Genomic DNA, 114,777 nt, shown 5'->3' on the forward strand with positions numbered 1-114,777 from the left:
GCGCCCGACATCACCGCGCTCCAGCGGTCGACGCCGAACCTCACGCTTCAGGTTTCGCGCGGCACCAACTCGACCCTGACCGCCTTCATTCGCGGCATTGGCCAGCAGGATCCGCTGTGGGGCTTCGAGCCGGGCGTCGGCCTCTATGTCGACGATATCTATATCGCGCGGCCGCAAGGCGCGGTGCTCGACATTTTCGACATCGAGCGGATCGAGGTGCTGCGCGGGCCGCAGGGCACGCTCTACGGCCGCAACACGATCGGCGGCGCGGTCAAATATGTGACCAAGCGGCTCGGCCATGATTTCAGCGGCAAGGTGCGGGGTGAAGTCGGCAGCTACAACGAATATAATCTGACCGGGTCGGTCGCGCTGCCCGTTTCCGGTGCCATTTCGGTCGGCGCCGCCTTCGCCTGGTATAATCGCGACGGCTACGGCAAGAATTATTTCACCGGCGCCGAAACCAATAACAAGGATGTGATCGCCGGACGCGTGTCGGTCGAGATCGCGCCCTCCGACGATGTCTTCATCCGGCTTGCCGCGGATCGCACCGAAGATCGCTCGAACGCCAACCATGGCCACCGCGAACTGCGCGAACCCAACAGCAACACGGCGGTCCTTCCGGGCAAATATGACACGCTCGCCGGGGTTGGCGACACGAACAAGGTCGTGACGCAGGGCGTGTCGCTGACGGGCGAGTGGGCCGTGTCCGACGCGGTCACGCTCAAGTCGATTACCGCCTATCGCGACGGCTATTCGAGTGGCGCGGGGATCGATTTCGACGGAACGCCGCAGCCCTTCCTCGACATCGCGTCGAAGGGGAAGGTCTATGAGGATCGCCAGTTCAGCCAGGAGTTTCAGGCGCAGATCGAGACCGACGCGCTGCAGGGCGTCGTCGGCGTCTATTATCTCGATGCCAAGGCGTCGGGCGCGTTCGACACGATCCTTGGCCGCGGGCTCGTCCCCGAAGCGCTCCTCGTGCCGCGGCCGAGTGCCGGGACCGCGCTGACCCAGCTCACCAGTGGGTCGGTCGATACCGAGAGTTTCGCGATCTTCGGCGACATGAATTACGACCTGACCGAACGGCTCAAGCTGTCGCTCGGCGCGCGCTGGACGCGCGACAAGAAGGTCGGAACGGTCTTCAAGGCCAATTATTTCGGGACGATCGGCAGCCCGCTGCTGAAGCCCTATGTCCCGATCCTGCCGCCGCCGTTCAACACGCCGCAGATCCTGACCGATTATACGAACAGCCGCACGTTCGAGGAATTCACGCCGCGCGTCAGCCTGACCTATGCCGCCAGCGACGATGTGAACATCTATGCCGCTTATGGCCGCGGCTTCAAATCGGGTGGCTTCGACATGCGCGGCGATGCCACCGCGACGCCCGCGACGAAGGACGGCTATGATGCCGAAATCGTCGATTCCTACGAACTCGGCCTCAAGGGCGATTTCCTCGACGGCCAGTTCCGGATGAATGCCGCGCTCTTCTACACCGACTATGCGGGGCAGCAGGTGACGACGCAGGTGCCCAAGGTCACGCCGCCGCCCGGCGTGGTGAGCTTTGTCGACAATGTCGGCAGCTCGCGCATCTGGGGCGCGGAGATCGAGGCGCAAGCGGTGCTCAGCCGCAATTTCAGCGCGAACTTCAGCTTTGGTTATATCAATGCGAAGTTCAACGAATTCATCGTCTTCGACCTCGCCACCGGCCAGAATGTCGACGTCGCCGACCTCCGGCGTTTCCAGAATACGCCGAAGTTCACGGGCAGCGCCTCGCTCAACTGGCAGGCCGATTTCATGGGCGGGCGGATGGCCATCCTGCCTTCGATCTCGTTCCGCAGCGACACGCATCTCTTCGAGATACCGATCCCCTCGATCGACCAGGACGGCTATGCGCTCGTCGACCTCAGCGTCACATGGACCTCGCCCGACGAGCGCTGGCGGCTTGGCGTGCACGGACGAAACCTGTTTGACGTCCGGTACCGGACCGGCGGCTATAATTTCCCGTCGAACCAGTTCGGACAGTCGGTGATCGGCTTTTATGGGCCGCCGCGTACGGCGCGTTTCTCGGCCGAATACCGGTTCTGACCGTGGCGGATTTCGAAGAGCGGCGCTGGCATGCGCCCGACGGGGTGCCGCTCTTTGCCCGTGACTATGCCGCCGCCGACGGCGCGGCGCGGTTGCCGGTGATCTGTATCCACGGGCTCACCCGCAATTCGCGCGATTTCGAGGAACTGGCGCCGTTGCTCGCGGCGACGGGGCGGCGCGTGCTGGCGGTCGATGTCCGCGGGCGAGGACGTTCGGGCCGCAGCGACGACCCGATGCGCTATCAATTGCCGGTTTATGTGCGCGACATGCTGGCGTTGCTCGACGCGCTCGGCATTGCGCGCGCGCATTTCATCGGCACGTCGATGGGCGGTCTGATCACGATGCTGCTGGCGGCGCGCCGGGGGCGTGCTGTCGCTAGCGCGACCCTCAACGACGTCGGGCCGGAGATCGACCCGGCCGGGATCGCGCGCATCGCGGGCTATGCCGGCCAGCCGGTGACGCTCGACACGTGGGACGATGCGGTCGCCTATTTCAAGCGCACCAGCGCGGTCGCTTTTCCCGGACTCTCCGAAGACGGCTGGCGAACACTCGCCGGGCGCGGCTGCACCGCGGATGCGCAGGGGCGTCCGGTGTTCGATTATGACCCGTCGATCGCGGTCCCGATCCGGGCGAAGCCGCTGCCCCGCCGGTCCCTGCTCGTCTGGCTCCTGTTCCTCAAGCTTGCGCGGGGACACCCCACGCTGCTGATCCGCGGCGAGCTTTCGGACCTGCTGTCGCGGCCGATCGCCGACAAGATGCGCCGCGCCGCCCCGCAGATGGCCTACGCCGAAGTCGCGGGGGTGGGGCATGCGCCGCTCCTGTCCGAAGACGAGGCGCGACGTGCCATTCTGGACTTTCTCGACCCACTACCCTGAATTTTCAGCGCCGGACCACGCCGCGATCCGGCATCGGGCTAAATGCTTGTCCCGTCGCACCGGATTTCGACCAAGGGATTGTCCGCGCTGCCTGCCGTTTTCGCAGCCAGCCATGGTCCGATGCGCCGGATCGCTTCTTCGACCAGGTCGGTGGAGACGGCGAAGCTGAGGCGGATGAAGCTATTGCCATCGACCGGATCGAAATCGAGCCCCGGGGCGATGGCGACGCCCGTATCGCGCAACAAGGCTTCGCAAAAGGAGAGGCTGTCATTCGTGAGATGGCCGACATCCGCATAGATATAGAAAGCCCCGTCGGGCGGCGCGATCCGCCGTAGACCCATGTCCGGAAGGGCCTTGAGCAGGAGTTCGCGATTGCGCGCATAGGTGTGGATATGGCCTTCGAGCTCGTCGCGGCAGTCAAATGCGATCAGGCCGGCATGTTGCGCGAGCGAGGGCGGCGTCAGGAACAGATTGCCCATTCGGGCGCGAGCGGCGTCGATCAGGCTTTCGGGAACGATGAGCCATCCAAGGCGCCAGCCCGCCATGCTGAAATATTTGGAGAAGCTGTTGACGACCAGCGCGTCGGGAGCGTGTTGCAGCATGGATTCGGCGGGCAGCGTATAGCTCAGCCCGTGATAGATCTCGTCCGAGACAAGCGCGATGCCGCGGCGCCTGCAGACCTCGGCGAGGGCGCGGAGCTCCTCGGGCGGGATGATCGTGCCGGTGGGGTTGGCCGGGCTCGCGACGATCAGCCCGTCCGGCGCGGGTTCGAGGCGCTCGACCGCGTCGGCCGTAATCTGGAAGCGTTCGGCTTCGCCGCAGGCGAGTTCGACCGGTTCGAGATGGAGCGCCTTGAGCGTGTTTCTGTACGCAACATAACCGGGCCGCGCCAAAGCAACTCGCGCGCCGGGCGAAAACAGGCAGGAGAGCGCGAGGACGAAGGCGGGCGAAGCGCCGCACGTGAGGATGACCTGTTCCGGATGGACCGAAACTCCATAGGCTTCGCCATAATGTGCCGCGATGCGCGCCTTGAGCGCAGGGCTTTCCCAATAGCCCATGCCATCGGCATCGAGGATGTGATGCGCGGCCTCGATCGCTGCGGCCGGAGCGCCGGTCGAGGGCTGGCCGAACTCCATATGGATCACGGACCGTCCCTCGGCTCGCATCCGATGAGCGAGCCGGCTTATCGCGATGGCGTGAAAGGGATCGATCTCGACCGACATGAAAATCTGCTCCACTTGAATGGCGACACATGCGTCATGCCGGGCTGATAGGCGCACCGGCATGATTGTCCAACGCCCTTCCTGGTGAGGTCGGAAAGCCGGCTTTGCCTACAGACTGAGGCTGCGATGAAATCCGGCGTTTGGACCCAGCTTTGAGCCCCGTGCCGATACGCCGATTGTCCAGCGTCCGGAATTTCGTCGCGGGAGATGCGGCCTGCTGGCTCGACGATTCGCTATAATATATTGAAAATACTACATAATATGGAGATGGCGGTACGGTCGATTCAAAAGGCGATGTCGACTAGGATGGTATCGGTATAAAGCCCGGGTGGCGGGGTGGCCTGGCCGGCAAGGATCGCGGCGCGATAGCCGAATTCCTGCGTGGCCACCGAATCATAGACGCCCGGATTGGTGTCGGCCGTTCCACTCCCGCGCCGGGCGCTGCCCACCGATCCCCACCGGTCGGGCGAGGTGGTGGTCTTGTAGATTTCATAGCGCAGATAGTTGCTGCCGCTGCGCATGCGCCGCACGCCATTGTCGGGATTATTGCCGTCGTTGAGGCCAACGGTGTAGGCGGCCCCCGCGCTGCAGCGGATCAAGATAGTGCGCGTGATCGGGTTGAAACTGCCGGCGAGTGGCGCCGTGCCGAAGCCCGCATTGGGCGCGGTGATGATGCAGTCATTCTCTACCGTCAGTTGGACGTTGACCCGGGCCGCAACGCCGCTTCCCCATGTGGTCGGCGGGCCCAGAATCGGGCGAACGAAGCCGGGGCTGCTCGAATGGGCGAGACATACCGCGACACCCAGCGAGCAGACCGAATAATACCAGCGCAGGTCGAGAAAGCCCGAATAGCTTCCCGCGCGCAATCCCGGCGTCGCGGCGGTGCGGAAATAGACGGGAATGCTGTTGTTCGTGCCGGCGAAGAGGCTGACGAGGCTGATCGAGGACAGATTCTGGAAATTGCCGACCGTCAGCGGCGGGCCGTTCGCGGTCAACGAGGCGGTATAGGTGATCGTTTGCCCGGTCGGGCCGGTGAGCACGAAGGTCGACGCGTCGACGCGCAAGCCGACATAGTGGGTCGCGAGTGCGGCAAGGACGATATCGCACTGGAGGCCCGCCGAACCGCTGCCCTGCTGCGGCGTCGTGGCGACGGCATAGGAACTCGCGTTCCCCAGATCGGTGCTCGTGGTGGAGGTCGTGCAAGCCGACGCCTCGCCGGGTATCAGTGCCGCGGCCGTCACGGCGAGCAGCGCGCCGATGATGCGCATCAGGGTCGACATATGAGATCCCCCAGTTCGATAATGTCGTCGGTCTTGGTGTTGGCTGCGAAGACCAGGTGGCAGGTGCCGCCATCGGGCAGCTCGATCTCCACCCGATTGTCGGCCGCCACCCGTTCGACGAAGAGCATTCCGTCCCAGCCGAGGTAAGTGGATAATGTGCCGTTGATGGTCGCCGCTGCGCCGGCGGGCAGCGGCTCGCCGGAGACGGTCCTGATCGTCGCGCGTGCCGCGGTTACATGCTCGATCGGGAATTTGATGACATGGCCGCTACCCGCCGCGACAGCGACGCGCTGGCTGACCACCGGTGCCTTGACGTTGGCAGGGAGCGACAGCGTGTCGATGTCGTAGCGGCCGGGATAATAGGCGCTCGCCGAGGGCACGAGCAATTGCCCCCTCGCGTTGGTCGTCCCGATCAACTGGTTTTCATAACGCACCGGAATCCCGGGCTGGCCGTTGGTGCTGACGACGGCGAAGGCATCGGCGACGCGATTGGCGGCAAAGACGGCGTCGTCCATGAAGACGAGCGAGCCGCTTACGCCGAGCCAGGCGGTGACCCGGTTCTGGCCGTAGGCGCCGGCGCGCACCTCGAGCGGCTGCATTCGCCAAGTGATGTCACCGCGCCAATAGGGGCTGGCGCCGTCTTCGCTCACCGCGCTCGCGTTCCATCCGAAGCCGCCCTCGACCGGTGCTGCGCGCGAATAGTCGGCGCGCAATCCGGTGCGTCCATCCTGACCCTGCACGACGCCGGCGCCGAATATGCCGCCGCCGAGCGGGACGCTGAGCGTCAGCGCGCCCGACCAGCTCTGCTCGACGAATTCATGCGACAATGAGGCATGGAGACGGCTTTCGCCCCGGAGGGGCAGCGCCCAGGCGATGTTAGCGAGCCGGGCATCGCGTGTCAGTTTCTGCCGGAAATCGAAATAACCGATCCCGAGCGTGCCCGCCTGCCCGAGGGACAGGCTGGCCGTCATCGCCGTCAGTCGCTCCGCGCCGCCGCGCCCGGCGAGATCGAGCAGGCCGAGATCGGTATAGTCGCCATCGCGCCGGCGGTGGCGCAGCCCGATCGAAAAGCCCCGCGTCTGATAATCATAACCGATGGTTGCTTCGCCGCCATCGCGCCCGTCGCGAAAGCTGCGGCTGTACGATCCGCTGAGGGTGCCGAAATTGCCGAGCTTGACGACCGCGCCTCCGCCCGCGAGGCGCATATCATCGGCGATCTCCGCGCGCACTTCGAGCGTCAGTCCGTCGGTCACGCCATGGCGCGCCGAAGCGCTGGCGGCGAGACCACCATAGTCGAAATTCCTTATGCCATAGTTGCGGCGAAAGGCGCCGAAGGCGGCCGCATAGTCGGTAAGCCCCGGGCGCAGCAGCGCGCTGCTGATATAGAAGGGCATCGTCGTCGAGACGCTGCGTCCGTGCATGTCGGTGACGATCAGATTGGCCTCGCCATAACCGTTGATCGGCGGAAGCGTATCGAGCGCAAAGGGGCCGGGATTCACGTCGGCGCCGGCGACCCGCTGGCCATGGATGACAAGGTCCACAGTCGAGGGGAGCGCCGCGCTGCCGGCAAATTCGGGAAGCGGATAGGTGACGACGTCGGGGCGGACCGAAAAATCGCGCGACACCTGGATCCCGCCCAGACGGACCGCGGACGCCCACGGCAGGCTGCGTGTGATGATGTCGCCCGCCTCGATGGTCGTCATGCTCCGTTCGTCGGACCAGCGCCAATAAGTGTCGAAACGGACATAGTTTTTTGCGCTGCCCGACCGCAGCGCTCCGGTCGTCGAGACGATGCCGGCCGGTCCGAACACGCGAGCTTCGTGCCATAATGATGCCTGGACGGGCGCCATATCGCCGCCGCTGACATAGGCGTCATAGTTGAGCAGCGCCCCCAGATCATATTGCGCCGGCTCGAAACCGCGCTTGTCGCGGCCGACGCGCTGGGCGGGCAGATATTCGGGCGAGACAGTCAGGTGCAGTTGCTGGCGCGGCGCGTCATAATCGGCGCGAAGCCCTTCGACGCTGTCGAGAAACAGCGTCTCGCTCGTCGTTCGGAGCAAAATCCCGGCGCGGCGTATGTCTGCCGTGCGGAGCCGGAACCGCGAACCCTGCTTCACGGCCGATGCGACGATGCCGCTGCGCATGCCGTTGACGAACAGTTCGAGTTCGAGCAGCTGCTCCGCGGCGGCGTCGATGTGCTGCGGCGGGGGCGGCAGCTCGCCATAGCCGTCACGCCCCGTTTCCGCACCGGTTGCGTGCGCGAAGCCCGGCATCATCAGCGCGCCCGCACATATCATCGCCCATCGGGGCAAGGCCGGCAAATGGAGCGAGCCGGCCATGCAGCACTATTCGTGCCGACGTTCGATGCGAACGTCGGCCTTTCCGTTGACCGTCGCGACCAGATCACCGGTGCCATCGACATTCTCCGGCAGCGGCCAGCGCATCGAGGCGCCCGGAAGGACATATCCGAGCAGGCCCTGGGCGACGGGCGACCTTTGCGGACCGGTGGCAAAGCCGACGTCGGTCAGGCGCGCGTGGCCGGTCCCGTCGTTCCGGATTTCGAGGAAGCGGCCCCCGGCATCCGCACCGGCGCGCCAGGAGATCTGCGGCGCCGGTGCGGGCGGCTTGGCCTTGCCGTCGCCGCGCGGGGTATGAGAGAAAAGCGGCAGCGAATAGCGCATGCGAAAGCTCACCGAAGCGCCGGGAGCGGCCGAAGCCCGGCCGACCGGGATTTCGTCAACGACCACGCGATAGGGTTTTTCGGCGGCAGCGGCAGGCGATGCGGTGCGCGTCAGGCGGATCAGTTGGCGCTGCCCCGGTTCGATGCTGACGATCGGCGGCGTTCCGATGACCTCGGTCTGTTCGGCGTAGAGGTTGCGGCCATCTTGCTGATCCCAGGCGTAGACGCGGATTTGCAGCGTGATCGGCGTGTTGCCCGGATTTTCGAGCCAAAGCGCCGCGGCGCGTGCGTCGCCCTCGATGACCGGATTGACCGGCCAGATCAGCAGCGAGCCGGGCTGTTCTGCTCCCGCGGGAGAGGCGGCGAACAGCGCCGGTACGACCACGAAGAGAAAGCCATATTTCATCGGCGTGTCTCCAAAAGGCGGATGGTCACCATGTCAGCGTGACCGTGAGCGTGTCCGTATAGGTGCCCGGGATCAGCCCGCCGGGCAGGGTCAGCGACGCGAACAGCGGCAGGAGGACATCCTCGCTGTTCGCCCCGGTGACCGTGATCGCGGCCGCGCCGCCGATCGCGATCGGCTGATTGCACGCGGCGTCGCGGCACAGGGCATAGGCAATCCGTGCCATGGTATCGCTGCCGCGCTGCAAGTGGCGCGTGCCGGCCGCGGCGTGGCCACCGCCATCGACTCCCATCATCAGATTGACGCCGGGGGTGCAGCGCAGGCGAATCCCTTGCGCCGCCGTGGTGGTCGCCGTGTGCGTGGCGGTGGAAAAGGTCGAATCGGACCCGAAATCGAGCGTTCCGATCGTGCCGGCATGCCCGCTGCTGCCAAGCCCGTCGACGAGGCAGCCTGGGGCGATCTCGGCCGAAACCTCAAACTGCGCCGTCGTTTCGGCCCGCGATGCCGGAATGCCGCTCGCGCATGCGAGAAGGGCTGCCAGCGAGGTCAGGATGATCCGCGGCCTCGGTTGGAGCAAGCGGGTCATGGACCTGAAATCCCCTGGGCCGCCTGCCTAAAGCTCGAGCACCACCGTGATGACGTCCGAATAAACGCCAGGGGTCAGTCCCGCTTCGCCAAAGGCGCGGGCGTAGACATTCACGGTTTGCTGGGCACCGCCGGCGGCGAGGGTGATGTCGCCCCCGACCGGAATGACGGTGTTGCGACCGGGATCCGAATAGAGATTATACGTGACGAACCGCCCGGCGTCGGTCTGGTGCTCCATCGCGTGAAGGCCCGCACCGGCGCCTTCGCCATCGTTCAGTCCGGCATTGAACGACAGCACGGGGGTGATGCCGTTGCTGCACTGGACGGTGAAGGCGGCGCCGCCGCTCAATATCTGCGCGTCGGCCTGCGCGAACAGCGTATTCTCCGTGCCGAAGTCGAGGGAGCCAAAATCGGCTCCAGTCGTTCCGTCGTCGAAGTTTTGGCCATTAACTATGCAGCCTGCTTCGAGCGTTATCGTAGCATCGACTGTTCCAGTGACATCGGCGTGCGCTGACGATGCAGTAAAGGTTAGTAATGTAAGTACTGTCGTCGCGCAATATGTTTTCATGGACATACTGAAAACTCCTCAAAAGGACTCGATCCTTTCAATTCGTCTTCCCCACAAGACTCGTCTACATATAGAGAAAAGAGGTTAATAAACTTTCATTTCAAATGTTATGCAAGATTCTTGGGAGTATATAATTGATTTAAAAGAAATTTCTATATAATCTATTTATATCAAAGGTTTGAGAAAATTTCTTTGTGGTTCAGTATCTTGGATTTGGAGCATTGGGCGCATCGCGCGATGATGAACGCGACGAAATCGATATTATGTCCGCTTCGGCAGCGATCCGTTGAAAGTTTGCCAGTCCGCAACCGCCACACGTCCGCTGCGGACCCGGCTGATTCCGGAGTGGTGCAATCATGCATCACTCTGCCTTTGCCGGCATCGCGCTGCCAAACGAAGCAAGCGTTGGGCTGCATGAGGCGATGGGTTTCGAGATGGTCGGCATCTACCGCGAGGTCGGACGAAAATTCGATGCTTGGCATGATGTCGGTTGGTGGCAACGACTGCTGTAAGCGACATATGAGCGCTAGAGCGCGCGGCCTGTTGAATTTCTTGCCAACGCCTCCAAGAACAATTTCAATTGTCTACCGAATTTCTGCTCGTGGATCCCGGCGTGAGAGTCTGCTTCGTGCGTTCTACGCCCAGAAGCGGTCAGTCTCCAGCCGGCCAAGATCGGCTAGCTCGTGGCAAGAAATGTCAAAACTGGTTGCAAGCCGCGCTAAAGCCATGCCGCACCCTTCGCATTAGCTTTCCTCGCTGACAGGGCTCGCAGAAGCCCCGGCTTTGGGAGAAGGACTATGGCAGCTCTGCCTTTTGCGCGCGTTATGCTCGCTATGCTTGCGGTTTCGACATCGACCCTCGCCATGGCGCAGGATGCGCCGCCAGCGGCCGACACCATGGCGAGCGACGGTGACATCGTCGTCACCGCGCAACGCCGCGAGCAATCCTTGCTCGACGTGCCGCTTGCGGTGACCGCGCTCGGCGGCGACACGCTGGCCGACCGCGGCATCACCAATTCGGCGCAGCTCGGCGACGCGGTCCCGAACCTTCAGATCAACAGCCCCTATGGCGATACGCAGCCGAACTTCTCGCTGCGCGGCATCGGGGTCGCGAACGAATATAATAGCAACCAAGCCTCAACGGTCGGCGTCTATCTCGACGATGTCTATCTTGCGCCGCGCACCAGCCACGGCATGGGCCTGTTCGACCTCGACCGCATCGAAGTGCTGCGCGGGCCGCAGGGGACGCTCTTCGGGCGCAACACCACCGGCGGCGCAATCAACTTCATCACCAAAAAGCCCGATCTGTCGGGAACGAATGGGTATCTGCAAGTCGGCTACGCCAATTTCGACACTTTTACTGCGCAGGGCGCCGCCGAGGCGACGCTCGCCGAGGATGTCGCGGGGCTGCGCCTCGCGGTGAACTACGCAAAGGGCGACGGGCAGATAAAGAATGTCTTCCCCGGCGGCCGCGACGCCGCGTCGGTCGACACGTTGCAGGGCCGCGCCTCGTTGCGCGTAAAGCCGGTCGAGACGCTCGATATCGTGCTGCGCGCCTATGCCGGGCGTGATCGCGGGACGCAGGCGGCGGTGCATGGTCTCGAACCCTTCCGCACGGGACTCGGCTTTTTCGAGACGAACGAGAATCGCATCGGCGAGAACCGCACCGATGCGTGGGGCTTCTCGGCGAATATCGCGCTCGAACTCAGCGATACGCTCAGCCTGACCTCGATCACCAGCTATGACGGCGGCAAGCAGGATCTCCAGCAAGCCGCTGACGGGTCGCCGCTCGATATCCTCGATATCAACTGGCGCTCGAAATATCGCCAGTTCAGCCAGGAATTGCGCGCGAATTACGAGGGTGACGGCATCAATTTCGTCGGCGGGCTCTTCTACGGCTGGGACCGCAACATCACCGACAACACGTTCAACCTGCCGCTGCCCCCGGCGGGCGGTTTCTTCCAGCATTACCGGCAGGTGCGCAAAAGCTATGCGGTGTTTGGGCAGGCCGACATCGATCTCGCCGACCGGCTCGTCCTTACCGTCGGTGCGCGTTATACGAAGGACAAGTCGCGCTATGACGACGCCTTCGCCTATTTGTTCGTCGGCGGAGTGGACGATCCGCAGACACCGCTTGCGACCACGGTGCCCTGTCCGGGTGTCGCCGGGACGTGCCCCTATGATTCCGCCGCACGCTTCGCGCTTGCCGACACCAACAATGCGCTCACCGGCCGTGTGGCGCTCAGCTACACCTTCGACGACGGCCCGCTCGTCTATGCGAGCTACAACCGTGGATACCGCGCGGGTGCGGTCAACGGCGGCGGCTATACCTCGTCGAGCGGCATCGGTTATATCGAGCCCGAGCGCGTCAACGCGTATGAAATCGGGATCAAGGGCCGCGCGGGCGGCCGGTTACTGACCTACGCCGCCTCGGCCTTCTATTACGACTATTCGAACCAGCAGCTGCAGGACACGCGCGCTGGCCCCGTCTCCTTCCTCGTCAACGCGCCCTCGTCCGAAGTCTATGGTTTCGAGGTCGAAACGACGCTGCGCCCGACGGCCGGTTTCCGCATCGATGCCTCGCTCGGCTGGCTGCATTCCAAATATAAGGAGCTGGCGCTGCAGGGCGCCGACCTCTCGGGCAATTCGCTGCCTTTCGCGCCCAAACTCACCGCGCAGCTCGGTTTCGAATGGGACGTCGTCGATGTGGCGGGCGGCACGATCACCTTCGCGCCGAACGTCGCCTATTCGAGCCGCCAATATTTCTCGCCGTTCAACGAGATCGATGCGCCGGGAACGCCGCAGGTGAACAGCGAACTGCAACAGGGCGCCAATGCCAAGGTCAACGCTTCGCTCAGCTGGTCGAACGACGCGCTGATGGTGCGCGCCTTCGCGAACAATATCTTCGAGCGCAAAACCTATGGCTATGGCCTCGATCTGCGCGGCGCGGGTTTCCCGTACAACTTCCTCGTGCCGTCGGCGCCGCGTACTTATGGCGTGTCCTTGCGCTACAGCTTCTGACGATGACCGACCTCGGAACTGTCGATCTCAGGGACCCCGACCTTTACGTCGGCGGCATGCCCTATGCCGAGCTTGCGGCGCTGCGCGCTACGGGCTCGGTCCACTGGAACTCCGAGAGCGACGGCGCGGGTTTCTGGGCGGTTCTGGGGTTCGACGATATCGTCACCGTGTCGCGGCAGGCCGATCTCTTTTCGTCGGCGCATGAGAATGGCGGGCACCGGATCTTCAACGAGAATGAGGTCGGGCTGACCGGCGCGGGGGAATCCGCGATCGGCATCCCTTTCATCTCGCGCGATCCGCCGACGCACACACAGTATCGCAAGTTCGTGATGCCCGCGTTGTCGCCGGCACGGCTCGAGGGGATAGAGGCGCGGATCGCCGAACGCGTCGAGCGGCTGTTCGACGCGGTGCCGTTGAACGAGACGGTCGACATATTGCCGCTGCTCACCGTGCCGCTGCCGCTGCTGACGCTCGCCGAACTGCTCGGCGTGCCGGCGGAGATGTGGCACGACCTCCATCGCTGGACCGACGCGTTCGTCGGCGAGGACGATCCCGATTTCCGCCAGTCGCCCGAAGCAATGGCGGCGGTGATGGGCGAGTTCATCGCTTTTGCCTCAGCCTTGTTCGAGGAACGGCGCGCGAACCCGGGCCCGGACATCGCGTCGCTGCTTGCGAATGCCGAAATCCATGGGCAGCCCGTCCCGCTCGGCGATTTCATCGGCAATCTGATCCTCGCGCTCGTGGGCGGCAACGAGACGACGCGCAATTCGATCAACCACAGCCTGATCGCCTTTGCGGCAAACCCGGGTCAGTGGGACGCGATACGCGCCGATCCCGGCCTGCTGCCGAACGCGGTCAAGGAAATGGTGCGCCACGCGAGCCCCGTGATCCATATGCGCCGTACCGCGACGCGCGACACCGAGCTCGGCGGTCAGCCGGTCCGCAAGGGCGACAAGGTCGTCGTCTTCTATCCTGCCGGCAACCGCGACCCCGCAATGTTCCCCGATCCCGACGCCTTCGACGTAACGCGCCCGATCCGCCAGCATCTGGCCTTCGGCGCCGGCACGCATGTCTGTGTCGGCTCACGCCTCGCCGAAATGCAATTGCGACTCGCCTTTGCGCAAATGGCGCGTCATGTTCGCCGCATAGAGATCATGGGAGAGCCGAGCCGCGTGCGGTCGAACTTCATCAACGGCTTTAAGCGGCTCGACGTCAGGCTGGTGACGTGACGGACGAGAGCATCTGGGATAACAAGGAAATCATCTGCGACGTCCTCGGTCGCGCCCCCGACGTCGAGATGGGATCGTTCGGCGATGGCTGGTCATTGTGCCGCTGGCGCCAGTTCGTCGGCAGCTACACGCTCCCGGCGTTGCCGCAGCCGATCTTCACCGTGCATGTCGCAGGCAAGCCGCAGGTGAAGACGTGGGACCGCGACGGCTGGACCGAAACGAGCTCCATTCCCGGCTGCGCGACGATTGTCCCCGCCGGTATGCCGACCGGCTGGCTCGTCGATGGCGAACTCGACGTCGTGACGCTGTCGATGTCGTCGGATGTCCTTGCAGGCCAGCCGCACGCCGACCAATTCAACAAGATGCGCTTCGCCTTCGCCGACCCGCTCGGCGTCGCGCTGACCCGCCAGATCCTCTCCGAACTCTATGCCCCGCAAGCCGAAGAGCGCACCGCCTATGTCGCGGCCATGGTCAATGCGCTGAAGGCGCACATCCTTTCGGGTCCGCCCGCGCATGGCAATCCGACGGAAATCCCGGTGTCCGATTTCTCCGCTTATCGGCTGCACAAGATCATGAACGCGGTGCTCGCGAATCCCGCCGAGGAGCACAGCCTTGAAGCGATGGCATCGGTCGCCGGCGTCACTCCGTCGCATTTCTGCCGCCTGTTCAAGAAGGCGACGGGCATTTCGCCGCACCAATATGTGATGAAGGCGCGGCTCGACCGCGCGCAGCAGATGCTCGTCCAGACCGACCTCAGTCTTGCCGCTTTGTCGGAGGCGACGGGCTTTACCAGCCAGAGCCATTTCAGCCGCGCTTTCCGTGCCTGGTTCGGCATGGCGCCGAGCGATTATCGCCAACAGGAACGGCGCGGACTTCACTGAACGGAGAGGGATATGACCGAAGCGACGGCGGCCGTGGTGCGCCAGCCCGGCGGCGATTTCACGATCGAGGCGATCGAGGTCGAGGCACCTCGCGCAGGCGAGGTGCGTGTCCGCATCGCCGGCGTTGGCCTTTGTCACACCGACCTGATCTTCCGCGACCAGTTCGCTCCCTTCGCGCTTCCCGGCGTGCTGGGCCATGAAGGCGCGGGTGTGATCGAAGCGGTGGGCGAGGGCGTTGAGGGCCTCGCCGTCGGTGATGAGGTCGTCGTCGGCTTTTCAAGCTGTGGTGCCTGCCCGCGCTGCGACGAGCATCTGCCAAGCTATTGCCAGAATTTTGTCCCGCTGAACTATGCCGGGATGCGGCTCGATGACGGGTCGACCGCCTATGCTAAAGATGGCGAGCGGGTCACGTCGCACTTTTTCGGCCAATCTTCCTTCTCGGCGCTGAGCATCACCCGCGCGCGCAACGTGGTAAAGGTCGATACGTCGCGAGTTGCGCTGGAATTGCTCGGACCGCTGGGCTGCGGCTTCCAGACCGGCGCCGGCGGCGTGATGAACTCGCTCGCATGTCCCGCGGGGTCGAGCATCGCGATCTTCGGCGGAGGTCCTGTGGGTCTCGCCGCGGTGATGGGCGCGGTGATACAGGGATGCTCGACGATCATCCTCGTCGAGCCGATCGCCGCGCGTCGGGATCTCGCCAAAGACCTCGGCGCAACGCACGTCATCGACCCTGCCGAGGCGGGCAATCTCGCCGACTCCCTCCGCGCCATCGTTCCCGCGGGCCTCGATTTCGCCTTTGATACAAGCGGCGTGGTTCCGGTCATCGAAGCCGGCCTTGCCGCGCTCGGCAGTCACGGCGCGATCGGACTCGTCGGTGTACCGGCCAAGGCCGACGCCACGATCAGCGTCAATATCGCGGCGCTGATGACCCCCGGCCACCGCATCATCGGGATCATCGAGGGCGACAGCGATCCGCAACGCTTCATCCCCGAACTGATCGCGCATCATGCAGCCGGGCGCTTCCCGTTCGACAAACTCATCCAGACCTTCCCGCTCGCCGACATCAACGAGGCGCTTGCCGCACAGGCGCGGGGCGAATGCATCAAGGTCGTCCTGATACCCTGAGGAGAGAGGCGATGGATTTCGCACGCGACTACAAGATGCTCATCGGCGGCGCGCTCGACGGCGGCAGCGCCCGTTTCGACGTACTCAACCCCGCGACCGAGCAGGTGATTGGCACCGCGCCCGATGCCAGCCGTGACGATCTTGATCGCGCCGTTGCCGCGGCACGCGCCGCCTTTCCGGGATGGGCGGCGACACCGATCGAAGAGCGTAAAGCCGCGCTCAACGCTATGGGACAGGCGATCTTCGCCAATGCCGACGCCTTCAAGCGTCTGCTCACCGCCGAACAGGGCAAGCCGCACGCCGAGGCAGAGGGCGAGATCATGGGCGCGGGCTACTGGCTGATGGGCGCTGCGTCGCTCGACCTGCCGGTCACCGTCAATGAGGACAGCGACGAGCGGTACAGCGAGACGCGCCATGTGCCGCTGGGCGTCGTGGGCGCGATCGCGCCGTGGAATTTCCCGATGGTCCTCGCGATGTTCAAGGTCGGGCCGGCGCTGCTCGCGGGCAATACGATGGTGCTGAAGCCATCGCCCTTTACGCCGCTGGCGACGCTGAAATTCGGCGAGCTGGTCAAGGATATGCTCCCGCCCGGCGTGCTCAACATCGTCACCGGGGGCGACGCGCTCGGCCCATGGATGACGAGCCACAAGGGCTTCGACAAGATCAGCTTTACCGGGTCGACCGCGACCGGGCGCCGCGTGATGGAATCGGCGGCACCGACGCTGAAGCGCGTGACGCTGGAACTCGGCGGCAACGACGCCGCCATCGTCATGCCCGATGTCGACGTCGAAAGGATCGCCGAGGAGCTGTTCTGGGCCGCCTTCCGCAACAATGGCCAGATCTGCATCGCGACCAAGCGCATGTATGTGCACGAGGATATCTACGAGCCGCTGAAGGACGCGCTCGTCGCCTATGCGAAGACGGTGAAAGTCGGCGACGGCTCCGAGCAGGGCACGCAGATCGGCCCGATCAACAACGAGGCGCAGTACCGCCGCGTGCTCGAGCTGATCGAGGATGCGAAGGCCCAAGGCTACAAATTCCTCATCGGCGGAGAGGCGACCGATGTGCCGGGCTATTTCATCCCCGTCACCATCCTCGACAATCCGCCTGAAGACAGCCGGATCGTGCAGGAGGAGCAGTTCGGCCCCGTGCTGCCTCTCATCAGGTTCGACGACGTGGACGATGTCGTCGCGCGGGCCAACGCCACCGACTACGGCCTTGGCGGATCGGTGTGGGGGCGCGACGAAGACAAAGCCTTCGAGATCGCGCAGCGCATCGCAAGCGGTACCGTCTGGGTCAACGAGACGCAGCATCTGTCCCCGACTGCGGCGTTCGGCGGCATGAAACAGTCGGGTGTCGGGGTCGAAGGCGGGCTCGAAGGCCTGCTCGAATATACGAGCGCCCAGACAATCGTCCGACGGCGACCCGCTGGTCCAACACTCTAGCTTCGAGATATGATGCCTGCTTTCGATCCGCTGCTCAGAGAAGCAGACTGTCCGAAATCGGCCACGTCCTGTCGTCCGCTTATTCGTCGGTGATCTCGATCAGGTCGGGGTCGGCGATCAACTCTTTGAGCGCCGACGCGTCGCCTTGCCGGATAACACCAAAGACCGGCAGGTTCGCGAGCGACGGATCTTCCAGATGGACCGTGTCCTGCGAATAGAGATTGACCGTCTCGATCACGCGCGCAAGCGGCTCGCCCTTGAAAATGAGTACGCCCCGCGTCCACGCGGTCGCGTTGCTCACGTCGGCGCCGTTCGATTGCGCGATGAAGCTGACCTGGTTGCCGCCGCTACGGTTCGTGCCAAAGCGGACCATCTCGCCCTGCCGGGCTTCCTTTGTGCCGCCCGCAACCATTTTGTCTTTGCCCGCAAGGAGGATGCGGACGACGCCTTCCACGACGGTGACCGATGCTTCTTCCTTCCCCGCGATCACATCGAATGACGTGCCGACCGCGCGTACTTCGCCATGGGCGACCTCGACAATGAAGGGCCGCGCCGGATTGGAAGCAACGTCGAACAACCCTTGTCCGCGCAAGAGCCTGATCCGGCGTTCGGCAGGGCCATAGCGCACATCGATCTGGCTCTCCGGCGCCAGATTGATGACCGATCCGTCGGCCAGTTCGATGACGCGGCGTTCGGCGCGGACGGACTGGTAGGATTCGACGAAGTCACCGGGGTTGCGGCCCTGGAACTGCCAGTAGGACAGGGCCGATACGGCGAGCAGCAGCGCGGCCGCTATGGGCGCGAAGCGGAGCCACGAACGACGGGGCTTTTCGGGCGTTTCGACCGGGCGTTCGAGATCGCCTAGCCATTCCCAGAAGGCATCGGCTTCCTTCAGGTCGTCCGGATGGACAAGGTGACGGCGCCCGCCGAGCATGGCTTCGAACACGCTCGCGGCGCGCGAACCGAGCGGCTTGAAGGAAGGAAGCCGGCTCATTGACCGCTCCGCAACGGCCCCAGCCGCTCATAGAGATGGGCAAGCGCCCGACCGAGATGCTTCTGGACCATTCGCGGCGTGATCCGCAGTTTGATCGCGATCATCGTCGTCGACATTTCGTCGAAGCGTCGCATCAAGAATATCTGACGACATCGCGGTGGCAATTCGTCCAGCGCGGCCGCGAGGGCCTCCTGAAGGTCGAGGAGCCGCGGTCCGTCTTCCTGCTCGGCGCGGGTCGGAAGCTCGTCGGTGTCGAGGTCGATCTGCGCAAGCCTTGTCCGGCGATGACGATCGACGATGAGGTTGGACGCGATCCGGAAAAGATAGGCCTGCGGTTCGTCGACCTGGCGCTCGCGGCACGATTGCAACAGGCGCGCGCAGGCTTCCTGAACCAGATCCTGCACTTCTTCGGGATCGGCGATCCGCCGCGAGACAAAGGCGTGCAGCGCCGCGCGGTATGAAGCGAGCCGCTCCATCTCCGGCGGCAGGCCGGTCTGCCGGGCGTTCTCGCCATTTGCCAATATGCCCACGCCCCATCTCCCGTCCGGGAAGCCATTACCCCGTCATGACGTTCGATGAACGAAAAAACGAACTTGAAATCGCCACCGAAGAAAAAATTGAACAAAAATGTCATCTTCGGTTCGCATTTCGCAACGGGCGGCGTCTTAATCCCTGTGGCATCCCTTCCCGGTGAGGGGGGAGGGCGGCCTCGCTGACGGGCATGTCCAGGGGGATTTGCCTAACCGGAATATGGGGGCTCGAATTATGAGGGGACTATTGCTTGCCGGTCTGGCGACCTGCGCCATCGCGGCGCCGGCTTCGGCACAGGATGCGCGCTACCGGATGGACCTGCCGGCACAGCGGCTCGATAAATCCCTGTTCGCGGTGGCGCAGCAAACCGGCGTCCAGCTGATCTTCACCGATCCCGCGATCGCGAAAAGGAAGGCGCCCGCCGTCGCCGGCAACCTGACGGTTCCCCAGACATTGACGGCGCTGCTGGCCAATTCGGACTACACCTACCGTTTCTCCGCCGGCAACGTCGTTCGCATTATCGGCAAACGGTCGCTGCGCGAAAGGCCGGAACCGGCGTCTTTCGTCCAGACCGCGCCCGCGCAGGACGTGGCGGACCCCGGCGCCGCCGCAGAGCCGGTGGAAGCCGCGCCGCAGGATGAAATCGTCGTCACCGGCACGCAGATTCGCGGCAGCTCGATCACGGCGGCACTGCCGGTCACGGTCGTCGACGCACAGGCGATCGCCGCGACGGGTGCGGTTTCGGGCGACGAACTTTTCCGTTCGATCCCGCAGATGGGCGATGTGAGCTTCAACAGCGCCTATCTCCCGAACAGCTCGAATTCGGCACGTGGCGATGTCGGTTCGGTCAACCTGCGCGGCCTCGGTGTGGGCAACACGCTCGTCCTGCTCAACGGCCGCCGCGTCGTCGCACACCCGACGAGCCGCGCCGACGACAATCTCGTGCCGGTCCTGACCTATAACACCAACGCGATCCCGATCTTCGGACTCGAACGGCTCGAAGTGCTGCGCGACGGCGCGGCGGCCATTTACGGTTCCGACGCAGTCGCAGGCGTGGTCAACACGGTCCTGCGGAAAGATTATCAGGGCGTCACTGGCGAAGCACAGGTGGGCTGGGCCGAAGACACCAGCCTGCAAGAGGTCAATCTCAGCCTGCTCGCCGGGACCCGGCTCGGCAACCGGGGCAATATCGCGCTGTTCGTCAGCCACGACCGGCGCAGCGCGCTGCAGGCCAAGGATCAGGATTATACGGCTTCGGCCGATTTGCGGCCGCTGTTCGAGGGAACCGCCTATGCGGGCAACACGTCGGTCGACGGGCGCAGCACGATTACCCCGTGGGGATCGTTCCAGACGCGCGGCAATTTCGTGGTGCGTCAGGGGGCGACCGCGCTCACCAACGCATCGGGTCAGTTCCATATCCAGCCCGTCACGAATGCGGGGTGCCAGACCGCGATCGGCAACGGCATTTGCATCGACGACGGGACCAACGCGGCTGCTGGCGACCGGAACCTGCGTTTCGACGCCCCGCTCGCGTTCAACACGAGCGTGATGCCGAAGATCACCCGGACCAACATCTTCCTGAACGGCAATTACGAGCTGACCGAGGGGCTCGAATTCTTCGGCGAGGCCGGATATTATCGCGCGAATTCGGAGAGCTGGCAGAGCTCGACCGGGACGCTTGCGTCGGGCCCGCTCGTCATTCCCGCGAGCAACTATTATAATCCTTTCGGCGCCGTCACGCTCCCGAACGGGCAGCCCAATCCCAATCGCCTCCCGGGGATCAATGCGCCCGCGCAGGGGCTTGCGGTCACGCTGAGCAGCTATAATTTTGCGGATCTCGGCGCCAATCTCGTCAAGGTAAAGAACGAACAATTCCGGTTGCTTGGCGGCTTCCGCTTCGAACTGGGCGGTTTCGATGTCGAGACGGCGGCGCTCTATTCGGAAGCAACGGTCCTCGACCGGTCCGACGGGATCAGCCAGACGCTGCTCCAGCGCCAGCTCGCGCTGTCCACCACCGACGCGTACAACCCCTTCAACGGTGGCAGCCTCGGCAGCCCGTCGGGGTTCGATCTGACACCCAGCAATGCCGCGGCGCTCGATGCCATCCGGATCACGACCGACCGGCGCAGCAAATCGACGCTGACTCTTGCGGATATCAAGGTGAGCAAGCGCGACCTTCTCGCCTTGCCGGCCGGCGACGTCGGGATCGCTTTCGGCGCCGAAGTCCGCAAGGAAACGCAGCGCGACGATCGCGATGACCGCGTCGACGGCACGATCACCTTCACCGACGCCGTTTCCGGCTTCGTCAATCCCAGTGACCTTGTCGGTTCCAGCCCGTCGCCCGACACCCGCGGCCGGCGCACGGTCTTTGCAGCCTATGGCGAACTCGCGATCCCGCTGATTTCGCCCGAGATGAATGTCCCGCTCGTCCACCGCTTCGACCTTCAGGTCGCCGGGCGGTTCGAAAATTACAGCGACGCGGGTTCGGTCGCGAAGCCCAAGGTCGCGGCGGCGTGGGATATCGTCGACGGCCTGCGCCTGCGTGGCTCCTATGCGCAAGGTTTCAAGGCGCCTAATCTCGAACAGGTGAATGCGACGGTGGTAACCCGGTCGAACACGCGCACCGACTTCGTGCGCTGCGAGGCGCGGCTTCGGAAGGGCGAGATCGCCAATTTCACTCAATGCGCCGACGCCTTCGCGACGAGCGCCCAGCGCTCGGGGAATCCGGATCTGAAGCCCGAAACCTCGCGGGCATGGTCGGCGGGCATCGTCGTCGAGCCGCGATTCCTCGAACCGACGCTCGGCCGGATCGTCCTCACCGCCGACTATTGGAACATCCGCCAGAAGGGGATCGTCGGCCTGTTCGGTGAAGGCAATGCGCTTATCAACGACTATCTGCAGCGCGTTCAGGGCAGCACCGACGCGAACGTCATCCGCGCCGCTCCGACGGCCGACGACATCGCGCTCTTTACCGGATCGGGACTCGATCCCGCGGGCCGCGTGCTGTTCGTGACCGACCAGTATCGCAACCTCCTGCCGCAGGAGGTCGCGGGCCTTGATCTCGGGCTCAACTGGCGCCTGCCCGAAACGTCGATCGGGCGCTTCACGCTCAATCTCAACGCCGCCTATCTCGACAAATTCTTCCTGCAACCCTCGCCGCAGGTTCAGGCGCTGCTCGACGCGCGGGCAGCCGGAACGATCAACGCCGGTACCAATATCGCCGAACAGGGCGACCTTGTCCGTCGCAATGGTAAACCACGGTGGAAGGCGTCAGGATCGCTTACCTGGAACTATGACCGGTTCCAGATCGGCGCCTACACGCAATATACGGGCGACGTCGAGGACACGGGGCTCGTCGATGCGACCGGCGTGCGGTGGCTGATCGACGACCAGCTGACCTTCAACCTCTATGGCCAGATCGAGGTCGGCGACGAAGCGTCGGGCAAATATCGTATCCGGATCGGCGCGCGCAATCTGACGAACAAGGCGCCACCGCTGTCTTCGTCGGGTTATCTCGGCAGCCTCTACAATCCCTATGCCCGTTACTGGTACGCCAATGTGAAGGTGTCCTTCTGATGCGGTCAGCTCGGGTGGCGCGGGGCATCGCTGGGCTGGTCGGAAGCGCGCTTCTGATCTTGCCCCCCGTCGTTTCGTCGGCGCAGGAAGCGGCGCCCGAAACGGCGGCGGCTACCCAGCCCGGCGCCGCCCGCGGCCCCAGCGGCGGCGATATCGTCGGTTACGATCAGATCCACCACCCCGAGATCGGCCGCGGCGGGATGGTCGTGAGCCAGAATGAAATCGCGACGCGGGTCGGGACAGAGATATTGCGCAAGGGCGGCAATGCGGTCGACGCGGCGGTGGCGGTCGGGTTCGCGCTTGCGGTTACCCTGCCGCGCGCGGGCAACGTCGGCGGTGGCGGTTATATGGTCGTGCACATGGCAGCCCAGGGGGATCGCCCCGCACAAACCATCGCGATCGATTATTACGGGCAGGCGGCACGGGCGACGACGCCCGACCTGCTTCTCGACGATAAGGGCAAGTTCGACAGTCGCAAAGGCATGTCGATGAAGGGTGTCGCGATTCCGGGGACGGTTGCCGGCCTTTGGGAAGCGCATCGGCGGTTCGGGAAACTCAAATGGGCGTCGCTCGTCGAACCCGCGATCGCGCTTGCGGCGAAGGGCGTCGTCCTGAGCGACGACGAGGCGCAGGCAACCGCGGCGCGCAAGGAGGTGATGAGTCGGAATGCCGCCGCGATGGCTGCCTATTTCAAGCCGGACGGCGCGCCTTACGAAGCGGGCGTGCTCTTCCGGCAGCCCGACCTCGCATGGACGCTGCGCCAGATCGCGCGGCACGGGACCGACGGTTTTTACCGCGGGCCGGTTGCCGAGCGGATCGCCGCGAGCATGAAGGCGGGCGGGGGGATCATCGGCCTTCAGGATCTCGCGGACTATCGCGCGATCGTGTCCGAACCGGTGTGGTCGGATTATCGTGGCTACCGGATCGCCTTCATGCCGCCGACCTCGTCGGGGGTCAGCGTCGCCGAGGCCATGAACATCCTCGAGAATTTCCCGGTCGGCGATCTCAAATGGGGCAGCGCCGCTGGCTTGCACCTGCTGGCCGAAACGTTGAAAATCTCGGCATCGGACCGACGGCTCGTCGGGGGCGGCCCCGACTGGCGGACGCCGGTCGCGGGACTCGTCAGCAAGGCCTATGCCGCCGAGCGGGCGAAGTTGATCCGCCCCGATGCTGTCCTCACCGCGAAGACATTGCCTGACGGGAATCCCTACCCCTTCGAAAGCGCGGACACGACGCATTATTCGGTCGCCGATACGGAGGGTAACGCCGTTGCCAACACCTATACGCTCTCGGCTTCCTATGGCGCGCATGTCGTCGCCGACGGAACCGGCGTGCTGCTCAACAATTCGCTCGGTAACCTCGCTTGGGGCGAGCGCGCGAAAGAGGGGAGCGCGACCTTGCCGGTGCCCGGCAAACGCGTCGGGTCGACGATTACGCCGCTGATCGTGTTTCGCGACGGCCGGCCGTGGATCGTCACCGGGACGCCGGGCGGAGGCTATATCGTCGCAACGATGGTGCAGATGCTGTCGAACGTGATCGACCACAAGCTCAACATCGCCGAGGCGGCGCAGCGGCCCCGCGTCAATCAGGGCGGCGGCGACGCGCCGCTGGAGCTCGAGAGCGGCTTTTCGCCCGATCTGGCGGATCTGCTCGGCGCGAAGGGGCACAAGGTGAAACCCTCGAACACGATGGGGAGCACCCAGTCGATCATGGTCGAGGGAGACCGGTTTCTGGGCGCGGCGGACACGCGGCGCCCCGATGCGCTCGCCGCCGGCGTGCGTTGATCCAGGGAGAATGACATTGAAGCTTCGCCTGCTTGTGGCCACTGCGGCGGCCGCCTTTCCGGTCGCCGCGCTCGCGGCCCCCGCCGACAATGATCAAGCGGCTTTGTCGCAATCGGTGGACAAGCGCGAAGCATCGCTTTCCCGCCTCGCCCGCTCGATATGGGAGTATTCCGAAGTCGGATATCAGGAGACGAAGAGCTCGGCGCTGCTCGCCGACGAGCTGCAAAAGGCGGGCTTTTCGGTGCAGCGCGGCGTCGCCGGTATGCCGACGGCCTTTACGGCGTCGTTCAAGCGGGGCGAAGGGCCTGTGATCGCCATTCTGGCCGAATATGACGCGCTTCCGGGACTCGCGCAGGACGCGAAGCCCGAGCGCTCGCCTGTCGCTGGCAGGATCGCGGGCCATGCCTGCGGCCACAATCTGTTCGGCGCCGCGTCGGTGACGGCCGCGATCGCGGTCAAGGAATGGATGGCGGCCAATAATATCGCGGGCGAAGTGCGGGTTTTCGGGTCGCCGGCGGAGGAAGGCGGATCGGGCAAGGTCTATCTGGTGCGCGCCGGCCTGTTCGACGACGTCGCGGCGACCCTGCACTGGCACCCGGGGGACGAGAATGGCGTCAGCGTGGGCGCGAGCCAGGCGAATATCAGCGGCAAGTTCCGGTTTCGCGGGGTCGCCTCGCACGCCTCGGCGGCGCCCGACAAGGGGCGTTCGGCGCTCGACGGGGTCGAGGTCATGAATGTCGCGACCAACTATCTGCGCGAACATGTGCCGATCGGAACGCGCATCCATTATGTCGTGACGAACGGCGGACAGGCGCCCAACGTCGTCCCCGATTTCGCCGAATCCTATTATTATGTCCGCAGTTCGGATGTGGACGTGGTGCGGTCCGTCTGGGGGCGCGTGACGAAGGCGGCCGAAGGTGCCGCCATGGCAACCGATACGAAGGTCGATGTAGAAATCACCGGCGGCGTCTACGCGATGCTCGGAAACGAAGCGCTGGCCGCGGTCATGCATCGCAGCCTCGTGACGGTGGGCGGTCCGCGCTGGACCGCCGAGGATCGCGCCTGGGCGGAACGGATACAGCCGACATTGCCGACACAGCGCGCGCTCGACAGCATTTCCGAAACCGGCACCGTAACCGCCGAAACGGGCGGGGGGTCGACCGACGTCGCCGACGTCAGCTGGGCGAGTCCGACCGTCGGCTTGCGCGTCGCCACGTGGGTCCCCGGGACGCCCGCGCATAGCTGGCAGGCGGTTGCCGCGAGCGGGGCGTCGATAGGCGAACGGGGTGCCTTGGTCGCGGCCAAGACGCTCGCGCTCACGGCAGCCGACCTGTTTCGAAGTCCCGAGATGCTGGCGACCGCCCGCGCCGAGTTCGACCGGAAACGCGGTGACGGCTTCCGGTATCAGGCGCTGGTGGGCGATCGTGCCCCGCCACTCGACTATCGCAAGGCGTCGGAAGGCAGCCGCTAGGATTGGGCGGAATGGCGATTGCCGATGGGAAGCGGCCTTCCTGTTGGACGGGGTGAGTCGACGATGGCAAACGACCGCTTTCGCGGCGGCTTTGCCAAGCGCTGCCAATCCGCAAACGGCCAGTTCAGCGGTCGACCATGCGGGGGCACGTATTGCGGTGGCGGTAATCGGCGCCGATCATCTGGTCCTGGTGGAGCCAAAGTGCCCGGGCATTGCAATCGACATGGATCAGAAAAATCAGGCATGGAAATCTATGGACATTTGGGCTGCGCGCAGAATCTGTTCGCCTGCTGATGATGACAGACTGTCACCCCTCGAATATCTCACGAATGGCGCGGGGTATTTGCGAGGTCGGGCAGTGGGTATATCGGGTGGTGGAACTGCCCATGCTGTCGTTCGATGTCGCGGTAAAGCTGGTGCGACTGTTGACGATAATATCCGTCCTGGAGGGAACCTCGATTGGGTCGCCATTGCCATATGATGCCCGTCCGTGCAGGCGATAGCGGTGGCCGCCCAAAGTCTCGTAACGCTTGACCGCAAGTTCTCCGAGGTAATCGATTTTCTCGTCAAGATATGTGAACGGTATATCGTCGGGGAGGCCGTTGGGATCGGCTTCGCGGATCGCCTGCGCCCAGCTTATGTCGACCGCCCAATACCCCTTCTCGATGGGCAGAGAGGTGACTGTGCCCGGCGCCTGCACGCCTGCGCTGGGCCGCGGGATTGCCGCGGCTGCCATTCTCGGCTGTTCGGCGCGCACGGCCGCCTGCACCCGCGACGAAAGCTGGGTGAAGCTGCATTTCCTGTAATTGCTTTCCCCCAATGATTCGATGCCGAGATGAATAAACTGTCCCGGACCTGTCGCTTTCAGCGCCAGAGAGGGAGGCCCTTGCGCTCGCCTTCGGCATCCCAGACGAGCGTGAAGCCGCGCGACGCGCGGGCGAGTTCGGCATCAAGCGACTTGCGCGCGGGACCGACGCGGGAAATCCTGACGGCGTTGTTTGTCCAGTGGCCGGACTCGTCCATTCCGACCTCTCCGGCATTTGCCCCGTCATAGAAAAATACGTCCGTTGCGCCCGCACAGGCATTTGCAGGGACGGGACCATCGTCGTCGATGGACATGTAGAAGCCCTCCGGCGTTTTATAGCCAGCGATGTAGAGACCTTGCTCGATTGGCAAGGCCGCCTGCGACGCCACGGAGGGCGCGGCTTGCGCCGCCTGCGCCAGCGCAAAACCCTTCGTCGTGCCGCTTGTTACCGGAGCGGCATTGGCACGGTCACTCGCGGATGATTCAGAGCCGCAAGCCGTCACCATGCAGGCTGCGACGCCGATGAGAGCGGCGAGCGCTGTTTTGGAAGGAACAAAAGCCATGGTCAAAACTCCATTCTCTGCTCGGCCGCCTGTGCAGCGAGCCACGCCATGTCTGTTCAAAAATCCGGCCGGTTGCGATTTGAGCGCGCGCTGTCCCCCTCGCCGCGCTTCTCGCGCAGCAACTGGTTAGTCCGATACTGCGCGTCGTGACCCGCCTTGAAATCCACCGCGCGGATGGAGAGTGAATAGACTAATCCCCGTGTATGGCCGATGTCGGCGCGAACGGCGTAGGCGCAATTCCCCTGCCGCGCGCGCAGGAAGGGTTGCGGATCGACCGGAGCCGCATTGGAATTGACGTGAAGCGTGAGGCCGGTCTCGACCGAGGCCTTACCCATCGCCAGATAGCAGGTTTGATGGGTCTCGCGAGTCCAGCGGACAGGCCGGCCCTCTGCGTCCCACAGCCACCATAGCTGGCCGTGATTTCCGGCATTGGCCCTGCGGGCTTCAAGGCCTTGCGTACGCACGGGCTCACCAAAGCGTTTCCGCAGTTCGGCGAGCACATCGGGCAAGATCGGTGCCGAGGCACTGACATTGAACCAGTCGCCAAAGCTCTGGTCCGAACCCGCCGACCAGATTCGGTGTTCATTAGGCGGCGCGGTGAAAGCGAAGCTGAACGCCTCGGTGCGGTCGGCCAGCCTCCGGAATCCCCAGCTGGTCGAGAAGAACTCGGTGCCCTGCAGATTCTCGATATTGACGCGGTAGCGGCAGATCCGCGCCGCCTGGCAATGGTCGGTGAAGCCGCCAAAGCCGCGCTGCCCCACCATCCGTTCGACATCGGCGGCCGTCCCGCCGAGGGGAACGCCAAAGACCGCAAGAGACGGCCCCGCACTGTTTTGCGCCGATACCGGCAGGGCCAGTGCCGCAAAACCGAGAAGGGCGCCGCGCGCGGCGTGCGACATAAAAGACATGGCTGTTTGCCCCCTAACCTAGTGCGCCTGTGCCGAGGCGCGCACCTCGCTCGCCGGACACCACCGCATCGTCTCGACGCCGGTATTGGGATCGCCAACGCTGATCTTGTCCGCTGCCTGCACGTGCAGGGTTTCACCCGTCACGGCATCCACGACCCAGTCCGCGCCGCGGCGCCGCGCACTTGCGACGGGCTCCATGCGGTTTGCCGCGAAGGGCGACAGGTCGATCCAGCCCGCGCGGCGGCCGTCGTAGTAGAAGATCATATCGCTCGTTGTGCCGCAGGCGGCTCCAACGGGCACATAGTGGCCGGGGCGGATATTGAAGGGCGCAATCGGGGCCGGAATGGACGCCGACGCGCCAGCGCTGTCGGCAGCGGCTATTCCGCCCGCCAGTTGTGGACGTTCGGCGCGGATCGCCGCCTGCATCCGGGGTGAAAGCTGCGCGAAGGTGCATTTCTGAAATGTCTCTTCAGAAAACATATCCCCTTTGGGTCCGCTACTAGCCGCGATGCTCCTGATCCGGCCATTCCCTTCCGCTTTTATCCCCAGAATATCCTCTTCGGCCTCTGCATTCTCCGTAGTCCAGACAAGGGTGTATCCACGGTAGTAGTCGTAAAAAGCGCTTCCCCGTGCTGGCGGACCCACGCGAGCGATGCGATTGATCTCAAAATATGCGGTGTCGTTCCAGCCCGGCTCGACCGGGGAGACATAACCGTAATTTGTCCCGTCATAGAAGAAGGCTCTCCTAGCGCGAGCGCAGCTTCCCCGTTCGACATCGCCGTAAATAGCGTGTTCGACGGGTAATGTCATAACGGCTGGCGCGGCCTGCGGCGTGGCTGTGGGCTGCGCCGACACGGCGGCGCTCATCGCCGCGTTGCCCTGCGCCGCGTTGGACGCAGCGGTGGATTCCGATCCGCAGGCGGTCAAGGATGCGACGGCGAGGGTCAGGGCGATGGAGCGGCCAATGCCGTTGCTGCTCTGATTATGCTGCACGGGTCGGATCCTTCTCTTTTTGCAGTGTCGATTGGGCGGCGTTTTCGACTTCAAGGCGCACCTGTCGGTAGAGGGTCAGCCAGCGAAACGCTTCCCACGCCACCACGCCGCCGCCGATCAGAAACGCGACGGGCATGATCCCTCCGGTCACACTGCCCGAAACCGAGAGTGCAATGACCGCGAGGATAAGGAGAGCCGCGCCGGCGCTAATGGCGTAGAGCTTGATGCGGTTGCTAAGAATCCAGTTCACGCGTGCAGGGAACATCTGGTGATTGCGGGTTGTGTGATTGACCAAGGCCATGGGATGGCCCCGTCCCGTGCTTTTGGGGCCGGCGCAGACAACGGACACGCGGTGGCCCTCACGAATGCCGAATTGGACATCGGGAAACTCGACGTCGAATTCATCGCCGTCGTCCTTGCGCGCGAACAGGCGCTGATGGTGGGTCGAGGATGACGACACCGAGGTCCGGGTCGTCGGTGCTGCTATAAATCCAGACCCCTGATGCAGATACCCGCCGCCGCCATGCGTCGTGGTTTCCGATGACAGGTGGGTGGATGTGCGGCCTTGCTGGCCGACCACCGTTCCGGTCATCGTGAATATATCGAGTTCCGCAAAGCTGCGGATTTTTCCAACTGTCGCCATATGAGCCTCGCTTTCTCTCGTCACCCAGACATTGTTCATCCCTGCGGACAGAACACGCCTTCGCGATGATTGAAGAAGCACCCGGTGCCTTGGTTGAGCCGAAAATCCATCGAGCCGACGTTGGGATGGCGCATCTCAAAGGAGAGAATGCGGCCCTCGGAATCGCGTACGGCGGTATAGACCCATTCGAGGTCGCCCCGATTGCCAAGATATTTGACATGGTCGTCGGACACGAACTGGAGCTGCCATTCTGGCTTTTCGGTATGAACATAGGTCGCCTGCTTGCTGCCACACGCGCTCAGTGCGATCATCGTGCTCAGCGCGAGCGCGGAGATTGCCACCCGGTTTGCCGTCTTGGTCATCTGTTTTCCCCCTGACTGGTTCGGTCGAGGCGAGCCTAGAAAGGTCGGTGCATCAAAGTCTTGATGGCATTCTCAAGAATTTCTAAAACCGTCACGGGGGAACGACATGCAGGGCAGCACTTCATCGCGGCGGCGTAGACGCCTTTGGACCTTCGCGGGCGCTGAGTTCGACGAAGCGAGTTGGGCGCTGCGCGTCGATGGGCACGTTGTCGCGCTCGAAGGCAAGCCGCTCGAGGTGCTTCACGAGCTTTTGCTGCGCGCAGGCGAGGTCGTCACAAAGGACGAAATCCTCGATGCGGTCTGGCCGGACCTCAATGTGGTGGAAGGCTCGCTGCCGACCGCCATCTCCAAGCTGCGAAAGGTGCTCGGCGGACGGCAGGACAATATCATCGAGACCGTGCCGCGCGTCGGCTATCGGCTGACTTGCACCGTCAAGATCGCAAGCGTTGAATCCCCACTCGCTCCGCGCTTTACCTTCGCGGTTGGCGACGCCGTGCCGGGGCGCAAGCAATGGCGGTTGGCAGAGCCGCTCGGCGATACGGGCGCGGAGGATGTCTGGCTGGCCAGCCACGACAAGACGAGCGAGCGCCGCGTCTTCAAGTTCGCCGACGCACCCGATCGCCTGCGCGCGCTCAAGCGCGAGGCGGCACTGTCGCGCGTGGTGTTCGCGGGGCTCGGGGCCTCCGCGCCGCTGCCCGCGCTGCTGGAATGGAATTTCGACGCCTCGCCCTATTTCCTCGAATATGCCTATGGCGGGCGCGATCTGATCGGCTGGGCGGACGATGCGGGCGGACTGTTATCCATTCCGCTGGAACAACGATTGGCCGTTGCGGCAGACATCTGCCGCGCCGTTGCTGACGTTCACGGCCTTGGTGTGCTGCACAAAGATTTGAAGCCCGCCAATATCCTCATTGCCGATGGCAATGGTGGTGTGGTGATTCGGCTGGCCGATTTTGGCAGTGGACGCCTGCTCGATGATACGGTGCTGGGCAGTTTCCACATCACTGATCCCGGATCGCTCGATGCTGATCTTGGCAAGGACGAACCGCGCTCGGGCACGCTGGCGTATCGTGCGCCCGAGCTGACCGGCGATGCCATGCCGACCGTCAAAAGCGACATTTATGCGCTTGGCCTGATCCTCTATCAGCTTACCGTGGGCGACTTCATGGCGACGCTGGGGCCCGGCTGGGAGCATCGTATTGCCGATCCGCTGCTGCGCGACGACATCTGTCACGCCGCGGAGGTCGCGCCCGAGCGCAGACTCGACAGCGCCGCCGATCTGGCTCACCGCCTGCACCATCTCGATGAACGTCGGCAGGCTGCCGCCAGCGACGCTGAGCGCGCCGCCTTTTTTGCGGAACAGCAGCGGCTGGAAGAGCGTCGGCGCATGCGCCGTCCGTGGATGCGCTTCGCTGCCGCCAGTCTCGTGCTCGGCCTGATCGCCAGCTCGGCCTTTGCCGTTTATGCATGGACGCAGCGAAATCGGGCGGTGGCCGCGCAGCAATTGGCAGACACGGGCTACAGCTTCATCGCCGAAGACGTGCTGGCCAGTCCCGACCCTGCGCGCTCGGCCGCCGATGAAACCGTGATCGACGCCATCAAGCGTGCCAGTCGCAACATCGATCAACGGTTCGCTGGTTCGCCGCAAGTCGCGGCGCGATTGCATCTGGCGGTGGCACGGGCCTTTCACGGGCGGTCGGATTTCGACACCGCTCGCGCGGAATATGTCCGCGCCGGGCAATTGTTCGCGCAGGCTAATGAGACGGGCAGCGACGATGCCGTCATCGGGCGGCTGGGGCGTATCCATATGGAAGCGACCTCCGGCCAGCCCGAGCGTCTTGAAGAAGCGGGACGCCTGTTGGAACAGGAACGCCAGCGCTTGGGGAATCGCGGCAACAGCGGGCGGGTTGGTTTTGCACTGGCACAGGCCGAGGGGGCCTATGGTTATATGGCCGATATCGAGTTGGCCGAGCGCGCGTTTCGCCGCGCTTTCGCTATCGGCGAAACCGTCGGCTCGGGCGTGCCGCCCACCCAGCTTCTCAAGGCGAAGTCGTCGCTGGTTCTCGTCCTGATGCGTCTTGGCCGCGCACAGGACGCTGAACCCATCGCCCGCGCTATCGTGGCGGAATCCCGGCGCCTGCGCGGTGCCGATCATCCCGACACGCTGGTCACGCGCCAGCACTGGGTGACCAGTCTGTCAATGTCAGGCCGGGACGAGGAAGCGCTGCGCGCGAGTGATCCGCTGCTGGCGGCAATGCGCGCGCGATTTGGCGACAATCACCGCTTTACACTGGCGCTTCATTCAACGCGGTTTGAGAGTTTTGCTGCGCTTGGCCGCTACGATGACGCCGCCCGTGAAGCCGAGCGGGTCTGGCAAGGCGCGGCGGCGCTGGCAGGTCCGCAATCGCATCAAGCGCTCGGCGGGCAGAACGACTATGCCGTCGCACTGTGCCAGACGGCTCAGCGCGGGCGTGGCCTCACCGTTGCGCAAGATGCGCTCGCTTCGGTGCGGCAAGCCTTCGGCGCGGATTATCCGCTCACGCATGTTATTCGCTTCTACACGGCGGAATGCATGATCGCCAACCGCCGCCATGCCGAGGCAGGCGCGCTGCTCGATGGCCTCGACCGGCAGAAGGCCGCTGATCTCACCGGACGACCGGAGTTCGGCGCGGGGGTCGATCTCGCCTTGGCCGAAATCGCGTTGGCGCGTGGCGATCGTCCGACGTCGATGCGCGCATTTACAGCCGCCGATAAAGCGCTGCATGCCACAAAAGATGCGACCACTCGCAGCCGCCTGGCTGTGCTGCGCCGCGCGTTGGTAATTTGATGGCGGACTGAACCATCAGGGTGGCCTTTTGCCGCGAAGCATGAGCCGTTCGCTTGGCCGCCAATGGCGGCTTCTCTGACTTTCCGCCCAAAAGAAGACCGGCAGCTATCGGCCAGTAGCAGTCGATAGCTTTGTAATCCGCAATTCTTTCCGGACAGAAAAATCCAGAGATTTAAACGATCTAGACAAGGGGGCAGCGTTTGTACGTCCGCCTAATCCTGCAAAAGGTGGACTTAAAGGTGGACCGCGAACGCGTGGTTTTTCCCTAAGTGCCTGAATTTACGCCATAATATGGCTATGATGGTGCGGTCGAGAAGACTCGAACTTCCACGGCCTTTCGGCCACAACGACCTCAACGTTGCGCGTCTACCAGTTCCGCCACGACCGCACATCATGATGGTCCGGACGGTCCGGCACCAGGTAGGAGCGGGCGCCTAGCAAAGCTTTCCGGGCGATGCAAGCGAGCTTCGCCGGATTTATTTTCATTGGCGCAAACAAGCGGGCCAGCCGATGCCGCCGATGTCATCGAACCGACTCGAAAGAGTCACTCAATTGTCATGGCTCTGGCGTCAGACCGTCATCGAATCACCCTAGTGGCGGCGTCACCGGGGGCGAGCCAGCATATCTCATCTCGTTCGCGGCGTGTTTTTCATCAGGGGCGCTGCTCGACCGATCGGGGGCGCACACCGGGAACGGAGATTTTCATGGCGGCTTTCGCACGCATTCGTTTGGTCATGCTCAGCGGCGTGGCCTGTTCCATCCTTGCGGCGTGCGGTGCCGATGGCGTCGCGTCGCCGGGCGAAGGCGTGATCGTCATCCCGACGCCGACCCCCACCCCGACGCCGACTCCCACGCCCACCCCGACCCCGCCGGCAACCGTGACCCCCGCCGCCAACTGCCCGAGCATCGCCGGCCCCGACCAGCTTGCGAACCTCGGCACCATTACCGGCCCCGGCGGCGAATGGCGCAATTGCGGTTTTCCGACGCGTTTCACGGCGACGACCGCGATCCCGAAGGTCGCCGGCGTCATCTATTCGCTTCCCGGCCGCGTCGACGTCGGCACCGACCAGGGAGCGGCGAGCACGAACAATGTCGTCACGCTGACGATCGATCCGGGCGTCACCATCTTTGGCGCGACGGGCGTGTCCTTCCTGACCGTCAACCGCGGCAACCGCATCGACGCCGTCGGCACCCCGACCCAGCCGATCATCTTCACCGGCCGCGGCAACGTCGTGGGCTCCGCCGGTGACCAGACCTCGCAGCTGTGGGGCGGTGTTGTTCTGCTCGGCCGTGCGCCGGTCACCGATTGCGATGCGCCGGCCGCAACGCCGGGCACGGTGGCGTGCGAACGCGATACCGAAGGCACCTCGGGTGCGAAATATGGCGGCGCCCAGCCGGCCGACAATTCGGGCCGCATGTCCTATGTCCAGATCCGCTACTCGGGCTTCATCCTCAGCGCCGACAAGGAACTGCAGGGGCTGACGCCGTCGGGCGTCGGTTCGGGCACGCAGCTCGACCATATCCAGATCCACAACAGCTCGGACGACGGCATCGAAGTGTTCGGCGGCCGGGTGAACATGAAGCATCTGGTGATCACGGGCGCCGAAGACGACAGCCTCGACACCGACGTCGGTTATCAGGGCAACATCCAGTACGTCATCGGCGTACAGCGTGCGGACGGTCTGGTCGGCGACTCGATGATGGAAATCGACTCGAACGGCAACGAAGACACCAGCCCGCGCCAGCGTGTCGCGATTTCGAACTTCACCTATATCCATCGCAACAATGCGGCGGGTAACGGGGTGTCGATCCTCGTCCGCGGCGGCGCAGACTATACGTTCGCCAACGGCCTGATCGTGGCTCCGGGCTTCCGTTGCCTCGGCCTCAACAGCGCGACGACGACGCAGGCGGCGAACCCCGCGCTCGACGAAGCCGGCCCGCCGGTCTTCCAGTCGGTGTCGATGCAGTGCAACGCCTCGCCGTTCCGCGGGACCAGCGGCGTCACCGATGCGCAGGTTCAGGCGATCTTCGAAGGCGGCACGAACAACCGTTCGAACTATGTGCCTTCGCTCACCAGCCTGTTCATCAATGGTGCGACCGAAACCGGCTTCACGCCCTTCAATGCGAAGACGCTGAACGCCTTCTTCGACACCACTGCCTATGTCGGCGCCGTCCGCGACGCCAACGACACCTGGTACCAGGGCTGGACCTGCAACTCGACCACCGCCAACTTCGGCACGTCGAGCAAGAGCTGCAGCGCCATTCCGACGACCTGATCGCTCGCGATCCATTGGGGAGCGGGCACGCCGACCGGGCTGGCCCGCTCCCTTCCTGCATATTCCTTGGGGACTTTCACCATGACCAAGCGGCCGATCTTCGCCAGCCTGCTTCTTCTCAGTTCCGCGCTCGTCGCGCCCGCGGCGCTCGCGCAGGATGCCGGCACCGAACCCGCGACCGACGCGTCCGCGCCGGCCGACGAACCGGCCGCGCCCGCGGATGAAGAGGCCGACGTCTCGATCCCCGGCGGCGCCGATCAGGAAATCGTCGTCACCGGCCGCTTTACCCCGAACGTCGTCCGCGCGACGCCCGAAGTCGTCTCGGTCCTGTCATCGGCCGATATCGCGCGCACCGGCGAAGGCGACATCTCGGGCTCGCTCCAGCGCGTCACCGGCCTTTCGGTTGTCGGTGGCGGTTTCGTCTATGTCCGCGGCCTTGGCGATCGCTACTCGCTCGCGTTGCTCAACGGTTCGCCGCTGCCGAGCCCCGAGCCGCTGAAGCGCGTCGTTCCGCTCGATATCTTCCCCTCGAACGTCATCGATTCGACCCTCGTCCAGAAGAGCTATTCGGCGAACTTTCCCGGCGAATTCGGCGGCGGCGTGATCAATCTCACGACCAAGGCGATCCCGCGCGAGCCTTTCCTGACGCTCAGCGGCGGCATCGGATGGGATAGCGAAACGACGAACGAACTCGGCTACACCTATTATGGCAGCGACACCGACTGGACGGGCTTCGACGACGGGACGCGCGATGTGCCGCCGTTGCTGAAGGCCGCGTTCGCGAGCGGCAAGCCGATTCTGGAAGGGGCCGACTTCACGAAGGCCGACCTCAAGGCGATCCAGATGGAGTTGGTGAACGCCGAAACGACGCTGCTGCAACAGAATAATCATATCCCGGTCAACTGGTCGGCCGGCATCACCGGCGGCACGACGATCCCGTTCGCGAACGGCGAACTCGGTATCATCGCGACCGCGGGGATCAGCAACAAGTGGCGCACGCGCGACACGCTGCAGCAGACCTCGGTGGAACAGGATCTGTCGGGCGATCCGCAGACCAGCTACAACCGCGTCGTGACCGACAATCGCGTCGTGGTGAACGGTCTGCTCGGTTTCGGTCTCGAAATCGGCGAGCACAAGCTGCGCTGGACCAACCTCTATATCCGCGACACGTTGAAGCAGGCGCGCCTCGCGGTCGGCACCGACGCGAACCAGGTCGGCCGCGACATCATGAAGCAGGACACCGCCTGGTACGAGCGGCAGCTGATCAACACGCAGTTCGTCGGCGAATTCCATTTCGACCGGCTGAAGCTCGACCTGCGCGGCGCCTATGCCAATTCGCAGCGCGAAGCGCCCTATGAGCGCGGCTTTACCTATGTCCGCACCAACCTGCCGACGACGCAGGATCCCACGGGCGACAAATTCGTGAACGACCTTGGCGGCAACCGCGGCGACGCGACAATCGCCTTCTCGGATCTCAACGAGGATCTGTGGTCGGGCGGTGTCGACCTGTCGTACGAGCTCGCCTCGCGTATTACGGCGACGGTCGGCTATGCCTACAGCGACACGAAGCGGACGTCGGTTCGCCGCGCGTTCCAGTTCCGCGCATCGGGCCTGCCTGTCGCGGTGACGCAGCTGCGTCCCGACTATCTGCTCTCCGACGCGACGATCCAGCTCTATGATATCGGGCTGATCGAAACCTCGGCGCAGGACGGCACCGCGGCGTTCGACGCGGGACTCAGGACACACGCGGGCTATGCACAGGTCCAGGCCGAACTGGCGTCGGGAATCAACATCAACGCCGGCGTCCGTTACGAGGAAGGCAAGCAGACCGTCGTTCCCGTCGACCTTTTCGGAACGGGCGGCAGCTCGATCGTCTCGACGAACCTCGACAATAATTACTGGCTTCCCGCAGTGACGCTGACCTGGGAAGTTGCGCCCGATATGCAGGTGCGCCTCAACGGGTCGAAGACGATCGCGCGCCCGCAATTCCGCGAACTGGTCGCACAAATCTATCAGGACCCCGAGTCGAACCGCCTGTTCCGCGGCAACCCGTCGCTCAGCGACAGCGAATTGTGGAATGCCGAACTGCGGTACGAATGGTATTTTGCCAAGGATCAGCGGTTTACCGCCGCCGGTTTCTACAAATCGATCGACAAGCCGATCGAGGCCTATACCTCGATCTCGGATTCGTCGATCAACACCAGCTATGCCAACGCGCCGAAGGCGACGCTCTATGGCGTCGAGCTGGAAGCGCAGAAATATTTCGCGCTCGACACGCTGTCGGACTCGCCCTTCTGGGCCAGCCGCCGCCTCGTGCTGATCGGGAATTACACCTTCACCAAGTCGGACATCAAAGTCGGTGCGGGCGACACCACCGTCATCAACGGCGTGGTGCAGGACGCGAGCAATTATTTCTTCGAGGGTTCGCCGCTCACGGGGCAGTCGGACCATCTGGTCAACGTCCAGATCGGGCTCGAAGATCAGGACAAGCTGTCGCAGCAGACCCTGCTCATTACCTATGCCAGCCCGCGCGTCACCAGCCGTGGTCCGTCGGGACAGCCCGACCTGCTCGAAAAACCCGGCATCCAGCTCGACTTCGTCGCGCGTCAGGGGCTGACCCTGCTCAACAAGGAAATCGAGCTGAAGTTCGAGGCGCGCAACCTGACCGGACGCAAATATCAGGAAGTCCAGACGTCGGGCGACAACAGGATCTATTTCAACCGCTACAAGCTGGGCCGCACCTTCTCGCTTAGCGCGTCGCTCAAATTCTGAGGCCTATATCCTCCCCGCCGCGGCGGGGAGGGTCGTTTCGGGCCGTCGCTGCGGACTCGCCCGGCCGTCAAAAAACTGTAATCTTCCGGTCAACTGATTGTCACCGTTCGCCCCTAGGCGATTCGCGAGACCGATTTTTCAGTTGGGGGACAGGGAAGACTTCATGGCGACGCTGATGTCCGGATCGGCCGTTCGGCTGCCGCGTGCGCTGCCCTCCTGGCTGCGCGCAGGGCGCCGGGGCCCGCGCGAAATATGGCCGGCGCTGCTCGTCGGCCTGCTCGGTGCGCTGCTGGTCTGGCAATGCGTCCGTTTGTTCTGGGTATTGCTCACGCCGCTGTCGCCGCTCGGCGCATGGCAGCCGCAGGCGGCGGTCATCGCTTCGCCCGCCGAACGGCGTGCGCTCTTCGCCAGCCTCGATCCCTTTTTCCGCGGCAATGCGCAGGGGCCGGCGTCGGCGACCGTCACTTCGGCTGGCCTGACCCTCTTCGGCATCAACCTCAACGAGGCGACCGGGGGCGGCTCGGCGATTATCGCGGGCGAGGACGGGATACAGAACAGCTACGCGGTCGGTGATGAGATCGCCCCGGGGCTGAAGCTCGCCGGGGTCGCCTTCGATCATGTGCTGCTCGACCGCGGCGGCGCGCGCGAAAGCCTGTTCCTCGACCAGAGCGGTGCGGCGCCCGTCGCCAATCCGGCAATCCCGCTGCCCGCGCCGACCCCCGAAATCGGGTCGGCCCAGGCTGGCGCAAGCGCGAGCGGCGAAATGACCCCCGCCGCGATCAAGGCGGGCGTCGGCTTCGCGCCGCGGACCGAAGACGGCCGCGTCACCGGCATCGTCGTCCAGCCGCAAGGCGACGGCGCGGCGTTTCGTGCGGCGGGCTTGCGTCCCGGCGACGTCATCCGTTCGGTCGGCGGCCGCCCGATCGGATCGGCAAGCGACGCCGCCGCGCTCGCCAACCAGCTGACCCCGGGCGCGCGTATCGCGCTCGAAGTCGAACGCGGCGCCAGCGTCGTCCCCGTCGCCCTTTTCCTTTCGAAGCAATAGGTTTTATGCGTCTCAAACTGTCCCTGATGCTCGCCGCCGCACTGATTTCCTCGACGCCCGGCCCTGCATTCGCCCAATATACGCTGAACGTCCGCGACGCCGATATCCGCGCCTTCATCCAGGATGCGGCGCGGATCACCGGGCGCACCTTCGTCATCGACGGCCGCGTCAACGGCAAGGTGTCGGTCGTCACCGATCGGCCGCTGTCGCGCAGCGAATATTTCGAGATTTTCCTCGCGACGCTGCGCTCGAACGGCCTCGTCGCGGTGCCGGGGCCGAACGGCAGCTATCGCGTCCAGCCGATTGACGGCGCCGCGGCGCAGCCGGGCCGCATCGGCAGCGGCGGCGCTGCGCAGAACCAGTTCGTGACCGAAATCATCCGCCTCCGGCACATCGACGCGGTCGCGGCGGTCGAAACGCTGCGCCCGCTCGTCAGCGCGCAGGGCTCGCTGACCGCGAACCGCAATGCCAACAGCCTCGTCGTCGCCGACTTCGCCGACAATATCCGCCGCATCCGCGCGCTCGCGTCGAGCATCGACCGCGACAGCTCGACCAGCCAGATCGTCACGCTGAAGAACGCCGGCGCGCGCGAGATCGCCGCCGCGCTCACCGCGCTTGTCCCCGCGGCGGGCGAGGGCGCCCGCGCCCCGCTCGCGATCGTGCCGATCGACAGCAGCAACGCGATTGCGCTGCGCGGCGATCAGGCGATGGTCGCGCGTTTCGTGTCGATGGCGAACGACCTCGACGCCAAGGCGGCGGGCGGCACCGAACTGCGCGTCTACTGGCTCGAACATGCGAACGCCGAAACGCTGCTCCCGACGCTGCAGCAACTGATCGGCGGCGGCAGCGATCCGGCGCAGAAGGCGGGTCTGCCGCCCGCATCCACCTCATCCTTGTCGTCGTCCAGCGGCGCGCCGATGGGGGCGGCCGCTGCGCCAGCCGCGCCGGCATCGGTCGGCGGCGGCGGAAGCGGTAGCATCTCGACTCGCGGACCTGCCATCGTCACCCGCTATGAGGGCGCCAACGCGATCATCGTCGCGGCGAACAGCGAAGTGCAGCGGATGCTCGGTGAACTGATCCGCCAGCTCGACAGCCGGCGCCAGCAGGTGCTCGTCGAGGCGATCGTCGTCGAGATCGGCGACGATGCGGCGAAGCGCCTCGGTGTCCAGTTCCTGCTCGGCGGCAAGAATATCCCGTTCGTTGCGACGAGCTACAGCAATGCCTCGCCGAACATTCTGACGCTCGGAGGCGCCTATGCCGCGAACCGGCTGTCGCAGGAAACGACGACGGTCAACGGCAACACGACGGTCACGCAAACGAACAGCTCGCTCGGTAACAGCCTGCAGGAAGCCGCCGCGGCGTCGCTCCTCACCGCAACGGGCGGCTTTGCGGGTTTCGCGGGCGACATCGGCAAGAACACGATCTTCGGCGCGATCATCAACGCGGTGAAGTCGGACACCACATCGAACCTGCTCGCGACCCCGCATATCGTGACGCTCGACAATCAGGCCGCGAAATTCCTCGTCGGTCAGGACGTGCCGATCACGACCGGCGAAAAGCTGGGCGACAATTTCGAAAATGCCTTCCGCACCGTTCAGCGCGAAGAGGTCGGCATCAAGCTGGAAGTGACCCCGCAGGTCAATGGCGCCGGCGAGGTGAAGATGTTCCTGCGGCAGGAGGTGTCGAGCGTTGCGGGCCCGGTCTCGTCGCGCAACAGCGACCTCATCCTCAACAAGCGCGCGTTCGAAACGGTGCTCACCGTCGACGATGGCGAGATCCTCGCGATCGGCGGGCTGCTCAACGACGACGAGCGCAAGACGATCGAGCGTATCCCGCTCCTCAGCGACATTCCCTTGCTCGGCGAATTGTTCAAATCGCGCAGCCGGACGCGGTCGAAGACCAATTTGATGGTCTTCATCCGCCCGACGATCCTGCGCAATCGCGAAGACAATGCCGCGCTGACCGCGCGTCGCTACGGTTATGTCCGCGACTTCCAGCTCCAGCGCAATCCGGGCGAGGAGCCCGCGATCGATACGCTGGTGCGCGACTATCTGGGCGCCGTGCCGCCGGTGCCGAGCGCGGCGACCTCCGCCGATATCACCGTCGGTCCGGTCAACCTGCCCGAACTGCGCGGTCCCGACGGCAGCGTCATTTCGACCGACGTTCCGCCCTCGATTTCGCAGGCGCCTGCCCCTCCCGCCGGAGATTATCCGTGACCGACATCGAACCGGCGGCGCCTCCCCCGGCGCCGGTTGATATTCCTTACGGCTTTGCCCGTGCGCATGGCGTCGTCATCGCTCCCGGCGGAAACGGCGTCTGGCTCGCGACCCTGCGCGAGGGTAGCGACCCCGCGGTGCTGATCGAGGTCAAGCGCTACCTTGCGCAGCCGCTGCGCGTCGCGACCGCCGACGCCGCCGATTTCGACCGCCTGCTGTCTGACCATTATGCCGTCGACAGTTCGGCCGCCGCGATGGCGGGCTCGCTCGACGGCAGCGACATCGATTTCAGCCTGCCGAGCGCCGAGGACCTGCTCGACAGCGCCGACGACGCGCCCGCGATCCGCCTGATCAACGCGATCATCGCCGAAGCGGTGCGGCAGGGCGTCAGCGACATCCATATCGAACCCTATGAAAGCGGGCTCGTCGTGCGGATGCGCACCGACGGCGTGCTGCGCGAACATCTGCGCATGCCGCCGCACGTCGCACCCGTCGTCGTCAGCCGCATCAAGGTGATGGCGCGCCTTGATATCGCCGAGCGCCGCGTGCCGCAGGACGGCCGCATCGGACTGACGCTCGCGGGCAAGGCCGTCGACGTCCGCGTTTCGACCTTGCCGAGCCGCGCGGGCGAGCGCGTCGTGATGCGTATCCTCGACAAGGATGCGGCGGGGATCGACTTCGACGTCCTCGGCCTGTCGGGCGCCGCCGACCAGATTTTGCGCGAGGCGCTTGCCGAACCCAATGGCATCATCCTCGTCACCGGGCCGACCGGGTCGGGCAAGACGACGACGCTTTACGCCGCGCTCAAGCAACTCAACGACGGCCAGCGCAACATCCTGACCGTCGAGGACCCGGTCGAATATGCGGTCGAGGGCGTCGGACAGACGCAGGTGAACAGCAAGGTCGGGCTCGACTTCGCCGCGGGCCTCCGCGCGATCCTGCGTCAGGATCCCGACGTCGTGATGGTCGGCGAAATCCGCGACCGCGAAACCGCCGATATCGCGGTGCAGGCGTCGCTGACGGGCCACCTCGTCCTCTCGACTGTCCACACCAACGACGCGGTAGGCGCGATCACGCGCCTCAAGGATCTGAAGGTCGAACCCTTCCTGCTCGCCTCGACGCTTCGCGCGGTGCTCGCGCAACGGCTTGTGCGCAAGCTGTGCGACCATTGCCGCGAGCCGGTGCAGGCCGATAACAGCATCGCCGCGATGCTCGGGCTCGACATCGGCACCGTGATCTGGCGGCCCAAGGGCTGCGATCACTGCGGCCAAAGCGGGTTCCGCGGGCGCATCGGTGTGTTCGAGGCGATCAAGGTCGACGAGACCGTGCGCCGCTATATCTATAATGGCGGCGACGAGGCGATGATCGCGAAACACGCCTTCCTGAAATCGCCGACGCTTGCGTCGGCGGCGCGGACGATGGTCGCAAAGGGGCTGACGACCGCCGAGGAGGCGATCCGCATCGCGCGGCGCGAGGATGTCGATGCCTGATTATCGCTATGTGGCGATCGACAGCCAGGGCCGCGAGCGCAAGGGGCGACTGACCGCCGCGAACGACGATGCCGCGCGCGCCGACCTGATCCGCCGCAAATTCCATATCGTCGCGGTCGAGGCAGCGGGGGCAAAGCCCGCTGGCCGCTCGCTGTTTGCGTTCCGCCGTAACAGATTGTCGAGCAAGGACCTCGCGCTCTTCACGCGCCAGCTCGCGACGCTTGCCGAGGTCGCGCCGCTCGAAGAGGCGCTGCGCACGCTGACGCGCCAGAGCGAGGCCGAGAGCGCACGGGCGGTCATCGGCGACGTCCACGCCGGGCTGCTCGAAGGCCGCCGCCTTGCCGACGCGATGGCGCGCCAGCCGGGCAGCTTCCCGCCGCTCTATCGCGCGATGGTCGCGGCGGGCGAAACGACGGGCAGTTTGACGGTGATCCTTGCCCGCCTCGCCGACCTGCTCGAGCGGCAGGCCGAGGTGCGCGGCAAGCTGATCGCCGCGCTCGCTTATCCGATCGTGCTCGCGGTCGTTGCGATCGGGGTCGTCGCCGCGCTGATGATCTTCGTCGTCCCGCGCGTCGTCGAACAATTCACCGACGTCGGGCAGCAACTTCCTTTCCTGACCCGCGCGGTGATCGCGATTTCCGGCTTCGCCGCGAACTGGTGGTGGCTGATCGCGCTGTTGGTCGCTGCCGCGAGCTTCGGCTGGGTGAGTGCGATGCGCCGCCCCGCGTTCAAGGCGCGCGTCGATGCGCGGCTGCTGCGCCTGCCGCTCTTCGGCCGCCTGCTCCGTGATCTCTATGCGGCGCGCTTTGCGCGTACCCTGTCGACGATGGTGTCGAGCCGCCTGCCGCTCGTCGAGGGGCTGCGCCTGACGCTCCCGACGATCCGCAATGCGGCGCTCGCGGGTGCGACCGCGGCGATCGTCGATCAGGTGCGCGCGGGCGGCAGCCTGTCGGCGGCCCTCCGCGACGCCGGGGTCTTTCCGCCGCTTCTCGTCTATATGACCGCCAGCGGCGAAAGCGCCGGACGGCTCGAGCAGATGCTCGAACGCGCGGCCGATTATCTCGAACGCGAATTCGACCGCTTTACGGCCGCGTCGATGGCGCTTCTCGAACCTGTCATAATTGTCGTTATGGGGTCGTGCGTAGCCCTTATCATCCTCGCCATCCTGCTTCCGATCCTTCAGTTGCAGAACCTAGCCGGACTATGAAAATGTCGCTGATGCAGCTATTCTTTCGCCTGATGCTCGATACCTCCTTTTCCGGCGAGGGCCGGCCCCCGATCCAGCGCCGCCGCAAGAAGGGCGAGCGCGGCTTTACGCTGACCGAACTGATGGTGGTGATCTTCATCATCGGGCTGCTGGCAACAGTTGTGATGATCAACGTCCTGCCCAGCCAGGATCGCGCGATGGTGACCAAGGCCAAGGCCGATATCGCGACGCTCGAAACCGCGCTCGAACAATATCGCCTCGACAATCTGACCTATCCGGCATCGACCGACGGGTTGAACGCGCTCAGCACGCCGCCGCCGGCGCTCGCGCAGCCCGAACGCTATCGCCGCGGCGGCTATATCAAGAAACTGCCCGCTGATCCGTGGGGGCGCCCCTATAATTATCAGGCGCCGGGGCCGAACGGGAAGGCGTTCGACGTCTGGTCGCTCGGTGCCGACGGCGCCCCCGGCGGGACCGACGACAATGCGGATATTCGCAGCGACGGCTGAGACGCGCACGCGTCCCGACGCCAACGGCTTCACCCTCGTCGAATTGATGGTCGTGCTTGCGATCATGGCGCTCGCCGCGACCGCGGTCGTACTCACCATCCCCGGTGAGGAACGGAGCGTGCGCAGCGAAGCGGACCGGCTCGCTGCCCGCCTCGCCGCCGCGCGCGACGTCGCGGTGATCGAGGGGCGCAGCGTCGCGGTTCATTTCGCTCCGTCGGGCTATGGCTTCGAACGGCGGATGTCGGGCGAATGGCAACCGCTTCCGGGCCGGGCGTTCGAGCAACGGAACTGGCCCGGCGACGTGCGCTTTGCCGCGGGCAACGGACAGGGCGCGGCGCGCATCCTGTTCGATCGCGTCGGCACCAGCCCGACCCCGCAGGCGGTCGTGCTCACCGGCGGCGATGCGCGCGAGATCGTGCGCGTCTCGGCGACGGGAGAGGTCAGCCGTGGGCAGTGAGCGCGCCAGGGACGCGGAAGGCGGCTTCACTTTGCTCGAAATGCTCGTGGCCTTGAGCGTCATCAGCATCGCTGCGCTCGCGCTCGTCCGCCTCGACGCCTACGCGGTGCGCACCGCGGGCGACCTCGACGAAAGCACGATGGCGGGAATCGTCGCGCAGAACCGTGCGGTCGAGCTGTGGACCGACCCGGCGCCGCCGACGATCGGCAACAGCGCGATCGGGGTCGCCAACGCCGGGCGCAACTGGCGCGTCGAACAACGCGTCGCGAAGACCGCCGACGACGCCTTGCTGCGCATCGACCTGCTCGTCCGGCCCGAGAGCGGGCGCGGACAGGCGGCGCTCACGATCATCCGGCCGTCGCGATGAGGGACGAACGCGGTTTCACCCTCGTCGAAATGCTCGTCGCGCTCTCGATCTTCGCGGCGATCGCGGCGATGGGCGTCGGCCTGCTTCGCAGCAGCGTCGACACGCAGGATGCGGTACAGGAACGGCTGAAGGCGATGGGCGGCATCAATCGGCTCCGCGCCGTGATGGCGAACGACCTTGCGCAGGCGGTGCAGCGCTCGACGCGCGGGCCGGCGGGGGAGGCGGTTCCGGCCTTCGTCGGCTCGTCGAACGGCTTTGCCTTTGTCCACAGCGGCGCGGGCTCGCTCGACGGAAGCCCGCGCCCGAGCGTCGAGCGCGTCGCTTATGCGCGCGTCGGCGACGAATGGCGCCGCGCGACGCAGCCGATGCTCGACGGCACCGCGCTCGGCGAGGGCGACCGGCTCGTCGGCGACGTCGCCGGCGTCACCGTGCGATATCGCGACGAGCGGGGCAATTGGGGCGAGAGCTGGAGTTCCGAACCCGGTGATCGCCTGCCGCGTGCGGTCGAGGTGCGGCTGGTGCGGACCGGCCGTGAGGCGCTGACGATGCTGTTCCTGACCGCGCCGGCGTTGCCCCCGCCGCCGCCCGCCGCAGAGGCGCCGGTACCATGAAGCGGAACGCGAAGGATGAACGCGGGGCGGCGCTGCTCAGCGTGTTGCTGCTCGTTGCGGTGATGGCGGTGATTGCCGCAACCGCGCTCGACCGGCTGACGCTCGCGACGCGGATCGCGGGCAGCGCGGCGACGGTCGATCAGGGCCGTGCCTACGCCTTTGCCGCCGAACAGATTGCGCTTCGCCGCGTCGCCGATCTCGTCGGCCGCGATCCCGCGAAGCTGACCTTGGCGGGCGGGTGGCTCGGCCGCGATTTCACGCTGCCGCTGCCCGGCGGCGAAGGGCGCGCGAAGCTCACCGACGCGAATAATTGCTTCAACCTCAACAGCCTCGTTGCCGAAACGACGCCGGCGCGTTTCAGTCAGCGATCGGGATCGCTGCGCCAGTTCGGCGAACTGATGAGCTTGCTCGGGATCGATCCGGGGCAGGCGCAGGCGATTGCGGGTGCGGCGGCCGACTGGATCGACAGCGACAGCAACGAAGGCCCGCTCGGCGCCGAGGACAATGCCTATCGCGCGATGCAGGGCGCCTATCTGCCCGCGAACAGCAAGATGGCCGATGTCAGCGAACTGCGCGCGGTGCGCGGCGTGACACCGAAGATTTACGCGCGGCTCAAGCCTTGGGTTTGCGTGCTGCCGACGACCGAGCCGGTGCGGTTGAACGTCAACACGCTCGCGCCCGAACAGGCGCCGCTGGTCGCGATGTTGGCGCCGGGTGAAATCACGCTCGCCGACGCGCGGGCGGCGCTGGCGGCGCGTCCCGCCGGAGGCTATGGCAGCAGCGTGCGATTCTGGGAATCGGGGCCGTTCGAAGGACGCAAACCGCAGGAAGATGTCGCCGAACAGGCAGGGGTGACCAGCCGCTGGCTGGCGCTGACGACGAATGTGACGATGGGGGACGGTTTCTTGACCGCAGTTTCGCTGATCGATGCCAATGGCGGGGCGCCGTCCGCCGGGCTGGCGCCGCCGGTGATCGTGCGCCGCGACTGGGGCGAGAGCGACTGAAATGGCGAGTACCCTGGTTCTCTGGCTGCCTCCGGTGGCGACGCTTGGCGAAGATAATATGCCGCAGCCCGCGTGGCTGCGCATCGATGATGGCGTGATCGTCGATAGCGGGCAGGACGACGGATGGGTCGATGCGTGGGAAAAGCCGCGCGACGACAGTCCCGAAGACCGGCTGATTGCACTGGCGCCCGCGGCCGACGTGCCGCTCCGCTGGCTTCATTATCCCGATGCCGCCCCGGCACAGGCGGCTGCGGCGGCGCGGATCGACACGCTGAAGGCAAGCCTCGGCGATGCCGCATTGCTTCATGTCGTTGCAGGTCAGCCGGCCGAGGGGGGACAGGCGGTCCCGGTTGCTGTCACCAGCCACGCCGCGATGACCGCGTGGACCGAGTGGCTGAAAGCGCGCAATCTGGCTCCCCTTGCCATCGTCCCCGCGGCGGCAGCGGTACCGCCGCCCGAACCCGATACGCTGTGGAAAGCCGAGGTGGGCGGAGAAGAAATCGTCCGCGCCGCCGATCATGCCTGGCTGTCCGATCCTGAGCTCGATCCGCTGATCGCGGGCGGCCACACCGTCGCGCCGCTCGATCCCGACCGGATGCGCGAAGCGCTGTTGTTGACGCTCGCCGTACCGCCGCTCGACCTGCTGAGCGGGGGGTGGAAACCCAAACGCAGCTGGTCGGTCGATCCGGCGATGCTGCGGCTGGCGAAGCGCCTCGCGATTGCGCTGCTGGTCGTCAGCCTGCTGGTCCCGATCGTTTATGCCATTCGCCTTGCGTCTGACACGGGCCGCGCCGATGATCAGGTCGTTGCCATGGCGAAAAAGGCAGGCGTGACCGCCGCCGACGCGACCGCGGCCGAAGCCGAGCTCGACCGCCGCCTTGCCGCCGCCGGCGGCGGGCCGCTCGCCTTCTCGGTCCCCGCGTCGGCGCTTTACGATGCGATGGGAGATACGCCCGGCGTGTCGCTCAAGACGCTGTCGCATCGCACCGACGGGACGCTCACGACGACGCTCGCCGCGCCGCGCGTCGAGGATATCAACAAGGTGCTGCTCGCGCTGCAGGCACGCGGTTATCGCGTCACCGCGCAGCCGATGGCGGGCAGCGACGGCCAGCAAATGGCGAACATCACGATCCGGGCGGTGCCATGACCGAGCGATTGCAAAACTGGTGGACCGGCCTGTCGCTGCGCGAACGCTGGCTCGTCGGCATCGCGGGCGTGCTTGCGCTCGGCGTGCTGGTCTGGGGGCTCGGGCGCCCGGCGGTCGCGGCATTCGTCGATCTGGAGAGCCAGCATCGCGCCGCGATCGAACGCGAAGGCCGGGTCGCAGCGAAGGTGCAGTTGCTGGCGCAGCGCCCGGCAAAGTCGGTCGCCGCGACGGTCGATGCGGTCGCGATCGACCAGTATCTGGCGCAATCGGCGGGCGAGATCGGGCTGACACTCGACCGCAACGAGGCGCGGGGTGAGGGGCAGGCGACGATCGCGATCGCGACGGCCAAGGCACCCGTGCTCACCGACTGGCTCGCCTCGCTCGAGGGGCAGGGCTTCGTCGTCGACCAGCTGACGATCACGCCTGCCGCCGACGGCACCGTCGGGCTGACCGCCGAACTCCGGAAGGGCGGCCGATGAGCGCGCGCCGGCGTTGGGGCATCGTGGCGCTGCTGCTTGCGTTGGTCCTTGTCATTGCGACCTTCCCGATGCGGCTCGCGCTGGGCCTTTCGGGCGCGACCGACGCGGGCATCACCGCACGCGACGTGCGTGGCTCGATCTGGTCGGGTGAGCTGGTCGAGGCGCGGCTCGGCGCCCTGCCGCTCGGCACGGTGCGCGCCAGCCTGTCGCCGCTCGCGCTGCTCGGCGGCGGGGTCGAACTTGCTTTTTCGCGCGCCGACGAACGGCTCGGCGCGCTCGCCGGACGGCTGCATGGCAGCGACCCGCGCGGCGTGTCCGCGGTCAGCGGCACGACATCGATGTCGGGCGGGCTGGGCATGATCCCCGTCGACACGATACGGTTCGAGGGCGCGACCGTGCGGTTCGACGATGCAGGCCAATGCGCCAGCGCCGCGGGTCGCATCCAGCTTGCGGTCACTGCGCCGATCGCCGGGCTCGACCTGTCGCGCGGCCTGTCGGGGCCGCTCTCCTGTGCGAAGGGGCGGGCGCAGGCGGCGCTCGCCAGCCAGTCGGGCATGGAACGGCTGACGCTGTCGTTCGACGGCAAAGGAGCCTATCGCGCGCAGTTCGCGATCAATGTCGACCGCGACCCGGCGATGGCGGCGGCGCTCGCTGCGCTGGGCTTCAAGGCCGGCCAGAACGGGTTCGTGCTGGCGACATCGGGCCGCTTCTGACGTGACCTTTCTCGATGCCTTGCCCTTCGGCATGGGCGTCGCCCTTGCCGGACTGATCGGACTGCTTCTTGGCAGTTTCATCGCGACTTTGGTGCTGCGCTGGCCGGCGGGACGTTCGGTGCTCGGACGCTCGCAATGCGACGGCTGCGGGCGTTCGCTGGCCGCGGCTGATCTTGTACCGCTGCTCTCCGCGCTCGCGTCGCGCGGACGCTGCCGGACGTGCGGCGCGTCGATTGCGCCCTTTCATTGGCGGGTCGAGCTGGGGTCGGCACTGATCGGGGTTGCCGCTCTTGCGGCCATGCCCGGCACGGCGGGATGGCTCTGGGCGCTGTTCGGCTGGCTTTTGCTGCCGCTCGTGCTGCTCGATGCGCGCCATTTCTGGCTTCCCGACCGCCTCAACGCGCTGCTCGCGGTCGTGGGCCTCCTGCTTGCGGGGCCGATGCTCGGCACCACGCTGCCCGACCGCTGGATCGGCGCGCTCGTGGGCGGCACTGTGCTCGCGCTGGTCGCCTGGTCCTATCGCCGTATGCGCGGCGCCGAGGGCATGGGCGGCGGTGATCCCAAGCTCGTCGCCGCAATCGGCGCGTGGCTCGGTTGGCAGGCGCTGCCCGTGCTGCTGCTGCTCGCCAGCTTCGGCGGGATCGTCTGGGCGATCACCGCCCAACGAAAAGGGGACCAGCCGCTCAGCGCGCGACGGGTCCCCTTCGGTGTCTTTGCCTGCACCGCCGCTTTCGTGACGGTGCCGCTATGGCCGCTGCTTAGCGCCCGATAACGACCGTCACCGCGCGGCGATTCTTCGCATAGGCTTCCTCGGTCGAACCGAGTTCGGCCGGGCGTTCCTTGCCATAGCTGATGACACTGATCCGCGACGGATCGACGCCGAGCGACGCGAGATAATTTTTCGCGGCATTGGCGCGGCGTTCGCCGAGCGCGATGTTGTAATCGCGGGTGCCGCGTTCGTCGGCATGGCCTTCGAGCGTGACGCGGACCGCGGGGTTGCGCTGCAGCCACTGCGACTGGGTCTGCAACGTCGCCTGATCCTGTGCGTCGACATTATACTGGTCGTAATCGAAGAAAACGCGGTCGCCCATGGCGCCGACGCTGGCGAGGAAATCTTCCTGCGATCCGGGGACGACCCCGGTTCCGGTGTCGGTGCCCGTATCCCCGGTGCCTTCGGGTGCGGGGGGAAGCGTGTCGGGGGCCTTTTTCGCGCAGGCGCCAACAGCAAGCATGGTGATCGCCGCGATCATCGCGGTGCTTTTGCGTATCGTCATGTTTCTGTCCTCTTGTTGTTGAAAATCATTCGTGCGGCCAAATTGGCCCGTTCAGGACGCGATAGTTGAACCCGATCGCGTCCCTTTGGTTCCGGTTTCCTCAGGGAAGTACCGGACCCCAGCTGGGATCGGATCCGTCCTGCGGGGTCGGCAGTCGGCGCAGGTTCACGCCGGTCAGGTCGACCTGCCACAGGCTCGACTTGCCTTCGCGTCCACGCGTCGTGCGAAAGAACTGGATCACGCGGCCATTCGGCGACCAGGTCGGCGCCTCGTCTTGCCAGCTGTTGGTCAGCATCCGCACGCCGCCGCCCGACGGGGTCATCACGCCGATGCGGAACTCGCCGCCGCCCATGCGGGTGAAAGCGATCAGGTCACCGCGCGGCGACCATTCGGGCGTCGCCGCTCGGCCGCCGCCAAAGCTGATGCGCTGCTGGTTCGACCCGTCGATGTTCATCGTATAGATTTGCTGGCCGCCCGACCGGTCGCTCTCGAACACGATCTTCTTGCCGTCGGGCGAGAAGCTGCCCCCGACGTCGATGCCCGGCGTGTTGGTGAGCCGCACCGGGGTGCCGCCGTTCGCCGAGATGCGATAGATGTCGGTGTTGCCGTTCACCGCCATCGAATAGAGGATTTGCGTGCCATCGGGCGACCAGCGCGGCGCGAAGGTCGCGTTCGCGCTTTCGGTCACCAGCTTCTGCGACCCAGATGCCACGTCATAGATGAACACGCGGACGCGGTTGTTCAGATAGGAGACGTAGACGATCTTCTTGTAATCGGGGGAGAAACGCGGAGAAATCGCCAGCGCCTGACCGTTGGTGATGAAACGGTGGTTGCCGCCGTCCGAATCCATGATCGCGAGCCGCTTGATGCGATTCCCCTTCGGTCCGCTTTCGGCGATATAGGCGACGCGGCTGTCGAAGAAGGGCGATTCCCCCGACAGGCGCGAATAAATGGCGTCGGCGCATTTGTGCGCGGCGCGGCGCCAGTCGCCGGGCTGGATCTCGAAACCCTGCCGCACCAGCTCGCTGCCGAGCTGGGTGTCATAGAGATAGCAGCCGACGACAAGGCCGCCGGTGCCGCTGGCGCGCACGAAACCGTGGACGACATTTTCGGCGTTGTTTCCCTGCCAGTCGGCAAAGCGCGGTGCCGTGACTTCGGCCATCGAAATCGCGCGGAGCCCGGCGGGGCCGACGGGAGCGTAGAGGCCGCTGCGCTCAAGGTCGGCGGCGATGACTTCGGCGATCTGGCGCCCGAGCGTATCGGTGCGCAGCCCGGCAACCGTCTGCGCCGACGGCGTCGCAAGCGCGGGGACCGCGATGACGGTGCGGTCCTGCGACAGTGTGCCTTCGATCGTCTCGCGCGGTTCGGTCGGGGTGACCGCGGGGGGCGCGGGGTTCGTCTGCGCGGCAACCGGTGCCGCGGTGAGCAGCAGGGCGAGCGAAAGGCTGATCGGGCGGAGGAGCATTTCTCTTACCTCTTGATGAAATCGAGCGTGTAATTCTGCCAGAAGCTGTAATTCTCTTCGGGCAGATCGAAGGGTGCGGCCAGTTCGACCGCGCGTTTGGCACATTCCTGATGCCGTTGGACCTGGAATTTGTTGCTGTCATTTTCGCCCGTCGTGCTGACGCTGGTAAAGCCCGCGAGCGCGCCCGACTGGGTCAATCTGAACTTCACGACGGTCTTGAGCTGGTCGACATCGACCCCCGATATGCGGCAGCCGTTCCAGCGCGGACCAACCTTCGCCTTGATGCTGACGTCGATCGAGCGGCGAACCTCGGCGGCGGTCGCTGCGGCAGGGGCGCCTCTAGTCTGGGTAGACTTGGTCAATTCACGACTGATACTTTCGAGATCGCCCGAGGGTTGCCCGGCACGTCGAGGCGGAGCCTTTTTGGTAGGCGGCTTTTTCGGCACCTCCTTGGAAGGAGCTGCCTTGGTCGCAGGTCGCTTTTTGGTAGGCGCCGGCTTTGGCCGCTCGATTTGCCTGGGCGTCGGGGCGGGCGTCGGTCGCACCACTGGTTCGGGTATCGGCGGCGCTGGCACTGGCTCGGGCGCCGCGATGTCGACCTGATCCTCTTCGCCGAGCCGGGCGGCGGGGGGCGTGTCGGTGATAACCGGCGCGGTAGACGTCGGCGCCGTTTCGGCGATCAGGTCGACTTCCATCGGGGGGTTGTCGAAACGGCGGTCGCCCGGGGTCCATTGAAGCGAAAGCAGCCCGATAATCAGGACATGCGCCACCACCGCGATGGCGAGCCCGCGTCTTTCATTCCCCCTCACTGCCCGTTGTTCGGCCATCATCTCAACCTAGGGTTGCGTTTCTGAACCGTCGGTGACCGCGGCCGGCGCGCTGTCGGCGGCGCCTTCCGAACCCGTCGTCACCAGCGAAATGCGCGTCAGGCCCGCACGGTTGAGCTCGCCCATCACGCGCATCACGCGCCCGTAATCGAGCCCCTTGTCGGCGCGCAGCATGATCTGGCGCGGCTTGTCCTTGCCTTCATTTTCGCGCGCGATCGCGTCGAGCCGGGCGGGAAGCTCGGCTTCGGGCACGACCTCCTCGCCGATATAGAGCGTGTCGTCGGCGTTGATCGACAGCTGCACCGGTTCCTGATCCTCGGTCTCGACCGGTTTCGCCCGGCTTTCGGGCAGGTCGATCGGCACCGCGGAGGCGAGCAGGGGCGCTGTGATCATGAAGATGATCAAGAGCACGAGCATCACGTCGACGAGTGGGGTGACGTTGATCTCGGCCATCGGCGCGCGGCGGTTGCCGCGGCCGCGCCGGCCGCCGATGCCGCCCGAAGGTCCGGTCATCGCCATCAGGCTTCGACCTCGAGTTCGCGGCTGAAGGTCGCGTGCAGCCCGTCGGCGAAGCGGCCGAGGCGCGATTCGAGCCGGTTCAGCCGCTGCGAGAATGCGTTGTAGGCGATCACCGCGGGGATCGCGGCGAACAGGCCGATCGCGGTCGCGAACAGCGCTTCGGCGATGCCCGGGGCGACGACCGCAAGGCTGCTGTTATTTTCGGCCGCGATCGCGGTGAAGCTGCGCATGATGCCCCACACGGTGCCGAACAGGCCGACAAAGGGCGCGACCGAGCCGATCGTCGCCAGCGTCCCGATCTTTTCGGCAAGCCGGTCGACTTCACCCGCTACCGCGCTGTTCATTGCAATGCCGAGGCGCTCGCGCGTGCCTTCGCGGTCGACGATCTTGCCCTTGGTCGACCGCCGCCATTCGCTGATTCCGGCCGAAAGGACCTTGGCGCTGGGCAGTTCCTCGCCGCTGTTCTTGTCGAAGAATTTGTCGATATTGTCGGCGCGCCAGAAATCGCGTTCGAAGCGTTCGGACGCGGTCATCAGCTTGCTGACCCCGCGGCCGTGCGTGAAAATCACCATCCAGACATAGATGGAGGCGGCGAGCAGCCCGATCATCACCGCCTTCACGATGATATCGGCCTGCAGGAACAGCGCGACGGGGGACAGGGTCGCCGCGTCGGCGGCCAGCGAGATATTGTCTAGCAAGGGAAAGTCTCTCCATTCATGATGGCGGTAAATCGGTCGGCCCACCCCGCGGGCTGGCGGCGCGGCCGGCCCTCGGGCGACAGGAAGGCGGCGGTGACTTGCCCGACCGTCAATGTCTCGCCGCTTAACGTGTCAGTTCCGCGAAGGATGCGCTGCGATATGATCACGCTCGCGCCGCGCACCGCCTCGACGGTGCTGACGACGAGCAAATCGTCGTCGAGCTTCGCCGGACTGCGGTATTTGATCGCAAGGTCGGTGACCGCCCAGCTACCTTCGCCGCTCTCCATCGCCGCGCGCTGGTCGATGCCCGCGATGCGCAGCATATCCGACCGCGCGCGCTCCATGTAGCGCAGGTAATTGGCGTGATAGACGATGCCGCTAAGGTCGGTGTCCTCGAAATAGACGCGCGCCCGGTAATGATGCTCAGCCCCGACGAAGGCGCCGGGGATGAAGGGGGGCGGGACGTTTACCATTGTCCCAACCGATAGCGTCGCAACGACTCGTCGCAAACCCCTAACCAACGGTTCGTCGCAGATCGGGGCCGGTTGGCAGAATGAAAGCCGCGGAAATCCGCCTATTTCGCCTGGTCGAAAAGTCCGTCCTGCGACCCCGCGGGCGGATTGAGCCCCAGATGCTTCCATGCGCTCGCGTTGAGCATGCGTCCGCGCGCGGTGCGCGCGATCAGCCCGGCCTGCAGCAGATAGGGTTCGATCACATCCTCGATCGTGTCGCGCGGTTCGCTGAGGCCCGCCGCGAGCGTTTCGACCCCGACGGGGCCGCCGCGATAGATGTCGGCGATCATCGTGAGGTAACGCCGATCCATCGCGTCGAGTCCGAGGGCATCGACTTCGAGCCGGTTGAGCGCGGCATCGGCCGCCTTCGCGTCGACGATCACATGCCCCGCAACGGTCGCGAAATCGCGCACGCGGCGGAGCAGCCGCCCGGCGATGCGCGGCGTCCCGCGCGACCGTTTCGCGATCTCCAACGCGCCGTCGGACGCGATGGGGAGCGACAGCAGGCGCGCGGCGCGCGAAATCACCTGTTCGAGCTCGCCATGCGTGTAGAAATTGAGCCGCACCGGAATCCCGAAGCGGTCGCGCAACGGCGTCGTCAGCAGCCCCTGCCGCGTCGTCGCGCCGACCAGCGTGAATTTCGGCAGGTCGATCCGCACCGACCGCGCCGAGGGCCCCTCGCCGATCATGATGTCGAGCGCGCGGTCCTCCATCGCGGGATAAAGGATTTCCTCCACTGCGGGCGACAGCCGGTGAATTTCGTCGATGAAGAGGACGTCGCCGTCCTCGAGATTGGTGAGCAGGGCCGCGAGGTCGCCCGCTTTCGCGATCACCGGGCCGCTGGTCGAACGGAAGCCGACACCCAGTTCCTTCGCGACGATCTGCGCGAGCGTCGTCTTGCCCAGCCCCGGCGGGCCATAGAAGAGCACATGGTCGAGCGCGTCGGCCCGCGCCTTCGCCGCCTCGATAAAAATGCGCAGATTCTCGCGCGCCGCCGCCTGCCCGACGAACTCGGCGAGCGACTTGGGGCGGAGCGCGGCGTCGGCATCCTCGGGTGTGCGGATCGGGGTGGTGAGGGCGGGCTCAGTCATAACGCTCTATTGCCTCGCCGAGGATACAAACCCAAGGTTCCTGACGATCCTCATAGACTGAAAATTGCGGCTCGAAGTCATGGCCGGGTTCGAAATTGCCGATCGGCACGGCATAGCTGTCGAGCTCCGGGCGATTGAGGAACCAGAGCGTGGAGCCGCAGTTTTTGCAGAAGTAGAAGTCCGCGATAGTGCCGCTTCCGCCGGGATGCTGGTACAATTTCGCTTCGCCCTCTGTGCGGATATTCTCGGCGGGGAAGCGCGCCTGTGCGGCAAAGGCGCTGCCGCTCCGCGCCTTGCAATTGCGACAGTGGCAGACCGAGACGCGGATCGGTTCGCCGGCGCAGGCGATACGGAGCTGGCCGCAGCGGCAGGAAGCGTTGCGAACGCGCTCGGTCACTTGGCCGCCTTTTTGAGCGCGACGCGAACGAGCGCGTCGAGGCTGGCGCCCGCGCCCAGTTCTTCGCTCGCTGCCGCGACCGCGGCGCTCGCCTCGCCGGGTTTGAAGCCGAGGCCGGTGAGCGCGGTGACGGCGTCGCCGAGCGGGCCGACGGTTGCCGCGAGGGACGGGCCGCTACCGGCAATACCGCCGAGCGCGCCCGCCTTGTCGTTCAGTTCATGCGTGATCCGCTGCGCGAGCTTCGGGCCGACGCCATTGGCGCGCGCGATCATCGCGCTGTCGCCGCTCGCGAGCGCGCGCTGCAGGTCGCCGAGTTCGAGCGCCGAGAGGATCGCGAGCGCGACCTTCGCGCCGACGCCCTGCACGCTGGTGAGCAGGCGGAACCAGTCGCGTTCCTCGGCCTTGGCGAAGCCGAGGAGGCGCAGGAAATCCTCGCCGACGAGCATTTCGGTGTGGATGGTGACATCGCCGCCGACCGGGCCGAGCGCGTCCAATGTCCGCGCCGACGCCTCGACCAGATAACCGACGCCGCCGACGTCGATCACCGCATGGCCTGCGCCGCTGCTGTCGAGCCGTCCGGTGAGTTTCGCGATCATGGATCGGTGCTAGCGCGGGGAGAACGAAAAGGGAATCAATTTCCCTCGATGATGGCGTTCAGACTCTCGGCCGATGGTTCGCGTGGCAGATCGCGACCGCGAGCGCATCGGCGGCATCGGCTCCCGCGACCTTCGCGCCGGGCAGTAGGACACGCAGCATCGCCTGCACCTGTTCCTTCGCCGCGCCGCCGGTGCCGACGATCGCCTTCTTGACCAGCCGCGGGGCATATTCGGTCACCACCAGCCCGCCGCGCGCGCAGCCGAGCAGCACGACCCCGCGCGCATGCGCAAGCTTCAGCGTCGATTGCGGATTGTCGTTGACGAAGACTTCTTCGACCGCCGCGCAAGCGGGGGCATGATCGGCGATCACCGCCGCGAGCACGGTATCGAGATAAGCGAGCCGGTCGGGCAGCGACGCTGTCGCGTCGGTCTTTACCTGCCCGTTGGCGATGTGGCTGATCCGGCTGCCCTCGACGCGGATGACGCCCCAGCCGGTGCAACTGAGCGAGGGATCGAGACCGAGGATGATCAGCCGAGCTTCTCCATCACCGCGTCGGGGATTTCGTAATTGCCCCACACGGTCTGGACATCGTCGTCGTCGTCGAGCGTGTCGATCAGCTTGAACAACGTCTGCGCAAGTGCCTCGTCGGCGACTTCGCTCTTGAGCGTCGGACGCCACGCGAGCTTCACGCCTTCGGCTTCGCCGAGCTTGCCTTCGAGCGCCTTCGCCACTTCGTGCAAGGAATCGACGCTGGTCCAGATGTCGTGGCCGTCTTCGGACGATTCGACATCGTCGGCGCCGGCATCGAGCGCGGCTTCGAACACGGTGTCGGCATCGCCGGCGCCCGCGCCATAGCTGATCATGCCGAGGCGGTCGAAACCGTGGCTGACGCTGCCCGAAGTGCCAAGGTTGCCGCCATTCTTGCTGAACGCGGTGCGGACGTTGGTCGCGGTACGGTTGCGATTGTCGGTCAGCGCCTCGACGATCAGCGATACGCCGCCAGGGCCATAGCCTTCGTAGCGGATTTCTTCGTAATTATCGCCGTCGTTGCCCGCCGCCTTGTCGATCGCACGCTGGATATTGTCCTTCGGCATCGACTGCGCCTTGGCGGCGTTCACCGCGGCGCGCAGGCGCGCGTTTGCGTCGGGATCGGGCAGGCCCATCTTTGCGGCGACGGTGATTTCGCGGCTCAGCTTCGAAAAGAGGCTGCTGCGCTTTTTGTCCTGCGCACCCTTGCGGTGCATGATGTTCTTGAATTTACTATGGCCGGCCACTTGCGGTTCCCGATCGATGAAATGAATGTGGCGCCGCCACTAGCGCGAAGCGCGGTTTCAGACAACCACGGCGGTTCCCGAAGCGCTGACCATCAGCATCGAGCCGTTCTGGCCGAGCACTTCATAGTCGAGGTCGACGCCGATCACCGCATTGCCGCCGAGGCGCGCCGCTTCGGCTTCCATCTCGGCGATCGCTTCCTTGCGCGCGCGGGCGAGGACATCCTCATATTTGCCCGAGCGCCCGCCGACGATGTCGGTGATCGACGCGAACAGGTCGCGGAACAGGTTCGCGCCGACGATCACCTCGCCGGTGACGATGCCCAGATATTCGCGGACCGGACGGCCCTCGACATTGTTGGTGGTGGTGCTGAACATCGTCACTCTCCCTCGTGGTTTTTAATCGATCCCGAGCGCCGATTTATAGACGTCGAGGATCGCTTCCATTTCCTTGCGGTCGTGGACCGGCAGTTTGCGCAGGCGCACGATCTGGCGCATGATCTTCGGGTCGTATCCGTTGCTCTTGGCTTCGTTATAGGTGTCGCGGATGTCGTCGGCGATGCCCTTTTTCTCTTCTTCCAGACGCTCGATACGCTCGATGAAAAGACGCAGCTGTTCGTCGGACACGGTGGCTTCGCTCATTTTATACTCCGCTCAGATTGGATGATTGCGTGGCGAGAATCGCCTCGGCGCCCGATTAGCGGGGTCAGGGATTCTTGGCCATGCTTTCTTCCATCCGCGCGAGCTGTTCGGGGGTCGCGGCGACGTGGAAGCGTGCTTTCCACTCCGCGGTGGGCATGCCGTGGACGATCGTGCGGCCCGCTTCCTTGTCCATGTCCCCGGCCTCTGCGATCCAGTCGCCAAGGCAGTTGCGGCAAAATCCGGCGAGCCCCATCAGGTCGATGTTCGCCGCGTCGCTGCGATGCTGGAGCAGGCGGACAAGGCGGCGAAACGCCGCGGCGGCGGCGGCATCGTCGAGATCGTCGAGCGCATTGTTCGAATTCGGCTGATCGTCGCTGCAGGACATGGCTACTCCCTTTGATTGAATAGCTATACGGTTGTTGCCTTCATCGCATCAAGACGGCATTGCCCTAGCGTCCCCTGTCATCGGAGCATTTGTGGTTCAAAGCTTTACCCCCCGCCAGCGCAAGGTGCGCATCCTGGCGACCCTTGGCCCCGCAAGCGCCAACCCGGAGATGATCGCCGAGCTGCATCGCGCCGGCGCCGACGCCTTTCGCGTCAATATGAGCCATGGCGACCACGCCGGGCACGCGAAGGTGATCGCCGCGATCCGCGCGCTCGAAAAGGACACCGGCCGCCCGACGACGATCCTCGTCGACCTGCAGGGACCGAAGCTGCGCGTCGGTACGTTTGGGAATGGCCCCGCAGAGCTGGTGAAGGGTGCGGCCTTCACGCTCGACACTGACAAGGCACCCGGCGACGCGACGCGCGTCCACCTGCCGCACCCTGAACTCTTTGCCGCGCTCGAGCCCGATACGCGCCTGCTGATCGACGACGGCAAGCTGGTGCTTCGCGTCAAGAGCGTGACGCCGGGCAAGATCGAAACGGTGGTCGATGTCGGCGGCAAGATTTCGGACCGCAAGGGCGTCAACGTCCCCGACGTCGTCGTGCCGCTTGCGGCGCTGACCGAAAAGGACCGCAAGGACCTGACCTTCGCGCTCGAACAGCATGTCGACTGGATCGCGCTGTCGTTCGTGCAGCGCCCCGAGGATGTCGCCGAGGCGCGTCGCCTGATCGGCGGCAAGGCGGCGTTGCTCGTCAAATTCGAAAAGCCGTCTGGCGTGCAGCGGATCGAGGAAATCCTCGAGCTCGCTGACGCGGCGATGGTCGCGCGCGGCGACCTGGGGGTCGAACTTCCCCCCGAAGCGGTGCCGCCGCTCCAGAAAAAGATCGTCGCGACCGCGCGCCGCATGGGCAAGCCGGTGGTCGTCGCGACGCAGATGCTCGAATCGATGATCGTCTCGCCGTCGCCGACGCGCGCCGAAGTGTCCGACGTTGCGACCGCGATATATGACGGCGCCGACGCGATCATGCTGTCGGCCGAAACCGCGGCGGGCGCTTTTCCGGTTGAGGCGGTGACGATGATGGATTCGATCGCGCGCTCGGTCGAAAGCGATCCCGATTATTTCCGCCGCCTGCATTTCACCGAGACGGCACCCGACGCGACGACCGCCGACGCGCTCGCCGAGGCGGCGGGCAATATCATCACCACGATCGCCGCCGACGCGATCATCTGTTTCACCGCATCGGGTTCGACCGCGCGGCGCGTCGCGCGCGAACGGCCGGGCGCGCCGCTGCTGGTGCTGACGCCGAAGCGCGAGGCGGCGCGGCGCATGGGGCTTCTCTGGGGGGCGCATGCCGTGCCGACCAAGGACATCGGCAGCTTCGAGGAGATGATCGCCAAGGGCAAGCGCATGGCGCTGCGCCACGGCATCTGCAAGGCGGGCGCGAAGCTCGTCATGATGGCGGGGGTGCCGTTCGGTACCCCGGGGTCGACGAACGTGCTTCACGTGGCGACGCTGACCGGCGACGAGCTGCGCGGATACAGCTAAGCGATTCAAATCGGCACAAGAGTTACCGGCTGATTCACAAAATTTCGGGGTTGATTCAGAACGGGACGTCCTAAAATGGTAAATGCGCTTTGCACCATTGACGCCGCGCGGCATAGTTGGTGCAAGTAGTGCGTCGGACCCGCGTCGGGGGGCTCCGCATCGCCAGTCCGGAGGTTGTTTCCGCGTGTCCGCACCGTTCCGTTTTCCGCGCTTTTTTGTCACCAGCCCGGCGCCTTGTCCCTATCTGGCGGGCAAGACCGAGCGCAAGGTGTTCACCGAGCTGAGCGGCAACACCGCGAACGAGCTGAACGACGCGCTCGGCCGCATCGGTTTCCGCCGCAGCCAGTCGGTCGCCTATCGTCCGAGCTGCGCCGACTGCTCGGCATGCGTGTCGGTGCGCGTCTGCGCGGGCGAATTTACTCCGAGCAATTCGCAGAAGCGCAACATCCGCCGTAACGGCGATCTCGTCGCCACCGCATGCAAACCGTGGGCGACCGAAGAGCAATATGCGCTGCTCCGCTCCTATCTGGGGTCGCGCCATCCGAACGGCGGCATGGCGGATATGGACGAGCAGGATTTTGCCGACATGGTCGAGCAGACACCGGTCGACAGCTATATGATCGAATATCGCGAGCCGACGACCGATGGCACCAAGGGCCGTCTTGTCGGCTGCTGCCTGACCGACCGGCAGGGCGACGGGCTGTCGATGATCTACAGCTTCTTCGACGCGGCGCACCCGCTGCGCGAGGGGCTCGGCACGTACATCATCGCCGACCATGTCCAGCGCGCCGCGCGCGCCGGGCTTCCTTACGTGTATCTCGGCTACTGGATCGAAGGGTCGGCGCGCATGGCGTACAAGGCGCGTTTCCGTCCGCTCGAACGGCTCGGCCCCGAGGGCTGGTCGCGCTTCGAGCCGACCCAGTCCGAGCGCATCGCGGCGATGTTCGAACTCGCCTGACAGCCCGCGAGGGTTGACCGGTTGACGCGGCACTTTTCGCAGGCCATTGAACCGTAAGGGGATTTTCGAGGCGGGGAACAAAGGAGATGACCTTGTTCCAAACTCGTGGCGCTGTAAAATTCCTGCTTCCGACCTTTGCTGCCGGTCTCGCCCTTGCTGTCTCGCCGCTGGCGGCGCAGCCGCGCCAAGGCACGGGAACGCGCGACGGCGCGTCGATCAACGGCGTCGACCAGGCGCATCAGATCGACTGCGAAGGACGCCCGGCCGAGGTTTCGGGTTCGGGCAATCGCATCGACTTCGTCGGTGATTGCCCCGGCCTGACGGTCAATGGCGTCGACAACCAGATCAGCATAATTTTGCCGCCCGGCGCCGACCTTCGTGTTTCGGGTGTCGACAATGTCGTAAGCTGGCGGATCCGCGGCAATGGCAAGCCGCGCATTTCGGTTCAGGGTGTCGACAATCAGGTGCGCCCCTTGCGTTAGCGAAAGCGGCGCCAACCCGCACAAATCCGACTAATTGCGAACGTCTCGCAACGGCCAGATTCTCGCCGCCACCGGTTGACCTTTCCTCGCTTTCAAGGGCATAGCTTTGCGCCGAGGACATAAGTCCGGGTCGCATCCGTTATGATTTCGCCGGGGGGCTGGCGACAGGGGGAAAGGATGCCCGTGCGCGCGTTCAGCATCACGGTCAGCGATGGCAGGTGCGGCTTTTGCCGCCCGGTGGCGCGCGCATGAGCGAGCCGGTCAAGGTTGCGATCATCGGATCGGGTCCCGCGGGGCTCAGCGCGGCATCGCGCGCCGGGCAGCTCGGGCTCAGCCATATATTGCTCGAAAAGACCGATCACCTGTCGGACACCATCTTCAAATATCAAAAGGGCAAGCGCGTCCTCGCGACGCCCGAACGGCTCGACCTGCGATCCGATTGCCGTTTTGCCGAGGGTGCGCGCGAATATATCCTCGGCAATTGGGACGAGGATGCCGCGAACAACAAGGTCCAGGTCGCCTATCACGCCGAGGTCGCCGAAGTGACCGGCGAGAAGGGCGCCTTCGCGATCAAGACGGCGAAGGGTGAGGTCTACACGGCAGAGAATATCGTGCTGGCGATCGGCACGCAGGGCAATCCGAACCGGATGCGCTGCGAAGGCGCGGACATGCCGCACATCATTTATCAGGTCGACGATCCCGAGGATTTCAAGGACAAGCATATCACCGTCGTCGGGTCGGGCGACGCGGGCATCGAAAATGCGCTCGGCGTCGCCGAGGAAGCGCTTGAAAACACCGTCACCATCCTCAACCGCTCGAAGGATTTCGCGCGCGCCAAGGCCAAGAATGTCGCCGACATGATGGAGGCGGGCGAGAATGGCTTCATGTCGATCCGCACCGAGACGCAGCCCAAGAAGGTCGAACCCGGCTGGCTGACGCTCGAAACCCCGACGGGCGAAGAGCGGATCGAATGCGACGTGATCGTCGCGCGCCTCGGGTCGGTCGCGCCGCGCGGCTTCGTCGAATCGATGGGGATCGAGTTTACCGGCCCCGACCGCGAGGCCTTTCCGAAGCTGTCGCCGACCTTTGAATCGACCGTTCCCGGCATTTTCGTGATCGGCGCGCTCGCGGGCTACCCGCTGATCAAGCATTGCATGAACCAGGGCTATGACGTCGTCGAGTTCATCAACGGCAACACCGGCCTGACCCCGGCGGACGAAAAGGATCTGGCGGCGATATTCGCTGATTTGCCGCAGCAGAAGCCGGTCAGCGAATGGCTGGAATATCTGCGCACCCGCATCAGCATCTTCGCCGACGTATCACCGCTGCAGATGCGCGAATTCATGCTCGATTCGAAGGTCGCCTTTTATCGCAAGGGCGACATCGTGTTCGAGAAAGGCGAGCCGGGTTCGTCGCTGTTCGCGATCGCTGACGGTTTTGCCGAGGTCGAGGTCGGCCCGGGCATCACCGTGCCGATCGAACAGGGCTCGATCTTTGGCGAGGTCGGCCTGATTTCGGGTCGCAAGCGCGGCGCAACGATCCGCGCGGGCGAGGATGGAATTTTCGTCGAGGTGTCGCGTACCGCCGCGCTCAAGTTGATGGCCGCGGTGCCCGGTGCGAAGCGAGTGATCAACCGCATCTCGCTCGAACGGCAATTGCTCCAGATTTTCAAGGGCGGACTGACCGTCGAGGATCTCGGCCCCGTCGTCGATACGGCCGAGGTCGAGCGCGTGCCCGCGGGCAAGGTCGTGCTGACCGAGGGCGAGCAGGGCGACGATGTCTATGTCATCCGCTCGGGATCGATGGTGGTCGAGAAGGATATCGGCGGTAAGCCGATCTTCCTGCGCTATCTGCCCGCCGGCAGCTTCTTCGGCGAAATGGGCGTGCTGAGCGGCGCGCCGCGCAACGCCACGGTCAAGGCGGCGGTTGGCGCCGAACTGATCAAGCTGACCGGCGAAAGTTTCCGCAAGATGCTCGCCGCGCGGCCGCAGGTGCGCGAGGCGACCGAGGCTGCGGTCGCCGAACGCGCGCAGATGAACAGCTTCATCGAATCGCGGAAAGCGAGCTATTCGAGCGCGGTCGACCTCTATTCGGACACCGCTAGCTTCATCATGAAGGAAGGGCTCGGCGAGGCGACCGACGCGCTGCTGATCGACGAGAATCTGTGCGTCGGCTGCGACAATTGCGAGAAAGCATGCGCCGACAGCCACGAAGGGCTGTCGCGGCTCGACCGCGAGGCGGGCAAGACCTTCGCGCACCTCCATGTGCCGACGAGTTGCCGCCACTGCGAGCATCCGCACTGCATGGCCGACTGCCCGCCGAACGTCATCCACCGCGGCCCCGACGGCGAAGTGTTCATGGAGCCCGGCTGCATCGGCTGCGGCAACTGCATGCGCAACTGCCCCTATGGCGTGATCCGCATGGAAGCCGCGCCGCCCGAAAAGCCGAGCCTGCTGCGCTGGCTGCTCACCGGCTTCGGTCCCGGCCCGGGCGAGCCGTCGCCCAAGTGGACGAAGAAGCAATTGGGTGATGAGAAGCCCAAGAAGATCGCGGTCAAATGCGACATGTGCAAAGGCATCTCGGGCGGCCCGGCGTGCGTGCGTGCGTGTCCGACCGGCGCCGCGATCCGCGTTTCGCCCGAGGAATTCCTGACGATCGCGCGGCTCGAAGAGGACGCGGGTTGATGGCGAGCCTCTTTCAACGCCGCCGGTCGAAGGCGACCCAGACCGAGCGCGTGCGCGAGCGCAAGCATGAGGGCTTCCTGCGTTACGCAGGTTTCCGCTGGGCGAAGATCTCGGGCGCGCTCTGCCTGCTGATCATCGTGAGCTACGCCTTGGTCGACGTGACGCCGCGTCACAATGGCGGCAGCTGGTACGGCTATACGCTCGGCACGATCGGCGCGGCGCTCATCCTGTGGCTCACGGCATTGGGCTATCGCAAGCGCAAGATGACGAGCGACTATTGGTCGCTGAAGGCATGGACGTCGGCGCATGTCTATCTCGGGCTCAGCCTGATCGTCATCGGTACCTGGCACACCGGGTTCCAGCTCGGCTGGAACGTCCACACGCTCGCGTGGGTGCTGATGATGCTCGTGATCCTGTCGGGGCTCTATGGCGTCATCGCCTATGCGACCTTGCCGACGGCGCTGTCGAACAACCGCGACGAAATGACGCAGATGCAGATGCTCGAGGCGATCCGTGCCTTCGATCGCCAGCTGCACAGCGCGGCGCAACCGCTGACGCCCGCCGACACCGCGCCGGTGCTCGCGGCGCTCGACGAGGATCCGTTCGCGGGCGGCATCGGCGCGCGATTGTCGGGCCGCTATCCGAATTGCGCGACTGCGGCGGCGCTGCGCACGCTGGCGGTCTCGAACGGCAGCGACCGTGAGGCGCGCGAGAAGGTTGTCGGGCTGCTCAAGCAGAAGGAAGCCGCTCTGACGCGCCTGCGGCGGCATCTTCGCATCCGCGGGCTGCTCGAAATCTGGCTCTATGTGCATGTGCCGCTGACCTTTGCGCTGATCGCGGCGCTGTCGGCGCACATCATTAGCGTCTTTTTCTACTGGTAAGGCGGGGAGGGGGATCATGAGCTTCATCCTGCGCCGCATCTCGACGACGAAGACGGGCAAGCAGATCATCCGCGACCAGGCGTTGCCGGGCGACACGATCACGCTCGGCCGCGAGGGCGGCAACACGATCCACGTCGCCGATCTTGCGGTGAACCCGCATCATGCGACGATCAGCAGCCCCGATGGGCGCACGGTTCGCGTCGCGGCGAGCGAGGGGCTGGGGTTCGACCTCAACGGCCGCAGCGAAACCGTCGCTGACATCGACAGTGGTTCGGGCGGCGAGCTGCGCTTCGGCGGCCACCGCCTGACGATCGCGCGCGAGGGCGACAATATCATCCTGCTCGTCGAACGCATCGACGAGCTGTCGCAATCGTCGAAGGATGTCGACGAGGTCAAAGCCTTCTCGCTGCAAGGCGTGATGCTCGGCAAGCGCATGGGGGCGTGGCTGTTCGCAGCGGTGATGCTGCTCGCCTTCCTGATCGGGCCGATCTGGGCGTGGTACAGCTACAAGAATGTGAACGAACGCCCCGATGGCTATCATGCCGACAGCGCGTGGCTGTCGGGTCCGCTGTCGAGCGCGCACGCGAGCCTGAAGAACGATTGCCAGTCGTGCCATGTCGAACCCTTCGTCACGGTGACCGACAAGGCATGCGTCGGCTGCCATACCGGCGAGCACAAGGCGATGAGCATGGCGCATGCGAATGCGCCGACCGCGATGCTGCTCGCTGCGCGCCACCCGCCGGGTGTCGGTGAACGCATCCTCGATGGCTTTGCCAAGACCTTCAACAAGCCGCAGGGGCGCTGCGTTGAATGTCATACCGAACATGAAGGATCCGGGCCGATGCCCGCGACGCCGCAGAAATTCTGTGCCGATTGCCACGACGGCATGTCGGGGCGGCTCAAGACCGCAGGCCATCCGACGACGCTCGCCGACGCTGCCGATTTCGGCACGAGCCACCCCGAATTCCGTCCGCTGGTGCGGTCGGCGCCCGGCGCGAAGCCGGTGCGCACGACGCTCGCGAAGGGGACGGTCGATTATAACGGCCTGAAATTCCCGCACGACATGCACTTGCAGGCGACCGGCGGGGTTGCGCGCATGGCGGCGAGCTTCCGTGGCCGCTATGATTTCGGCAAGAAACTAGAATGTGCGAACTGTCACCGCGTCGAGGCAGACGGGGTGCGCGTCAAGCCGGTCGAGATGGAACGCGACTGCGCCATGTGCCACAGCCTCGCGTTCGAGACCGTTGGCGGCGTGACGCGCACGCTGCGCCATGGCGAGCCCGACCAGGTCGTCGCCGACCTCACCGCCTATTATCGCTCGACCCCGCCCGCGCGGCCGCTCCAGCTTGGCGGGATGCAGCGGCGACGCCCCGGCGCCTATGCCGAGGGGCAGGTCTATAATATCTACTTCAACGAAGTCGCGGCGCGGCCGTCGCGCGCGCAGGATGCGGTGCGCGCGGTCTTTTCGAAGGGCGGCGCCTGCTATGATTGCCACACCATTTTTGCCCCCACGGCGGGCAACAACTGGCGCGTCGCGGCGGTCGACCAGACTTCGCGATACCTGCAAAAGGGCTGGTTCGACCATGACGCGCACAAGGAAACCGACTGCGCCGATTGCCACACCGCCGCGCCCGCGTCGAAGGCGTCGAGCGACCTCCTCGTTCCCGGGCTTCGCGAGTGCCGCGACTGCCATGTCGGTGAGGGCGGGGCGCGGGTGGTGAAGGTCGAGACCGCGACCGAATCGCCCTGCGCGATGTGCCACGAATATCATTCGGACGGTGGGAAACCGTGGATGCCGCCGCGCCAGCGCAAGAAAAACATCGCCGCAATCACAAATAAACCTCTTGCTGCTAGCTATGGTGTGAGCATGATCACAGGAACCGGGGGGCGGGGCCTTTACGATGTGACGTGGCGCACACCTCCCTTGCACGGGGCAAGGCGGGGCGGGTGAGATTTTATGGGCCGGGACCAGCCGGCCGGAACGGGGGACGGATATGCTGATCGCACAGATCACAGATATCCATATCGGGTTCGATCCGGACAATCCGGCCGAGTATAACCGCAAGCGCCTCGACGAGGTGCTCGACGTGCTGATCGAGGGGCCGAACCGCCCCGACCTTCTGCTCGCGACCGGCGACATCACAGACCGCGGCGACGACGACAGCTATCGCCGCCTTGTGACCGCCTTTTCGCGCTGTCCCTTTCCCGTGTGGCCGAGCGTCGGAAATCATGATTTGCGCGACAATTTCCACGCGCGCTTCCCCGGCTTCGACGACGGCAACGGGTTCGTCCAGTACACAATCGAGCTGCCCGAGCTGCGGCTGGTGACGGTCGATACGCTCGAGGAAGGGCGCCATGGCGGTGCCTTTTGCGAGGCGCGCGCCGCCTGGCTCGACACCGAACTGGCGAAGGACAGCGCCAAGCCGACCTATATCGTGATGCACCACCCGCCGGTCGAAAGCGGGATCGAGTGGATGAACACCGACCCCGACGAGCCGTGGGTCGCGACCTTCACCGACGTCGTGCGGCGGCACCCGCAGGTCCGCGGGCTGATCTGCGGCCATCTTCATCGCAGCGTGACCGTCGCATGGGAGGGGCGGACGATCGCGATCTGCTCGTCGACCGCGCCGCAAGTGTCGCTCGACCTCCGCCCGATCGACGAGAATCATCCCGACGACCGTCCGATGATCGTCGCCGAAGATCCCGCCTACGCGCTCCACCGCTGGAACGGGCGCGAGCTCGTCAGCTTCTACGACCATGCCGGCGCACACACGATGCTCGCCAAATATGACGAGCGGCTGCAACCGCTGGTGCGCGAACTGAAGGCCGAGCGGCCGGGTTAATATCCCAGCGTCAGGTCGACCCGCGGCTCGACCGTCTCGCCCTTTTGCCAGCGACCCAGATTTTCGAGGAAGCGCTGCGCCGACCGGACGAACATCTTGTCCTGCGCGCGGCCCGACAGGTGCATCGTGATATGCGCATTGTCGAGGCTCCACAGCGGATCGTCGGCGGGGAGCGGTTCGGGCGTCGTGACGTCGAGGAAGGCCGACGCGATCTGCTGGCCGTCGAGCGCTGCGATCAGCGCGTCCTGATCGACGACGCTGCCGCGCGCGATATTGATCAGCGTCGCGGTCGGTTTCATCGCCGCGAGTTCGGCGGCACCGATCATGCCGTCGGTTTCGGGTGTCGCGGGTACCGCGAGGATCACCCAGTCGAAATCGCCGAGCTGCGCACGCCACTGATCGGGCGTGAGCGTATTCGGCCCCGGCGAACGGCGCACGACGGTAACATCGACCGCGAACGCCTTCAGTCGCTCCTCGATCAGCTTGCCGATCGCGCCATAGCCGAGCAGCAGCGCCTTCGAACCGAACAGCTCGACCTTGCCCGGCGAGTCCATCAGCCATTCGCGGCGCTCCTGCGCGCGCACGACGTCGCGATAGCCCTTGGCGACGGTCAGCATCCCCATCACGACATATTCGGCGATGGTGATCGCGTTGATCCCCGCGCCATTGGTGACCACCGTGCCGCGCTGGTGGAGCAGGTCGAGCGGCATGCCGTCGACCCCGGCGTAGATCGAGTTGAGCCATTTGAGCTGCGTCGCAGCGGTGATGACCGCCGCCATATCCTTCTTCTCGTACATGTCGAACCAGCCGATCTCGGCCGCGGGCGCGAGCTCGAGCGCCTCCTCCTTCGACGCAAAGAAGCGCGGCTCGACCCAGTCGGGCAGGCGGTTTTCGACGAGCGGCCGGATCAGGCCCGACAGGACGGTGACGGTCTTGGTCATGATATTCCTACTGCTGGAAGGCGTGCCAGCCCGCCCATGCGAGCGGGATGACGCCGATCAGGTCAACGAGCGCGATGGTGCCGAGCTGCGCGGGGCGGCCGTATGACTGATAGAGAAAGAGGAAGCTCAGCATCGAGATTGCGGCAAGCAGTGTCGCGAGCTTGCGTCCGCCGGGGTCGAACGCCGCCCAGACGCAGGCGACGAGCACCGCGAAGAACAGCGCCGCGCGGTGATGCATGAGCAGGAAGAGCGGACTGTCGGGCCGAACGCCGTAAAGCCGCGTGATCAGCGCCGGCCGGAACAAGGCCAGCGCCGGGATCAGGTGGACAAGACCGACAAGGAGCCAGCAGATCAGTTGCGACATGCAACGAGGCTAGCAGCCAGCGACGTCGCGACAAGCCTCTAATTGGAGAGGCGCCAGTCCCATCCGAGCGGATCGCCGTCCATCACCTCGACCCCCGCCGCGATCAGTTCATCGCGCAGCGCGTCGGATGCGGCGAAATCCTTGGCCGCGCGCGCCTCCTTGCGGCGCACGAGCGTGGCTTCGATGTCTTCCTCGCCGATCGCCGCCGTCTTTGGGCGCACCCGCAGGTCGGCGCGCTCGATGGCGAGCAGGTCGAGCCCGAGCACGGCGTCCATCGCCGCGAGCGCCGCGCGCTTCTGGCCCGCATCGACCTTTTTCATCGCGGCGGCTTCTTCGAGCAGGGTCAGCGCGACCGCGGTGTTGAGATCGTCGGACATCGCCACGTCGAACTTCGCGAGCAGGTCGGTGAGGCGGCGGTCGGCCGGCTCGCTCGCTTCCGCCTCGCGGACCGGCGCGGCGGCCATCACCAGCCGCTTGAGCCGTGTCAGCGCGGCGCCAAGGCCTTCCCACGAAAATTCCAGCTCGCTGCGATAATGCGCCTGCAGGCACATCAGGCGATAGGCGAGCGGGTGGTAGCCCTTGTCGATGAGGAGCTGGACGCGCAGGAACTCGCCGCTCGACTTCGACATCTTGCCCGAACGTTCGACGAGGAAATTATTGTGCATCCACATCCGCGCGCCGCTGTCGGTCGAGCAGCTGTGCGCCTGGTTCTGCGCGATCTCGTTCGGGTGGTGGATCTCGCGGTGGTCGATCCCGCCGGTGTGGATGTCGAACGGAAAGCCGAGCAGCGCCTCCGACATCACCGAGCATTCGAGATGCCAGCCGGGCGCGCCGCGGCCCCACGGCGAATCCCACTCCATCTGGCGCGTCTCACCCGCGGGCGTCTTGCGCCAGATCGCGAAGTCGGCGGGGTGCCGCTTGCCGTCGACGGGGTCGATGCGGCTCTCGCCTTCATCGGTCCCGTGGCGCGCGAGGCGGCCGTAATCGGCGACCGTCGTCGTGTCGAAATAGAGGCCGCCGTCGAGCTCGTAGCAATGCTTGTCGGCGATGGTCTTTGCGAACTCGATCATCGCGGGAACATAATCGGTCGCGATCGACCAGTGCGCTGGCTGGCGGATGTTCAGCGCCTTGATGTCGGCCCAATAGGCCTCTGTATAATGTTTCGCGATGTCCCAGATCGACTGGGCGCGCTCGGCCGCGGCCTTTTCCAGCTTGTCCTCGCCCGCATCGGCATCGTCGGTCAGGTGGCCGACGTCGGTGATGTTGATGACGTGGGTGAGCTTATATCCCTTGTACGACAGCGTGCGGCCGAGCGTGTCGGCAAAGACATAAGCGCGCATATTGCCGATGTGCGGATAGTTATAGACCGTCGGTCCGCAGCTATAGACGCGTGCCTCGCCGGGGTGGACGGGCTCGAATGTTTCGAGGCTGCGCGTCAGGCTGTTGAACAGCTTGAGCGGCGAGGCAGGAGCGTCGGTCATCCCGCCGCCCATGCCTTGCGCCAAGGCAGTCCGTCAACCGAAACGCTCGCTACTGCCCCGTCGGTGCGGTCCAGAGATCGTCGTTGCCCGCGCCGGTCACCGGATCGTCGAGCAGCGGCTCGCCGGTCAGCGGATCGAGCTCGCGCATCGTGATCAGCGGCACCGGCAGGCTCTGGCCCTCGGTGCCGTCATCGCTTTCGGTTTCTTCCTCGATCACATCCTGCACCGGGAAGCTATTCTCGACGTCGAAGGCGACGGTCGTACATGCAGCCGTATTGGCGATGAAGCAGCCGTTGAAGGTCGAGCGCCGGTCATAGGTCCCGACGACCGGTGCCACCCCGCCGATGGTCAGCAGCCCGATGGTATCGAACCCGGTGACCTGGCCGTTCGGCCCCAGATGCACGCCGTTGATGACGATCCGCGATTCACCCTGCGTCGTCACGTTGAGCCCGCCGGCGCCGAAGGTCAGCCCGCGGCGCTGCGCCGTTTCGGTGCCCGCGCCGCTGTTCTGGACATAGAAGCCGCCCGCGACGTTGGCGCGGATGCCGCGTGCGAAAAGCGCGCCTTCGTCGAGGACGACGCCGTCGTTCTCGGCCAGCCGCGAGTTGATCGCGTCGATGGTCGTGGCGGCGCCGACAGCGGTGATCGCCGCCTGCGTCGCGACGATGATGTCGGCAGACACCATGTTGAGCTGGCCCGCCGGCGCCGTGCCGTTGACCAGCCGGACACTGCCCTGTCCGAGGATGACCTCGAGCGCATCGTCGGCGCGCAGGTTCAGCGCGTTGGCGTCGGTCAGTCCGGTGAGCTGGACGTTGCCGGTCACGCGCATCTTGCCCGGTGTGCGGATCGTCAGCGCGCCATTCGCGCCGAGGTTCGAATTCGACGCGCCGCCGGTCATGGTGAAGCCGTCGACGATGACGTCGGGCGGGGCGGCAGATCCGACCGAGGTGCCGCCCACCGCGGCGACTTCGGGCGCGACAATCTCGATCTGCGTGCCGTAGAGGCGCGTCATCTCGTCGGCACTCAGATGGTAGGCACCGGGCGACCCGGTGCCGCCGATGAAGGTCTGGTTGGCGCTGTTGTTGTTGGTGACCGACAGTGCCTGGGTGACGCCGGCGGTGCCGACGCGGCCGACAGATCCGATATCGATCGCGCCCGACGCGAGCGAGATCGACTGGCCCGTGACGACGCCCGTGATCCCGAGCGTCGTGCGCGCCGCGGTGCCGAGCGTTCCCGTCACGGTCACGCCGCCGAGGGTCAGCGAACCGCTCGTGTTTTCGAGCGTGGCATTCGCCGCGGTCAGGTTGCCGACGTTCATCGTCGCTCCCTGCGTGCGCAGGTCCGCGGTGCCCGCGACATTGGCGTTGGCGACCGACAGGTTGCCGGTCGAGCGGACATAGGCATCGCCGGCGTCGGTGGTGAGCGCCGCGAAATTCATGCCGCTCCCGCTTTCGATGCGGATCGCCTGGGCGCTGGCGTCGATCGCGCCCGTGGCGGCGAGGGCGCCGATGCGGATATTGCCGTCGGCGCTGTCGATGAGGGTCGTGCCGAGCGCGGTGACGGCGTTCACGTCGATGCCGCTCGCGCCGATGAGCGCGATATTCTGGCCCTCGACTGCGGTGAGGCCGATCGCCGTTACGCCGGTCAGCGCCACGTCGCCGCCCGCGCGGACACCGCCGCCCGCGATGCCCGCAGACGAATTGACCACGACATTGCCGCCTGCCTGCACCGTCGGGGTCGCAGCGCCGCCGGTCCCGGTGAGCGTCGCGAGGCGGACGTCCTGTGCGTTGATCATGATGTCGCGATCCGCAGCGACCAGACCGGTGAGGTTCGCGAGGCCCGCGGCATCGACCACGACGTCGCTGAATGCGTCGAGACCGGAAAGCGTCGTTGCGCCGCCCTGCGTGCGGATGCTGCTGTCGCCGCCGGTGGTGCCGAGTCCCAGCGTCGTGGCGCCGTTGACCGCAATGCTGGCTGCGGCATTGAGCAGGATGTCATCGCCCGCCGACAGCGCCGTCGCGTCGATCGCGCCGGCTGTCGATGCCATGACGATATCGGCGCCGTTGATGCCCTGCGTTCCTTCGCCCGTGCCGATCGTGAAGGTGGGGCTGCCCGATGCCGTCGAAAAGTCGAGAATATGCGTGTCGGCGCCGGTGCCCGTCGTGCGGACGTTGATCGCGGTGATGTTGCCCGGCGCGCGGACGGTGATGTCGTCGCCGCCCGTCACATTGGTCAGGTTCGCGGTGGTGCCGGCGAGGATCAGGATGTCCTCGCCCGCCGTACCGCCGTTCACCGCCGCGGCGCCCCCCGCGCTGACGCCGAACATGCGCCCCGCCGAACTGTTCGTCAGCGCAGCGTCGCCCGCCGCGACGACGAACAGATTGCCTTCCGCCAGGATGCCGTTGCCATCGACATAGCCGCCGTTCGCCTGCGCCGATGCGTTGATATTCGCATTGGAATTCAGGAAGATGTTACCCCCGGCGACATAGGTTCCGGTCAGGTCGTCGGCGGCGAAGATCGAGATGGTGCCGTCGACATCGGCGTTGTTCACCGCCACTGCGCCGCCCGTACCGAAGGCGAAGAAGGACCCGGTGCCCGTGACCGTGCCGGTCAGCGCGATGCTGTTGCCGAAGAGCGTGGTGTCGCCGCCCGCGTCGATCGACCCGCCGCGGATTCCTTCGGCGCCCGCCGCCGTTCCATCGGCGAACAGGTTCACGTTCAGGCCCGCGTCGACATTGTTGAAGACGATCGACTGGCCCGTGACCTGCACGAAGCCGCCCGCGCTCGAATTGCCCAGATCGACCGCACCCGGCGAGGTGATCGTGATGTCGCCGCCGGTGATGATCGAGTTGAGCCCGGTGCGGAAGCTGCCCGCGCTCGCGGTGAAATCATTGACCGCCTCGGCATGCTCGATGCTCGCGGCGCCGCTGCCGTTGATCGCGATATCGTTGGCGTCGAGCCGGTCGACGCCGATCGTCGCGCCCGGGCCTTCGCCGGTCAACGAGAGCGTGCCACCTGCGGCGAGCAGGCTGCCCGCGGCGCCGCTGATGCTCGTTCCCGCGACGATGGCCAGGTCGTCGGTGGTCTCCAGCGTCGGTGCGGCATTGGCACTGCGCTGGTCATGGCGGATGTCGACCTGGTCGACCGCGCGAAGCTGCGCCGTCTCGGCGACACTCACGCGTCCGTTGCCCTGTGCATAAAGGCCGATAGAACCGTCGGTGATCAGCGACAGGCTCCCGGCCTCGATCGCCCCGCCGTTGGCGCCAAGAAAGATACCCGTCGGCGCCGTGTCGGTGTCGTTGTTGGTCGGATCGGCGAGGCCGAGCACCTCGACGTCGAGGCTGGTGAAGTTGACCCGGCTGTCGCTGCGAATTTCGACACGGCCCGCCGTGTCGCCGCTCGCAAAGATATTGGTGTTGCCGAGGTCGATCAGTCCGGCGCCCGCGCTGGTCGTCCGCGCGTCGATATTGACGCGGCCGCCCGCGGTGCCGGCAAAGCCGCCGTTCGATCCGGGCAGGCTGCCGCCGCCGCCCGCAAGGCCGCCGGTGCCGCCGATTCCCGACTGGCCGCTGACATCGATTTCGAGGGGTTCGCCAGCCGTCGTGATCGTGCCGCCATCGGCGACGAGGCGCACCGATCCGCCGACACCGCCGCCGCCAAGACCGCCGTCGCCGCCGACATTGCCGGCGCCGAAGTCGGCGGCGCTGCCGTTGCCGCCGTTGCCGCCCGTGCCGGTGCTGTGGAGTTCCACCGTATCGCCGACGGACAGGCCGAGCGTCATCGCCGCGCCGTCGCGTGCGATGACTTCGATCGCGCCGCCTTGCGCGCTACCGCCGTTGCCGCCCGACGGCGCGACCGCCGCCGACGAGGAGAAGCCCAGGTTGCCGTTGCCGCCATTGCCGCCGGTGGCGCCGGTAATGAAATTGGCGTCCGTTACCCTGACGCTCGCATTGGCGCCGTCGGCGAGGACGCTCGACGTTCCGCCAAAGGCATTGCCGCCATTGCCGCCGCGGCCGTCACGGCCGTTGGTGCCGTTGCCGCCCTCGGCGGTCGAGTCGAGTGCGATCTGGAGCGTACCCGCATCGAAATCGTCGATGATCGCCTGTGCGATACCGCCATAGCCGTCGCCGCCGGCGCCGCCGACATTATGCGTACCGCCCAGACCCCCGATGCCCCGCGCGACGGCGCCGACGTCGGCGATCGTCCCCGACGTCGCTGCCAGCTCGATCGTCGCGCGTCCACCGCGGCCGGTGCCGCCGGTGCCGCCGACGCCGACGCCGGTCGCGCCGCCCGAACTGCTCGAGAAGAAGGAGGAGCCGCCCTCGCCGCCGATGCCCGACGCGTCGGCGATCACGCTGCTCGCGGTGACCGAACCGCCTGCCAGGTTGACGGTCGCGGTGCCGCCGGTTCCGTCGCCGCCATTTCCGGGCGTGCCCGGCGAGCCGCCGAAGCTGGAGAAATTGTTGAAGGCGCCGCCGGTGCCGCCGGTGCCATTGGCATAGGCCGCGATGACGCTCGCATCGACAATGGCGGTGCCGCCGATGTTGATGACCGCATTGCCGCCGATACCGGCGCCGCCGGCGCCGCCTGCGGTGATATTGGCCGGATCCTGATCGTCGCCGTCGAGGCCCGAACGGCCTTCGCCGCTTGCCGATGCAATGATGTCGGCGGCGGTGATCGTCCCGCCCGACAGGTCGATCGTCGCGATGCCGCCCCTGCCGGTACCCGACACGCCCGGTGCCGTGCCGCCGAAGCCATCGGCGCTGACGGACATGTCGCTGATCGACACGTCGCCGCCCGTCTGGGTGAAGGTCGCGGTGCCGCCGGTGCCGTTTGCACTGCCGCCGCTGCCAAAGCCGTTCGCCGACAGCTCGATGAAACCGCCCGACAGGGTGCCGCCCTGGATATCGACGGCGATCGTGCCGCCAAGGCCGTTGCCGCTGGTATCGATCGGTCCGCCCGGAACCTCGAATTCCACCGATGTGCGGCCGTCGGTCGTGGCAAAAAATTGACCATAGTCGATTGCGCTGCCGGTGGCTGCGGCGGTCTGGATCAGGATCGATCCGCCGGTGCCCGTTGCCGCCGCGCCCGCCGTGACCGCGCCGCCCGACGTCCCGGTGGCCAAGAGGTCGGCACCGATGCCGAGGTCGAGGCGGCCGCCATTGGCGATGAGCTGGATCGTTCCGCCCGTCGCGGCCGTGCCGGCCGCACTGCTGCCCGACGCCGCGCTGGCGTTGAACTGGTTCGTCGCGTCGAGCGTGGCGCGGATCTCGCCGCCATTGCGCGCGAAGAGGTCGATCGTCCCGCCGCGCGCGGTGCCGCCGGCGCCGGTCACGTTGACCGTGCTGCTGCTGGTATCGACGTCATAAACTTCGGCCACGATGGTCCCGCCATCGGCGAGGAAATCGACGTTGCCGCCGATGCCGTTTCCACCGCTTTGTGCCATCGCAAAGGACGAGTTTCCGCCCATCGCCTGGACGGTCAGGCGATTGCCCGTGGTAATCGTGCCGCCTGCGGTCGCGTTGACCGCGACATTGCCGCCGGTCCCCGCGCCGAAATTCTCGCCCGCGGTTCCCATGCCGACGGCGAACAGGTTGATGAAGCCGCTGCTGTCGATGGTCGAACCGCCCGTCGCGGCGAGCGTCACATTGTTGGCGCGCGCGTTGCCCGATTGCCCGGTGGTTCCGCTGGGGCTCGTCCCATTGCCCGCCAGCGCCGATGCGTTGAGCGTGATCGCCGTGAACTGGGCGTTGACGCCGCCGTCCACCGTCAATTGCGTCGTACCGCCCAAGGCGTCGCCGCCGCTCGCATTCTCGCCGCCGCTTGCATTGCCGCCGCGGCCGAGCGCGCTCGCGCCGAGCGCGCCGAGCGAAACGGTCGACGACGCGCCGGTGTTGATGAGCACTTCGGCGGTGCCGCCCGTGCCGTCGCCGCCATTCTGGCTCGTTGCAAAGCCCGCGAGACTCCCGCCGCCGTCGCCGCCGGCCTGGACGAAGCTTTGCGTCGTCGACAGGAAGGATCCGGCACCCGACACCGTGATACGCGCGGTGCCGCCGGTGCCGTCGCCCGATTGGGTGGCGCCGATACCGCCGATGCCGCGGGCATCGATCGAAAGCAGGGCCGCGGGACCGACGGCCCCGCCGTTCGACACGGTCAGGCTGGCCGTCCCGCCGACACCGTCGCCGTTGGTCGCCGGCGGTCCGCTGGCGAAACTATTGTCGCCGCGCCCGATCGCGTTGATGAAGATGTTGCCGGCGGTCAGCGAACTGCCGCTGTTGCTGACGGTGATGCTGGCATTGCCGCCGCGGCCGTCGCCGGTCGTGCCGCCCGACCCCTCGTCGGAGGTGCCGTTCGCCTCGACGGTTACGCCCGACGAGGTGACGCTGCCGCCGGTGATCGTCAGGCTTGCGGTGCCGCCCTGGCTGTTGCCGGTCACGGCGTCGGGGGTCCCTGTGGCCCGGACGGTGAGTCCGCCCGGCGCCGAAAGCGTGCCGCCGGTGACGTTGACCGCGGCAACGCCCGGCGTGCCACCCCGGCCGCCCGACTGCACGGTGAAGGTGCCGGTGGCGCCGCCCGACTGGTTGGCGCCGATCGAAACTGTCGCGCTGGCATCGCCGATGAAGGTTCCGTTGCCTTCGACGAAGAACTGGCCTGCCGACGACATCGGCGGCGGCGAACCGGGAAGCGTCTGCGTCGGCTGCGCGGCAAAGACGTTGCTGGCGCGCGCGATCGTGCTGCTGAGGAACCGCGTGTCGCCCGCGGTAATATTGGCCGCGGTCGCGTTCGCGGGCGTCGCCGCGAGTTCGCCGCCGACGACATTGTAACCCGCCGACAGACGTACCCCGCCGTCGACCTCGGTGGCCGACACGGCATCGTCATAGCCGATCGTGCCCGATACCAGCATCGTGACCGCGTCATTCTTGGGAATGGCGACCATATAGATGCGGTTCTGGTCGATGTCGCCGTCCTGGTGCCCCGGACCGGTCGTCGTCCCCGTGTGCGTGATCACGTTGCCGCCCTCGACGCCGCGGGTCACATTGATATCGAACAGGCCGTTGTTGATCCGGATGTCGGCCACTTCGGCGGCGACATAGGCCGCCGATCCATCGACGCGGACGGCGCCGGCCTGGACGACGCGCGGCGCGACAAGCGCGACATAGCTGCCGCCGGGATTGCCGACCTTGTTCGCGTTGATCGCGCCGTTGACGGTGATGGCCGAGGTGCTGCCCGCCGTGCCGTTAAAGCTGATCGTCGTGCCAGCGGTGGAGATGTCGTTGGTGGTGAGGATGAGGCTGCCGACATTGATGACGCCGGTCGCGCCGATCAGGATGCCGCCGGCGTTATAGAACCAGATATTGCCGCCGCGCGGCCCGGTGGTCGACCCGACATAGCTGTTGACCGTCCCGTTCAGCGCGATCTGGCGGCTGAGCGAGCCGCCGCCGCTGTTCACGAAGCGGTTGAGGACCGTATAGTCGCCGGTGCCGACGAAGTTCCACGTCGAACCGGCCGGCAGAAGGTTGATGTCGCCGCCGGTCGGTGCGGGGTCAGTGGGCACCCAATTGATCACATTTTGCAACTGGGTAACGGTCGTCGTCGTCGTGGTCCCCCCACCGCCGTTCGCCGTACCTCCACCGGTTGTAAACGTGCCGGTCCCTGCCACCTGCGCCAGCGCGGGGCCGCCACAGGCCAAAGCCATCATTCCGGCCGCGACCGCGCAGCTCGTGAGCAGGCGCCGCTTGCCGGTGCGGATCGGCGCGGGAGTGACGGTGGCACGCATGGCGTTTGTCCTCGATGCAGAAGTCATGGTCAGCGCGCCCTCACGCCGAACTGGGTGGTCAGGGAAACGAGCAGCCGCGGGTCGGGCTTTTCGGTGAGGAAGCCGCCGCGGTTGAGCGGCACCGCCATGGTCACGTCGAGCCGCGCGAGATCGCCATAAGCGGCGCGTATCCCGCCGCCCGCCGAGAAGAGTTTCTGCGGATTGAGGCCGTCGAAAGCGCTGTCCTTGTTCCACACCCACGCTGCGTCGAAAAAGACGAAGGGCTGGAAGGCGAAGCTTTCGGTGTTGGCCGGGACGAACGAGCCGTAGCGCGCCTCGAGTGCCACCGCGACGCCGCTGTCGCCGATCACCGTGCCGGGGTCGAAGCCGCGCCCGACGGTGAAATTGCCGCCCGAAAATTCTTCGTAGGCGAGCAGCGGATCGCTCGCCCATTGGGCGCGGGGCGCGGCCGACAGGGTGAACAATTTGGCAGGGCGCCATTCGGCGAGCGCGTTCGCGCGAACGAGGAAGGCGTCGGGCTTGCCTTCGATGCGGGTCAACGGCACCGCGCCGGGCAGGAAACAGGCCGCGCCGCCGGGGCCGCAGTCGTCGCTGGCGCCGAGGAAGCCGACCCCCTGCCGCGCTTCGAGCGATGTCGAGAGCGACCAGCGCGGTTCGGCGGGGCCGAAGCCGCCGCGTCCGGCGATCGATGCCGGATCGATCCAGCTCGCGTCGGCGCGCACGTTAAAGACGCGCAGCCGGTCTTCGTTGATCGGCACGCTGGTCAGGCTGATGTCCTGGTCGATGAAATCGAGCCCGCCGCCGATCGTGACGCGGTTCGCCTGCGTCAGGACGAGCGGATAGGTGGCGAACAGGCTGACGATCTGCGTATCGGACTTGATCGGAAGCCCGGTGATGTCGGGACGCGTCCACGCATAGGTATAGCTCGCGCCGAAGCGCAGCCCTTCGCCGCCGACGCGAAATTCGTGCGCGACCTGGACGACCTTTTGCTCGTCAAAGTCGGGGGTCGCGTAAAAGCTGGCGGTGGTGAGGTCGCCCATGCCGGTCAGGCCGGCAAAACGCGCGCGCGCAATGCCGCCCCAGCGGCCGACGTCGCGCGATCCGAAATTCTGCGCGTTGAAGTCGAACAGGAAGGGGGTGCGGGTGACGGTGACTTCGCCGACGACTTCGCCGGGGACCGCGCCGGGGCGCAGCGTCAGGCGCGCGTCCATCCCCGGAATGTCGCGTGCGAGCAGCAGATAGCGTTCGGCTTCGACGATGTTGAACACCGGCTGGTCGTCGAGCCGCGACAAGTAACGCTGGAGCAGTCGTTCGTTCGCCCCGGCGTCGCCGCGCACCTCGATGCGCGCCATCCGCGCCGCGAGGATGTCGAGCTTGACGACGCCGTCGCCGATCGTCTGCGGCGGCACGCGGACCGCGGCCAGATAGCCTTTGGACCGCAGAATAGTCGCGGCGCGGTCGCGAATGTCGCACACGGCGGAAATCGGCAATTCCTGTCCGGCACGGTCGGACCAGCTTGGCGCGAGCATCGCATTGTCGATGCCTTCGACGCTCGAAAATTCGACCCCGCGCAAGGTGAAGCGGACGTTGGCGAATTCGGGATTGGCGAGCGGGCAGGGCGCGCGTTCGACCTCGTCGTCGATCGCGACGATCTGTTCGCTCGGCTGCGCCGCGGGGGGCAGCGTCGGACGCTGGATTTCCTCGCGTGTCGGAATCTGCGGCGTTGCCTGCGCCATCGCTGCGGCGGGCAAGGCCGCGGCGATCAGCATCGCGGAACCGGCCAGCGCCCTGCGGATCACGGCGCCTTTGCGCGCGTTGATCCCGTCATTCCCCATATCCCCCGACACGGCCATCACCACCCCTTGCGTACGGGCGCGCCGCGACAGTCGCTGCACGCCAACTCCACTGCTCCGCCGGCGAACCGGCGGCGCGAATTGCGACCCAAGGAAATGTTACCGCCGCGCGACTGGCGGAATTTCCTTGGATGAATATCAGATGGATAGGGCGGTTACAATGGCCGCCCCACCCACGCTGTTCAGCCGGCCTCGGCTTCCGACATCGTGTCGACCAGCCGGTTGAGCTGCGGCGAGCAGCCCTTGGCCATCAACAGCTCGATCGATCCCTCGACCGTGTCGGGCGCATTGTCTATCGACGTGAAGCGCACCGTCACCGGCCGTGCGAGGCCGCCGCCCGACAGGCGATAGTCGGCGCCATATTGCACCGGCAGCACGTCGGTCGGCCATTTGCGGAAATTCGCGCCGTCGACGATTGCGACGGTCGCCTTCTTGCCCGCGCTTTCGATTTCCAGCGCGGTGTCGCCTTCCATGTCGGGGCGCCACAGCATCAGGGTTGCGGGATCGGCGACGCAGAAGGTTCCGCCTTCGCGATAGTCGAGCAGCCACAAATTGGGCGCGCGAACGTCGGCTGGCGCCGGTGCCGCCAGGTCGCCGCGGGTGAACCCCCCGCGCGATCGCATCGTCGGCCCCTTGGCGAGCATCCGCGTCACATTGCCGCCCAGCGATTGGCTGGCCTGCACGGTGCCGGTGGCGCCGAAGGTGCCGGGGCCGGACAGGGTGCGGGTCTTGCCCGCCTGCATCAGGACGACCTTGTCGCCCGCGACAAGGGTCAGCTTGTCGGCGGGTTTCAGCTTGGCGCCGGTCGGATATTTGGCCGCGGACGGTCCGGTCGAGCGGACGACCATCGATTGCGCGGCAGCGGCGGTGACGATGGTCACCGCTGCGATGGCGGCGACGGCGGAGAGGCCGAGGCGGCGCATCCGGAAATCAGGAAAGGACATAGCTTTCTCCCTCTTTGGTCTCGTTCAGACGTTCTATCAGAAACATGATGGCTGCATCCTGACGGAAATCCGCCTGTATTGCTGTGGCACAGGTCACATAGGCTTTTTTGTCGCCCCCGCCGTGCGCGGCGACCAGCGCCGCGATGCGCGCGCGCTGGCCGGGGTCGAGGTCGGGGCGCGGGGTGAAGACGTCGACCGGCTGCGCGCGGCCGCGCAGCGTGACGCGTCCCATCGGCACCAGGTCGTCGCGGCCCGATCGCGCCGCCGCTTCGGCCGAGATCAGGACGCCGGTCTTCAGGCTCTTGTTCGCCGCCTCGAGCCGCGAGGCGGTGTTCATGCTGTCGCCGAGCGCGGTGTACTGGATACGCCCCTCGCCGCCGAAATTGCCGACGATCGCGTCGCCGACGTGCAGCCCGACGCGCGTCATGCCGATCGGTGGGACGTCTTCGGCGGCAAGGTCGACGCGATATTTTTCGCCTGCCTGATACATGGCGAGCGCCGCGGCGGCGGCCCTTTCGCCATCGTCGGCGCGGCTCAGCGGCGCCCCCCAGAAAGCGACGATCGCGTCGCCGACGAACTTGTCGATCGTCCCGCCATGTTCGAGCACGATGTCGGACAGCCGGTCGAGATATTCGTTGAGCAGCCGCGCGACGGTTTCCGGCGTCACCGCGTGGCTCAGCTTCGTAAAGCCTTCGAGGTCGGTGAAGACGCAAAAGATGTTGCGCCGTTCGCCGTGGAGCGAGAGCTGGTCGGGATCGCGCATGATCTGCGCCGCGACGTCGGCGGGCAGATATTTGCCGAGCGCCGATTGCGCGAAGGCGCGCTGGCGCGACCCGATCGTGCGCGCCGCGGTTCCGACCGCAGCATAACCGAACAGCCAGCCGATCGCCCAGCCAAAGGTCGGCAGCGTCATCGTGTCGACGCCGCGGCCCTGCAGCCAGAAGGGAAAGGCCACGAAAAAGGCCATTTGACCGAGGAAGGCGAGCGCCACCCAGCGCGCGCGCAAATCGATGAGGCTGGTCAGCCCGCCCGCCACCACGATCAGGACCGCCAGCACCCAGAGCGCCGGCCCCGCGAGCGGGCGCGACCAGGCATTGTCGAGCTGCTGCGCCAGCATATGCGCGTGGACTTCGAGCCCGATCATCGTTTCATGCTGCCCGGTGATCGGGTCGACAAAGCGGCTCAATGGGGTGTTGAACTGATCGTTGTCGATGATGTCGCCGCCGATCAGGATATAGCGGCCCTTGACCAGTTCGGCGAAGCCCGCGCGCATTTCGGCATCCATCGGCATCGCGAAAGTGTCGATCGGGATATTGGCAAAGACCGGCTCTTCCTGCCCCTTCGCCGCCCGCGCCGGGACGAGGAAGCGGATATTGCCCTGGTAGTTCGCATAGGCCGGATCGACCGGGGCAAGCGCGTTCGACATGAGAGGCGGCAGGTTTTTCGGCCGGTCGGGCCAGCGGCGGATTACGCTGTCGTCGTCGGTGCGGAACAGCACGCTCGTCGGCTTCGTCTTCGCGGTCGCGACGTCGGCGATATAGGCTTCGAGATATTTCTGCTGTTCGTAAAAGATCGTGTTCGGGTTGCTCGCCTGTTCGGCATAGGCGAGCCAGGTCGGGGTCTGCATCGCCCGCAATTGCGCCTTCAGCACATCGTCGTCGGGGCGCGGCGAGTCGAAGGCGATATCGATCCCGATCGCTTTCGCCCCCATCTGGTCGAGGTTGCCGAGCGCGTTCGCCAATATTGTCCGGTCGAGCGGCGAACGGATGCCGGTGTTGAACAGCGTCTCGTCATTATAGGTGACGAGGGTGATGCGCTTGTCCTGCTCGACATGCGGCGCCATCAGCGTCGCGCGCGCGTCATAGAGTGCGCGTTCGGCGGCATCGATCAGCGGCATCTGCCAGCTGAAGCGCGCGATGAGCATTGCTATCACAAGGAAGACGATCGTCGCCGCCATCCGCGACGGGCCGAGCTGCATGACCAGCCGGCGCACGCGCTTGCGCAGCGGCACGGCGGCCCGCTGGCCGTCCGGCACGGCCGTGTCCGCCGCGGGAAGGGTGGCTTCGGCTGCGTTCATCGGGTCAGCGGGCGGCGCGGCCGGCGGCCTCTCCAGTGCGGGCGGTCGCCGCGGTCGCCGTCGCGCCGTGCAGCAGCGGCTGCGCGCCGTCGCCGATGATCGCAAAGCCCGCCCAATAATAGGGATGCGAGGTCTGCTTGTCGTCCATCAGGCGCTTCTGCGTGCCCCACAGCGCGTCGGCGACGCTCGTCCCTTCGTTGGCGGCGAACAATCCGCCGATCAGCCGCTTGGTCGCGTCGAAATCGTCGGGCGCGGGCCAGTGGCTCGCGATCACCGACCGGCCGCCGGCGCCGATGAAGCTGCGCACCAGCCCGTCGAGCGCATTGCCGCCGCCGCTGGACAGCCCGGCTTCGCGCGTCGCCGAAACCGAAGCCGCGCCCGCGGTGTCGCATGCCGAAAGGATGACGAGGTCGGCGTCGATCTTGAGGTCGAAAATCTCCTGGAAGGTCAGCAGCCCATCCGAATCGCCGCCGCCGAAGGAGGTGACGAGCGCGGGGCGCGCGGGGCAGGCGGGACGCGGCGCGGTGACAAGGCCGTGCGTCGCGAAGTGGATGATGCGATAGTCGCCAAGGTCGGTGCGGTTTTTCACCGCGGTGTCGGTGAAGGCGCCGCCGGTGAGCAGCGTGCCCGCCGCCGGGCCCATCGCGTTGCGCGCGGTGACCAGCTCGTCGGCCGAGATCGGGCGCGACCATTGCGCCACGTCCCACAGGCAATCGCTGTCGACGCCGCCCGCGACCGCGCCGCGGGTGCCGGTCGAGGGCAGCAGCTTGCCATTCACCGGCAGATTCTCGCCGAGGCCGAAATATTGGTTCGCTGCCTTCGACGGTGCGGCTTGCCGCGCATTGCGGAAACCCAGCGTCGAGACTGCGGTGCTCGGCCGTGTCGTGCGGCCGAGCCACGCGATCTGGCGCATGTCGAACGGGTCGGCGTCGGGGTCGATCACCCGCTGTTCATAGGCGGCAAGCCCGGTGTCGGCGGTGACGAGCAGGTTGATCGGCAGCCGCAACATCCCCCCGTCGGGTTCGAAGATCAGGTGCGGCACCGTCGGCAGCCGCGCGGCGACCGGGCCGAACAGCTGGCCGTAGAGCTTGTACGCCGTTGCCGCGTCGAACGGATAGGTGACGCGGCGGCCGCTCTCGACGATCGAGATGGTCGAGCGGATCGTATCGACCGCGGTGTCGAGGCCCGCGGCGCTGATGTCCGCTTTCCAGAGCTGCGCGCTGCCGGGTTCGATCAGCATCGCATAGACCGCGTCGCCGACGACGAGCATCTTCAGATAGGCTTCGTCGGAACGCAGCACCTTCTGCAATTCGACAAGGTCGAGCTTGCCCTGTGCGACGACGCGATATTGCGGGAAGGCCGACAGCGCCACGACGGTTTCGGCCTGCTGGAACGCCAGATTGTCCAGCTGGGTCTTGATGTCGGCGCGCAGCGCGTTGATTTCGGCCGATTCGGGAAGCTGCGAAAGGCGCGCGTCTTCGATGCGCGCGCGTTCGATGTCGCGGTTCAGTGTCGTCGCCTGGCGGAACAGCCGCGCGCCGTCGTCGCTGCCGCTCGACAATTCGCGCGCCAGCACCGCCTGCGTGTCGGCGACGCCGGGGCGGACCTGTAGCTGGCTGGCGACGAAAAATTCGCCGGCCGCGGTCGCGTCGGTCGCCGAGCGGCTGGCGAGCAGCCGGTAATAGGGCGCCATCATATTGGCCATGCCGGTGGTCGAACGCTGCGACCCCGCGAGCGCGGTTACGACCTCGCGATAGATGGCGATCGCTTTGTCGTCCTGTCCCTGACGGGTCAGGAAAGCCGCGTAACGCGCGCGCGCCGAGGCGAGCGCGTTGGTTTCGGGATATTCGATGGCGAGCGCGTCGACCGATTCGCGAAAGCGCGCGTCGGCGGCGCCCTTGTCGCCCAGCGCTTCTTCGGCGAGCGCGAGTTCGCCGAGCATCTGCGAACGCAGGCGGATGATCGAGGTTACGCGGCCCTGCCGGACCGCAAGCGCATCCGACAGGCCCTTGAGCTGCGCCGATTTGGCGGCCTCGGCATTGCCGCGGAGCCGTTCGACGGTGCCGAGCAGGTGGATCGCCTGCGCATCGATGATCTGCGCGCGTTCGGCGGGGGCAAGGCGCTCGCGGTCGCCCGTCTGGCGGACCGCGCGGGCGTTGGCGCCGCTGTTCACGCCGGCGACGATTTCGGGGGTCAGCGTCACCGCGCCGCCCGCGACCGTCACGCCGCCCGCCAGCGGCGCGACGGGTTGCCGCAACAGGTTTGCGGCGCCGTCGTAATCGCGCTGGTTCAGCGCGTTGATCGCGCGGAAGTTGCGGCGCAGGCGGACCTGGACGGGATCGCCGGTCGGGATGGCCTCGACCTCGGCGAACAGCCGCTCGGCTTCCGCAAATTCGCCGAGGTTCGAGCGTTGCAGCGCGCGATTCAGCGTAAACTCGGTCGGGTCGATATCGGCGGCGGCCTGTTCCTCGAGCGTGCGGCGCGACAGCGCTTCGAAAAATTCGGCGGCTTCGGCATAGTCGCCGCTGTGGTTGCGGCGATATCCCTCGGCCAGCGCCTTGTCGACGTCGATCGCCCCGGCAAGCGTGCGGGCGAAGCCGTCGTTGCCGCCGACCGATGTCGTCGCGACCTTGATGACACCGGGGACGATCTTGTGCTGGCGCACCGATTCAAGCGCGATATTCAGCGCGTCACCATAGGCCGCGAAACCCTCGACGCTATAGACGTTGCTGCCGTCGCTCTCGATCCGCGTCGTCCACTCGATATTGCTGTCCCGGACGGTGCACGTACCCCCGGCAGCGCAGCTGATCGTGCCGGCGCGGCCCTGTGCGATCCGCGCGCGCGCTTCGTCGGGGCTGGCGCGGAGCAGGCGGACATAGCCGACGGGCTGGCTCGCGTCGCGGCAGATGATCGTCCAGGCGCGGTCGAACATGCCCTTGACGACGCCGTCGCGGACGGTGGCCTGCACTTCGCACAGCGAGCCGCCTTCGCTGCCGATCGAAAAACTGTCGCGAAGCGTCGGATCGGTGCCCTGCGCGAGCGCGGTCCCGGGTGCGGCAAGGGCCAGCAGCGCCAGGACCGGCACAAAATGCGGACGTCGAACGGTCATCACCAAATCCCCCAAACACATGCGTAAAGGCCCCGTGCCGGCGCATGTCCGGCAAGGTGCAGTCTTTGTTGCTGCGGTACGACCCATTCCCTTGGCCGCGACCCTAACCCCTTCGTCTGAAAAAGGGAAGTGATCTGCCGCACAGGCGGCTTGCGCCGGTGGGGCGGGCCACCTATCTGCGGGGGACAGCTTAACCGGTGAGGACAAGATGAGCGCATTTGACGATCGTGAACGGGCCCATGAAGCGAAATTCGCACGCGACCAGGAGGTGCAGTTCCGGATCACCGCGCGCCGCAACCGGCTGGTCGGCGAATGGGCGGCCGAACGCATGGGGCTGACGCCCGAGGAAACCGACGCTTATGCCAAGGCGGTGGTGCAGGCCGATTTCGAAGAAGCGGGCGACGAGGACGTCATCCGCAAGCTCGCGGGCGACCTGACCGCGGCGCAGGTCGAGATCAGCGACGCCGAAATCCGCGCGGTGCTGAACGACAAGACCGCCGAAGCGCGGCGTCAGTTCATGGACAACCAGAACTGAGGCGATCCAGATGGGTATGCGCGAGGAAGATTTGCGGGCGATGATCGTCGGGGCCTTTCCCGATGCCGAGGTGACGATCACCGATCTTGCCGGCGACAACGATCATTATGCGGCGCATGTCGTCAGCGCCTCCTTTCAAGGGATGACGCGCGTTGCGCAGCACAAGGCGGTCTATGCCGCGCTCGGCGGACGCATGGGCGGCGAACTTCATGCCTTGCAATTGACCACCGCCGTCCCTTCATAGGGGCCATATATATTTGCGGCGCGACGGCGCGCCCGCCCGGAGACTGACGATGACCGACCCGACCACCCACGACCGCATTGCCAAGCTGGTCGCCGACAACCCCGTGCTGCTGTTCATGAAGGGCACGCCGCTGTTCCCGCAGTGCGGCTTTTCCTCGCGCGCGATCGCGATGCTCGACCGGCTCGGCATCGAATATGACACGGTCGACGTGCTCCAGGACATGGAAGTCCGCCAGGGCATCAAGGAATTTTCGGACTGGCCGACGATCCCCCAGCTTTACGTGAAGGGCGAATTTGTCGGCGGCAGCGATATCATGATGGAAATGTGGGAAGCCGGCGAACTGCACCAGCTGATGGACGGAGTTCCGACGCGCGCCGAATAGGCTGTTCGGTTCCGGGCGCCCGGATCATTTCCGGACCGGCTTGCATGGCATTTCGGGCGAATCCGTCGTTCGCGCAGTCGCGAGCGCCCGTGTACGCGCCCGGTGAAACGCCGCGGCGCCAGAAATGGACAGCTTATGAATAGCCATCGACTGGCGCTCGATCTCCTCGACTGGAACCGGCGCCACCTCCGGCATGACGCCTGTCTGGGCGAGGCGGAGATCGCCGAGAAATTCGCCGCAGCCTTCACCGTTCGTGCGAACGGACGTACGCATCCCGCCGATCACCCCGCCTATCTGGCTTTCCTCGACGGCTTTCGCGCGACGATTGCGGCTATCGACTATGACGTGCGGCAGGCCGTCGTCGACGGCAGGTCGGTGGTCTTGGCGATGACGGCCACGGTTCGCCGTCTTGATGGCGATGTCGACCGGTTCGAGGCCATGCTCCTCCTGACTTTCGATCAGGATGGCCGCGTCGAGCTATGGGACGAGGTTTATCTGAAGGCCGAATGACGCCGCACGCCCGGTGCAAATAAAAGCCTCCGGGGGGCGGGGCCTTTCGGCCGCTCCGCCCCCCGTCAGCATCGGGGGCAAGTGGGGATTTCCCGGGTGGGGGCAGGGGACATCAGGGACCAGACTGATGTCCCCCACCGCTCCATTGAGCGGAACACTCGGGAACATAAGACAATATACAATTGCCGTGCCAATCTGGCGCCCACGCGGATTCCGGCGCGAGACGCTGGTTAGCGATTCCTTACCGCGCGCGCGCATTGTCAAAAATCCCGACACTTTGCCGTTCAGCTTCGTTCAGCAAGCGTTCAGCCCATTGACTACATCTGTAGTCGTATCGCAGACAGGCGATGCCAATGGGAGGGGTTCGCATGGCAGAACGAGCAAGCGAGTCGGAGATGCAGGTGCTGTCGGCACTGTGGGACGAAGCCCCGCAGACCGCCGCCGACCTGACCTCGCGCATCGGCAAGGTCAACGGCTGGACGCAGGCGACGGTGAAGACGCTGCTCGCACGGCTGGTCCAGAAGGGCGCGGTCACCGCCGAAGCCGACGGCCGGCGCTATCTCTATAGCCCCGCGATCGAACGCGCCGACGCCGTCGGCGAGGAATCGCAGCGCTTCGTCGACCGCCTGTTCGGGGGCCGCGTCAGCCCACTGATCGCGCACCTCGCCGATCGCGAGGCGCTGACCGACACCGACATCGCCGAGATCGAGGCGCTTTTGAAGAGGCTCAAGTCATGAGCCCCGCAATGCTGCTTCAGGCATGGGCCGATACGCTCGTCACCACGGGCCTCCTCGTCCTCCTCGTCCTGATCATTCGCAAGCCCTTCGCGCGCCATTTTGGTCCGCGGCTGACCTATGCCCTGTGGGCGGTGCCCGCGCTGCGGCTCGTGCTGCCGCCCTTGCCCTTCGCCGATCCCATCGTGATCATGCCCGCGCCGATGACCGAAGCGGTCGTGATGGTGCCCGAAGGACTGCCGGTCGCGGCGCCCGCGGCGGCGGCCGAGCCGCTCTGGTCGCTGGCCGAGCTGATCCCGGTCTTCTTCGCCCTGTGGGCGGCGGGAATGGCGGCCGTGCTGGTCACTGCGCTCGTGTCGCACCAGCGTTTTCGCCGCGAAGTGCTGGGCGATGCGGTCGAACTCGAACCGATCGGCACGATCCGGCTGGTGATGTCCGACGCGGTCGACGGTCCGGTCGCGTTCGGGCTGTGGCGGCGCTACGTCGCCGTGCCGCATGATTTCTTCGCGCGTTATGTCGCCGAGGAGCGCGCGCTGGCGATCGACCATGAGCTGTCGCATCACCGCCACGGCGATCTGTGGGCGAATAGCGCGGCGCTCGTGCTGCTCGCCGCGCAATGGTTCAATCCCTTTGCCTGGCGCGCCATCCGCGCCTTTCGTTTCGACCAGGAAGCCGCATGCGATGCGCGCGTGCTGACGATGGCCGACCAGGACGAACGGGGCGAGCGCACCGCGCGCTATGCGACCGCGATCGTCAAGGCGGCGGTCGGCCCGCGCCTGTCGCTCGCCGCGCCGATGGCGGTCCACGATAATCTGCAGGAGAGGCTCACAATGTTGATGAGGCAGGATATTTCGAAAAAACGCGGGCTGGTCGGCCGGTTGCTGATCGGCAGCGCGACGCTCGCGGTACTTGGCGCGACCGCGACGCTCGTCCCCGCGGGGATCGTGGTGGCAAGGGCCCAGACCGCCGATGTCCCCGCGGCGCCGCCCGCTCCCGACGCACCGCCGCCGCCCGAGGCGCTCGCAGCCCCCGACGCGCCCGGCGTGATGGTCTTCACCGAACAGCGCGACGATACCGCGACCGACGATGGAAAGAAGAAGCGCGAAGTGCACCGCATCGTCATCCGCCGCGACGGCGATGGCGAAGGCAAGGCGCCCACGGTGATGTTCGCCCCCGCCGACGGCAAGGACAAGATGCGTCGCATCGAGATCCGTTCGCACGGCGGCCTGTCGCGCGACGATGTCATCGCCACGCTCAAGGAACAGGGCGTCACCGGCAAGCGCGCCGAGGCGATCGCCGACAAGCTCGAAGCCAAGCGCAGGGAGCGCCTTCGCACCGCCATGGCACCGATGCCGCCGATGCCCCCGATCCCGCCCATGCCCGTTCGCGCCTGGACGATGGACGGCAAGGCGTTCGTCATGGGCAAATGCGGCAGCAAGCAAAACGCGCCGATCGTCAACCGCGACGAAAGCGACGGCAACAAGCGCAGCCACGTCATGATGTTCGCGTGCAGCGACGGCCCCGAAGCCAAGGCAGCGCGGCTGTCGGCGCTGAAGAAGGCGCGCGAAGCCTTCGCCGAAGGCGAACGTGCGCGCACCCTGTCCGAAGACATGCGCACGAAGGTCGCCGCCGACCTCGACAAGGCGATCGCCGAGATAGAGAAATCGGGCAATTAGCCCGAGCAGCTTCGACGCCGGTCTTTGCTCCCCGGTGGGGCCGGCGGCAGGGGCGGGGAAAGGGAGTGACGTATGTCGCTCCCTTTTTCACGCCCCCTCTTTTTGACGCGCATGTCTTTTCCTTCGCCCCTTGCGATGCCACATGGGCGGCATGAGCGAAGAAAAGCCCTGGCCCGACAGCATCCGCGCCGGCGACTGCGAACAGCATGAGCCGCTGGTGCGCCGTGTGCTCGCGCCGAACCCGTCGCCTTATACCTTCACCGGCACCCAGACATGGATCGTCGGCGCGGGTAGCGACGTCGCGGTGATCGATCCGGGCCCCACCGGGTCGGGCCTCAGCATCGGCGACCCTGCCGACATCAACGGCACGGGGCATGTCGATGCGATCCTGCGCGCGATCGAAGGCCAGCGCGTCGCCGCGATCCTCTGCACCCACACCCACCGCGACCATTCGCCCGCCGCCGCGCCGCTGAAGGAAGCGACCGGCGCCCCGATCATCGGCTGCGCGCCGCTGGCGCTGTCCGACGATGGCCCCCGCGCCGATTCGGCGTTCGATCCCGACTATGCCCCCGACCGCGTCCTCGCCGACGGCGAGCGGATTTCGGGCGACGGCTGGACGCTCGAGGCGGTCGCGACCCCCGGGCATACGTCGAACCATCTCTGCTTCGGGCTCGTCGAAAGCGGCGCGCTGTTCACCGGCGATCATGTCATGGCGTGGTCGACCAGCGTCGTCAGCCCGCCCGACGGCGACATGGCCGCCTATATGGCCAGCCTCTCGAAACTCTATGACCGCGAGGACCGCGTCTATTATCCGGCGCACGGCCCCGCGGTGACCAAGCCGCGGCAGCTCGTGCGCGGGATGCTCGGCCACCGCAAGCAGCGCGAGCGGCAGATCTTGCGCGAACTCGAAAAGGGGACACGCGTCATCCCCGAGATGGTGAAGCATATGTACAAGGGGCTCGACCCGCGACTCAATGGCGCCGCCGGCCGCTCGGTGCTCGCGCATCTGATCGACCTCCAGACGCGCGGCGCCGTGCGCGTTCAAAACGATGAATGGACGCTCGCCTGATGCTGCTTCCGCTTTTGATCGCCGCCGCGCAGCCCGCCGCCGTGTCCGATCCCGTCGTCATCGCGCTGGTGGCAGGCGAGGGCGACCGGAAATGCCTTCCCGACAAGAGCCTGTGCCTCGACCTGCCCGCGCCGGCAAAAGCGGGCGAGGCCGATGGCGCGCTCGTCCTGACGGCGCCGATGACCGACGATGTGCGCGATCTGCCGCTCCCGTACAGCCGCGATGACGGTCAGTCGCTCGACCTCTGGCCATATCTGATCGCCGTGCCGCCGCACGGTGACGCCTCTACCGATGCGCGCCAATATCTGATGGGGGTCGTGACCAGTCAAACGGCGATGTATTCGGGCGGCGGCGGTAACGGCAGCCGGCTGCACCTGCTGCGCCTCGATACGACACCATCGAACATGCGCGTCGGCGACGAGGTGCTCGATGTCGTGTGGGACAGCTCGCTGATGATCCGCGCCTGTTTTTCGGAACAGGCGATGAAGGATCGGCGCGACGCCTGCCACGACGAGTATAATTTCACCGGCACGCTGTCCGCCGGGCTTGCAGAGGCGGGCGAGCTCCCCGCGCTGACCTATCGCGCGGTGGCGACCGCCTACCCGCGCACTGCGCGCCGGTCGCAGGACAATGGCGGACTGCGGCTCAAGGCGGCGGACCTCGTCCACGCGAAAGACCCCGAGTGCAGTTATGAACGTACGCTGCGCTATAACCCCGCGACGTCGCGCTATGAAATGGACCGGCCGGCGCCCGATTGTTCGGATTATACGACACCATGACCACCTCCCCCGCTCGCCTCGCCCCCCGTCTCGTCCTGCTCGCCGCCGCGGCGCTGCTGCTCGTCGCCGTCTGGTGGGCGGTCGCGGCATGGCAGGACTGGCAAAAGGGTTACGACCCCGAAACCGTCGTCGCCGCGAGCCTGCAGGGCCTCCAGGAACAGAATGTGCTCGTGCCTTTCACCGCGCGCTATGTCGCGGTGGTGACCTCGACGCAGAGCCGGATGGGGCTGAGCGCGAAGAAGACGCTGATCATGCCGGGCACGGTCCGCTATGAGCTGGATCTCGGCAAGCTCAGGCAATCGGACCTCGATTGGGATGCGGCGACCAGTGCGCTGACCGTCACCTTGCCGCCGCTGCGGCTCGCTGGGCCCGAAATCGATATCGACGCGATCAGCGAATATCGCGACGGCGAGATATTGCTGACCCTGACCGATGCCGAACGCACGCTCGACGCCGCCAATCGCAAGCGTGCACAGGAGGAACTGATCGCGCAGGCGAAGGGGGCGACCCCGATGCGCCTCGCGCAGGGCGCGGCGCGCACCGCGGTCGAGCAGAGCTTTGCAATGCCGCTGAAAGCCGCCGGTATCGACGCCAAGGTGACCGCGCGCTTCGCCGACGCCCCGACTGGGTAAAACCCGGCTTCCGTATCTTTGGTGCGGTGCTATTCTTCGGCCCGGGTCGGGCAGGGGAAACAGGGCATGGCTACGACAGCGGGGGGCGCCGCGCGCGCCGAACTTTTCTGGCATCGCATGGCGATCGGCCTCGCGATCTTCATCGTCTTCGGTTTCCTGCAATTCGCGCTGCGGGGCTTTGTAGATCCGGTCGCGGCGCCCTTTTGGGTCCATGTCCACGGCGTCGCGATGCTCGCGTGGCTCGCGCTGCTGATCGCGCAGCCGACGCTTGTGTCGCGTGACAATCTGGCGCGGCATCGCCAACTTGGGCGGATCGGCGGGCTCCTCGCGATCTTCATTACCTGCCTCGGCATTTTCACCGGCATCGCGTCGCTGGTGCTGAACCGCTTCCCGCCCTTTTTCACGCCGCCCTATTTCCTCGCGCTGACGGTGACCGAGTCGCTGGTATTCGGCGCGATGGTCGCGTGGGCGATCCGGCGGCGCGGCGCGACCGACTGGCACCGGCGGCTGATGATCGGGGCGACGATCGTGATCCTCGAACCCGCGCTGGGACGGCTGCTCCCGATTCCGTTGATGGGACCCTGGGCGGAGCCGGCGGTGGCGCTGTGCCAGCTGGCGGTCGTCGCGATCGTCGCGGCCTATGACCGGCGGACGCGCGGCGCGGTGCATCCGGCGACATGGGCGATCGGTGCGGTTGTCATTGCGACGCGCGTCGCCATATCGCTGTTGGCGATGACGCCCCCTGTCATCGCGCTCGCGGAGCAGCTTGCCGGTCGATAGCCGAATTGCCCTCCCGCGGGCGGCGGTGTAGGGGGTGCGCCAAGGCAAAAGCCATATAAGGAAACGCCATGACTGCTCCCGTTCGCGAGAATCTCTCGGGCCTCGACCTGCGCGCCGAAATCGAGCGCCTCCGCAAGGAGCGCAACGCCGTCATCCTTGCGCATTATTACCAGAAGCCCGAGATTCAGGATCTCGCCGATTTCGTCGGCGATTCGCTCGAACTGTCGCGCAAGGCGGCCGACACCGACGCCGATGTCATCGCCTTTTGCGGCGTCAAGTTCATGGCCGAGACCGCAAAGATCCTCAGCCCCGAAAAGACCGTCATCCTGCCCGACATGGACGCGGGCTGCAGCCTCGAGGACAGCTGCCCGCCCGAACAGTTCAAACGCTTCCGCGAGGCGCACCCGAACCATATCGCGCTGACCTACATCAATTGCTCGGCCGCGGTGAAGGCGCTCTCCGACATCATCGTCACCTCGTCGAGCGCCGAGACGATCATCAGCCAGATTCCCGAGGACCAGCCGATCATCTTCGGCCCCGACCGCCATCTCGGCGGCTATCTCAACCGCAAGTTCGGGCGCGAGATGCTGCTGTGGCCCGGCGTGTGCATCGTGCACGAGGCGTTCAGTGAAACCGAGCTCCTGAAGCTCAAGGCGCAGCATCCGGGCGCTCCCGTCGCCGCGCACCCCGAATGCCCGCCGCACATCGTCGACCATGCCGACTATGTCGGGTCGACCAGCGGCATCCTGCAATTCGCGAAAAGCTTCCCCGGCGACACGCTGATCGTCGCGACCGAGCCGCACATCATCCACCAGATGGAGCTTGCGCTGCCCGAGAAGAATTTCATCGGCGCGCCCGGCGCGGACGGCAACTGCAACTGCAACATCTGCCCCTATATGGCGCTCAACACGATGGAGAAACTCTATCTCGCGCTGCGCGACCTCAAGCCGCAGATCGAGATGGAGGAGGGGCTTCGCCTCGCCGCGCGCAAGAGCCTCGACCGGATGCTGGAGATGGCGTCGGGGACGGTCGGCAAGGGCGATCTCGGCAAGCGATAAGTCCCGATATCCGGCCCGCGATGTTGCATTTGCGGAAAATGATATAAGTTCCGCCTCCTAAGGCGCGAGTCTCGCCCCCCGTGCGAGCGTCTGACGGCGAATTCTTGCGTCTGGCAGGAGGATAATCGCATGGCAGAAGATTGGCTGGCGGATGTCAGGAAATATGTCGCGGACGCCGACGAGGCGGTGGTGTCGGCGATCGTCAAATATCTGGGCATCGCACTTCGAAATCGCGATTCCTCGCTTGTCTCCTTTACCGACAAGAAGGAAACCGACCGCGTTCGCGAGAATTTCCTCAAGAAGAAGCTGGGGCTGACCGATGACGATGCGACGCTCGACGCGGCGATCGCGAATGTCGGCGAACAGATGAAGGGCGACCGGACCAAGAACCGCGTCACCGTCTATTATCTCCTCGCGCGGCATTTCGGCCTGCTCACGCTGTTCGGCGGCGCTGCGGGCGCGGTCGGCGGCGCCGGTGCGGCCGCAGCGATGGCGGCCATCGGCGGTACCGACGGCGATGCTCCCAAGGACGATCCGGGCGCATCCGCCGCCCCGCTTGCGGCGGCGGGCCTCGCCGGGGCTTCCGCGGCGGCGCCCGCGGCCGCAGCGCCTCCACCGGCGGCCGCGCCCGTGGACCCGGCGCCCGCTGCGGCGAGTCCGCAACAGGCCTATTCGGGCGGCACCGGCGATATCGGCAGCAGCGGCGACAGTGGCGGCGGCATGGGCTGGCTCGGTTGGCTGCTTCTCGCCCTCGTTCTCGCCGCGCTGCTCTTCTTCGGCCTGCGCTATTGCTCGAAACAGGACGCTGCGGTCGCGCCGGCCACCGACGACACGGCGATCAGCGAGACTATAGCGCCGGGCGATGGCACCGTCGATACGACCGGCGCGACCGGCACGGCCACCGCGGCGGCGATCCCCGCGGGCGCGGGCGTCGTCGCGGCGGACCGCGAGGGCAAGCCGATGCTCACCGTCTATTTCGACACGGGCAAATCGGAGGTGTCGAACGACCTGAAGACCGCGGCATCGTCGGTGAAGGCCTATCTCGACGCCAACCCGGCCGCGACGCTCGCGGTCTCGGGCTATAACGACCCGACGGGCAATGCGGCCGCCAACGCCGAACTGTCGAAGAACCGCGCGCAGAGCGTCAAGGCGGCGCTCGAGAAGCTCGGCTTCGCGGCCGATCGGGTCGTGCTGGAAAAACCCGCCGAGGCGACGACGACGGGCACCGACAATTCGGCGGCGCGCCGGGTCGAGGTGACCGTGAAGGGTTGATCGTCCTTCGACCCTTGTGAAAAGGAGCGGGGCCTGCGGGTCCCGCTTTTTTTTTGGGCCGGGCGCCGAGTCGCGACTCGCGGAGCCGATCGGCTGATGCGATTCGGTCTGAAACCGAATCCGAAAATGCTGCACTGCTGTTACAAAAATGCTGCGGCGAATCCGCTTGTTGCTAATGCCGGACTTATCCACAAGCGGGGGCGGTTCGCGGCCGCTTTTCGCTCCTTTTTTGTTGGCGGGTCCGAAGCTTCATGTCAGCTTCAAATCATCGGACGACAGAGACGACAAACCACCGGGACATCAAGGGTAGTTGCAAGACTAGCCAGAAGAGAACGGACGGATTGACGAGGAAATCGACCGATAGCCTGGTCACGGAACGCAGCGATTCCCACGAGTTGATGCGGACCCGATCGGGTACAGGAAATGCAGTCCATCGCTTGGACAGCGACTGCTTCGGCGGACGCAAGAAGAGATGATGAAGGGCTTTCCAGGTGCGGCCGGCCCCCGAAAGGGGGCCGACCAAACCGTCGCCGGATTGTTCCGGCGTGCGCCGCGACGCATCGTTTTGCGGGCCGCTGATCGCAAGAAAAGCGGAACGGGATGAGGTGGAGCGAAGTACGTGGGGCAAAGCCGGATAGTGGGGGTTGGCAGCGATGCCGGCCCCCATTTCGTATGCGCGTTCGGTATATGGCTTGTCGCCGCGCGGCCGAAGCTCCCCACCGCGTCCTGACGCGGCCCGTCGCCACATTTCCCCTTGCCCATTTATTTTCGCGGCCGTGCGTTTCGTCACAACAGCGTCAAACGCGGCTGCTTAATCGCAAAATTGCGACCCGGAGACGTTCCCGATCAGGAACCGATCCCACTTTCCCGGCCGAGCCCGCGCGGGCCGGCCGGGAACCTTTCCCGCCCGGGCCGCATTCCTGTGTCATCGTTGAAACGATGTCCGGGCGCGACCGGACGTTCATATGATCGCCGGGTGTCGGCGTTTGCCCGGCCGCTTCAGGGAAGGGAAAATCATGGGTTTGATCATCACTTTGATCGTCGGCGGCATCATCGGCTGGCTGGCCAGCATCGTCATGCGCACCGATGCGCAGCAGGGGATTATCCTCAACGTCGTCGTCGGGATCGTCGGCGCGTTCCTCGGCAATTTCCTCGGCAGCTTTTTCGGCATGGGGGCCAGCCTCGATACGTTCAGCCCGGTCGGGCTGCTGTGGGCCTTTATCGGCGCGGTGGTGCTGCTCGGCATCATCAACCTCGTCCGGCGCGGCAGCGTCCGCTGAACCGGCAGGCGGCGGGGCGTCATGGCGCCGCCGCCATTCCGCTAGGCGATATCAAATATTTGGGTTACCAACGTGATGCCTGCAAGGTCAGGCGCCAACACCGATCGTAGGGGGTCATCTTATGACTTGGATTATTGCTATCATCATGGGCGGCATCATCGGCTGGCTCGCCAGCATCGTGATGCGCACCGACGCGCAGCAGGGTATCTTCCTCAACATCATCGTCGGCTGCATCGGCTCCATCCTCGGACGCTTCCTTTTCGGCAGCTTCCTCGGCGGTGGCCATTTGCGGGGCGACGCCTTTGACCCGATGACCTTGCTGACCGCCTTCATCGGCGCGGTGATCCTGCTCGGGATCGTCAACCTCGTCCGGCGCGGTCGCGTTCGCTGACCGCCGCCAGCTGACAGTCGCTCCTACGGGATCGGCGCAAAGACAAAGGGTGGCCGCCCCTGGGGCGCGCCGCCCTTTTTCATGTCCGTAACAACTGGAAATCGCACGCAGATACGCCTATGGCCCGCCGTCCGGGGCGCGGGGAGTGGGCGAAGTTTCGCCTCTTGCCAGTGGTGGTTTAATTAGGTAATACACCTCGTGCAGGATCGATCCTGTCGTGCGGGGTGAAGGGGGATGGGCGCTGTCGTGCCTGCCGTACCGGAAGCCGCGCAAGTCAGGGAGGGAATCGGCGTGAACTACGAGCGGAAAGTGGATTCGATGGACAGCCTGGCGGGCACGCAGAGCTATTATGAAGAGGCGGACAGCCGCCGGAACCGGACGCGGCTGATCGTCGCGCTGGTGCTGATCGCGCTTGCGCTCGCGGCGACATGGTACGCCTTCAGCTCGAGCAAGGGCGGCGCAGCCGGCGGCGAGGGCGCTGCGGGCGGACCCGGCGCTGCCAGCATTCCCAACATCACGGTCGTCGTCCCCGGCCGCCAGTCGGTCGAAGCGACGATCTCGACCAACGGCACGATCGCGGCGCGCCGCGAAATGCCCGTCGGCGTCGCCGGCGAGGGCGGTCAGGTCGTCCGCGTGCTCGTCGAGCCCGGCCAGTGGGTCAATGCCGGCCAGCCGCTCGCGATCATCGACCGCTCGGTCCAGGCGCAGCAGGCGGCCAGCCTCGCCGCCTCGATCCGCGTCGCGCAGGCCGATGCCGATCTGGCGCAGGCCGAACTCGAACGCGCGCAGGCGCTGGTCGGCCGCGGCTTCATTTCAAAGGCCGACATGGACCGCAAGCGCGCGACCCGCGACGCCGCCAACGCGCGCGTCCGCGTCGCGCAGGCGCAACATGCCGAGGCGCAGGCGCGCAACGGCCGCCTCAACATCGTCGCCCCGGCGGCGGGCCTGGTGCTCACGCGCCAGGTGGAGACCGGCCAGATCGTCGGCGCGGGCAGCGGCGTGCTGTTCCGCATGGCGCGCGGCGGCGAGATGGAAATGATGGCGCAGATGGCCGAGGCCGACCTCCAGCGCGTCCGCGTCGGCACGCGCGCGACGGTCAACCCCGTCGGCACCAATGTGCAGATCGCGGGACAGGTGTGGCAGGTGTCGCCGGTGGTCAATCCCGACACGCGGCAGGGCATGGTGCGCATCGCGGTCCCGTACAGCGCGGCGCTCCGTCCCGGCGGCTTCGCCGATGCGCGCCTCGTCGCGGGCACCGAACAGGCGCCGATGCTTCCCGAAAGCGCGGTGCAGAGCGGTCCCGAAGGCAATTTCGTGCTGATCGTCGACAACAAGAACCAGATCCAGCGCCGTCTGGTCAAGGTCGGTACCGTGACCGACGATGGCGTGTCGATTGCGTCGGGGCTCGACGGCACCGAACGCGTCGTCGTGCTCGCGGGCGCCTTCCTCAACCCCGGCGACAAGGTGAAGCCGGTGGTCCAGAAATCGTCGCAATAAGGCAATCCGGGCCGGTCCCGCACAAAGGCGTCTGAATCATGAGCTTCCGCAACATCTCCGCCTGGTGCATCCGCAATCCGGTGCCGCCGATCGTCATGTTCGTGCTGCTGTTGCTGGCGGGTATCGTCAGCTTCAACCGGATGGACGTCAACGACAATCCGGACATCGAATTCCCCGCGGTACAGGTGATCGTCGCGCAGCCCGGCGCGGCGCCGTCGGAGCTTGAAACGCAGGTGACCCAGCGTGTCGAGGCGGCGGTGCGCGGGGTCAGCGGCGTCGACGAAATGTCGTCCTATGTCGGCGAAGGCAACAGCCGCACGATGGTGCAGTTCGCGATCGGAACCCCGATCGACCGCGCCTATAACGACGTCAACCAGGCGATTTCGCAGATCCGCAGCGACCTGCCCGACGGCATTCTCGAACCGCAGGTGGTGCGCGTCGATATTGCGGGCGGCCCGATCACCTATTTCGCGGTCGAGGCGTCGGACATGACGCTCGAACAGCTGTCGTGGTTCGTCGACAACAGCGTCGCCAAGGAATTGCTCTCGATCCCCGGCATGAGCCAGGTGCGCCGCTCGGGCGGTGTCGACCGCGAAATCCGCGTGATCCTCGATCCGGCACGGATGCAAAGCTATGGCCTGACCGCCAGCCAGGTGAACCAGCAGCTGCGGCAGACGAACGTCAACGCCGCTGGCGGGCGCACCGAAATCGCCGGGTCCGAACAGGCGGTGCGCGTGCTCGGCAACGCCGCCAACGCGTTCCAGCTCGGCGAAACGCGCCTGTCGATCGGCAACGGCCGCACCATTCGCCTGTCGGATATCGCGAAGGTCACCGACGGTTATGCCGAACAGCGCAACCTTGCGAAGATCAAGGGGCGGCAGGTGCTCAGCTTCTCGATCGAGAAGGCGAAAGGCGCGTCGGACGTCACGATCCACGACGAGACGATGAAGAAGCTCGAGGAGATCAAGAAGAACAACCCCAAGGTCGACTTCAAGATCCTCTTCACGCGCACCGAATATACCAAGGAACAATATCGCAGCTCGATGCTCGCGATGATCGAGGGCGCGGTGCTCGCGGTCGTCGTCGTCTTCCTGTTCCTGCGCGACTGGCGCGCGACGCTGATCAGCGCGCTGGCGATCCCGCTGTCGGCGATCCCGACCTTCTGGTTCATGGACCTGATGGGCTTCTCGCTGAACAGCCTGTCGCTGCTCGCGCTCAGCCTCGTCGCCGGCGTGCTCGTCGACGATGCGATCGTCGAGATCGAGAATATCGTCAGACATATGCGCATGGGCAAGACCGCCTATCAGGCGTCGATCGACGCCGCCGACGAAATCGGCCTCGCGGTCGTCGCCACGACGATGTCGATCGTCGCGGTCTTCCTCCCCGTCGCCCTGATGCCGGGCGTGTCGGGCCAGTTCTTCATCCAGTTCGGCATGACCGTCGTCTTTGCGGTGCTCGTCAGCCTCGCGGTCGCGCGCATGATCACGCCGATGATCGCCGCCTATTTCCTGTCGGCGCAGGGCGAGCAGGACCATGCGTCGGGGCCGTGGGTCGACCGTTATGAAAAGGTGCTCGCCTGGACGCTCGACAGCACGAAGCATCAGGCGGTGCGCGGGCGTTACGAAGCGGCGCCGACGAAGCTGGCCTATCTGGGCGTGCCACTTGTGCTCGGCGGACTCTATGTCCTGTTCGCCATCTTCAACTATTTCCAGCCGGTCCCGGCGGGGCAGGACGGTCCCAATCCGGCGCTCTACTTCCTGCTGCAGACGCCGTTCACCGCGCTCTTCGTTTTCCTCGGGGCAAGCCTTGTCGCGATCCTCCTCGGCGCGCTCGCGCATGTGTTGGGCATGCGCCAGTGGGCGTACACGCATTGGGCGAAGTTCATGGTGCAGCGCGCCTACGCCCGCCTGTTCGACCATCGCGTGTGGATCGTCGGTATCGGCTTCCTCGCTTTCGCGTCGAGCATCCTCTTGTTCATGGTCCTGCCGCAGCAGTTCCAGCCGACGATCAACAGCGATTACAGCCAGGTGCGTTATGAGCTGCCGCCGGGTTCGACGCTGGCGCAGAGCGAGGAAATTGTCCGGCAGATCGGCGCGATCCTCGACAACAGCCCGGTCGTTGAAACGGCATTCTACGACGTCAATGTCGGTGGCGGGAACGCCTTCATCACGCTCAAGAAAGAGCGCCCGATGAGCAGTGTCGAATGGGAACGCAGCCTGCAACCGAAGCTGGCGGCAATCCCCGATGCGCGCGTGTCGTTCCAGAGCCAGTCGGGCGGCTTCTCGGGCCGCGACATCACGATGGTCATCGGCGGCGACGACCCGGTCGCGCTCGAAAAGCACGCGCGCCTGATCGTCGAGCAGATGGGCGGGGTGAAGGAACTGCGCGCGCCGCGGATCGAGGGCGACATTCCGCGCCCCGAAATCATCGTCAACCCGCGGATGGACCTCGCCGCCGAACTCGGCGTGACGACAGCATCGCTCAGCCAGACGATCCGCATCGCGACCTTGGGTGACATCGATCAGAATGCGGCGAAATTCTCGCTCTCGGATCGCCAGATCCCGATCCGCGTGCTGCTGTCCGAAGATTCGCGCCGCAGCCTCGCGACGATCGAGAATCTGCCGGTGCCGACGTCGCGCGGAACCACGGTGCCGCTGAAATCGGTCGCCGAAATCGGCTTCGGCGCCGGGCCGACCGAATTGCGCCGCTATAACCAGACGCGGCGCATCGTGATCGGCGCCGACCTCGCCCCGGGCCTCGTTACGGGCGAAGCGCAGAAAAAGATCGATGCGCTGCCCGCGGTCAAGAATATGCCGCAGGGTATCCGCAAGGTCATCCAGGGCGACGCCAAGTGGCAAGCCGAACTGATCACCAACTTCATGATCGCGGTCGTGTCGGGGCTGATGCTCGTCTTCTCGACGCTCGTGCTCCTCTACCGCCGCTTCCTGTCGCCGCTGGTCAACATGTCGTCGCTGCTGCTCGCGCCGCTCGGCGGCCTGCTCGGCCTCGCGGTCACCGGCATGGAAATCTCGATGCCCGTCTACATCGGCCTCCTGATGCTGCTCGGCATCGTGGCGAAGAACTCGATTCTGCTCGTCGATTTCGCGATCGAGGAGATGGATCATGGCGTCGGCAAGATGGAGGCGCTGCTCGACGCCGGGCGCAAGCGCGCGCAGCCGATCGTGATGACGACCGTCGCGATGGTCGCGGGCATGGTGCCGACGGCGATCTCGCTGTCGGGCGACGGGGCGTGGCGCGCGCCGATGGGCGTCGTCGTGATCGGCGGCCTGATCCTGTCGACGCTGCTCACCTTGCTGATCGTCCCCGCGGGCTTCAGCCTCGCCGACAGCATCGAAAAGCGCCTCGGCCGCTTCTTCTCGCGCAACCTTCTGACCTACAAGAAGGGCGACGACAGCAAGCCGCACGGGCAGATCGCTCCGGAACCGGCGGAGTAAAGGGGATCGGCCGGCGCGGTAAGCCACTGCGCCGGTTGCAACCTTTGCGGCATTTCGCCATTTGGTGTGCATGACGGACCGTACGCTTCACCGCCCGATTGGCGTCGCCATTCCGGCGAAAGGGTCGAATATCCGCGTCGTCGCGACGGGCCTGCTCGTCGTCATGGCGTTTGTCTTCATCGGCGCCAAATATTTTCAGGACGTCCATCCGGCGATCGGTTTCGTTCGCGCCTTTGCCGAGGCGGCGATGGTCGGCGGGCTTGCCGACTGGTTTGCGGTGACCGCGCTGTTTCGCCACCCGATGGGGCTGCCCATTCCCCATACGGCCATCGTCCCGCGCAACAAGAACCGCATCGGCGACACGCTCGCGCGCTTCCTGCTCACCAACTTCCTGCTGCCGGGCCTGATCGCGCGCAAGATGCAGACGGTCGATGTCGCGGGTGCGGTCGGCAAATTCCTGTCCGAACCCGGCGAGGGCGGCGGGCGGCTGCGGCTCGGCGCGTCGCGGATCATCGCCGACGGGCTCGGCGCGCTCGACCAGCAACGCCTCGGCGGCATGGTCAAATCGGCGATCGCCGACCGCCTGCGCGAACTCGACGTCGCGCCGCTGCTCGGCCAGGCGCTGCAAGCCGCGCTCGCCGAGGGGCGGCACCAGCCCTTGCTCGACGCGATGGTCAAATGGGGGTCGAAGACGCTCGAACTCAACGAGCATCTGATCCACCAGATGGTGCACGACAATAGCAACGCGATCGTGCGCTTCACCGGGCTCGACGAAAGCATTTCGAACCGCATCGTCGCGGGGCTGTCGAAGCTGCTCAGCGAAATGGCGGTCGACGAGACGCACCCGCTGCGCATCCGCGTCGAGGAAGGGCTCGCCAAGATGGCGCTCGACCTCCAGCACGACCCGGAGGTGAAGGCGAAGGTCGCGAAGGTGCGCGACGAACTGCTCGAAAACAAGGCGGTGAAGCGCTGGCTCGACGGATTGTGGGAACAGGGGCGCACCGCGCTGCTCAAGGCCGCGCGCAACCCCGATACGATGCTCGCGGGGCGGATCGGCGAACTCGTCACCCAGTTCGGTGCGATGCTCGGCGAGGATGCGGGGATCAAGCGCACGCTCAACCGCTATGCGCGCCGCGCGGTCGTCGGCGTCGTCGACAGCTATGGCGAGACCGCGCTCAAGCTCGTCTCGGACACGATCCGCGGCTGGGACGCGAAGACGATCACCGACCGGCTCGAAAATGCGGTCGGCGACGACCTGCAATATATCCGCATCAACGGCACGCTCGTCGGCGGCCTCGTCGGCGTGCTGATCCACACGGTCGATGTTCTGATCTAGCCGCTCGCCGCCAACCCCTCGCGAAAACTCGGATAGCGCGGATTCCAGCCAAGCAGGCGCTTCGCCTTGCCGTTCGCGACGCGGCGGTTTTCGGCATAGAAGGCGCGCGCGGCGGGCGACAGGCCGGCCTCGTCGAGGGATTGTAGCGGCGGCAGCGGAGCACCGAGCATCGCGCAGCCCCATTCGACGAGCCGGTTCTGATGGCAGGGCTCGTCGTCGGCGAGATTGTAGACCCCTGCCGGACCCCGGAACGAGGCGATGACGCCGCCCGCGATGTCATCGACATGGACGCGGCTGAAAACTTGTTCGGCCAAGTCGATCCGGTGCGCGCGGCCCTCGGATATGCGATCGAGGATCGACCGGCCCGGGCCATAGATGCCGGGGAGGCGGAAGATGCGAATATCGCCGCGCAGGCATTCCCAAGCGGCGTCGGCGGCGTTGCGGTCGGGACGGCGGCCTTTGACCGGCGCGCTTTCGTCGACCCACGCGCCTTCCGCGTCGCCATAGACGCCCGTCGATGAGAGATAGCCGGTCCATGTGGCGGGGGCGAGGGCGATCGCATCGTCATAGCGGGCGAGCACCGGATCGGCGCCCCCGGCGGGCGGCACCGACGACAGGATATGCGTGGCGCCGCGCAGCGCCGCGAGTACCGCGGCGTCGTCGGCAAAGGCGATGCTGCCCGTGCGTCCGTCGCGTGTCGTTCCCGCGACCTCCCAGCCGCGCGCGCGCAGCCGGTCGGCGAGGTGGCTCGCGGCATAACCCATTCCGAAAATCAGCATCTGTCCCATCGCGCGCCTTATTGCGCGTCGGCGGCGCTGTGCCTAGATCGATCGCATGACCGACGCCTCTTCAACGCCCGCCGTTCCCGTCACCATCCATCGCGGCGATTACCGCCCGCCCGAATGGCAGGTTCCCGACATCGCGCTCGATTTCGCGCTGGGGGTCGACGAAACCAGGGTCGGCGCGGCGTTATCGGTCGTGCGTGATGCCGATGCGCCAGTGCCGCTGACGCTGCGCGGCGACGGGCTGACCCCGGCGGCTGTGCGCGTCGATGGCGAAGTATGGAACGACTGGCGCATGGACGGCAGCGACCTGATCGTCGACCTTGGCGAGCGGACCGCGGCGACGGTCGAGGTCGATACGGTCATCAACCCGGCGACGAACACGCAATTGATGGGCCTCTACGCGTCGAACGGCATGCTCTGCACCCAGTGCGAGGCCGAGGGCTTCCGCCGCATCACCTTCCACCCCGACCGGCCCGACGTGCTGAGCCGCTACAAGGTGCGGATGGAAGGCGACAAGGCGCAGTTCCCGATCCTGTTGTCGAACGGCAATTGTATCGAGCAGGGCGAAGGGGCGGGCGGCGCGCACTGGGCGCTATGGGAAGATCCATGGCCGAAGCCCTCCTATCTGTTCGCGCTCGTCGCGGGCGACCTTGTCGTCAACAAGGACAGCTTCACGACGATGTCGGGGCGCGAGGTCGAACTGGGCATCTGGGTCCGGGGCGGCGACGAGGGGCGCACAGGCCATGCGATGCAGGCGCTGAAGGACAGCATGGCGTGGGACGAGCGCGTCTATGGCCGCGAATATGACCTCGACCTGTTCAACATCGTCGCGGTCAGCGATTTCAACATGGGGGCGATGGAGAATAAGGGGCTCAACGTCTTCAACACGCGTTACATCCTCGCCGACCCCGATACGGCGACCGACGTCGATTATGACGGGGTCGAGGGCGTCGTCGCGCACGAATATTTCCATAACTGGTCGGGCAATCGCGTGACCTGCCGCGACTGGTTCCAGCTCAGCCTGAAGGAAGGCTTCACCGTCTTTCGCGACCAGAATTTCTCGGCCGACATGGGATCTCCCCCGGTCAAGCGGATCGAGGACGTCCGCCTGCTTCGCGCCGCGCAGTTTCCGGAGGACGCCGGGCCGCTCGCGCACCCGATCCGCCCCGACAGTTTCCAGGAAATCTCGAACTTCTACACCGCGACCATCTATAACAAGGGCGCCGAGATCATCCGCATGATGGCGACGATGGTTGGCCCCGAACGCTTCCGCAAAGGCACCGACCTCTATTTCGATCGCCACGATGGCGAGGCGGCGACGTGCGAGGATTTTGTGCGCGCGATCGAGGACGGCGCGGGCATCGACCTGACGCAGTTCCGCCTGTGGTACGGTCAGGCAGGCACGCCGCGCATCACTGCGCGGATCGACACCGACGCGGCGACGGGCGAGCGCATGCTCCACCTGACACAGGCCGTCCCGCCGACGCCGGGCCAGCCCGACAAGGCGCCGATGCTGATCCCGCTGCGGATCAAGGCCTATGACCTCGACGGCGGCCATGGCGAAGAGGCCGAGCAGCTCGTGCTGCTGGACGCTGCCGAAATGACGGTGCCGCTCGGTCATTATCGCAGCCGCCCGATGCTTTCGATCAACCGCGGCTTTTCGGCGCCGGTGATCGTCGATTTCGCGCGCGTGGAGGGCGAACTCGCCTGGCTCGCCGCGCACGATGACGACCCCTTTGCGCGCTATGAAGCGCTGCAACAGCTGATGCTCGACACGCTGGTCGCGGCGGTTGCCGGCAAGACGGCCGACAATGGCGCGGTGATCGAGGCAGTGGCGCAGACGCTGGCGGGCCGCGAGAGCGACCCCGCCTTCGTCGCCGAGGCGGTGCTGCTGCCGAGCGAAGCCTTCATCGGCGACCAGATGGTCACCGTCGATCCCGACGCGATCCGGCGCGAGCGGCTCGCGCTGCAGGCGGCGATCGGCGCCGCGCTCGATGCCGAGTGGCGGGCGGTCCTTGCCGGGCACGCCCCGCCGGCGACCGATCTGTCGCGCGAAGCCAAGGGTGGCCGCCGCCTGCGCGGCGTCGCGCTGGCCTATCTCGCGGCAACCGGGGCGGACGACGCCCCTGCGCTGGCATTCCGCATCTTCTCCGACGCCGACGGGATGACCGAACGGCAGGCCGCGCTGGCGACGCTTGCGCACGGCGACAGCGACGAACGCGTGGCCGCGCTCGACATTTTTTATCAGCGCTATCGCGACAATCCGCTCGTGCTCGACAAATGGTTCCAGGTGCAGGCCTGGTCGCTGCGCCCCGATACCGCCGATGCGGTGAAGGAACTGGCGCAGCACGCCGATTTCACACTCGCGAACCCCAACCGCGTACGCTCGCTCTATGGTGCGCTGACGGGCAATCAGGCGGCGTTCCACCGCGCCGATGGCGCGGGCTACCGGCTGATCGCCGACCTTGTCATCGCGCTCGATCCGAAGAACCCGCAAACCGCGGCGAAGATGATCCCGCCGCTCGGCCGCTGGAAACGGTTCGACGAAGAGCGCGCCGCGATGATGAAGGCCGAACTGGCGCGCATCCTCGCGCAGCCCGGCCTGTCGCGCGACGTGACCGAGCAGGCATCGAAGAGCCTGCTCGGGTAAGGCGCCTCAGGTCGTCGAGAACAGCTTGGTCCCGGCGACGCCGATAACGATCAGTGCCATGAAGCCGATCTGGACGGCGTTCACCTTCTCGCCGAACCAGAAGATGCCGCCGATGATCACCCCGACCGCGCCGAGCCCGGTCCATATCGCATAGGCGGTCCCGGCCGAGATGCCGCGCATCGCAAAGGCGAGCAGCGCCATGTTGAGGAAGCTCAGCGAAACGGGAACGATCGAGGCCTGCCATGTGCCGATCGTCGCAGCCCATTTCAGGCTCAGCGCCCAGATGATTTCGGTAACAACGGCGATCGCGAGGATAACCCACGCCATAGGACGGTCCTTTCAAGTCGGCGGGCTCGAAAGGAAGTGCGCGGCCGGAAACCCGGAAGAGGCGGCGCATCGATGGGTGATGTGCCGCGGCCCTTAGGCGGCCCCGATTGAAATGGCAACCTCGGTGCGGGCGGGTTCAGCCGCCCAGCCAGCCGGTCACGTCGCCTGCAACCTTGTTCGCGGCGCGGGTCAGCGCCTCGCCGACGGGTTTCGCCTCGACCTTGCCGCCGATCGCCTCGCGCGCCTCGAAGCGGCGCTGCGTCACGGTTTTGCCGCCTGCGGCCACCAGCATCGCCTGATAGACGACGACCGCTTCGTTCGTGCGTGCATCGACGCCGAACTCCATCAACTGGCCCGCGAGCTGTTCGCCCGGCGCGGTCAGATATTGCCCCTCGTCGAGCACGACGCGCGAGGTCCGTGCCGACACGGTTTCGGACACGAGCCGCTGGAACAGGCGCGAAGGCGCCTCGACCCACTGCGCGTCCTTGACGTAGGCGACGCTCGCCTCGTCCTGTTGCACCGGGATCCGCGTCGTGCGCAGCTTTTGCGGCGCGGTGGGAATCAGGATCGTCAGCGTCGCGGCCTCGGCTGCGGTGCGCGCTCCTCCGGCGGGCGGCGCCGCGTCGGCATCGAGCGTGAGCAGGAAGGGCGGGGTCTTGCCCCCAAGGCCGATGCAGCCCGACAGCGAGATGGCGGCGACGGCGACGAGCAGCGGGGCGCGGAGGCGGCGGATCATGGCGTGGGTCCTCATTTCTTGTAATCGGGCAGCTGGCTGCCGCCGAGCACGGCACCGGCGCCCTGCTGGTCGAGCTTGTCGGTCAGGCTGGACAGCGAGGCGGAGGTGCGGCGCAGGTCGCGGATCAGCGCATTGGCTTCGGGGATCGTCGTTTCGCTGAAGGTCTTGAGACCCGGCCGTGCGTCGGAAATGGCCGATTCCAGCGTTGCCATCGACGCGTTCGCGGACTTCAGCGTATCGCGCAAATTCGCCATCGCCGGGTCGACGTTGCGGTCGATCGTGCCTTGCGCCGACGCGGCCAGATTGCCGATCTGCTCGGCGGCGACCCCCGTCTGCTGGATCGCGATGCGCGTGTCCGCCAGTGCCTTCTCGATCGCCGGGCCGTTGCGGGCGAGAATCGCGGTCGACGCCTCGACATTGTTGAGGATGCCGCGGATGCTCGCCTGATTCTCGTCGTCGGCCAGTTCGGCGAGGCGCTCGCTCAGCGTCGAGAGACGCTGGAGCAATTGCGGTGCAGTGTTGAGCAGTTCGCCGAGCCCGCCGACGCGTGTCGGGATGACTGGCTTGCCCGCGGGCCCCTTGTCGGCGATCGGCGGCGCGCCCTTGACCGCGCCGTCGAGCGAGATTTGCGACACGCCGGTGAAGCCGACGCCCTCGAGCGCCGCGGTCGTGCCCTGTAGCACGGGGACGCCTTCGTTGACCTCGATGCGCACGCGCACGAACTGCGGGTCGTCGGGCCACAGCGCGATCTCGCGGACCTGCCCCGATGGCACGCCCGAAAATTGCACCTGCGCGCCCTTGTTCAGGCCGTCGACCGACTGTTTGAAGAAGATGTCATATTCGCGCTTCTCACCGCCGCTGTCGTTCGCCAGCCAGACGACGAAAAAGGCGAGCGCCGCGGTGAAGAAGAGGACGAAAGCGCCGACGAGCACATTGTTCGACCGTGTTTCCATCAGCTTTTCCTATCCTGCCGCTCCAGCGCGATATTGCAGTTTGCAGCCGCGCGCCCGCGGGGTCCGTTGAAATAATCCTGTATCCACGGATGCTCGGTGGCAAGCAATTCGGGGATGGTACCGACCGCGATCACCTTCTTTTCGGCGAGCACCGCGACGCGGTCGCACGTGGCATAGAGCGTATCGAGGTCGTGCGTGATCAGGAAAACGGTCAGCCCCATCGTGTCGGCGAGCCCGCGCAGCAGCTCGTCGAACTTCGCGGCGCCGATCGGGTCGAGCCCCGCGGTCGGTTCGTCGAGAAAGAGCAGAGCGGGGTCGAGCGCGAGCGCGCGCGCAAGCCCGGCGCGCTTGACCATGCCGCCCGACAGTTCGGCGGGATATTTGGGCCCCGCGTCGGAGGGCAGGCCGACCATCTGGACCTTGTACGCCGCGATTTCGTCGAGCAAGCGCTGGTCGAGCCGCGGATAATATTCGCGCAAGGGGACCTGGATATTCTCGGCGACGCTCAGCGTCGAGAAGAGCGCGCCACCCTGGAACATCACGCCCCAGCGGCGGCGCAGGTCGCGCGATTCCTCTTCGTCGGCGATCGTGTCGAGCGTCTTGCCATAGACCTCGATTTCGCCCGCCGCAGGCGTCTGGAGCCCGATGATCGAGCGCATCAGCACCGACTTGCCGGTCCCCGATCCGCCGACGACGCCAAGGATTTCGCCCGAGCGGACCGTGAGGTCGAGGCCGTCGTGGATCACCGCGTCGCCGAACTGGTTGCGGAGGCCGCGAATGCTAATGGCCTCGTCGAACTTTTCGGGGCGCACCGCGTCGGCGGCCGCTAGCTCTTCCTTGATTTCCTGTTCGATCTCTTCGCTCATCAATTCCACCCCAGCGAAGAGAAGAAGACGGCGAACATCGCGTCGAGGACGATGACGAGGAAGATCGCGGCGACCACCGCCGATGTCGTCCGCTTACCGACCTCTTCGGCGTTCTGGCGAACCTGCATGCCTTCGTAACATCCGGTCACGCCGATCAATATGCCGAACACCGGCGCCTTGATCAGCATGATCCAGAAATCGGTCATCGGGATGATTTCGCGCAGCCGCTGGATATAGGTGAGCGGCGGGATATCGAGCCCGATCCAGCAGAAAACGCCGCCGCCCGCGATCGCGCACAGGCTGGCGTAAAAGCCGAGCAAAGGCATGGTGATCGTCGACGCGGCGACGCGCGGCAGCACGATGGCCTCCATCGGCGACACGCCGATCGTGCGCATCGCATCGACCTCCTCGGTCAGCTTCATCGTGCCGATCTGCGCCGCAAAGGCCGACCCCGACCGGCCCGCGACCATGATCGCGGTCATCAGCAGCCCGAGTTCGCGGATCGAGGCGCGGCCGACGAGGTTGATCGTGAACACCTCGAGCCCGAATTGTTCGAGCTGCACCGCGCCCTGCTGCGCGATGACGATGCCGATCAGGAAACTCATCAGGCCGATGATCGGGAGCGCGTCGACGCCGACCGCCTGGAAACGCGTGACGACCGCGTTCCAGCGAAGGCGGCGGCGCGCGCGAATCTGGATGCCGAGCGCGACGATCATCGCGCCGAAAAATCCCACAATGCCAAGTAATTCGTGCCAGATGGCGACGCTGGCAGTGCCGACCTGTTCGAGCATGCGTGCCCACATCGGACGGCGGTCGCGGTGGACGCGATATTCGCTCTTGTCGCTCGCCAGCGCGTCGAGCAGGCGCTGCGCTTCCTCGCTCGCGCCAACGACCCTGGAGCCATGTTCGTTGACGGTGCGCGTCACGATCCACGCACCCACGGTGTCGATGCGTTCGAGCGCCGAGAGGTCGAGCGTCGCGATCGGACCGAGCGCGGCGAGCCGCGCGGGGACATCGCCCAGACGCGCCAGCGTCAGACGGCCCGTGAAGCGAACTTCGGCGCCATCGGCGCCATCGCTGTGTTCGAAATCCGCCCGGGCCACCATCGTGCGGAGGACATTGTATTATTTGCCCCGTGACGGCAAGCGAATCCATGGCTGGCATCGCGGGTCTTGGCCACGTCGCGCGGTCACACTATGGGTGGGGGATGGACGAGCCGCTCACCACGACGATCCCCGACTATGCCCATCGCGTCGCCATGTACGACATGGACCGGACGATAACGCGTTCAGGGACTTACAGCGGTTTCCTCATTCATGTCGCGCGGCGGCGCCAGCAATGGCGATTGCTGCTTTTACCGCTCGTCGGACTCGCCGGCGCGGCTTATTCGCTGCGCCTGATCGACCGGTCGCGGCTGAAGGCGATCAACCTCAGGCTCCTCGTCGGCAAACGCTTTCGCCGGACCGAAATCGCGCCGCTGGCCGAAAGCTACGCCGACAAGGTGGTCGCGCGCGGGCTGCATCCCGCCGCGCTCGAACAGATCGCCGCCGACCGCGAGGCGGGATACCGGCTGCTCCTCGCGACCGCATCCTTCCACCTCTATGTCGATGCGATCGCCGAACGGCTGGGCATGGACGACGTCCTCGCGACGCAACTCGACGAACCCGACGGTGCCGATCACATCCATGCGCGCCTCGCCGGCGACAATTGCTATGGCGAGGCGAAGTTTGCACGGATCGACGGCTGGATGGCGGCGAATGATATTACGCGCGATAACGCGCATATCCGCGCTTATTCGGACCATGTCTCCGACCATCCGATGCTGCATTTCGCCGACGAGGCGGTCGCGACCACCCCATCGCGCAAGCTGAAGCTGCTCGCGCCAAAGATGGGGTGGCAGGTTGTCGACTGGCGCGCGCGCCGCGGTCGTTAGACCGCGTCGAGCGCCTGCGCGAAGTCGGCGATCAGATCGTCGGGATCCTCGATCCCGATCGACACGCGCACGAGATTGTCGGTGATGCCGAGCGCTTTCTTGCGCTCTTCGGGGACCGACAGGTGCGTCATCGCCGCCGGATGGCTGGCCAGCGTCTCGGTGCCGCCGAGGCTGACCGCGAGCTTGGCGATCTTCAGCGCATCGAGGAAGCGGAAGCTTTCTTCCTCGCCGCCCTTGATGAAGAGCGAGAAGGTCGACCCGGCGCCGGTGCAGTGGCGATCGAAAATATCCTTCTGGCGCGGATCGCTGATGAAGCCGAGATAGCCGAGCCCTTCGACCTTCGGATGATCGCGAAGGAAAGTGCAGACCTTCAGCGCATTTTCGCCCGCCCGGCTCATGCGCAGTTCGAGCGTTTCGAGGCTGCGCAGCAGCATCCACGCGGTATTGGGGTCGCAGATCGTGCCGATCGTGTTGCGCATCGGGCGGATCAGGTTGAGCAGGTGCTGGTCGCCCGACACGCCGCCAGCGACGAGGTCCGAATGGCCGCCCGCATATTTGGTGAGGCTGTAGACGATAAGTTCGGCGCCCTGGCGGAGCGGCTTTTGCCACAGCGGGCCGAGGAAGGTGTTGTCGATCGCGATCGCGGGCTTTTGCTCGCCGGGGAAGGCGGCATCGCGCGCGGCGCGCACCGCCTCGACATCGACGAGCGCGTTGGTCGGGTTCGCCGGGCTTTCGAGATAGACGAGCGCGACCTTGCCGCCCTTTTCATCGGCGAGTGTCTGCGCCCGGACGAGAATAGCATCGATTTCCTCGCGCGTCGCGCCGGCGGGGAAGTCGACGAAGCTGACGCCGAAGCGCGACAGGATGCGCGCGATCAGCGTCTCGGTCGCGGCATAAAGCGGACCCGAATGGACGATCACGTCATTCTGGCCGACGAGCGCGAGGAGCAGGGTCGCGATCGCCGACATGCCGCTCGAAAAGACGAGGCTGTCGTCGGCGCCGTCCCAGACCGCAAGGCGGTCTTCGAGGATTTCCTGGTTCGGGCCGTTGAAGCGCGAATAGACGAGGCCGTCGGCGGGGCCTTCGCGCTTGCCCGTGATATGCTCGAAGAAGCGCTTGCCCGCCGCGGCGCTTTCGAACGCGAAGGTCGAGGTCAGGAAGATCGGCGGCTTGAGCGAGCCTTCGGACAGCACCGGATCATAGCCGAGTCCCATCATCAGCGTGGCGGGGCTGAGGTCGCGATCGCCGATTTTCTTCGTGTTCGTCTTGGGTTTGCCGCGCATGGCCATGGGGATGCTCCTTGAGGTGTCGGAGCCCTCTATAGCACGCCGGTTTCGTTTGAAACTATATTGCGCGGCGTGCCGACCCTAATCCTCGGTAATCAGGCTGCGCTCCTTCGTTTCGGGAAGCAACAGCGTCGCGACACCGGCCATCGCGATGACGAAGGCGACGTAGAAATAGAAGACGCGCTCGATCCCCGCGTCCTTCAGCGCCAGCGCCACCATTTCAAGCGTGCCCGCGAAAATCGCGTTGCCGATCGCATAGGGCAGCGCGACGCCGAGGCCCCGGATATGCGCGGGGAAGAGTTCGGCCTTCACCAGCGCATTGTTCGCGCTGTAGCCGCTCTGCAGCGTCAGCGGGATCATGATGAGCAGGGTGGCGACGATCGGCGAGGTCACCGTCTCCAGCGTCATGAAGGTCGGCACCGCGACGATCGCGCCGCCGATCCCGAACAGCAGCAGCATCGGCTTGCGCCCGAACCGGTCGGCGAGCGCGCCGAACACCGGTTGCATCGCGGTGAACCAGAGCAGCGCGGCGGCGATGATATAGGTCGCGGTCGCCTTGTCGAAGCCCACCGTGTTGAACAGGAATTTCTGCATGTAGCTGGTGTAGGTATAGGCCGCGAGCCCGCCGCCCGCCGACAGCATGCCGACGAGAATGCTTTCGCGGCGATGCTCCTTCCACAGCAGTTTCGCCGTCGATACCGGCCGGTCGACCGCCTGATTCTCGAACGACGGCGTTTCGGCGAGGTTACGGCGCAGCAGGTACACGCCAAGCGCAAGCAGCGCGCCGATGACGAAGGGAATGCGCCAGCCCCATGCGGTGAGTTCGGCCTCGGTCAGGAAGAATTGC

The 114,777-nt window shown here is 65.9% G+C and carries 97 protein-coding genes and 1 tRNA gene (2 of these 98 only partly in view); 53 read left to right on the forward strand and 45 right to left on the reverse strand.

The genetic code is table 11. The features are described from left to right. Both ACIPPQ_RS03010 and ACIPPQ_RS03015 read left to right on the forward strand, forming a co-directional pair. A protein-coding gene (locus tag ACIPPQ_RS03010) for a TonB-dependent receptor (protein ID WP_446542717.1) crosses the window boundary here: on the forward strand, positions 1-2,082 show its 3' portion. The gene continues 222 nt to the left of window position 1, outside the view; the window shows 2,082 of its 2,304 coding nt (coding positions 223-2,304); its start codon lies off the left edge, out of view; its stop codon occupies positions 2,080-2,082. A gap of 2 nt (positions 2,083-2,084) precedes the next feature. Next, positions 2,085-2,957 carry an alpha/beta fold hydrolase gene (locus tag ACIPPQ_RS03015; protein ID WP_446542718.1) on the forward strand — a complete coding sequence of 291 codons (873 nt, stop codon included), beginning with the start codon at positions 2,085-2,087 and terminating at the stop codon, positions 2,955-2,957. Positions 2,958-2,995: 38 nt separating this feature from the next. On the opposite strand, the gene ACIPPQ_RS03020 is transcribed toward ACIPPQ_RS03015, so the two are convergent. From ACIPPQ_RS03020 to ACIPPQ_RS03045, 6 genes are all read right to left on the reverse strand, one after another. After that, on the reverse strand, positions 2,996-4,180 hold the full coding sequence (locus ACIPPQ_RS03020) for an aminotransferase class I/II-fold pyridoxal phosphate-dependent enzyme (protein ID WP_446542719.1): 1,185 nt from the start codon (positions 4,178-4,180) through the stop codon (positions 2,996-2,998). 284 nt (positions 4,181-4,464) lie between these two features. Next, positions 4,465-5,460 (reverse strand): Csu type fimbrial protein, encoded by a 996-nt coding sequence (locus tag ACIPPQ_RS03025; RefSeq protein WP_446542720.1) that lies wholly within the window; start codon positions 5,458-5,460, stop codon positions 4,465-4,467. Then, complete coding sequence (locus ACIPPQ_RS03030; protein ID WP_446542721.1) at positions 5,448-7,799, reverse strand: fimbria/pilus outer membrane usher protein; 2,352 nt, start codon at positions 7,797-7,799, stop codon at positions 5,448-5,450. Before ACIPPQ_RS03030 ends, ACIPPQ_RS03025 begins: the two co-directional genes overlap by 13 nt. A 6-nt stretch (positions 7,800-7,805) precedes the next feature. Continuing rightward, on the reverse strand, positions 7,806-8,546 hold the full coding sequence (locus ACIPPQ_RS03035; RefSeq protein ID WP_446542722.1) for a fimbrial biogenesis chaperone: 741 nt from the start codon (positions 8,544-8,546) through the stop codon (positions 7,806-7,808). A gap of 25 nt (positions 8,547-8,571) precedes the next feature. Further along, complete coding sequence (locus ACIPPQ_RS03040; protein ID WP_446542723.1) at positions 8,572-9,129, reverse strand: Csu type fimbrial protein; 558 nt, start codon at positions 9,127-9,129, stop codon at positions 8,572-8,574. A 27-nt stretch (positions 9,130-9,156) separates the two neighbouring features. Then, complete coding sequence (locus tag ACIPPQ_RS03045) at positions 9,157-9,702, reverse strand: Csu type fimbrial protein (protein ID WP_446542724.1); 546 nt, start codon at positions 9,700-9,702, stop codon at positions 9,157-9,159. 350 nt (positions 9,703-10,052) lie between these two features. Here ACIPPQ_RS03045 and ACIPPQ_RS03050 point away from each other — a divergent pair, with 350 nt between their 5' ends. The 6 genes from ACIPPQ_RS03050 (at position 10,053) to ACIPPQ_RS03075 (ending at position 17,396) form a co-directional block, all read left to right on the forward strand. Then, positions 10,053-10,208 (forward strand): N-acetyltransferase family protein, encoded by a 156-nt coding sequence (locus ACIPPQ_RS03050; RefSeq protein ID WP_446542725.1) that lies wholly within the window; start codon positions 10,053-10,055, stop codon positions 10,206-10,208. A gap of 285 nt (positions 10,209-10,493) precedes the next feature. Further along, complete coding sequence (locus ACIPPQ_RS03055; protein ID WP_446542726.1) at positions 10,494-12,716, forward strand: TonB-dependent receptor; 2,223 nt, start codon at positions 10,494-10,496, stop codon at positions 12,714-12,716. Positions 12,717-12,718: 2 nt separating this feature from the next. Then, positions 12,719-13,945: a cytochrome P450 gene (locus ACIPPQ_RS03060; RefSeq protein ID WP_446542727.1), complete on the forward strand. Its 1,227-nt coding sequence runs from the start codon at positions 12,719-12,721 to the stop codon at positions 13,943-13,945. Continuing rightward, positions 13,942-14,826 (forward strand): helix-turn-helix domain-containing protein, encoded by an 885-nt coding sequence (locus ACIPPQ_RS03065; protein WP_446542728.1) that lies wholly within the window; start codon positions 13,942-13,944, stop codon positions 14,824-14,826. Before ACIPPQ_RS03060 ends, ACIPPQ_RS03065 begins: the two co-directional genes overlap by 4 nt. A gap of 12 nt (positions 14,827-14,838) precedes the next feature. Continuing rightward, on the forward strand, positions 14,839-15,951 hold the full coding sequence (locus ACIPPQ_RS03070; protein WP_446542729.1) for an NAD(P)-dependent alcohol dehydrogenase: 1,113 nt from the start codon (positions 14,839-14,841) through the stop codon (positions 15,949-15,951). 11 nt (positions 15,952-15,962) lie between these two features. Beyond that, positions 15,963-17,396, forward strand: a complete 1,434-nt coding sequence (locus ACIPPQ_RS03075) for an aldehyde dehydrogenase family protein (RefSeq protein WP_446542730.1) — start codon at positions 15,963-15,965, stop codon at positions 17,394-17,396. A 79-nt stretch (positions 17,397-17,475) separates the two neighbouring features. On the opposite strand, the gene ACIPPQ_RS03080 is transcribed toward ACIPPQ_RS03075, so the two are convergent. Together ACIPPQ_RS03080 and ACIPPQ_RS03085 are read right to left on the reverse strand one after the other, a co-directional pair. Next, positions 17,476-18,390 carry a FecR family protein gene (locus ACIPPQ_RS03080; RefSeq protein ID WP_446542731.1) on the reverse strand — a complete coding sequence of 305 codons (915 nt, stop codon included), beginning with the start codon at positions 18,388-18,390 and terminating at the stop codon, positions 17,476-17,478. After that, positions 18,387-18,866, reverse strand: coding sequence for an RNA polymerase sigma factor (locus tag ACIPPQ_RS03085; protein WP_446543101.1), 480 nt, complete (start codon positions 18,864-18,866; stop codon positions 18,387-18,389). The genes ACIPPQ_RS03080 and ACIPPQ_RS03085 overlap by 4 nt, the downstream gene beginning before the upstream one ends. A 289-nt stretch (positions 18,867-19,155) precedes the next feature. On the opposite strand from ACIPPQ_RS03085, the gene ACIPPQ_RS03090 reads away from it, so the two are divergent. The 3 genes from ACIPPQ_RS03090 to ACIPPQ_RS03100 are packed head-to-tail and all read left to right on the forward strand — an operon-like array spanning position 19,156 to position 25,752. Beyond that, positions 19,156-22,497 (forward strand): TonB-dependent receptor, encoded by a 3,342-nt coding sequence (locus tag ACIPPQ_RS03090; protein WP_446542732.1) that lies wholly within the window; start codon positions 19,156-19,158, stop codon positions 22,495-22,497. Continuing rightward, positions 22,497-24,281: a gamma-glutamyltransferase gene (gene ggt / locus ACIPPQ_RS03095; protein WP_446542733.1), complete on the forward strand. Its 1,785-nt coding sequence runs from the start codon at positions 22,497-22,499 to the stop codon at positions 24,279-24,281. Before ACIPPQ_RS03090 ends, ggt begins: the two co-directional genes overlap by 1 nt. A 10-nt stretch (positions 24,282-24,291) precedes the next feature. Next, positions 24,292-25,752 (forward strand): amidohydrolase, encoded by a 1,461-nt coding sequence (locus tag ACIPPQ_RS03100; protein ID WP_446542734.1) that lies wholly within the window; start codon positions 24,292-24,294, stop codon positions 25,750-25,752. A 307-nt stretch (positions 25,753-26,059) separates the two neighbouring features. Here the strand turns inward: ACIPPQ_RS03100 and ACIPPQ_RS03105 are convergent, their stop codons facing one another. The 6 genes from ACIPPQ_RS03105 to ACIPPQ_RS03130 form a co-directional block, all read right to left on the reverse strand. Then, positions 26,060-26,509 (reverse strand): hypothetical protein, encoded by a 450-nt coding sequence (locus ACIPPQ_RS03105; RefSeq protein ID WP_446542735.1) that lies wholly within the window; start codon positions 26,507-26,509, stop codon positions 26,060-26,062. 107 nt (positions 26,510-26,616) lie between these two features. Further along, positions 26,617-27,120, reverse strand: coding sequence for a hypothetical protein (locus tag ACIPPQ_RS03110; RefSeq protein WP_446542736.1), 504 nt, complete (start codon positions 27,118-27,120; stop codon positions 26,617-26,619). A 56-nt stretch (positions 27,121-27,176) separates the two neighbouring features. Further along, positions 27,177-28,028 carry a hypothetical protein gene (locus tag ACIPPQ_RS03115; RefSeq protein ID WP_446542737.1) on the reverse strand — a complete coding sequence of 284 codons (852 nt, stop codon included), beginning with the start codon at positions 28,026-28,028 and terminating at the stop codon, positions 27,177-27,179. Between the two features lie 18 nt (positions 28,029-28,046). Next, positions 28,047-29,021, reverse strand: coding sequence for a hypothetical protein (locus ACIPPQ_RS03120; protein WP_446542738.1), 975 nt, complete (start codon positions 29,019-29,021; stop codon positions 28,047-28,049). Next, positions 29,011-29,664: a hypothetical protein gene (locus tag ACIPPQ_RS03125; protein ID WP_446542739.1), complete on the reverse strand. Its 654-nt coding sequence runs from the start codon at positions 29,662-29,664 to the stop codon at positions 29,011-29,013. The genes ACIPPQ_RS03120 and ACIPPQ_RS03125 overlap by 11 nt, the downstream gene beginning before the upstream one ends. 35 nt (positions 29,665-29,699) lie before the next feature. Next, positions 29,700-30,026 carry a hypothetical protein gene (locus ACIPPQ_RS03130; protein WP_446542740.1) on the reverse strand — a complete coding sequence of 109 codons (327 nt, stop codon included), beginning with the start codon at positions 30,024-30,026 and terminating at the stop codon, positions 29,700-29,702. Between the two features lie 106 nt (positions 30,027-30,132). On the opposite strand from ACIPPQ_RS03130, the gene ACIPPQ_RS03135 reads away from it, so the two are divergent. After that, positions 30,133-32,853, forward strand: coding sequence for a protein kinase domain-containing protein (locus ACIPPQ_RS03135; protein WP_446542741.1), 2,721 nt, complete (start codon positions 30,133-30,135; stop codon positions 32,851-32,853). A 301-nt stretch (positions 32,854-33,154) separates the two neighbouring features. Here ACIPPQ_RS03135 and ACIPPQ_RS03140 read toward each other — a convergent pair. After that, positions 33,155-33,241, reverse strand: a tRNA-Leu gene (locus ACIPPQ_RS03140). Between the two features lie 316 nt (positions 33,242-33,557). On the opposite strand from ACIPPQ_RS03140, the gene ACIPPQ_RS03145 reads away from it, so the two are divergent. From ACIPPQ_RS03145 to ACIPPQ_RS03215, 15 genes are all read left to right on the forward strand, one after another. Then, on the forward strand, positions 33,558-35,129 hold the full coding sequence (locus ACIPPQ_RS03145; protein WP_446542742.1) for a hypothetical protein: 1,572 nt from the start codon (positions 33,558-33,560) through the stop codon (positions 35,127-35,129). An 81-nt stretch (positions 35,130-35,210) separates the two neighbouring features. After that, entirely contained in the window at positions 35,211-37,901 is a 2,691-nt protein-coding gene (locus ACIPPQ_RS03150) for a TonB-dependent receptor domain-containing protein (RefSeq protein WP_446542743.1), read from the forward strand. Positions 37,902-38,064: 163 nt separating this feature from the next. Continuing rightward, positions 38,065-38,946, forward strand: a complete 882-nt coding sequence (locus tag ACIPPQ_RS03155) for a type II secretion system protein N (RefSeq protein WP_446542744.1) — start codon at positions 38,065-38,067, stop codon at positions 38,944-38,946. 5 nt (positions 38,947-38,951) lie between these two features. Continuing rightward, entirely contained in the window at positions 38,952-41,162 is a 2,211-nt protein-coding gene (gene gspD, locus ACIPPQ_RS03160; protein ID WP_446542745.1) for a type II secretion system secretin GspD, read from the forward strand. Then, a complete protein-coding gene (locus tag ACIPPQ_RS03165; RefSeq protein ID WP_446542746.1) occupies positions 41,159-42,652 on the forward strand; it encodes a GspE/PulE family protein in 1,494 nt (497 codons plus the stop codon). The genes gspD and ACIPPQ_RS03165 overlap by 4 nt, the downstream gene beginning before the upstream one ends. Further along, positions 42,645-43,859, forward strand: coding sequence for a type II secretion system inner membrane protein GspF (gene gspF / locus ACIPPQ_RS03170; protein WP_446542747.1), 1,215 nt, complete (start codon positions 42,645-42,647; stop codon positions 43,857-43,859). The genes ACIPPQ_RS03165 and gspF overlap by 8 nt, the downstream gene beginning before the upstream one ends. A 32-nt stretch (positions 43,860-43,891) precedes the next feature. Further along, complete coding sequence (gene gspG / locus ACIPPQ_RS03175) at positions 43,892-44,368, forward strand: type II secretion system major pseudopilin GspG (protein ID WP_446543102.1); 477 nt, start codon at positions 43,892-43,894, stop codon at positions 44,366-44,368. Then, complete coding sequence (locus ACIPPQ_RS03180; protein ID WP_446542748.1) at positions 44,343-44,825, forward strand: GspH/FimT family pseudopilin; 483 nt, start codon at positions 44,343-44,345, stop codon at positions 44,823-44,825. The genes gspG and ACIPPQ_RS03180 overlap by 26 nt, the downstream gene beginning before the upstream one ends. Continuing rightward, positions 44,815-45,192 (forward strand): type II secretion system minor pseudopilin GspI, encoded by a 378-nt coding sequence (gene gspI / locus ACIPPQ_RS03185; RefSeq protein WP_446542749.1) that lies wholly within the window; start codon positions 44,815-44,817, stop codon positions 45,190-45,192. Before ACIPPQ_RS03180 ends, gspI begins: the two co-directional genes overlap by 11 nt. Continuing rightward, positions 45,189-45,803 (forward strand): type II secretion system minor pseudopilin GspJ, encoded by a 615-nt coding sequence (gene gspJ, locus ACIPPQ_RS03190; protein ID WP_446542750.1) that lies wholly within the window; start codon positions 45,189-45,191, stop codon positions 45,801-45,803. Before gspI ends, gspJ begins: the two co-directional genes overlap by 4 nt. Beyond that, positions 45,800-46,807: a type II secretion system minor pseudopilin GspK gene (gene gspK, locus ACIPPQ_RS03195; protein WP_446542751.1), complete on the forward strand. Its 1,008-nt coding sequence runs from the start codon at positions 45,800-45,802 to the stop codon at positions 46,805-46,807. Before gspJ ends, gspK begins: the two co-directional genes overlap by 4 nt. Position 46,808: 1 nt before the next feature. Continuing rightward, positions 46,809-47,954 carry a type II secretion system protein GspL gene (gspL, locus tag ACIPPQ_RS03200; protein ID WP_446542752.1) on the forward strand — a complete coding sequence of 382 codons (1,146 nt, stop codon included), beginning with the start codon at positions 46,809-46,811 and terminating at the stop codon, positions 47,952-47,954. Further along, positions 47,951-48,433, forward strand: a complete 483-nt coding sequence (gene gspM, locus ACIPPQ_RS03205) for a type II secretion system protein GspM (RefSeq protein WP_446542753.1) — start codon at positions 47,951-47,953, stop codon at positions 48,431-48,433. The genes gspL and gspM overlap by 4 nt, the downstream gene beginning before the upstream one ends. Then, on the forward strand, positions 48,430-49,146 hold the full coding sequence (gspN, locus tag ACIPPQ_RS03210) for a type II secretion system protein N (protein ID WP_446542754.1): 717 nt from the start codon (positions 48,430-48,432) through the stop codon (positions 49,144-49,146). The genes gspM and gspN overlap by 4 nt, the downstream gene beginning before the upstream one ends. Positions 49,147-49,177: 31 nt before the next feature. After that, positions 49,178-49,918 carry a prepilin peptidase gene (locus ACIPPQ_RS03215; protein WP_446543103.1) on the forward strand — a complete coding sequence of 247 codons (741 nt, stop codon included), beginning with the start codon at positions 49,178-49,180 and terminating at the stop codon, positions 49,916-49,918. Here the strand turns inward: ACIPPQ_RS03215 and pal are convergent. The 14 genes from pal to ACIPPQ_RS03285 all read right to left on the reverse strand — a co-directional run bounded on the left by pal (position 49,905) and on the right by ACIPPQ_RS03285 (position 58,824). Beyond that, positions 49,905-50,420 (reverse strand): peptidoglycan-associated lipoprotein Pal, encoded by a 516-nt coding sequence (gene pal / locus ACIPPQ_RS03220; protein WP_446542755.1) that lies wholly within the window; start codon positions 50,418-50,420, stop codon positions 49,905-49,907. The genes ACIPPQ_RS03215 and pal overlap by 14 nt on opposite strands. Positions 50,421-50,520: 100 nt before the next feature. Continuing rightward, on the reverse strand, positions 50,521-51,885 hold the full coding sequence (gene tolB / locus ACIPPQ_RS03225; RefSeq protein ID WP_446542756.1) for a Tol-Pal system beta propeller repeat protein TolB: 1,365 nt from the start codon (positions 51,883-51,885) through the stop codon (positions 50,521-50,523). A 5-nt stretch (positions 51,886-51,890) separates the two neighbouring features. Beyond that, entirely contained in the window at positions 51,891-52,247 is a 357-nt protein-coding gene (locus ACIPPQ_RS03230) for a hypothetical protein (protein ID WP_446542757.1), read from the reverse strand. 474 nt (positions 52,248-52,721) lie between these two features. Beyond that, positions 52,722-53,231, reverse strand: a complete 510-nt coding sequence (tolR, locus tag ACIPPQ_RS03235; RefSeq protein ID WP_446542758.1) for a protein TolR — start codon at positions 53,229-53,231, stop codon at positions 52,722-52,724. After that, on the reverse strand, positions 53,231-53,929 hold the full coding sequence (gene tolQ / locus ACIPPQ_RS03240; RefSeq protein WP_446542759.1) for a protein TolQ: 699 nt from the start codon (positions 53,927-53,929) through the stop codon (positions 53,231-53,233). The genes tolR and tolQ overlap by 1 nt, the downstream gene beginning before the upstream one ends. Then, a complete protein-coding gene (locus ACIPPQ_RS03245; RefSeq protein ID WP_446542760.1) occupies positions 53,923-54,402 on the reverse strand; it encodes a YbgC/FadM family acyl-CoA thioesterase in 480 nt (159 codons plus the stop codon). Before ACIPPQ_RS03245 ends, tolQ begins: the two co-directional genes overlap by 7 nt. A gap of 101 nt (positions 54,403-54,503) precedes the next feature. Beyond that, positions 54,504-55,532 (reverse strand): Holliday junction branch migration DNA helicase RuvB, encoded by a 1,029-nt coding sequence (gene ruvB / locus ACIPPQ_RS03250; RefSeq protein WP_446542761.1) that lies wholly within the window; start codon positions 55,530-55,532, stop codon positions 54,504-54,506. Continuing rightward, positions 55,525-55,929 (reverse strand): GFA family protein, encoded by a 405-nt coding sequence (locus tag ACIPPQ_RS03255; protein WP_446542762.1) that lies wholly within the window; start codon positions 55,927-55,929, stop codon positions 55,525-55,527. Before ACIPPQ_RS03255 ends, ruvB begins: the two co-directional genes overlap by 8 nt. Next, positions 55,926-56,525 (reverse strand): Holliday junction branch migration protein RuvA, encoded by a 600-nt coding sequence (ruvA, locus tag ACIPPQ_RS03260; RefSeq protein WP_446542763.1) that lies wholly within the window; start codon positions 56,523-56,525, stop codon positions 55,926-55,928. Before ruvA ends, ACIPPQ_RS03255 begins: the two co-directional genes overlap by 4 nt. Positions 56,526-56,583: 58 nt before the next feature. Continuing rightward, complete coding sequence (ruvC, locus tag ACIPPQ_RS03265; RefSeq protein WP_446543104.1) at positions 56,584-57,057, reverse strand: crossover junction endodeoxyribonuclease RuvC; 474 nt, start codon at positions 57,055-57,057, stop codon at positions 56,584-56,586. Then, positions 57,054-57,800 carry a YebC/PmpR family DNA-binding transcriptional regulator gene (locus ACIPPQ_RS03270; RefSeq protein ID WP_446542764.1) on the reverse strand — a complete coding sequence of 249 codons (747 nt, stop codon included), beginning with the start codon at positions 57,798-57,800 and terminating at the stop codon, positions 57,054-57,056. Before ACIPPQ_RS03270 ends, ruvC begins: the two co-directional genes overlap by 4 nt. Positions 57,801-57,857: 57 nt before the next feature. Continuing rightward, entirely contained in the window at positions 57,858-58,175 is a 318-nt protein-coding gene (locus ACIPPQ_RS03275) for a heavy metal-binding domain-containing protein (RefSeq protein ID WP_062184526.1), read from the reverse strand. A gap of 21 nt (positions 58,176-58,196) precedes the next feature. Continuing rightward, positions 58,197-58,439, reverse strand: a complete 243-nt coding sequence (locus ACIPPQ_RS03280; protein WP_192648455.1) for a DUF2312 domain-containing protein — start codon at positions 58,437-58,439, stop codon at positions 58,197-58,199. A 64-nt stretch (positions 58,440-58,503) separates the two neighbouring features. Further along, complete coding sequence (locus ACIPPQ_RS03285) at positions 58,504-58,824, reverse strand: DUF1244 domain-containing protein (protein ID WP_446542765.1); 321 nt, start codon at positions 58,822-58,824, stop codon at positions 58,504-58,506. 91 nt (positions 58,825-58,915) lie between these two features. Between ACIPPQ_RS03285 and pyk the strand changes: the two genes are divergently transcribed. The 7 genes from pyk to ACIPPQ_RS03320 all read left to right on the forward strand — a co-directional run bounded on the left by pyk (position 58,916) and on the right by ACIPPQ_RS03320 (position 68,218). Continuing rightward, a complete protein-coding gene (gene pyk / locus ACIPPQ_RS03290) occupies positions 58,916-60,370 on the forward strand; it encodes a pyruvate kinase (protein ID WP_446542766.1) in 1,455 nt (484 codons plus the stop codon). 184 nt (positions 60,371-60,554) lie between these two features. Then, positions 60,555-61,328: an arginyltransferase gene (locus ACIPPQ_RS03295; protein ID WP_446542767.1), complete on the forward strand. Its 774-nt coding sequence runs from the start codon at positions 60,555-60,557 to the stop codon at positions 61,326-61,328. Positions 61,329-61,420: 92 nt separating this feature from the next. After that, on the forward strand, positions 61,421-61,810 hold the full coding sequence (locus ACIPPQ_RS03300) for a DUF3060 domain-containing protein (RefSeq protein ID WP_446542768.1): 390 nt from the start codon (positions 61,421-61,423) through the stop codon (positions 61,808-61,810). 248 nt (positions 61,811-62,058) lie between these two features. Further along, the gene (locus ACIPPQ_RS03305) at positions 62,059-64,494 is read left to right on the forward strand and encodes an NAD(P)-binding domain-containing protein (RefSeq protein WP_446542769.1); all 2,436 of its coding nucleotides are present in this window, start codon (positions 62,059-62,061) and stop codon (positions 64,492-64,494) included. Further along, the gene (locus ACIPPQ_RS03310) at positions 64,494-65,375 is read left to right on the forward strand and encodes a hypothetical protein (protein WP_446542770.1); all 882 of its coding nucleotides are present in this window, start codon (positions 64,494-64,496) and stop codon (positions 65,373-65,375) included. Before ACIPPQ_RS03305 ends, ACIPPQ_RS03310 begins: the two co-directional genes overlap by 1 nt. 16 nt (positions 65,376-65,391) lie before the next feature. Next, a complete protein-coding gene (locus ACIPPQ_RS03315; protein ID WP_446542771.1) occupies positions 65,392-67,326 on the forward strand; it encodes a cytochrome c3 family protein in 1,935 nt (644 codons plus the stop codon). 43 nt (positions 67,327-67,369) lie between these two features. Further along, entirely contained in the window at positions 67,370-68,218 is an 849-nt protein-coding gene (locus ACIPPQ_RS03320; protein ID WP_446542772.1) for a metallophosphoesterase, read from the forward strand. Here ACIPPQ_RS03320 and ACIPPQ_RS03325 read toward each other — a convergent pair. The 8 genes from ACIPPQ_RS03325 to ACIPPQ_RS03360 form a co-directional block, all read right to left on the reverse strand. Further along, positions 68,215-69,159, reverse strand: coding sequence for a D-2-hydroxyacid dehydrogenase (locus tag ACIPPQ_RS03325; RefSeq protein WP_446542773.1), 945 nt, complete (start codon positions 69,157-69,159; stop codon positions 68,215-68,217). The genes ACIPPQ_RS03320 and ACIPPQ_RS03325 overlap by 4 nt on opposite strands. Before the next feature lie 7 nt (positions 69,160-69,166). Continuing rightward, on the reverse strand, positions 69,167-69,523 hold the full coding sequence (locus tag ACIPPQ_RS03330) for a hypothetical protein (protein WP_446542774.1): 357 nt from the start codon (positions 69,521-69,523) through the stop codon (positions 69,167-69,169). Positions 69,524-69,561: 38 nt separating this feature from the next. Further along, on the reverse strand, positions 69,562-71,004 hold the full coding sequence (gene cysS, locus ACIPPQ_RS03335; protein ID WP_446542775.1) for a cysteine--tRNA ligase: 1,443 nt from the start codon (positions 71,002-71,004) through the stop codon (positions 69,562-69,564). Positions 71,005-71,053: 49 nt separating this feature from the next. Beyond that, positions 71,054-78,781 (reverse strand): hypothetical protein, encoded by a 7,728-nt coding sequence (locus ACIPPQ_RS03340; protein WP_446542776.1) that lies wholly within the window; start codon positions 78,779-78,781, stop codon positions 71,054-71,056. A gap of 29 nt (positions 78,782-78,810) precedes the next feature. Beyond that, entirely contained in the window at positions 78,811-80,634 is a 1,824-nt protein-coding gene (locus tag ACIPPQ_RS03345) for a ShlB/FhaC/HecB family hemolysin secretion/activation protein (RefSeq protein ID WP_446542777.1), read from the reverse strand. A 182-nt stretch (positions 80,635-80,816) separates the two neighbouring features. Continuing rightward, positions 80,817-81,578, reverse strand: a complete 762-nt coding sequence (locus ACIPPQ_RS03350; protein WP_446542778.1) for a hypothetical protein — start codon at positions 81,576-81,578, stop codon at positions 80,817-80,819. Further along, on the reverse strand, positions 81,565-83,655 hold the full coding sequence (locus ACIPPQ_RS03355; RefSeq protein WP_446542779.1) for a CHASE2 domain-containing protein: 2,091 nt from the start codon (positions 83,653-83,655) through the stop codon (positions 81,565-81,567). Before ACIPPQ_RS03355 ends, ACIPPQ_RS03350 begins: the two co-directional genes overlap by 14 nt. Before the next feature lie 4 nt (positions 83,656-83,659). Next, on the reverse strand, positions 83,660-86,764 hold the full coding sequence (locus tag ACIPPQ_RS03360; RefSeq protein WP_446542780.1) for a CHAT domain-containing protein: 3,105 nt from the start codon (positions 86,762-86,764) through the stop codon (positions 83,660-83,662). A gap of 208 nt (positions 86,765-86,972) precedes the next feature. Between ACIPPQ_RS03360 and ACIPPQ_RS03365 the strand changes: the two genes are divergently transcribed. From ACIPPQ_RS03365 to ACIPPQ_RS03445, 17 genes are all read left to right on the forward strand, one after another. After that, positions 86,973-87,299 (forward strand): DUF1476 domain-containing protein, encoded by a 327-nt coding sequence (locus ACIPPQ_RS03365; RefSeq protein WP_446542781.1) that lies wholly within the window; start codon positions 86,973-86,975, stop codon positions 87,297-87,299. Between the two features lie 10 nt (positions 87,300-87,309). Continuing rightward, positions 87,310-87,543, forward strand: coding sequence for a BolA/IbaG family iron-sulfur metabolism protein (locus tag ACIPPQ_RS03370; protein WP_446542782.1), 234 nt, complete (start codon positions 87,310-87,312; stop codon positions 87,541-87,543). A 49-nt stretch (positions 87,544-87,592) separates the two neighbouring features. Continuing rightward, complete coding sequence (gene grxD, locus ACIPPQ_RS03375) at positions 87,593-87,925, forward strand: Grx4 family monothiol glutaredoxin (RefSeq protein ID WP_446542783.1); 333 nt, start codon at positions 87,593-87,595, stop codon at positions 87,923-87,925. Positions 87,926-88,060: 135 nt separating this feature from the next. Beyond that, positions 88,061-88,435: a nuclear transport factor 2 family protein gene (locus tag ACIPPQ_RS03380; RefSeq protein WP_446542784.1), complete on the forward strand. Its 375-nt coding sequence runs from the start codon at positions 88,061-88,063 to the stop codon at positions 88,433-88,435. Between the two features lie 368 nt (positions 88,436-88,803). Next, positions 88,804-89,172, forward strand: coding sequence for a BlaI/MecI/CopY family transcriptional regulator (locus ACIPPQ_RS03385; RefSeq protein ID WP_446542785.1), 369 nt, complete (start codon positions 88,804-88,806; stop codon positions 89,170-89,172). Beyond that, on the forward strand, positions 89,169-90,845 hold the full coding sequence (locus ACIPPQ_RS03390; protein ID WP_446542786.1) for a M56 family metallopeptidase: 1,677 nt from the start codon (positions 89,169-89,171) through the stop codon (positions 90,843-90,845). Before ACIPPQ_RS03385 ends, ACIPPQ_RS03390 begins: the two co-directional genes overlap by 4 nt. A 151-nt stretch (positions 90,846-90,996) precedes the next feature. Beyond that, on the forward strand, positions 90,997-91,914 hold the full coding sequence (locus tag ACIPPQ_RS03395) for an MBL fold metallo-hydrolase (RefSeq protein WP_446542787.1): 918 nt from the start codon (positions 90,997-90,999) through the stop codon (positions 91,912-91,914). Further along, positions 91,914-92,693 carry a hypothetical protein gene (locus ACIPPQ_RS03400; RefSeq protein ID WP_446542788.1) on the forward strand — a complete coding sequence of 260 codons (780 nt, stop codon included), beginning with the start codon at positions 91,914-91,916 and terminating at the stop codon, positions 92,691-92,693. Before ACIPPQ_RS03395 ends, ACIPPQ_RS03400 begins: the two co-directional genes overlap by 1 nt. After that, positions 92,690-93,325 carry a DUF4230 domain-containing protein gene (locus ACIPPQ_RS03405; RefSeq protein ID WP_446542789.1) on the forward strand — a complete coding sequence of 212 codons (636 nt, stop codon included), beginning with the start codon at positions 92,690-92,692 and terminating at the stop codon, positions 93,323-93,325. Before ACIPPQ_RS03400 ends, ACIPPQ_RS03405 begins: the two co-directional genes overlap by 4 nt. Before the next feature lie 66 nt (positions 93,326-93,391). Then, entirely contained in the window at positions 93,392-94,105 is a 714-nt protein-coding gene (locus ACIPPQ_RS03410; protein WP_446542790.1) for an adenylate cyclase, read from the forward strand. Between the two features lie 68 nt (positions 94,106-94,173). Further along, positions 94,174-95,163: a quinolinate synthase NadA gene (nadA, locus tag ACIPPQ_RS03415; protein ID WP_446542791.1), complete on the forward strand. Its 990-nt coding sequence runs from the start codon at positions 94,174-94,176 to the stop codon at positions 95,161-95,163. A gap of 129 nt (positions 95,164-95,292) precedes the next feature. Further along, on the forward strand, positions 95,293-96,435 hold the full coding sequence (locus ACIPPQ_RS03420) for a DUF2853 family protein (protein WP_446542792.1): 1,143 nt from the start codon (positions 95,293-95,295) through the stop codon (positions 96,433-96,435). 1,016 nt (positions 96,436-97,451) lie between these two features. After that, complete coding sequence (locus ACIPPQ_RS03425; protein WP_137871287.1) at positions 97,452-97,715, forward strand: GlsB/YeaQ/YmgE family stress response membrane protein; 264 nt, start codon at positions 97,452-97,454, stop codon at positions 97,713-97,715. A 121-nt stretch (positions 97,716-97,836) separates the two neighbouring features. Continuing rightward, a complete protein-coding gene (locus ACIPPQ_RS03430) occupies positions 97,837-98,106 on the forward strand; it encodes a GlsB/YeaQ/YmgE family stress response membrane protein (protein ID WP_037555525.1) in 270 nt (89 codons plus the stop codon). 318 nt (positions 98,107-98,424) lie between these two features. After that, on the forward strand, positions 98,425-99,603 hold the full coding sequence (locus ACIPPQ_RS03435) for an efflux RND transporter periplasmic adaptor subunit (RefSeq protein WP_446542793.1): 1,179 nt from the start codon (positions 98,425-98,427) through the stop codon (positions 99,601-99,603). Between the two features lie 38 nt (positions 99,604-99,641). Continuing rightward, positions 99,642-103,058 carry an efflux RND transporter permease subunit gene (locus ACIPPQ_RS03440; RefSeq protein ID WP_446542794.1) on the forward strand — a complete coding sequence of 1,139 codons (3,417 nt, stop codon included), beginning with the start codon at positions 99,642-99,644 and terminating at the stop codon, positions 103,056-103,058. A 70-nt stretch (positions 103,059-103,128) separates the two neighbouring features. Further along, positions 103,129-104,394 carry a DUF445 domain-containing protein gene (locus ACIPPQ_RS03445; protein WP_446542795.1) on the forward strand — a complete coding sequence of 422 codons (1,266 nt, stop codon included), beginning with the start codon at positions 103,129-103,131 and terminating at the stop codon, positions 104,392-104,394. On the opposite strand, the gene ACIPPQ_RS03450 is transcribed toward ACIPPQ_RS03445, so the two are convergent. After that, the gene (locus ACIPPQ_RS03450) at positions 104,391-105,182 is read right to left on the reverse strand and encodes an SDR family NAD(P)-dependent oxidoreductase (protein WP_446542796.1); all 792 of its coding nucleotides are present in this window, start codon (positions 105,180-105,182) and stop codon (positions 104,391-104,393) included. The genes ACIPPQ_RS03445 and ACIPPQ_RS03450 overlap by 4 nt on opposite strands. Before the next feature lie 46 nt (positions 105,183-105,228). Here ACIPPQ_RS03450 and pepN point away from each other — a divergent pair, with 46 nt between their 5' ends. Further along, the gene (gene pepN / locus ACIPPQ_RS03455; RefSeq protein ID WP_446542797.1) at positions 105,229-107,829 is read left to right on the forward strand and encodes an aminopeptidase N; all 2,601 of its coding nucleotides are present in this window, start codon (positions 105,229-105,231) and stop codon (positions 107,827-107,829) included. Between the two features lie 6 nt (positions 107,830-107,835). On the opposite strand, the gene ACIPPQ_RS03460 is transcribed toward pepN, so the two are convergent. From ACIPPQ_RS03460 to ACIPPQ_RS03480, 5 genes are all read right to left on the reverse strand, one after another. Further along, a complete protein-coding gene (locus ACIPPQ_RS03460) occupies positions 107,836-108,156 on the reverse strand; it encodes a DMT family transporter (protein ID WP_446542798.1) in 321 nt (106 codons plus the stop codon). A gap of 136 nt (positions 108,157-108,292) precedes the next feature. Then, complete coding sequence (locus ACIPPQ_RS03465; RefSeq protein WP_446542799.1) at positions 108,293-108,892, reverse strand: ABC-type transport auxiliary lipoprotein family protein; 600 nt, start codon at positions 108,890-108,892, stop codon at positions 108,293-108,295. A gap of 11 nt (positions 108,893-108,903) precedes the next feature. Further along, positions 108,904-109,845, reverse strand: coding sequence for an MlaD family protein (locus ACIPPQ_RS03470; protein ID WP_446542800.1), 942 nt, complete (start codon positions 109,843-109,845; stop codon positions 108,904-108,906). Continuing rightward, positions 109,845-110,711, reverse strand: a complete 867-nt coding sequence (locus ACIPPQ_RS03475; protein WP_446542801.1) for an ABC transporter ATP-binding protein — start codon at positions 110,709-110,711, stop codon at positions 109,845-109,847. Before ACIPPQ_RS03475 ends, ACIPPQ_RS03470 begins: the two co-directional genes overlap by 1 nt. Then, a complete protein-coding gene (locus ACIPPQ_RS03480) occupies positions 110,711-111,817 on the reverse strand; it encodes an ABC transporter permease (RefSeq protein ID WP_446542802.1) in 1,107 nt (368 codons plus the stop codon). The genes ACIPPQ_RS03475 and ACIPPQ_RS03480 overlap by 1 nt, the downstream gene beginning before the upstream one ends. Before the next feature lie 101 nt (positions 111,818-111,918). Here ACIPPQ_RS03480 and ACIPPQ_RS03485 point away from each other — a divergent pair, with 101 nt between their 5' ends. Then, on the forward strand, positions 111,919-112,644 hold the full coding sequence (locus ACIPPQ_RS03485; RefSeq protein ID WP_446543105.1) for an HAD family hydrolase: 726 nt from the start codon (positions 111,919-111,921) through the stop codon (positions 112,642-112,644). On the opposite strand, the gene ACIPPQ_RS03490 is transcribed toward ACIPPQ_RS03485, so the two are convergent. Together ACIPPQ_RS03490 and ACIPPQ_RS03495 are read right to left on the reverse strand one after the other, a co-directional pair. Beyond that, the gene (locus ACIPPQ_RS03490; RefSeq protein WP_446542803.1) at positions 112,641-113,933 is read right to left on the reverse strand and encodes a cystathionine gamma-synthase family protein; all 1,293 of its coding nucleotides are present in this window, start codon (positions 113,931-113,933) and stop codon (positions 112,641-112,643) included. The genes ACIPPQ_RS03485 and ACIPPQ_RS03490 overlap by 4 nt on opposite strands. Before the next feature lie 78 nt (positions 113,934-114,011). Next, positions 114,012-114,777, reverse strand: the 3' portion of a protein-coding gene (locus ACIPPQ_RS03495) for an MFS transporter (protein ID WP_446542804.1). The gene runs 518 nt beyond the window's last position; 766 of the gene's 1,284 nt are visible here — the last part of the coding sequence; the start codon falls outside the window, past its right edge — the gene reads right to left on this strand; the stop codon is at positions 114,012-114,014.

Source organism: Sphingopyxis sp. LARHCG72 (genome assembly GCF_052871675.1).

Excerpts from the sequence above, each read along its gene's own strand:
- ACIPPQ_RS03100 (WP_446542734.1), top strand. The coding sequence starts at position 24,292 with ATGACATTGAAGCTTCGCCTGCTTGTGGCCACTGCGGCGGCCGCCTTT.
- ACIPPQ_RS03485 (WP_446543105.1), top strand. The coding sequence starts at position 111,919 with ATGGACGAGCCGCTCACCACGACGATCCCCGACTATGCCCATCGCGTC.
- ACIPPQ_RS03325 (WP_446542773.1), bottom strand. The coding sequence starts at position 69,159 with ATGACCAAGACCGTCACCGTCCTGTCGGGCCTGATCCGGCCGCTCGTC.
- ACIPPQ_RS03340 (WP_446542776.1), bottom strand. The coding sequence starts at position 78,781 with ATGCGTGCCACCGTCACTCCCGCGCCGATCCGCACCGGCAAGCGGCGC.
- ACIPPQ_RS03390 (WP_446542786.1), top strand. The coding sequence starts at position 89,169 with ATGAGCCCCGCAATGCTGCTTCAGGCATGGGCCGATACGCTCGTCACC.
- ACIPPQ_RS03110 (WP_446542736.1), bottom strand. The coding sequence starts at position 27,120 with ATGGCTTTTGTTCCTTCCAAAACAGCGCTCGCCGCTCTCATCGGCGTC.
- ACIPPQ_RS03125 (WP_446542739.1), bottom strand. The coding sequence starts at position 29,664 with ATGGCGACAGTTGGAAAAATCCGCAGCTTTGCGGAACTCGATATATTC.
- ACIPPQ_RS03475 (WP_446542801.1), bottom strand. The coding sequence starts at position 110,711 with ATGAGCGAAGAGATCGAACAGGAAATCAAGGAAGAGCTAGCGGCCGCC.
- ACIPPQ_RS03305 (WP_446542769.1), top strand. The coding sequence starts at position 62,059 with ATGAGCGAGCCGGTCAAGGTTGCGATCATCGGATCGGGTCCCGCGGGG.
- ACIPPQ_RS03435 (WP_446542793.1), top strand. The coding sequence starts at position 98,425 with ATGGACAGCCTGGCGGGCACGCAGAGCTATTATGAAGAGGCGGACAGC.
- ACIPPQ_RS03330 (WP_446542774.1), bottom strand. The coding sequence starts at position 69,523 with ATGTCGCAACTGATCTGCTGGCTCCTTGTCGGTCTTGTCCACCTGATC.
- ACIPPQ_RS03020 (WP_446542719.1), bottom strand. The coding sequence starts at position 4,180 with ATGTCGGTCGAGATCGATCCCTTTCACGCCATCGCGATAAGCCGGCTC.
- gspM (WP_446542753.1), top strand. The coding sequence starts at position 47,951 with ATGACCGAGCGATTGCAAAACTGGTGGACCGGCCTGTCGCTGCGCGAA.
- ACIPPQ_RS03245 (WP_446542760.1), bottom strand. The coding sequence starts at position 54,402 with ATGGTAAACGTCCCGCCCCCCTTCATCCCCGGCGCCTTCGTCGGGGCT.
- ACIPPQ_RS03490 (WP_446542803.1), bottom strand. The coding sequence starts at position 113,933 with ATGGCCATGCGCGGCAAACCCAAGACGAACACGAAGAAAATCGGCGAT.
- ACIPPQ_RS03460 (WP_446542798.1), bottom strand. The coding sequence starts at position 108,156 with ATGGCGTGGGTTATCCTCGCGATCGCCGTTGTTACCGAAATCATCTGG.
- ACIPPQ_RS03055 (WP_446542726.1), top strand. The coding sequence starts at position 10,494 with ATGGCAGCTCTGCCTTTTGCGCGCGTTATGCTCGCTATGCTTGCGGTT.
- pal (WP_446542755.1), bottom strand. The coding sequence starts at position 50,420 with ATGACGATACGCAAAAGCACCGCGATGATCGCGGCGATCACCATGCTT.
- ruvA (WP_446542763.1), bottom strand. The coding sequence starts at position 56,525 with ATGATCGCGAAACTCACCGGACGGCTCGACAGCAGCGGCGCAGGCCAT.
- ACIPPQ_RS03365 (WP_446542781.1), top strand. The coding sequence starts at position 86,973 with ATGAGCGCATTTGACGATCGTGAACGGGCCCATGAAGCGAAATTCGCA.
- ACIPPQ_RS03445 (WP_446542795.1), top strand. The coding sequence starts at position 103,129 with ATGACGGACCGTACGCTTCACCGCCCGATTGGCGTCGCCATTCCGGCG.
- ACIPPQ_RS03280 (WP_192648455.1), bottom strand. The coding sequence starts at position 58,439 with ATGAGCGAAGCCACCGTGTCCGACGAACAGCTGCGTCTTTTCATCGAG.
- ACIPPQ_RS03070 (WP_446542729.1), top strand. The coding sequence starts at position 14,839 with ATGACCGAAGCGACGGCGGCCGTGGTGCGCCAGCCCGGCGGCGATTTC.
- ACIPPQ_RS03145 (WP_446542742.1), top strand. The coding sequence starts at position 33,558 with ATGGCGGCTTTCGCACGCATTCGTTTGGTCATGCTCAGCGGCGTGGCC.
- tolB (WP_446542756.1), bottom strand. The coding sequence starts at position 51,885 with ATGCTCCTCCGCCCGATCAGCCTTTCGCTCGCCCTGCTGCTCACCGCG.
- ACIPPQ_RS03275 (WP_062184526.1), bottom strand. The coding sequence starts at position 58,175 with ATGTTCAGCACCACCACCAACAATGTCGAGGGCCGTCCGGTCCGCGAA.
- pepN (WP_446542797.1), top strand. The coding sequence starts at position 105,229 with ATGACCGACGCCTCTTCAACGCCCGCCGTTCCCGTCACCATCCATCGC.
- ACIPPQ_RS03040 (WP_446542723.1), bottom strand. The coding sequence starts at position 9,129 with ATGACCCGCTTGCTCCAACCGAGGCCGCGGATCATCCTGACCTCGCTG.
- ACIPPQ_RS03035 (WP_446542722.1), bottom strand. The coding sequence starts at position 8,546 with ATGAAATATGGCTTTCTCTTCGTGGTCGTACCGGCGCTGTTCGCCGCC.
- ACIPPQ_RS03315 (WP_446542771.1), top strand. The coding sequence starts at position 65,392 with ATGAGCTTCATCCTGCGCCGCATCTCGACGACGAAGACGGGCAAGCAG.
- ACIPPQ_RS03025 (WP_446542720.1), bottom strand. The coding sequence starts at position 5,460 with ATGTCGACCCTGATGCGCATCATCGGCGCGCTGCTCGCCGTGACGGCC.
- gspF (WP_446542747.1), top strand. The coding sequence starts at position 42,645 with ATGCCTGATTATCGCTATGTGGCGATCGACAGCCAGGGCCGCGAGCGC.
- gspL (WP_446542752.1), top strand. The coding sequence starts at position 46,809 with ATGGCGAGTACCCTGGTTCTCTGGCTGCCTCCGGTGGCGACGCTTGGC.
- ACIPPQ_RS03410 (WP_446542790.1), top strand. The coding sequence starts at position 93,392 with ATGGCTACGACAGCGGGGGGCGCCGCGCGCGCCGAACTTTTCTGGCAT.
- ACIPPQ_RS03395 (WP_446542787.1), top strand. The coding sequence starts at position 90,997 with ATGAGCGAAGAAAAGCCCTGGCCCGACAGCATCCGCGCCGGCGACTGC.
- ACIPPQ_RS03355 (WP_446542779.1), bottom strand. The coding sequence starts at position 83,655 with ATGAACGCAGCCGAAGCCACCCTTCCCGCGGCGGACACGGCCGTGCCG.
- ACIPPQ_RS03135 (WP_446542741.1), top strand. The coding sequence starts at position 30,133 with ATGCAGGGCAGCACTTCATCGCGGCGGCGTAGACGCCTTTGGACCTTC.
- ACIPPQ_RS03050 (WP_446542725.1), top strand. The coding sequence starts at position 10,053 with ATGCATCACTCTGCCTTTGCCGGCATCGCGCTGCCAAACGAAGCAAGC.
- ACIPPQ_RS03380 (WP_446542784.1), top strand. The coding sequence starts at position 88,061 with ATGAATAGCCATCGACTGGCGCTCGATCTCCTCGACTGGAACCGGCGC.
- ACIPPQ_RS03370 (WP_446542782.1), top strand. The coding sequence starts at position 87,310 with ATGGGTATGCGCGAGGAAGATTTGCGGGCGATGATCGTCGGGGCCTTT.
- ACIPPQ_RS03215 (WP_446543103.1), top strand. The coding sequence starts at position 49,178 with ATGGGCGTCGCCCTTGCCGGACTGATCGGACTGCTTCTTGGCAGTTTC.
- ACIPPQ_RS03400 (WP_446542788.1), top strand. The coding sequence starts at position 91,914 with ATGCTGCTTCCGCTTTTGATCGCCGCCGCGCAGCCCGCCGCCGTGTCC.
- ACIPPQ_RS03080 (WP_446542731.1), bottom strand. The coding sequence starts at position 18,390 with ATGAGCCGGCTTCCTTCCTTCAAGCCGCTCGGTTCGCGCGCCGCGAGC.
- ACIPPQ_RS03085 (WP_446543101.1), bottom strand. The coding sequence starts at position 18,866 with ATGGAGCGGCTCGCTTCATACCGCGCGGCGCTGCACGCCTTTGTCTCG.
- tolR (WP_446542758.1), bottom strand. The coding sequence starts at position 53,231 with ATGGCGATGACCGGACCTTCGGGCGGCATCGGCGGCCGGCGCGGCCGC.
- ACIPPQ_RS03345 (WP_446542777.1), bottom strand. The coding sequence starts at position 80,634 with ATGGCCGTGTCGGGGGATATGGGGAATGACGGGATCAACGCGCGCAAA.
- ACIPPQ_RS03470 (WP_446542800.1), bottom strand. The coding sequence starts at position 109,845 with ATGGAAACACGGTCGAACAATGTGCTCGTCGGCGCTTTCGTCCTCTTC.
- ACIPPQ_RS03075 (WP_446542730.1), top strand. The coding sequence starts at position 15,963 with ATGGATTTCGCACGCGACTACAAGATGCTCATCGGCGGCGCGCTCGAC.
- ACIPPQ_RS03045 (WP_446542724.1), bottom strand. The coding sequence starts at position 9,702 with ATGTCCATGAAAACATATTGCGCGACGACAGTACTTACATTACTAACC.
- ACIPPQ_RS03405 (WP_446542789.1), top strand. The coding sequence starts at position 92,690 with ATGACCACCTCCCCCGCTCGCCTCGCCCCCCGTCTCGTCCTGCTCGCC.
- gspG (WP_446543102.1), top strand. The coding sequence starts at position 43,892 with ATGCTCGATACCTCCTTTTCCGGCGAGGGCCGGCCCCCGATCCAGCGC.
- ACIPPQ_RS03320 (WP_446542772.1), top strand. The coding sequence starts at position 67,370 with ATGCTGATCGCACAGATCACAGATATCCATATCGGGTTCGATCCGGAC.
- ACIPPQ_RS03385 (WP_446542785.1), top strand. The coding sequence starts at position 88,804 with ATGGCAGAACGAGCAAGCGAGTCGGAGATGCAGGTGCTGTCGGCACTG.
- ACIPPQ_RS03360 (WP_446542780.1), bottom strand. The coding sequence starts at position 86,764 with ATGACCGTTCGACGTCCGCATTTTGTGCCGGTCCTGGCGCTGCTGGCC.
- ACIPPQ_RS03450 (WP_446542796.1), bottom strand. The coding sequence starts at position 105,182 with ATGGGACAGATGCTGATTTTCGGAATGGGTTATGCCGCGAGCCACCTC.
- ACIPPQ_RS03150 (WP_446542743.1), top strand. The coding sequence starts at position 35,211 with ATGACCAAGCGGCCGATCTTCGCCAGCCTGCTTCTTCTCAGTTCCGCG.
- nadA (WP_446542791.1), top strand. The coding sequence starts at position 94,174 with ATGACTGCTCCCGTTCGCGAGAATCTCTCGGGCCTCGACCTGCGCGCC.
- ACIPPQ_RS03350 (WP_446542778.1), bottom strand. The coding sequence starts at position 81,578 with ATGTCCTTTCCTGATTTCCGGATGCGCCGCCTCGGCCTCTCCGCCGTC.
- ACIPPQ_RS03440 (WP_446542794.1), top strand. The coding sequence starts at position 99,642 with ATGAGCTTCCGCAACATCTCCGCCTGGTGCATCCGCAATCCGGTGCCG.
- ACIPPQ_RS03155 (WP_446542744.1), top strand. The coding sequence starts at position 38,065 with ATGGCGACGCTGATGTCCGGATCGGCCGTTCGGCTGCCGCGTGCGCTG.
- grxD (WP_446542783.1), top strand. The coding sequence starts at position 87,593 with ATGACCGACCCGACCACCCACGACCGCATTGCCAAGCTGGTCGCCGAC.
- ACIPPQ_RS03480 (WP_446542802.1), bottom strand. The coding sequence starts at position 111,817 with ATGGTGGCCCGGGCGGATTTCGAACACAGCGATGGCGCCGATGGCGCC.
- ACIPPQ_RS03430 (WP_037555525.1), top strand. The coding sequence starts at position 97,837 with ATGACTTGGATTATTGCTATCATCATGGGCGGCATCATCGGCTGGCTC.
- ggt (WP_446542733.1), top strand. The coding sequence starts at position 22,497 with ATGCGGTCAGCTCGGGTGGCGCGGGGCATCGCTGGGCTGGTCGGAAGC.
- ACIPPQ_RS03465 (WP_446542799.1), bottom strand. The coding sequence starts at position 108,892 with ATGATCCGCCGCCTCCGCGCCCCGCTGCTCGTCGCCGTCGCCGCCATC.
- cysS (WP_446542775.1), bottom strand. The coding sequence starts at position 71,004 with ATGACCGACGCTCCTGCCTCGCCGCTCAAGCTGTTCAACAGCCTGACG.
- ACIPPQ_RS03090 (WP_446542732.1), top strand. The coding sequence starts at position 19,156 with ATGAGGGGACTATTGCTTGCCGGTCTGGCGACCTGCGCCATCGCGGCG.
- ACIPPQ_RS03425 (WP_137871287.1), top strand. The coding sequence starts at position 97,452 with ATGGGTTTGATCATCACTTTGATCGTCGGCGGCATCATCGGCTGGCTG.
- ACIPPQ_RS03420 (WP_446542792.1), top strand. The coding sequence starts at position 95,293 with ATGGCAGAAGATTGGCTGGCGGATGTCAGGAAATATGTCGCGGACGCC.
- gspN (WP_446542754.1), top strand. The coding sequence starts at position 48,430 with ATGAGCGCGCGCCGGCGTTGGGGCATCGTGGCGCTGCTGCTTGCGTTG.
- ACIPPQ_RS03115 (WP_446542737.1), bottom strand. The coding sequence starts at position 28,028 with ATGTCTTTTATGTCGCACGCCGCGCGCGGCGCCCTTCTCGGTTTTGCG.
- ACIPPQ_RS03060 (WP_446542727.1), top strand. The coding sequence starts at position 12,719 with ATGACCGACCTCGGAACTGTCGATCTCAGGGACCCCGACCTTTACGTC.
- ACIPPQ_RS03310 (WP_446542770.1), top strand. The coding sequence starts at position 64,494 with ATGGCGAGCCTCTTTCAACGCCGCCGGTCGAAGGCGACCCAGACCGAG.
- ACIPPQ_RS03130 (WP_446542740.1), bottom strand. The coding sequence starts at position 30,026 with ATGACCAAGACGGCAAACCGGGTGGCAATCTCCGCGCTCGCGCTGAGC.
- ACIPPQ_RS03285 (WP_446542765.1), bottom strand. The coding sequence starts at position 58,824 with ATGTCCTGCAGCGACGATCAGCCGAATTCGAACAATGCGCTCGACGAT.
- gspJ (WP_446542750.1), top strand. The coding sequence starts at position 45,189 with ATGAGGGACGAACGCGGTTTCACCCTCGTCGAAATGCTCGTCGCGCTC.
- ruvB (WP_446542761.1), bottom strand. The coding sequence starts at position 55,532 with ATGACTGAGCCCGCCCTCACCACCCCGATCCGCACACCCGAGGATGCC.
- ACIPPQ_RS03180 (WP_446542748.1), top strand. The coding sequence starts at position 44,343 with ATGCGGATATTCGCAGCGACGGCTGAGACGCGCACGCGTCCCGACGCC.
- gspK (WP_446542751.1), top strand. The coding sequence starts at position 45,800 with ATGAAGCGGAACGCGAAGGATGAACGCGGGGCGGCGCTGCTCAGCGTG.
- ACIPPQ_RS03030 (WP_446542721.1), bottom strand. The coding sequence starts at position 7,799 with ATGGCCGGCTCGCTCCATTTGCCGGCCTTGCCCCGATGGGCGATGATA.
- gspD (WP_446542745.1), top strand. The coding sequence starts at position 38,952 with ATGCGTCTCAAACTGTCCCTGATGCTCGCCGCCGCACTGATTTCCTCG.